Genomic DNA, 115,343 nt, shown 5'->3' on the forward strand with positions numbered 1-115,343 from the left:
GTAGCGAGTAGCGAGTAGCGAAATTATGTAGGGTTGGCGTTTAGCGTCAACCCTTTTTGTTTCTGTGTATCTAAGAAATGTTAAGCACTTAGCTCTTGGATTTGAGCAACAATCGCTTTTAATCCATTGCCGCGAGATGGGCTTAGATGGGTAATTAAACCGATTTGTTCAAAGTATCCATCGATATCGAACGCTTGAATCTGCTCTGATGTTTTTCCATCATACGCAGCCATCACTAATGCAATCAGACCGCGAACGATACGCGCATCAGAATCAGCACAAAAGCGCCAAACACCGTCGATATTTTGAGAAACCAACCACACTTGGCTTTCACAACCAGATACGACAACCTGTTCACTTTTCAGTTCATCAGGCATGCTAGGCAGTTTCTTACCCCACTGAATCACCTGGCGATAACGATCTTCCCAGCCGCTGAAAGTCTGCATTTTTGCGACAATATCATCACTGGTAATTTCTTTGCCGAATGGAAAGCTTGGGAATGTGGTCATTTTAATATCCAGTCGATTGTTAATTGAGAAGAAGACGTTACTTAGCGTGCTTTTGAACGATCTTTTCTACGATACGTGAAACCGCCACAAAACCAAAGGTAGCCGTGACAACCGTTGCTGCACCAAAACCCGTCGCACAATCCATGCGTTTTGGACCTTCTGCGGTTGCTTTCGCAGCACATACACTGCCGTCGGCTTGAGGGTATTTAAGTTGCTCAGTCGAGAACACACAATCGATACCAAACTTACGCGCTGGATTCTTAGGGAAATTATGATGACGACGCAATGTGTCTTTCAATTTCTTCGCTAACGGATCTTGAATCGTTTTAGTCAGATCAGCCACTTTGATTTGAGTCGGATCGATTTGTCCACCCGCGCCACCGGTGGTGATCACTTTAATTTTGTTGCTACGGCAATACGCCAACAGCGAAGCCTTAGCTTTCATGCTATCAATCGCATCGAGCACAAAGTCGAACTCTTTCGATAGGTATTCAGCCTGATTATCTGGCCCGATAAAGTCATCAATCAGGTTCACTTTACACTCAGGGTTAATCAGCTTAACGCGCTCTGCCATCACTTCGATTTTGCTCTTGCCAACCGTACCCGACATAGCGTGGATCTGACGGTTGATGTTCGTCACGCACACATCATCCATATCGATCAATGTCAGCTCACCTAAACCAGTACGAGCAAGCGCTTCAACCGCCCATGAACCGACACCGCCAATACCGATCACACACACGTGTGCTGCTCTAAGTATGTCGACTTCACTATTGCCATACAGGCGACGAGTGCCACCAAATCGTTGGTCATAGTTTTCTGAAGCTGGAGTGGTCAATTCACGCATTGTTGCCGCCAATTTATTTCTGAGAAAAAGAAAAGAGTGCGTTTTATACGCACTCTTGAATTAAAAGTCTAGGGGATTAGCGATTCGCTTTCAATGCCCCATTTTATTGTTGTTTACTCGACCTTTTCAGGAGGCAAAGCCCAAGGCGCTTCGGTTGCGCTGCCATCTAGACCCAGCTTCCACACCCGACCAAAATGCTTGTAATGACCCGCTTCAGTTCCTGCTCGTGGGCCCATACCATGGTAGAGGTCCAAATGGTTTTGCTTAACCGCACCACCGGTATCTAAAACCAATAGTAGTCTTAGTTGGTGCGCGCCGCTCCAAGTACCATCAGCATTCAGTAACGGAACCTCAGCCAGGATAGGTGTTCCCATTGGTAAGATAGAGCGATCGCCCGCTACCGCCGCCATCGGTAATAAAGGAATGCCAGCACTTCCCATTACGGATAGATCATCTCTCGCGCTAAAGAAGACGAAAGATGGGTTTTGCTCAAGCAGTTCTTTTACCACTTCAGGATCGTTTGCCAAGACCCACTCTTTGATAGCTTTCAATGACATTTTTTCGCGTGGCACTAAACCTCTTTCGATCAAAACACGGCCAATACTCACGTAAGCTTTATTGTTCTTACCCGCGTATGCAAAATACTGCAGCGTGTCATCATCTCCGAAATGCACAAAGCCGCTGCCCTGTACTTCCATCATAAATGGGTCGATACGGTTTGCTGAATAACCTAACTCAAGACCTTGGCCTTCTAATGCACCGTTGTAGATCTCTTCGCGTGTTGGACACTCTTTATCACACTCTGGAAGCCCATAAACAGGGAATCGGTATTCTTCGTTTGCTTCATGTCGCAGTTCCATTACAGGAGAAAAGTAACCCGTGAATAAAACATTACCTTGTTTATCACCACCACCTAATTGAGCAGTTTGAACACCAAAATTCGCTAGCTCGCTCGGCTCTCCACTCAGCACCGCCCATTCATTGAGTTGCTGATAAAGCGGCTCATAGATTTTAGCCATCGAAGGGGATTTAGAAACCACCATCTCAGCTTGCTCTGCAAATGCGGTGAAGTCTCTTGGTTTATTAGATTCAACCAAATCGACCTTATTTAAGGTTCGGGGAAATTCACCATCAAGGTGTTGTTGGGCAAGATCAGTGGGTTGAGCACAGCCAAATAAGAAAGAGGCAGCAACAAGGGGAAGCCATTTTTTAATCACAAGAGTCATCCTAAATATTCTATGCATCGAGGATGACAAAAACGATCAGATAACACAATCTTAGATTGTAAATGTTTACAGTAAGATAACCTATCGAACTGAGTTATCGATATAACCTTTGAGGCGAAAGACTGGATTATAGTGATTATCCGATACAAGCATCATTTCTGTTTTATCAGAATTCGTTAGGCGAAAGTGATACGTTTTATTACCTGCCTTATATTCGAAGTACTTGCCATCAAAATCAAAATGAGTCGACACAACAGAGCCTCGTACTGACACACCATTTTCACTCAGCACAAACTCGTCCGCAGCATAACGAGCGACAGCTTGCTCGACCCAAGTTCCATATATTTGACTATTAGGTGTTATCGCATCTTGCACTCTATAAAACACATCGGCGAACAAGGAAGCGACGGCAAACGAACCCACCAAAGCTAAAACCATTAAACTGCGTTCAATGAGCTTACGTCTCAATTTAGGTTTGTTGCGCTGCTCTGCTCCACTGTAGAGACCTTTTGCGAGCTCATCAATCTTACTCTTTCTTACTGGATTTTTTTGCATTCGTTTACGACTCATAAGGATGCTGTACGCATTGTACACTGAGACAGTTTATAAAACGAAGCCTAGATGAGAATAGTTTGCGCTTCATTCCAAAAAGTTGTTGTTCAGATTTGAATTTAAATGCTAAATTATCGAATAAATAAACAAGGAAGACTTATTCTGTGAAATTAAGAAGTACAGCGCTAGTCAAAGGCTTTAGGCAATCGACCCCTTATGTAAATGCTCACCGTGGTAAAACCATGGTGATTATGTTGGGAGGTGAAGCCGTTGCCGATAGAAACTTTGGCAATATTATTAGTGATATAGCCCTGCTTCATAGCCTTGGGGTTAAGATTGTTCTCGTTCATGGGGCAAGACCACAGATCAACCAACTGTTAGAGAAGCAAGACTGCCATACGCCTTACCATAAAAATATTAGAGTCACAGATGAATATTCTTTAGGTGTTGCAATGCAGGCGGCTGGACAACTGCAACTTGCGATCACCGCTCGCCTTTCAATGAGTTTGAACAACACTCCAATGGCGGGCACTCAACTGAACGTCATGAGCGGTAACTTTATTACCGCTCAACCCTTAGGCGTCGATGATGGCACAGATTACTGCCACAGCGGACGCATTCGTCGAATAGACATCGAAGGGATCAATCGCACCCTTGACCAAGGTTCCATCGTCCTTCTTGGGCCTATTGCCAGTTCAGTCACTGGCGAAAGCTTTAACCTGCTTTCGGAAGAGGTCGCGACACAAGTTGCTATCCGTTTGAAAGCCGACAAACTGATTGGCTTTTGTTCTGAGCAAGGGGTGACTGATCAAAACGGTAATGTACTCGCCGAACTCTTCCCTAAAGACGCCAAGCAAATTCTTGAACGCTTAACGGAATCCCAGAACCCCGCCGAAGACATGAGCACCGGAACACTGCGCTTCTTGAAAGGAGCGATCTCCGCTTGCCGAGCAGGCGTGCCTCGTTGTCACTTGATCAGCTACAAAGTCGATGGCGCATTGATCCAAGAGCTATTCTCTTTTGATGGTATTGGAACCCAAGTGGTCATGGCGAGTGCCGAACAAGTCAGACAAGCTCAGATTGATGACATCGGTGGTATCTTTGACCTCATTCGCCCTCTTGAAGAACAAGGCATTCTTGTTCGTCGCTCAAGAGAGCAGTTAGAACAAGAAGTCCATCGTTTTACTATCATCGAAAAAGACGGTCTGATCATTGGTTGCGCTGCGCTGTACGCTTATCCAGAAGATCACATGGCAGAGATGGCCTGCGTGGCAATTCACCCTGACTACCGAGATGGAAACCGTGGGCAGTTACTGCTTGATTACATGCGTCATCAGTCCAAATCTCGTGATATCGACCAAATCTTTGTTCTTACCACACACAGCCTTCATTGGTTCCGTGAACAGGGTTTTTATGAGATTACTGTTGATGAATTACCAATGGAAAAGCAAGGTCTGTACAACTATCAAAGGAATTCCAAGATCTTAGCGTTAAATGTGTAAATTAAATTTGGAGTAAAATCTCACTTTTATGAGGAATTCATTGCAAATGTAATCGTTTCTCATGTGATATTTATTAAATATGCACTTTCATTCACAGCTATAATTGTATAGAATTTGCACGCTTTATGAATATCGACAAGCGTTTTTATTGGAATGCCGCCGAATGTTTAACCTATGACATTTAGGTGGTCACTGCACGGATTGCTATACCCGTTAACGATCAGCATGCTAGTAGTCAGTCTGCTCGTTAATATAAACAGCAAAAGAGCAACATTGATATGAGAACCATTGTTTGTAACTCGCTGCAAAGTTTTTGGGATATGGCTGATAACCAATTCTTAGAAGGGTTAGACGTACACTGCGTGTTCCCTGTGAGCGAAAATCTAAAAGAGTTTATTTTGAATTGCCAACCAAAATACAAGATAAACCATATATCGTTTACTCGAGCGTTTTTGGGTACTGATTCCTGATAGCGTTCAGAGCAACCACGGATGGTTGCTTTGTGTATACGATTTACCCTGCTATTTCGTAGTTTTACTTCCAGCAACACCTCCACTAAAACCACTGACCGTCAGTTAGTTAATCGACTTCCTAAACCACTCACTCGCTCTGTTTTCACCTTAATCCCACGCTTCAACACATTTGTGTCGCTGAGCATCATCAGTCGTTTCTTAGCACGTGTAATACCGGTATAGATAAGCTCTCGCGTTAAAATAGGGCTGAAGTCTGGCGGTAAGATCATTAAGGTCAGATCAAACTCACTGCCTTGAGATTTGTGTATCGTCATCGCATAAGCGGTCTCATGATCGGGGACTCTGCTTGGAAGCACGGCTTTCACACTGCCATCGGGCAACTCAAAATACACCTTCAGTCTAGGTGTGGAATTCGCACTATTTGACTCTAAAGTCGTTGAATCGGCTTCGAGCATACAGATACCAATATCACCATTGTACAAACCTAAACCATGATCATTACGCGTCACCATGACTGGTCGCCCGTGATACCACAGTTCATCATTATGAGGGCTCACCAAACGTCTTGCGGCAAGCGCCCTTTCGATTCTGTGGTTGAGGCCTTTAACACCAAAATCCCCTTCACGAATAGAACACAGTAATCGACACTGGCTAAACAAATCGAGAACCGATTTCGCTCTCGCTTCTTGAGTTTCTAGCTCTTCCAATGGCACATTCATTCGGTTCAGATACGCACCATATTCATTGACTAAAGTACGTAGCATCAAATTATAGCTGTCACTCGACAGGGGATGATTTTCGATATCCTCAAACCCTTTGCCGAACACTTGATCTACTTGATTTGCAGAGCCGTTATTGATCGCCTTTGCCAACTGCCCGATACCTGAACGTGCATCAAAACGGTAACTCTTCTGCAGCATACACAAGCTATCTGCAATCGCAGGAGGGTTAATCGATCCTGTTTTGACTTGTCTTGGTTTAGCTATCGCATCAAAGCCTGTCATTTCAGCAATCAAGTTACCTTGCGCTGTGCTGTAGCCTGTAGAGTTAAACGAGCAGATATCACCCAACACAGCACCTGCCTCTACTGAAGCGAGCTGGTCTTTATCACCAAGCAGAATCAACCTTGCGTGTTCAGGGAGTGCATCCACCAGCTTATACATCATGGATAAGTCGACCATCGATGCTTCATCCACTACCAAGATATCAAGGTGAAGTGGATTACGTCGGTTATGTCTAAATTCCGCTCGATTAGGAATCGCGCCGAGTAACCTATGTAAAGTACTGGATTCAGTCGGTATGTTGGCCTTTACCTCAGGTGCTAATGGCAGCTGCTCAATCGCTTTACCAATCGACTCAGTTAAACGTGCTGCCGCTTTACCTGTCGGTGCCACTAGCTTGATCGTCGGTGTTTTACCTTGGCTTAGCGATTGCTCGACCATAGCCGAAAGTAACTTAGTTACCGTGGTCGTTTTACCGGTGCCCGGTCCGCCAGAAATAACAGCAAAACGTCGACTTAACGCCACCGCTGCCGCGACCTTTTGCCAATTCAAACAGACAGATAACGGCACGAGGCTATCCAGCGCATCTAAATCTGTCACTTGCTTGGCTTGAACAATCACTTGGTCTATCGCACCCCAATCCAAAACATGTTCGTCGACAATATCTAGATGGTCACACACCAGTTGTTGGCGTAATACCTGAGACGTTTGTTGGTTTGCTTCAGCCTTGGCTAAGGCATTAAACAGAAAATGGTAACTGCGTGCGAATAACTGATTCAACGTTTCGGTTAGCGCTTTTTTCTGCTCAGAGTTGAACTCTACTGGCTTACTTAAACGGTTTAAGGTCTCAGCCAACACAACTTCGTAGTTCCAATAACGCTGTAAGTAGACACGCTGTCCATCAAACATCAGCGGCTTAACACAATCATTGGTCGTACCCACTAAGTTAGATGATTGCAGAACAGTAGCCCAATCAATACCTAGCAATTTTTGGTTCAGTTGCAGTGCCGTCTCACCATACAAACCAAGTAACTGAGCAAGATCCGCCGTTTGCTCATGGCCTGCCGTATGCTGCTGTATAAGCTGAGTACAAATATGCCCCTTGCCCAACTCATGGCTCACCAACCCAGCGAGAAAACCGATCTCTTGAGAGTGACTCGTCGCTTGCTGCGCAATAAAACGGGCAAATTGATAATCCAACTGACGAATCGAGCCCTTATCCGCAAGGAACTTGAGTACATCCATGAGCTGCTCAGGGATAAGTGAAACTGGCTTTACAGAATTCGCTGTTTCTATGCTGGTATTAGTGGTCGTCGTTGTCATTATAGAAGCCCCATCTGTCCAGTTTCATCGTCATTCAATTGCGCTGAACGTCTGTCTATCACTTTACCGTCAATCAATTGATCCATTTCATCGAGCAAAGCCAATGTAGGTTTCGCCGAGAAAATACCTTGTTGAGATTGGCCGTCCATTCCTCTTAAAAACAAGTAATAAACGCCACCGAAATGTTGTTCATAACTGTAATCCGCAACACGGCTGCGTAAGAAGCGATGTAATGCCAACGCATAGATTTGATATTGCAGATCGTAGCGGTGGTCTGCCATCGCCGATTTTAATGCTTCTCCATGGTAGACGGCAACGTCATCACCTAAATGGTTCGATTTCCAGTCGAGCACATAGTATTTACCTTGGTGCTCGAACACCAAATCGATGAAGCCTTTCAACATGCCTTGCACGGTTTGGAAACCTAGGTCGCCCGCTTTAGCCGACAACGGGTCATGATATTGAATGGTTTGATTCAATTCCGATGCGGCAAGCACTTCGATCGGTAGTAAGAATTCCATCTCAACTAAGCGTTGCGTTGAGTCTTTCTCGCTTAGCTTTAAGTTCTTACCATCCAGCGCGGTGTTCAGCACCGTATCGACCAGTTGTTGAAGCACAGGTAACCACTCTAGTTCGTATTGCTCTGACTCTAATAGGTGAGTGATTACTTGCGTGTTATGTTCGCTGGTTGCTGGCTCGGTAAATTCAACATCCTCAAACAAGGTATGTAAGAAGGTACCTGGACGAGCGCCACGAGGGAAGGTGAATATAGAACGTTCAGGTTCAATCAATTCCGACTCGTCTTGTTCATCAGCCGAGTCAATATCGAAACCAGACACCTCAATAGTCGCGTCATGACTTGAGCCGTGACTGCCTTGTTTTACAAGCCCCGAGTAACTGGTGATTCGCCAAGCTCGGTCAATTGAAGCTTTAAGTTCACTTGCATGTAAGTCTTCACTCACTTGCTCTGTCTGTACAAAAACGTGCTCGTGAGCAGTCGGAGTTTCAGACAGTAATACGCTTGAATTCTTACCCTCAATCGCTGACAAAGCTTGATTCAACTCAGCAATACCTTGCTCTTGTCCGTTTTGAACCAAGTAGCCCATGGCACTCAAATGAACGCCGGTCGGCTCTTTGGTTGAACGCCCTTTACGTAGCGGTGCCATGCCAATGAAACATCCATAAACCGCACGAGTAAGCGCCACATAAATCAAACGTAAGTCTTCCGCCAATCGCTCTTTATCGGCTTGCGCTAAGGCACTATCACTGCCCGTAATATCAAGCACTGTAGTATCTGAGTCGTGATCGTAGAACTTACCTTCACTCGCTTCACGATAACTCGCCACGAACGGCAGGAATACTAGGTCATATTCCAAACCTTTCGATTTATGAATAGTGACGATTTGAACTAAGTTTCTCTCTGATTCAAGGCGTTGAATGTCATCTTCACTGCCACCTAAACCATTTTGCGCATCTGATATCGCTTCTGCTAGCCAACGTAACAAACCATAGTCGCTGTCGAGCTCCTGCCTAGCTTGTTGCAACAGTTCGCCAATGTGCATCAAATCAGTGAGTGAGCGCTCACCATTTTCTTCTTCCAGTAAGCGTTCCGCGAGATGTCGTTTACTGATCACGCTGCGAAGCATTGGTAATACGCCACGTTGCAGCCACAACTTACGATATTCTCTAAACTCGTTAACGACGTTTTCCCACACCACTTCATCGTTGTTGAGTTCATCCAATGATGCGGCATCCAGAGCAAACAATTCCGACGCTAAACTGGCACGTAATGCTCGGTCATTTTCAGGTGTCAGCACCGCCTGCAACAAACGTTGAATATCTTGTGCAACCAAGCTGGTGAACACGCTATCTCGGTTAGACAAATACACACTCGCAATGCCTTGTTCCGACAACGCGTTCTTAATCAGGCGACCTTCACTACCGGTTCGAACCAAGACAGCAATATCACCCGCATTCACGGCATGTTGTTTTTTGCCGTTATCAAAATAGGCTTGTTGGTTTTGAGAAGCGGTCAGAATGGTTTGAATTTGACTCGCTGTCGCCTCGGCCATGGCTTTGTGATATTCGCCTTTCGGTAAGGGCTTATCTTCCGCTTCTTGTAGCCAAAAGGTCAGTGCATGCTGGGTTTCTCCGTTCATCACCCATTGGCGTTTGTCAGCCGATGGACTGGCTGCGACGGGCAAAAATGGAATGTCTTGGTCGTAGATAAACGGGCTATCCGAATTCATAAACACTTGGTTTACCGCGCTGACCATATCAGCACTCGAACGCCAGTTAGTGCCTAACGTATAGTGAGCACTAACTTGGTTTCTCGCCTTGATATAGGTAAAGATATCTGCGCCACGGAAGCCATAAATAGCCTGCTTTGGGTCACCGATCATAAACAAGCCGCACTGCGGATTATCGAGATAGATTCGGCTAAAAATACTGTATTGCAGCGGATCGGTATCTTGGAATTCATCAATCATCGCCACTGGGTATAAGGTGCGGATTCTCTCCACCAGCAGTGATTGCTCATCCACATCAATCGACGCGGATAACTGGGTCAGCAAATCATCAAACGATAACCACTGCTTCTGCTGTTTAGCCTTAGCTAACATGGTTCGACAATGAGTAATCGCATGCGCCAGCAATGGAGCTTTTAGATTTGCAGGAGAGTTTAAGAAATTCTCAATAGCCTCAAACACAGCGTGCTGTGGAGCAGTGCCTTTCGGTGTTTTTTCAATCAGAGTAGCTTGAGAGAACTTCTCTAATTTATCTGGGAACTGGTAATCATGGGTGTCGCTCTGCGCCCATGCTGTTACCGCTTCTAACCAAGTCGGCAAAGACTTCTTGGTGTAGCTGCGCTTGTTCACATCTGAACCTGAAATCAAAGCCAAAAAGTCCGCTTCAGATTCACACCACAACGCCTTAAGTTGCTTCACTTTATCTAGGTTTTGATTGTGCAGAGTTTGCAAGTCACCCGACATTGCTTCCACAGTTAGCTTTAGTGGAGAACCCGTCAGGTAGCGATTTACGTCAGCCAATAACGAAGCGGGAGAGCCCCAAATATTTCGCACTTCACCCGCCAGTTGAATTGGCAGCGGGTAAAACTGCTTACGCCAATAGTCGGCGACCACTTGTGCTTTTAGGTGGCTTTCATCGGTCACAAATTCATTATCAAAACGGCTTCCTGACTCGAAGGCATTTTGAGTCAACATACGCTGACAGAAACCGTGAATGGTGTATACCGCCGCCTCATCCATTTGTCTTTCAGCGTTAAGCAAAGTTTTCGCAGCACCAGCATGATCATCAATGGCTTGTAACAAAGGAGCAATCACTGGATCGTCACTTTGCCCACGTGCAAACGCGATACGTGCATCATGGATTCGAGCACGGATACGATCTCGCAGCTCTGCCGTTGCCGCTTCAGTAAAGGTCACCACCAAGATTTGGTCTACGGTTAACGGCTCATGGTGTCGAGTGGCTTCAGTCAGGTCGCCTTGTGGAGCGGCCGTGCCGTGCCCGAGCAGTAGGCGCAAGTACAAGCCAGCGATGGTAAATGTTTTACCCGTACCCGCTGATGCTTCAATTAAACGCGCGCCATGAAGTGGAAACGTCATGGTATCGAGTGTCTGTGGAGTGATTACCTGAACACTGCTTGTGGTCGTCATGCCTTACTGCCTTTTGATAGATGAGTCTGTTAAAAATGTGACTATTGCTATAAATGTGACCTAGCGTGGAAAACGTCATTCAATTTACGTCCTACGCTGATTTGTTAATAGTTAGTGCGATCTCTCTCACGGATCAATTCAGATCGCCTCGCTACTATGCGCCCACGAGTTCAGGTGCGCGTACGAGTTTTATACTCATGCGTTACTTTGAACCACAGAATAATGGTCCCTCTGACCTGTGGCCGTACAGCGAACGCCCTACACTAATAATGATTTACTGGCGGCCACTTTATTTCCTGTACTTTGCTTCTCTTCACCTTGAAAGCAGGTATCCCAAATGCTGACCAGCGACTCTCTTTCGTTTTTCATTAATTCAGCGCACTCGCTATTGATCTTGTCGATCACAACCACTTACTCCTGATCTTCCAGATCGGCAGCAGCCAACCTTGCCGCCTGTAACACAAGCGTTGAATACATACGCGACTCAACAGCCAGCTCATCGTCCCACTTAGGCCAAATACGTGAGATGTAAGTATCTCTCCCCTCACCCGTAAAGGCGAAGCTGTCATTAAAGGTATCGGCCATTTTCTTGAGCGACTTTTCTTCGTCATCGACCCACTTACCACGGCTAAAGCCCGCTTCAACACCAGCCAATGCGGTTTTCGGGAAATAAGGCAATGGTGCAGTCATGCCTTGATAAAACAGTCGCACTAATTCAGCCAACAAGCTCTTCACCTGCTGCGCATCGCCGATAGGCTGTAGCGTCTGGTGAACAACGCCCTCTTTTCTGTCATAGCCAATAATATGGGTCGTTTTCCCGTGTCCCATCACTGCGCAACATAAATGATCGATCCATGCTGCTAAGTAATCTTGAGAGCGTATTTTGCCGCTACGGAAACGCACTAGACCTGATTGGTAGTTTTGAGTTAACCAACCCATCAAGCGAACAGGTTTGCCTTCGCCTAACACATCAAATTCGATATTCACTTCGAGATCTTGTTGCGGTGATCCGCTCACAAATCGAATCTCTTTAGCTAAGTCTTCCGCTTGAACACGGTTGGTTTCAAACTCGATATCACCAAAGGCGCCAACCGGTAATCGGCCCTGTGCTTTTTGCTCAGAGACAAACAGTCGCACTGCTTCGTCTGCGCCTTCAGGGTGGTCTAGCAGCACTTGCAGCAAAGCATCCTTAAGTTGGAAACTCTCTAAACCATTAAGTACAAATGGCTCATCGTCTTCCATCACAGGAAGTGGCGGCTCAAATACCACTTTTAGGCGGCGATTAAAGAAGTACTGCACTGGCAAACGCCAAAAACGCTGTAACTCAACCAAATCGAGTTCTAACGGGTACGTCGCACCCAACAAATAGTCATCCAATGCACGATTGAATTCACCACTGCGTTCACCGGTACGGTTAGCCGCTGGAAGCCACTCTTTGGCGTAACTCAGCACATGGCTCGCATCACCTTGAGTAAACGCAGCAGGGCTGAACGGTGTCATGGTGTGTTCAAAGCTGATCGCTTGAGTCAGCTTGATGCCTGAATCATCACTTGGTAAGGCTTGATCGTCACTCAAACAGTAGTTCTGTTGGCAGTATTCAATCAACTCTGAAACCAATACCGATGGCACTCGCTCAGTATTATCCTTAATCGAACGGCCGACATAGCTGATGTACAAACACTCTTGTGCTGACATCATCGCCTCTAAGAATAGATAGCGGTCATCATCACGGCGAGAACGATCCCCTGGTCGTGTGCGTCCGTTCATTAGATCAAAACCTTCTGGTGGCATTGAGCGAGGGTAAACACCATCGTTCATTCCCAATAGACAAACGGTTTTGAAAGGAATAGAACGCATCGGCATCAAGGTACAAAAGTTAACTTGGCCTGCTAAAAAACGCTGACTAATACGTGCACCCGATAACTTATTATTGAGGTACTGATAGATAATGCTTGGCGACAACTCTTGTTCATACAAGGCATCATCAAGCTGTTCATTCAGTTGCGAAAGCGCATCACGTATCGACTTAAGCACCACCTCGCCTTCCAGTTCAACCGCAAAGAAATCATCAATCATTTGCAGCAAGATTTCACGCCACATATCGATAGATTGAGTTTCAGTTAAGCGTTGACGGTAATGGGCAATACGATCGATAAAGTGAGCTAACTTACCTGCAAGTTCGGCGTTAATGCCTTGAACTTCGTTATAAGCGGCAATCGGAGAGTGTTCAGTTTCAAACAAACCTGCAGAGTCTGACATCGCATAACCCAATAGCATGCGCTGAATGCCGAATAGCCAAGTATTTTGCTCGGTCGCAGGTAAATCAAATTCTGTCGCCGTTGAAGCATCGACACCCCAACGGATACCCGCTTCTTCAACCCATTGCTTGGCTTGCTCGAATTGAAACTCGTCAATACCAAAGCGTGCCATCATCGCAGGAATTTCTAACAGCTCTAGCAACTCAGAAGCTAGACAGCGCGTGTTTGGTAGCGCGACTAACTGCATGAAGGCGGTCAGAATTGGGCTTTCTTGGTCTGCGGTTCTATCAGAGATCGAGTAAGGGATATAACGCTCACCCGGTGCATTACCAAATACCGCCTGAATCGCTGGGCTATAAGCATTAATGTCAGACACCATCACGATGATATCGCGTGGTTTCAGAGTCGGGTTGGTATCAAACATCGCCAACAACTGATCATGAAGGACTTCAACCTCACGCATTGGGCTATGACACGCATGTACGGTTAGAGAGCGATCGCCAAGTTCAACAACCTGTTTATGGTTACTGGAATCTAATATGTGGTCGTCTTGATGTTCTTCTAACTGGAGAATATCGGCTTGCAGTTGATGCAATAGGTTATCTCTCTCAACATCAATAAAGAACTCATGCTCTTCGCAGTCTGATTGAGATAGTAAAAACAGGTTATCTCTGCCCAGTTTCCCCATAGACGCAAGTAAACTATTACCCACGGCTTGGCTGGTATGCAGTTCGTCTTCAATATTAGCTTCAATGCCATCTTTCAATGGTGAAGTTTCACCCTCCAATTTAGGTAAACCATCAACCAACACAAACTGCTTACGACGCTGGGCTTCAACTCTTGCCAAATATTTACGGTCGCGAATATCGCCCCAGTAATGTTGGCAAGGGTTGGTAAACATCAAGTGCACATCAATCTGCTCACCGAGTGCTTTCAACGCATCCATGTAACGAGGAGGCAACGAAGAGATACCAAACACAAATAAGCGTTTAGGCAGATGTTGCAATTTACCTTGTTGATTAGCTAGCGCTTCAATGAAGTCGTGGTACAAGTTCCCACGGTGGTATTTTGATTGGCCTTGAGACAGGGTTTGCTCATAGAGTGCTTGCCACAAAATCGGTTGCCAAGGGTGAGCTTGCTGCCCTTCATCATCGACCAATTCAGCAACGGGCTCTCCCGCTTCCCACATCGCCATCCATTCAGGTCGATACACCAAGTAGCCATCGAAGATATCGGCAATTTTCTCTGCCAATTGGTACAGCTTCGAATCATCTTCGTCGTTTTCAAGGTAGCGTTGTAGAGGTAAAAAATCAGGGTGGTCAAGCTTAGCGGGTAGCAAACTCATCAGCTTCCATGTCATCGCTTCCTTGTTAAAAGCACTGCGTTTAGGTACATCAGGAAGCACTTGGGTAAACATATCCCAAATGAAGGTTGCTGGAAGTGGGAAATCGATATTTGCTGCTACGCCAAACTCTTTGGCGAGTTCCATCTTAAGCCATTGAGACATGCCTGGGCTCTGAACCAAGATCTGCTCTTTTTCGAAAGGATTGGCCAAAGGGTCACTTTTAATTAAGTGAACGAGAAGGATTTTTAAAGTATCGACTTTATTGGAATGGTAAACAGTAAACAAAGTGCACTCACGCTAATCTTGCCACAATATAAAGCCAGATTAGCATAAGTGCCGTGTTTGGATTAGGAATATAAGCTTATGAAATACTGAAAACTTAAGGTCCGTTTATCTTTTGAACTATTGCTTCTTACAATCTACTGCCTACCGCACTTAGAACACGGTGAGGTTTGTAATTCATGTAATAACGAACCGCCACATAACCCACTACAAACGTTGCCACAATCAATTCTAGATACGCTAGGTTGAAGACTTGATCCACATAGTGAGTTTCCACACCAACAGTTTGCATCCAAGCCGCCAATTTGAATAGCGCCGTTGCACCAATCACGATTGGGAATGTAAACGCCGCATAGCCAGGGCTGAATGGCAGACGAAGTAGTTTGAAAAACGCGATGTAGATAATAAACGTCATCAACACTGCAATGCCAAAGAGTAACCCAATGATCACTGGCGAAGGATTTGCCGTCACCGTTAGGTAGCCAGCTAAAGATAGACTTGCTGGTGCCGCCATAATCGCAATCGTTGGTTTTGCTGCGTCAGGCACTTCGTGAGAGAAGATCAAGCGGTAAACCATTATTGGTAGCATTACCGCATAAACCAATAAGCCAAAGACTAAAGTCGCGTGAGCAACGGGCTCTAAGATCGGGTTACCTGAAAAAGAAACGTCTGCCACGATAATACCGATTGGTGGCACAAACCAGCTTGGCACCATGTGGTGAATCTCAAAGTTTTTAGCTCTGTGGTATAAGAAGCTCACCAAGAACACGACATGTAACGCTACCGAAGCGAGCCACACAGCTTCTTGTAAGAATTGAGAGATTGGAGCCAACGAAGCAGACACCACCATACAACCCATTGCGAATGTGGGTACAACACTGCCGACAACAGGGTGAGCAAGATCTGCACGTAATAAGTGGCCGTGAATCAAAAATTTCACAGCTAAAACAAGAAGCAATACCGCCGCAATACCAGCACTGACCCACTGCACCAAACCCGGTGTGTGCAAAATACCTTGTGCGACTAAAACACCATCCCAACACCAGCCTAAACTTGCAATTGCGAGTGCTAACCCTGCCATGGGAGTTGGAGCTCCTGTTAATCTATATTTAATACGTTGAATCATGTCAGCCTCTCTTAAACTTAATTCACTAAACTTGTGAACTCATCAGCTTGTTGAAGCCATAATACGCTTGCGCTTCGTTAAACAATATCCAATTATATATAACAAATGTTCATTAATACTGAACGATACCTTTCCACCAGCAGCGTAAAACTAGGAACCTGATGGCTAATATTTCAATCAAACAACTCAAAGTGTTTGTCACTATTACCCAGCATTCGACATTGACCGCAGCCTCTGAGGCTCTGTTTCTGTCTAAGGCCGCTGTCAGCATGGCGCTAGGCGAAATGGAGAAACAACTCGGTCACTCTCTATTTGACCGGGTTAATAACCGATTAATTCTCAATCAAGAAGGACAAAAGCTTCTTCCTTTGGCGGATGAGATATTACATCGTGCTGCTGGTATTGATGTTTTGTTCCGTGACGACCAGCCTTTAAGTGGCAATCTAAAGGTCGGTGCGAGTGACACAATTGGTAATCAGGTCGCACCGTTTATTCTGTCTGGCTTTCGCGAGCTAACTCAGCATCAAGATCAGAGCTTATTCATTTCAAACAGTGCGCTGATCTGCCAAAAGTTGGTGGATTATGAACTGGATATCGCGTTAATTGAAGGAAAAACACTCCATCCGGAGTTGATCTCTAGCCAGTTCAGTAGCGATGAAATGTGTATTATTGTTAGTAATCAACACCCTCTCAATTCAAAAGAAAAAGTGATTTTAAGCGATTTAGAAGATAGTCATTGGATTTTACGTGAGTCTGGTTCAGGCACTCGCGAGTTTTTCCTTCGTGCCGTCGCACCGCGTATCGAACACTGGTATGAATCCTTTGAACTCAACACCACCGAGGCGATCATCAATTCAGTTTCTGCCAATCTTGGATTCGCGTGTTTATCACGACTGGCGGCGCAACGAGCAATTGACTCAGGCCGAGTGAAAGCACTCGATGTCCCACTCGACATGAAACGACGTTTCTGGATGCTGGTACACAAAGACAAATACCAGAGCCCGCTGCTGAAATCTTTCATGAGTTATTGTGAAGACTGGGCTACACATCAAGATTGAGGCCGCATTGTTAGGGCTCCAACTGGACTTTTAACATCAGAAACTGTATAAAAAGCCAGTAAAATTTTATCAAACTTAGAGGATTAACCATGGCTGTTATCGTCAAGTACGTGGTCGAACGCAACGGAGAAGAGAAAATGACTTTTACCTCTAAAGCCGAAGCTGACGCATACGACAAAATGCTGGATATGGCTGATGAGCTTTTTGAACTATTAAGCAAAAGCGATTTAGTTGAAGATGAAGGCAAGCAAGAAGAGCTTGCTATGTACCTAGCGAAGAACAAAGAAGAAGTTCTTTACGCATTAGGTGCTAAGCGTAAACCAGCTCCGAAAAAAGAAAAGAAGCTTGAAGCAGTTGAAGACGCAGAAGAAGATGCCGCTTAATTAGCTGAAGTTTTCTAAAAAACGTCAATAATGTCTCTAATCAGAGCTCGTTATTGGCGTTTTTTTATACTTATCGAAATATAATGAACTCTGTTTATAGTCGAAATCGCTCTAAACATTCGCTTGCACAAAAGTGTGATTAAGATCTAATCTATAGCCATCAGGTGATGGGGTTCCACCTAAGCTTTTGCTTCAACCGCCCGTTCTTTTGAACCGTGCTAATGACTCCTACAGAATCGAAAACAGGTAATACTGTTGGATGTATCGCTACTCCTCCATTTTGGAATGGACTTAGTCTATTAAGACCGAGCTTCATGACACCTTTGGATGATCGATACTCAAGATCTGTAGTGAATTAGCCACACCTCTTCCAACACGTCCTGTTTTCTCAACGCCCTAGGTCTTAAATGGCTCTATCAGTGAGAAAACATTATGCACTACTCTTCAGAAATTCAATCAATGTGCCCTATTCAAAGGGGTGATCTTCACACTTCAGCTCCAATTCCAGTTGAAGGCGCCATGGTTAGCCCAAAAGATGTCATCGCTATTTCTGGTTTAAGCCATGGCGTCGGCACTTGTGCACCACAACAAGGTGCAGCAAAACTAACGCTGAACGTAAAAAACGGCATCATCGAAGAAGCGCTAATCGAAACGATTGGTTGTTCAGGCATGACTCAATCAGCCGCGATGGCAGCCGAAATCCTCACAGGAAGAACCATTCTTGAAGCTCTGAATACTGACTTGGTGTGTGACGCTATTAACGTAGCCATGCGTGAAATCTTTCTGCAATTCGTTTACGGTCGAACTCAATCCGCATTCTCTGAAGGCGGCCTAGAAATTGGCGCAGCATTGGAAGACTTAGGTCAAACACAACGTAGCCAAGTAGGCACCAGCTATTCAACCTCAGCTAAAGGCGTTCGTTACCTAGAGCTTGCAGAAGGCTACGTGACCAAGCTTGCACTTGATGATCACAGCGAAGTGATTGGCTACGAATATCTCAACCTCGGCAAAATGATGAAGGCGATTAACCAAGGCATGCCAGCTAATGAAGCTGCTGACCTTGCGACGGGGACTTATGGTCGCTTCGATGAAGCCGTTACCACCATTAACCCACGCCAACACTAATTTTGCCAATTTAGAGGAAAGATATGATGAACACTCAATTTAATGAATCAGTAACTCGCGTATTGGCAGAAATGAACTTCGACTCTTTAGAGCAAGCGAACCAATACTGTCTATCACACAATGTCGCCCCAAAAGCGCTAGTGATGGATACCCAACCTATTGCTTTCGAAAGCGCTGCCGATGCCTATATCCTTGGCTCAGCACTGGCGCTATTTCGCAAAGCCACCAGCGCAGAACAAGCTGCGAATATCATTGGTGAAGGCCTTCAAGCATTCACCAAACCCGGCAGTGTTGCTGAGCAACGCCAGGTCGGTATTGGCCACGGTGCATTGGCTGCACGTCTTCTAAATGAAGAAAGTCACTGCTTTGCTTTCCTTGCGGGCCATGAATCTTTTGCTGCTGCAGAAGGTGCGATTAAAATCGCACTCAACGTCAACAAATCACGTCACAACCCATTGAAGGTAATACTCAATGGTCTAGGTAAAGATGCGGCTTACTTAATTTCTCGCATCAATGGTTTTACCTATGTTCGCACTCAATACGATTACCAAACAGGTGAGCTTGTTGAAACAGAACGCCGCCGCTTCTCACAAGGCCCTCGCGGAGAGATTTTGTGTTACGGCGCTGATGATGTACGTGAAGGCGTGGCAATCATGCACAGAGAAGAAGTGGATGTGAGTATTACGGGTAACTCAACTAACCCAACGCGCTTCCAACACCCTGTTGCAGGTATCTACAAAGCAGAACGTACTCGCCAAGGTTTACCTTACTTCTCAGTTGCTTCAGGCGGCGGTACAGGTAGAACATTGCACCCAGATAACGTGGCAGCAGGCCCTGCGTCTTACGGCATGACAGATACTATGGGTAGAATGCACGCTGATGCTCAGTTCGCAGGTAGCTCTTCTGTTCCGGCTCACGTGGCAATGATGGGCTTCATCGGTATGGGTAACAACCCAATGGTCGGCGCGACGGTTGCATTGGCTGTAGCAGTAAGCGAATCTCAAAACGCATAACGACAACGTTGAGCGCCACGATCTATCCATAGAATAGAGTCCGTTAACTGAGAAACAAGCAATAACAGACGACCAAAACTCTACACCTATCACTAAAACCAAACAGCCAGCCTTATGCTGGCTGTTTTTTATTCACACTTACTCTACTATCTATTTCTAATAATTATTTGTATTTAACTGCATCTTTTCAAAGGAATAATATGAAAGAGCTCATCATTCATACCATTACTGTGTTCATGGGCTTTTTTGCCATCATGAACCCAATCGCTAATACGCCAATTTTTCTTGGATTAACCGGTGACAATGACAGGGAAACCGTTAAATCTATCGCTTTCCGTTCAGTGTTTATCGCATTCATCATCGTCAGTACTTTTGCACTCTCTGGCAAACTGATCTTTGACCTATTTGGTATCACACTTTACGCACTTCGCATCACAGGCGGCATTTTGGTCTTTTTGATTGGCTTCCACATGCTGCAAGGCGATTCAACACACGCCAAAGCAAAAGAGAAAGTGAACTCAGACGCCCAGAAAGACGCAGCTCTAAGTATCGCCGTCTCACCACTTGCAATGCCAATTCTCGCTGGCCCCGGCACCATTGCCACTGCGATGAACTTTGCCAGTACCGAGGGGGTCTATGAAACCATCATAACCATCGTCGCTTTCGGCCTACTATGTACCCTAACCTATGTCTTATTTGTATTCGGCGAGCGATTTGTTAAAGCTGTCGGACCAAGTGCATTGAACGTGATAACCCGAATGATGGGTTTAATACTCGCCGTTATCGGTATGCAGATGTTGATTGAAGGGATTGAGCAGGCTTATAAAGCGCTATTTATCTAAAGAGTGTTGTTCATTTAAAGAACGTTGGTTATCTAACTTTGATATCAAATTTTGTTGAATTGCATCATTTTCTCATTGCAGAAAACTATCTCCAGAAAGACAAGCAATATCATTTTACAGACTTTATCCCGATGCGCCCTTTCATAACGAGGGCGCTCTCTTTATGATGAACGCAATTAAATTAACTTTGCTAACGGCAGCGCTTGTTATTCGAGCCGCTGTTATGAAATAGCAAAATCAAGACTCAACACATGGAGATTCAACATGGCTTACTTTTCACTAGCCTTCGGTACGGCAACCAAAAACCGCGACAATAAAATCATTGAAGCGTTCTTCCCTAACCCACTTCTAAACCCAAGCGACGCTCTTGTTGCGGCTGTTGGTGAAGTTGCAGGTTACACTGAAGGCAACCAAGCTATCGAAATCTCTGCAGCACAAAGCGCAGAACTCGCGAAAGCATTCGCAGCAAACGACGATGCAGCAAACGCATCTTTCGCAGAAAAAGCAGCAGCATCTGAGCAACCTCTTGTTCTTGTTGTTCTTGCGACTGACGAGAAGCCAGCATCAGTTGCTGAAGGCTTCCTTAAGCTGCAACTGATCTCTAACCGCCTAGTTCAACCACACGGTACGGTACTAGATGGTATCTTCGGTCTACTGCACAACATCGCATGGACTAACGAAGGCCCTATCGATCTTCCTGAGCTGGCTGAGCGTCAAATCGAAGCTCGCCTAGCGGGTCGTGCTCTGTCTGTAGATTGCGTAGACAAGTTCCCTAAAATGGTGGACTACGTAGTACCAACAGGCATTCGTATTGCTGACACTTCTCGTGTTCGTCTTGGCGCACACGTAGGCGAAGGCACAACAGTAATGCACGAAGGTTTCATCAACTTCAATGCTGGTACAACTGGCGTAAGCATGGTTGAAGGTCGTATCTCTGCAGGTGTGGTTGTAGGTAACGGTTCTGATATCGGCGGCGGCGCTTCTATCATGGGTACTCTGTCGGGTGGCGGTACTATGGTTATCTCTATCGGCGAAAACTGCCTACTAGGCGCAAATGCGGGTCTTGGTTTCCCAATGGGCGACCGTTGTACGGTTGAGTCAGGTCTTTACGTGACTGCGGGTACTAAGGTTCGCATGTTAGATAAAGAAGGCAACGAAGTAGAAATCATTAAAGCTCGTGACCTTGCTGGCGTTTCTGATCTTCTGTTCCGTCGTAACTCGATTACTGGCCAAATTGAATGTCTAGCGAACAAGTCAGCTGTTGAACTGAACAGCGAGCTACACAGCAACAACTAATCTACGCACTAGATGCTAAATTACTAGATACTAAAAAACACGAAGCCGCTGGAGGTAAATCCAGCGGCTTTTCTTTTATCTATATAAAACGGAAAGCGTTACACTTTCTCGGCAGCTAACTGCTCAAGCGCTTGAATAGAGGTTTCTGATACTAACGTACCATCCATGTAGTAACTGACCTTGTCGCCATCACGAACCCCCGTCAAAACGGCTTTCTGACCATCATTGTAGGTGATGTCCATACGAATCGTATTCTCATCGATTTGTTTCATCTCACCCCATTCGATCTGACGATTATTAAAGCCAAGTGGTGCATCTTTCAGTGAATCATCGAGGCTGTCGTTCACATCAATCATGGTATCGACTTTACTATCGAAGATATGAGGCGCGCCTGTGAGTGGGTTTTTCCCCGCCCAGAATTCGATCGAGTTAAACACGATGTAATCGGCTGCGAATGTTAAAGCGTAAACGGGAGCAAGCAAGAAGTTGACCCCAGCACGAGCGTAACGGTTATCTACAACCTCAACGTTGAACTTCATTAATTTCCCAGTAACGGCATTACTACCGACACACCCAGCTAACGACATGACAATCGCTGCCACTGCAACTGCTTTTGTGATTGTTGTTTTCATAGATCCCTCTTATGCCACGATGATTGATTCGGTTTTTGCATAGCCAAACAGCAGTCTTCCTGTTCACGTACAGAAATTCATGGCCTAACAAATTGATTCCATAACATTTAGCGTAGTGGAGTTTTTTAGAACAGCAAACTGCAAACGTTAATTGTTTCGCTCTGGTTCCTAAAGAGTTGCCAATAAAAAAGCGCAGACCTTTCAGTCTGCGCTTTTATTAGTTTTTAAAACTATTCGGTTTTGTGAACCAGATTAACCCACATTCTTACGTGCGTTTTGGAACATACGCATCCAAGCGCCATTCTCGCCCCAACCTTCTGGAGACCAAGAGTTAGCAACCGTACGGAATACACGCTCTGGGTGAGGCATCATGATAGTCACACGGCCATCCGTCGTTGTTAAACCAGTGATAGCATTTGGCGAACCGTTCGGGTTGTTCGGGTATTGCTGCGTTTGGTTACCGTTGTTGTCAACGTAACGTAGGGCAACTGTACCTGAGTTTTCAATCGCGTTTAGGTGGTCGTTGTCACGCACTTCTACGCGACCTTCACCGTGAGAAACAGCGATTGGCATACGAGAGCCTTCCATGCCATTGAAGAATACAGAATCAGACTTCTGAACTTCAACTAGGCTGAAACGTGCTTCAAAACGCTCAGATTCGTTGCGAACGAAACGTGGCCAGTACTCAGCACCAGGGATTAGCTCGCGCAGGTTAGACAGCATCTGACAACCGTTACACACACCTAGAGAGAAGGTATCTTCACGCTTGAAGAAGTTTTCAAACTGGTCACGCGTAGAGTCGTTAAACAGAACCGACTTAGCCCAACCTTCACCAGCGCCTAGTACGTCACCGTAAGAGAAACCACCACAAGCCACAAGGCCGTTGTACTCTTCCAGTACCGCTTGACCCGTTAGGATGTCGCTCATGTGAATATCAGTTGCTTCGAAGCCTGCACGGTCAAATGCGGCTGCCATTTCAACGTGAGAGTTAACACCCTGCTCACGTAGAATCGCCATTTTAGGCTTAGCGCCCGTGTTGATGTAAGGAGCAGCAATGTCTTCATTTACGTCAAAGCTTAGTTTCACGTTCAGACCTGGGTCTGAGTTGTCTTTCTTAGCTTCGTGCTCTTGGTCTGCACAGATTGGGTTATCACGTAGACCTTGCATCTTGTGCGTAGTTTCAGCCCAGATAGTACGTAGTTCAGTACGGTTACGTTGGATTACAACGTCTGCGCCCGACTTAATCACTACTTCGTCTGATGCTTCAACAGAACCAATTACGTGTGAACACGCTTCTAGGCCGTTTGCAGCAAGTGTAGAAAGTACTGCGTCTAGGTCATCGTTACGAACTTGGATTACCGCACCTAGCTCTTCGTTGAATAGTGCTGCTAGCGTATCTTCGCTGTTCTCTGATGCAGATAAAAGCGCTGCAATATCAGCGTTAACACCACAGTGACCTGCGAACGCCATTTCAGCTAGCGTTACGAATAGACCGCCATCGCCTTTATCGTGGTAAGCGACAACTTGGTCGTTCGCTACAAGTGCTTGAACGCCTTCGTAGAAACCTTTTAGTTGTGCTGCATTGTCTACGTCTGCTGGCTTGTCACCAAGCTGCTTGTAAACTTGCGCTAGTGCTGTAGCACCCATACGGTTTTTGCCGTTACCTAGGTCGATAAGAACTAGTGAAGTATCACCTTTGTCAGTGCGAAGCTGAGGCGTAATTGTCTTACGAACATCTTCAACACGTGCAAATGCAGTGATAACAAGAGATAGCGGAGACGTTACTTCTTTCTGCTCGCCGTTCTCTTCCCACTTAGTCTTCATCGACATTGAGTCTTTACCCACAGGGATAGTAAGACCCAGTGCCGGACATAGCTCTTCACCCACGGCTTTAACCGCTTCGTAAAGACCTGCATCTTCACCAGGGTGACCTGCTGGAGACATCCAGTTAGCTGACAATTTAATGTGTTTGATATCGCCGATGTTGGTCGCTGCGATGTTAGTGATTGCTTCACCAACCGCTAGACGAGCTGACGCGCCAAAGTCTAGAAGTGCTACTGGCGTACGCTCACCAAGAGACATCGCCTCACCGTGGTAAGAGTCGTAACTTGCTGCAGTTACTGCGCAGTTAGCAACTGGAACCTGCCATGGGCCAACCATTTGGTCACGAGCTACAAGGCCTGTTACCGAGCGGTCACCGATGGTGATAAGGAATGTTTTCTCTGCCACTGTTGGTAGGCGAAGAATACGGTCAACCGCTTCGTTTAGTTCGATACCAGAACGGTCAATCGCAGGATTGTTTGCTTTTAGCGTCTTCGCGTCACGGTGCATCTTAGGTGTTTTACCTAATAGGATGTCCATTGGCATGTCGATTGGCGTATTGTCGAAGTGTGAATCTTCTAGTTTCAGATCACGTTCTTCTGTTGCTTTACCAACCACTGCGTAAGGTGCGCGTTCACGTTTACAAATCGCGTCGAATGTTGCCATGTCTTTATCAGCAACCGCCATTACGTAACGCTCTTGAGATTCGTTACACCAGATCTCAAGTGGGCTCATGCCCGGCTCATCGTTTGGCACGTCACGTAGGTTAAAGATACCGCCACGCTCACCGTCGTCTACTAGCTCAGGAAGTGCATTAGAGATACCGCCCGCGCCTACATCGTGGATGAATGCGATCGGGTTCGCATCACCAAGCTGCCAACAACGGTCGATAACTTCCTGACAACGACGCTCCATCTCTGGGTTTTCACGTTGTACAGAAGCAAAATCTAAGTCTTCAGAAGAAGAACCAGAATCCATTGAAGATGCAGCACCGCCACCAAGGCCGATGTTCATCGCAGGACCACCAAGAACGATCAGGCTTGCACCTACTGGGATCTCTTTCTTCTGAACGTGATCATCACGAATGTTACCAAGACCACCAGCCAGCATGATTGGTTTGTGGTAACCACGTACTTCTTCACCTGCGTGAGAGTTTACTTTCTCTTCGTAAGTACGGAAGTAACCTAACAGGTTTGGACGACCAAATTCGTTGTTGAATGCTGCGCCACCAAGAGGACCTTCAAGCATGATATCCAGAGCAGTAACGATACGGCTTGGCTTACCAAAGTCAGTTTCCCAAGGTTGAACGAAGTTCGGGATCTTAAGGTTAGATACAGAGAAAGCAACCAGGCCCGCTTTTGGCTTACCGCCAATACCAGTTGCGCCTTCATCGCGGATTTCACCGCCTGAACCTGTTGATGCACCCGGCCATGGAGAGATTGCCGTTGGGTGGTTGTGCGTTTCAACTTTCATCAAGATATGTGTTTTTTCTTGGTGGTAGTTGTACTGGCGAGTTTCTGGATCTGGGAAGAAACGACCCACTTCAGAACCTGTCATTACCGCTGCGTTATCTTTATAAGCAGACAGAACGTGCTCTGGTGTCGTTTCAAAGGTGTTCTTAATCATCTTGAACAATGATTTTTCTTGCTTAACGCCATCGATAGTCCAGTCAGCGTTAAAGATCTTGTGACGACAGTGCTCTGAGTTCGCTTGTGCAAACATCATTAGTTCGATGTCAGTCGGGTTACGACCTAGCTTCTCGGTGAAGCTTTCAAGAAGGTAATCGATCTCATCTTCTGCAAGTGCAAGACCTAGGGTAACGTTTGCTTTTTCAAGCGCTTTACGTCCGCCAGTTAATAGGTCAACTTCCGCATAAGGAGCAGGCTCAGCCACGGTAAATAGTGCCGCCGCTGATTCGAAGTCAGTGAAAACCACTTCCATCATACGGTCGTGCAGGATTGCTTTCAGCTCAACAAGTTGAAGCTCAGAAAGTTCGGCAGAGGTTTCAATGTAGAAAGCAGTACCGCGCTCTAGACGTGACACTTTAGCCAGTCCACAGTTGTGTGCGATATCTGTTGATTTTGAAGACCAAGGCGAGATAGTGCCCGGGCGTGGCGTTGCAAGCAGCAGTAAACCTTCAGGTTCATGCTCTTCAATCGTTGGACCGTAAGTCAGTAGCTTTTCTAGCTTCTCAACTTCAGACTCATCTAGGTCTGCCGTTAGATCAGCAAAGTGGGCAAACTCAGCGTAAATACCTGTTACAGGTAAGCTTAATTCACGACAAAGCTCTAAAAGCTTGTTAACACGAAACTCAGATAGAGCTGGGGAGCCACGCAAAATTCTCATGTGCTTAGGTCTCTTATGCAGTTGATTAAGGTAGTATTGGAATAAATTCAGTGGGTTATAGGAACAACCTAACTGTTTTCTTCGAAGCTATTCCCGAAGGTTGCCAAACCTATGCCGATTCCACCTCTTCAATGCGAGCGCATTATAAAGCATTTCTTTTTGTGACGTAACACCAAAAGCAACCGTTTGCGTGATTTTTTTTATCTTTATGCGTAAATGGTACTTTTGCTGCATTTATCAGCACTTTTACAACTGTTTAAATAAACCTGCTTTGCCAGCCTTGCGGGGTTTGGTATAAAGGGGCTTCCACTTTTCGAGATTTCATTTTGATGCCTAAATTTACGCTCATCTTTTCGTCTAAGTTCCTTCTGCTTGCCATTGCCCTAGTTGGGTTGGCTGGATGCCAGATTGAGTCAGAACCTAAAAGTGTCCTTGAGCAGATACGAGAGCGAGGCGTTCTTCGCGTCGGCACCCTGAATAACCAACTCTCTTATTACATTGGTCCCGATGGCCCTGCTGGTTTGGATTACGAGTTAGCTCGTGAATTTGCGCAGGAGCTTGGTGTACAGCTTGAGATTAAACCCGCTTACCGTTTATCCGGCCTCTTTCCAGCCTTAAAGAAAGGCGAGATCGATCTTATCGCGACAGGGTTAACGCAAAACAATAACCTGACACGCGCTTATCGCGCTGCGCCCGCCTATTACTATGTAAGCCAACAAGTGGTGTATAAAAAAGGACAGTGGCGCCCAAGAAACCTTCAACAACTGATCAAGTTCGAGAATAAGCGTCAAGCTGATTTCGTAAAAGCACAAACTGAATCAGAAGAAACGGCATCTACCGAAACATTGACGCCATCTTTGGTGGTAGTGAAGGACTCACATTTTGAGCCAACGCTAAAACAGATCCAGAACAAGCACGATGACTTTATCTACGATGCAATAGGTAATGCTGACATCAATGACCTGCTAAAAGAAGTGTCGACTGGTGAACGCTTGTTTACTGTTGCGGACTCGATTGAGCTGTCACTCTCACAACGTTTATACCCAGACGTAGCCTTAGCTTTTGAACTGACAGAAGATCAACCTATCTCTTGGTATTTACAGAAGTCTGAAGATGAAAGCCTTTATGCATTACTGATTGAGTTCTTTGGTAATCTAAAACAGTCTGGTGAACTGGCTTCACTGGAAGAAAAATACATCGGCCATATCGGCACTTTTGATTACGTTGATACTCGTGCATTTATCCGTGCATTGGATAGCAAGCTGCCAAAATGGTCGCCACTATTTCAGAAATATTCTCAAGAATTTGACTGGCGCTTGATTGCCGCTTTAGCATACCAAGAGTCACACTGGAATCCTGTCGCACGCTCTCCAACAGGTGTTCGAGGCATGATGATGCTGACACTGCCTACTGCGAAGAGCGTTGGTGTAACCAATCGTCTCGATCCGAAACAGTCGGTACAAGGCGGTGTTGAATACCTGCGTCGTATCGTGAATCGAGTACCAGATTCAATCACCCAACACGAGAAGATCTGGTTTGCGCTTGCCTCATATAACGTAGGTTACGGGCACATGATGGATGCTCGTCGCTTAACCAAAGCACAAGGCGGTGATCCTGATGCTTGGGGTGATGTGAAAGACAGGCTTCCTCTGCTAAGACAGAAGAAGTACTACAGCAAAACTCGTTACGGGTATGCGCGTGGTGATGAAGCAAGGAATTACGTTGAGAACATTCGCCGTTATTATCAGAGCATTATTGGCCATGTAAATAAGCGTAATAAAGAGGAAGAAGCGAGCCTTGAAGGTTTGGTAGTTATCCCACCTCTAGAGGTATCAGATGCTGAATCAACAATCAGTGAAACTGAATCCGCAGTGAACGACGCTGAGTCTTCCAAATAAAAGAAAAAGAGCAATGCCATTTAGCATTGCTCTTTTTTATTGCATCACGATAAATGACCAAAACAAACAAAACGCCTGCGATATCCAGAGTGTCATATTGCAGTAACAATCGAACTTTATAACGTCACACCATAAGCGACATAATGCTCTGTTGCATTCAGCTCTTAGCCATCACGATAGTGGTTCAGAAAGCCAACGCTAAGTTCGTGGCAAAGCTTATAAGCAAATAACCACTATAATTAAAACTGAAGTCATACTTACAAAGCCAGACGACAAATAGGAAATCGTTGAAATGATGAAGAACAAACTGAAATCGAAACGCCTTGATAAGACCGTTGCTGCCAACCGTCGTAAGCGTATGCTTTCAAATAATAAGAAGAAGATCATTTGGCGCAACCGTGCTTTCATGCAGATGATTGCTGAGTAAAAGTAATGACCAACTAAGTTTGCTTGGCACTCTTATGATTGAGAGTGCCGAAAGATCGCTGCTATTTTTTGTTACAGACCTTGTTCTTGTTACTGACCTTATTCTTATTACTTGCCTTGTCAGATTCTAAACGCTGCTCTTCCTGCAAACGCTCAAGCTTTCGCTTCTCTTTGATCTCTTTTCTACGGCGCTTAAAAAACGCCTGTAATTGTTCACGACACTCTTCCTCTAACAAACCATGCTCAACATCGGCATAGTGGTATGAGGCTTGGCTTTCAAAGAGATTCAATACCGTACCCGCCGCACCCGCTTTTAAGTCTGGAGCACCAAACACAATGCGCTTTACTCGGCTGTGTAATAAGGCACCCGCGCACATTGGGCAAGGTTCTAAGGTGACATACAAGGTGGTATCAAGTAAGCGATAGTTTTCCAAGGCTTGACCTGCTTTACGCAAGGTTTCGATTTCTGCATGTGCGGTTGCATCGTGGCAGCCAATCGAGCGGTTCCATCCTTCAGAGATAACCTCCCCATCTTTCACTAGAACAGCACCAACGGGAACCTCTCCCTCTTTTTCTGCTTGCTTAGCGACCTCGATGGCGCGTCGCATGAAGATTTCATCTTGAGGGCTGAATTGATGGTCTAACAAAGGGAGCTCCAGAAAACAAAGGATAAAAACGAAAATAGGTATGCGGTGAAGCATACCTAATCTTCGTGATAATGAACAATAAAGAGATAAGAGGCAATGAACAATCGCCGCTTACTGATTAGGCGGATCGCTAGCTATTGGCGCCTTCTATGTCATCGGCTATTTGCGTCGCTTTGATACTCACAATTCGATTGTTCTCAACAGAGATAACTTCAAACTGCCACTGCTGGTATTGAACAACTTCACCGGCATCAGGTAAGCGCCCTATTAACCAAGTCACTAGGCCATTCAACGTTTGGAAGCTCTCGCTTTCACCCTCAAAATCCGACAGCTCTAAGCGGTTTTTCAGTTCACTGATAGGAATCAATCCATCCACCAGCAATCCATCTTCCACTTGCTCTGTCCATAGGTCATTGGGGTTATTGGATAGCTCACCGGCAATCGCTTCAAGAATATCGTAATGAGTCACAAGGCCTTGAACATCGCCATATTCATCAACAATGAATGCCATCTCTGTACCCGACTCTTTAAAATAGCCAAGTAGACGTAAAGCCTTCATCGATTCAGGAACATAGATCGGAGAGCGAGATAGCCCCATGATCACTTGAATGTTTAAATTGCCCGCCTGATTCAATAAGGCTTTGGCTGACACCGTACCGACCACTTTATTGAGGTGGTCTTGGCACAATGGAAACACACTATGCTTTGAACTGCGCAGCTTTTTAAATATCTGCTCAACCGGTTGGCTAATATCCAGAAAGTCGACGTCTCGACGTGGCGTCATCAACGAGCTCACCAAACGGTCATCAAGCTGTAAGATATTGCGAATCATCTCTTGCTCGCCACGTTCAATCACACCAGATTCCGAGCCTTCTTTCACGAGTGCATGAATATCATCTTCCGTCACACTGTCTTCTTCGCCACCACGTCCCATTAACTTGAGAATACCTTCCGTAGAAGCAGACAACGCAAACACAAACGGCGTCGCAATTTTAGATAACCAGAAGATAGGCAGCGCGACTAGCACAGCAATGTTTTCAGCTTGAGATTGAGCAAAACGTTTTGGCACTAGCTCACCTACAACAATCGCGAAGTAAGTAATACCCACAACGACTACCGTGGTAGACAGGATATTCGCTTGTGTTGGATCGAGTCCCCACAGTTCAAGTTGAACGGCCAGTGGAGCAGAAAGCGTCGCCTCACCCACAATACCGCTGAGTAGGCCGATTACCGTAATACCGATTTGAATGGTTGAAAGGAAGCGGGTTGGATTTTCTTTGAGCTCAAGAGCAACCTGAGCGGAGCGATGTTTTTCGGCTAAGCGTTTCAGCCGACTATTCTTTGCTGCTACCAGTGCAATCTCTGACATGGCAAACAGACCATTTAAAACAATTAACCCTACTAAAAGCAGAATCTTCATGTGGCTTGGATTTCCTAAATTTACCGGCCAACAATTAGCCGTAATCCGGAGTATAAGCTGAGTGCCTTTATTTTGAATATAAAAAGTTTTGGATATAGAAAGTTTGGGATATAAAAAGTCTTGGCTATAAAAATCTTGGATAAAAAAACAGAAAAAAATAGCAAAAAAAAGCCCGCACATTTCGGTGCGGGCTTAGCAATAAATAAAGCTTAATTTTGCTTAGTTCAATCTTACATTGTGTAAGTGTAAGGAGCTTGGATACCTAGCGGGATACCAAGAGCCCAGTAACCTAGCAAGAAGATAGACCAACCGATTAGCATAGCAATCGAGAATGGCATCATTAGAGAAGCTAGAGTACCGATACCTGTCGACTTAACGTAACGTTGACAGTAAACAACAACCAGTGGGAAGAACACCATCAGTGGAGAGATGATGTTAGACACTGAATCGCCTACACGGTAAGCCGCTTGAGATAGCTCAGGAGAGATACCCACAACCATTAACATAGGAACTAAGATAGGACCAATAAGAGCCCACTTAGCTGAAGCTGAACCTACAAGAAGGTTAACTGAAGCCGTTAGTAGAATCATACCAACAACCGTTGCTTCACCAGGAAGATCCATTGCTTTCAAGCCTTCAGCACCGTAAAGCGCCAGCATAGTACCGATGTTTGATTGAGCAAATGCTGATAGGAACTGAGCACAGAAGAACGACATTACAATGTATGCGCCCATCGTTGCCATCGTCTCAGACATTGCTTTGATAACATCATTACTATTCTTGAAGGTACCCGCTACACGGCCGTAGACGATACCCGGAATAATAAACAGGATGAAGATCAGAGGAACGATAGACTTCATTACTGGTGCTGAGAACGCCGTTAGTTCGCCTTCTGGTGAACGAAGTGCTGAGTTTTCAGGCATTAGAGCCGCGATAAGCAGACCAATACCGGCAACCATTGCCCAACCAGCGAATTTGAATGCTTTAGATTCAATGGCTGTAAACGTACCTAGATCAGGTGCTTGTTCTGCATCTTCATCGACAGGCGTATTGGCAAGACGAGGCTCGATGATTTTCTCTGTAACGTACCAACCAATTGCCACAATTAGAATTGAAGACAAACCAGTAAAGAAGATGTTCGCTAGAGGGTTGATCACGTATGCAGGGTCAAGAACGTTTGCCGCTGTTTGAGTGAAACCTGCTAGTAGCGGATCAATACCTGAAGGAATGAAGTTCGCTGAGAAACCACCTGATACACCAGCAAACGCTGCTGCAATACCCGCTAGAGGGTGACGACCCGCTGCGTGGAAGATGATACCGCCAAGAGGGATTACTAGAACGTAACCTGCATCTGCTGCTGTGTGAGACACGATAGCAACAAGAATTAGCATTGGCGTTAGCAACTTAGCTGGCGTGAAGTTAAGCATCTTCTTAAGGCCAGTCGTAATGAAGCCTGAAGAGTCAGCAACGCCAACACCTAGCATAGCAACAAGTACGATGCCTAGCGGTGCGAAGCCTGTGAACGTGGTAACCATATTCGCTAGGAAGCTAGCAAGCGCTTCACCAGTAAGTAGGTTGTTTACTTCAAGAGCAGCACCCGTTTGAGGGTTGATTAAGTCGAATGAAAGATTCGATAAAAGTGCAGATGCTACCCATACAATAACTAGAGCCCAGAAGAACAGAATTGCTGGATCTGGAATTTTGTTGCCGGCGCGTTCAATGAAGTTTAGAAAGCGGTCCATACCACTGATCTTCTCAGTCGATGGTGCTTTTTTTACGGCTTGGTTACTCATTGTAACTCCATATGTGATGTTGTTTGTTTAGGCCTAATATAAGTTTTGACCATGGCCTATTGGTACAGCACATATTCTATTAAAGTCGCTGTTAAAAAGCACAAGGTTCCACATCATTTTCCATAAATGGAGACATATTTTGCAAAAATACTGTACAACAGCAACAATATAAAAACACAAAAAACACCATTCCATATACAGAGTTTTAACTGGCACGTAAACAATGTCCGAGGAGTGAAAACTATCAGTAAAGGAGAAGCGTAGGGCTTGGCATGCAGTAAACGTTTGCTTAATAGATCAATCAAACTCACTGTATTTGGAGAGCATAGTTTCGAGGTGAATGCTTTGCGCACGGTTCATGCGATCTCGCCATGCAACAGTCACCGTAATGTTTTTCAAAGCGTGAGACAAGGCACCACTGGCATTTGTCACCTCACAGCTCATCGTATACCCAGAGCCCGACAAACCAGATAAAGGATCCGAACTTGTCGCATTGCGACAGTAGTCCGCTTGATTGAGATCCGTAAAAAGGATTAACCCTACAGCTCCCCCCACATCCGATACACGAGTTCGATAATACTCCATCTGCCTTTCAGCAAAATGAAGCGCTTCTACACTGTGCAACGCGTAATCCGATTTTTGTTCTGCATAGACCTGTAGCTTAACCAACCCTAGCGAAGCGATACCGATCAATAGAAAAGAGATCAGGACCTCTATCAAGCTAAAACCGGAATGTTTATAAGTCATTCCATGATCCCTTTTTCCATTTGGCTTTCAAAGGAACACTATGGGGGTTGTATTCACCTGTGTAATCTAAGTTAATCGAACCTTGAATTGTCGATAACCCGCCAACTGAATCAAAGAACATCCCTCCCTTGGGAAAAAAAGAAGCAAATCCAATATAAACCGAATTGTTCTGCACTAAGCCGGCGATAGGTATCGTATTTGGAACTTTGGCCCATAAGCCGCTCAATAGGTCCGTATCAACATCAGGGGAGGCTGGTTCGTCGTATATGCTCATATCATTTAGGTGATAAAAGGAACCATCAAACACACTTGCATTACCGTTCGCAACGATGCCATCTTGAATCACTAATGAACGTGGAGTAATAACACCGGGGATAGGTTCTACCACATTAATTGGTGGGTGATAGACCACGCAATCACCGATCACCCACACCTTATCTTTGCCACTAGTAAAGGCGTTATTAATCGCTTGGCTACACTTATTACCTTGATACTTCCCGTTGAATAAATCAATGTGCTTGGGGGGAGATACAGTCCTGTCAATGAGGTCAATCACATGATAATCACGCTTAATCTGGTCAATATTTTCTGGCGTTTTAGATACCCCAAAGTAATTAGAGAAAGTATCGATGGCTGGGTCAAATTTGAAATCTGATTGAAAAGCATTTGAAGGCAATGACCCAACTGAATCAATGGTTGCATTGCGGTTAATATCGGTTGTCGGTTGGCAAGACTCAAAGGTAGGAAAAGGAGGGAGACCGCCCGTAGGTGTGATTGTCTTCAGACGCCCGCCGCCTTGGTTTTTATAGATCACACTATCTAAGAACCGAACAGACACACATTCGTTAATACCACCGACCGCAGTAAGACTAATATCTGGGGTAATATCGATATTGTGATCAGAAATAAACTCCAAACTCGAATTGGTTTGCATCGCCCCTAGCCCCGACGAATTGTTAAAACTTATCTCTTTGTTCAGAGATAAATAGTGAGCACTCGACACCAATATATTCGGTGTTAGGTTATCTGATTTCAACGTAAGGACTTTCGACTGCTGACAGTGATTCATTAAATCATTGGGAATTGCCGTGAGATCATTTTCAGCTATATAGGTAAAACCACACTCCAACCCAGCCTCGGCGTTCCAATGAGCTTTGCGGACTTGAACTTCATTCTGCGCGACCTTAATTTGATGAAAAACGCTGCGATAGGTGCCCAAAGTAACAATTAAAGCACTCAACACTAAAACAGATGTGATTAACAACGTAGCCACTCCAGCTTGCTGCTTTACCGAGGTCATTGCCAATTCCTTTGCTTAACGGTTATAGCGACGCCTTTAGAGATCCCAGCACTCGGAATTGACGCAACAATATTCAAATCAGTGAGCGTAGTGCTCACCCCATTTTTGCTCAACACTTGTGAGGATATTGATAAATCGTCGACGGAAATAATGCTATCGTCGAAAAGTGAGTAGCATGAGGTAACTTGATCATGGGCTAAAATGTTCCCTGGAGTAAGAACGCCCTTTTCACAAACTTTCAATCGAGTCCCCTCCTTTTTATACACGATATTCCTGTAATTTTTTCCGTCAGTTGATCCCTCTTTCAAATAGACGAACCCCACCTCAACACCACCGCTAACATGAATCGTATTAACGGCATTTAATAGCTTCAGGGACTCTCCATTTGAACCATCGTAGCCTGCTCGTTGAATATCTTCTTTCATTACCTGCATCGTGCTCGTAAGGTTTTGCAGCAGCAATAGCTCAATGCCTTTGTCTTTGGCTATTCTGTGCCCCGTCATAAATACGCTGCCGATAATAGCAATCGCGAATACACCAATAACGGAGGTGACCATCAGTTCAATGAGAGATGCGCCCTTTTGCTTTCGCAAGCTTCTGCTGCGGGCCTTAGCAAGCATAGTAACCATACTGAGCGCCTGATTCGCCGCACACTTTAATTCGCCCCGGAGGGCTAGATAGTTTAATCAAAAGCCGGTCGGTTGAAGCTCTTTTAGGAGCCAAGTAAATCGTACCTCTGGCAGGCCTTCCTCTTACACTTTCAAAGCTGATTTTTGAGCCTGTATAGTTATGAGAAAACGATAAATCTCGAAACGGTTCTCCCGACAACATCAGCAATGTATCACCAGACAGATCTTCCGTAGGCTTCAACCATACTGTCCACTCCCCCGTAGATTGCTCTTCATTTTTAGCCGTCGAGAAATGTACCCAGAGTTTTTGATTTCTTTTCACAGACTCAGACTTTGCCTGTACTAAGAAACCATTCAACTCCCCAGCAAGGCGCTGTATCTTGACTGTTTGGGTGACTGAACTAAAACTCGGAGCAGCCGTCGCTACCAATATCGACAGTATCGACACCGTTATTAACAGCTCTAATAAAGTAAACCCGCGAGTCATTTCCCAAATTCCTATGTAATCAGGTGCGTAAGCATATTTAATCTTGCACCGATGCTACCACCCGAGAAAAATGGACAGGGTTATGAAAGGAAACTACTCGTGAAGATTCGAATAAAAAGATGTAACAACAACAATTTAAGTATGAAAGGAATGACACTGATCGAATTATTGATCGCTGTTGCCATTGTAGGAGTACTCAGTGCAATAGCTTATCCAAGCTACACAAGCCATGTTTTAAAATCGCATCGGATGACAGCGATAGGAGATATGGCAAAAATTCAACTTGAACTTGAGAGTGCTTACGCCGGAAATTATGCCACGGCTGCTGGAAACATAGTTTCTGGAGGGACGTGCTCGTTTTGCGATACCGATACAAGCAGGTATACACTAACAATTTCGGCTAGCAGTACCTCATACTCCATTCAAGCTGAACCACACGCACCACAGACAAATGATGACTGCTTAGACTCACCGACTGATATTCTGGAGTTACATCACTCAGGTGTTTCAGAGCCTCAAGCGTGTTGGAAGTAACAAGAGGAGACACTAAAGCCTCTAGGGGGTGATCTGAAAAATTTCGATTATTTTTGCTATGAGCTTCTTTTATACCAATCAAAAAACACAAATCTATAGACACAAAAAAACCTGCTACATGAGCAGGCTTTTCTACTTTTATCATTAAATTGAAGTATCAATAATTTAAAGATCAACAACTTAACGTGTCAATAACCTATTTATCTAATCAGTTGATTACTTAGTTAGGTCATCAAAGAAGTTTTTCACGCCGCTGAAGAAACCTTCAGATTTTGGCTTGTGCTTGCTTGCAGCTTCACCACAACATGTTTCTTCAAATTCACGCAGTAGTTCTTTTTGACGAGAGCTTAGCTTAACCGGTGTTTCAACCACTAGCTTAACGATTAGGTCACCCACACCGCCGCCACGAACGCCTTTCACACCTTTGCCACGCATACGGAACATACGGCCCGTTTGTGTCTCTTCAGGTACTTTAAGGTTTACACGGCCATCTAATGTAGGAACTTCAACTTCACCGCCTAGCGCTGCCATTGTGAAGCTAACTGGCACTTCACAGTAAAGGTTGTTGCCGTCACGCTCAAAGATGTTGTGCTCTTTTACGTGTACTTGTACGTACAAGTCGCCAGCTGGAGCGCCGTGCTCTCCTGCTTCGCCTTCGCCAGATAGACGAATGCGATCACCAGTATCAACACCTGCTGGGATCTTAACGTTAAGCGTTTTCGTCTTCTGTTTGCGACCTTGACCATGACATGAGTTACATGGGTCTTTGATGATCTTGCCTTTACCGTTACAAGTAGGACAAGTCTGTTGAACCGCAAAGAAACCTTGGCGCATTTGTACCTGGCCGTGGCCATGACAAGTACCACACGTTTGTGCAGAAGAACCCGCTTTCGCGCCGCTACCATCACAAATGTCACATTCAACAAGTGTTGGTACTTCAATCTCTTTAGATACACCACGAACGGCTTCTTCTAGAGAAAGCTCCATGTTGTAACGCAAATCAGAACCACGTTGAGCACGCGCTTGACCGCCGCCACGACGACCGCCGCCGAAGATATCGCCAAATACGTCACCGAAGATATCGCCGAAGTCACCTTGGCCACCGCCGCCGTAACCGCCGCCGTAACCGCCGCCACCCATGCCACCTTGTTCAAAAGCTGCGTGGCCGTATTGGTCGTAAGCTGCTTTCTTTTGAGCATCGGTTAGGATCTCGTACGCTACTTTTACTTCTTTAAATTTGTCTGCTGCGCTGTCATCACCCTGGTTACGGTCTGGGTGGAATTTCATCGCTAAGCGTTTGTACGCTTTTTTAATATCGCGCTCTGATGCATCGCGGCTTACGCCTAATACTTCGTAAAAATCACGTTTTGACATGTTCTAGGTCACCAAAATAATTGCTACTGCCGAATGTTCACTTCAGCAGTCTGTGTATCAATCTAGATAAAAGTTCTGCCGGCTGAAACGCCGAATAAAGCTATTATCTAGATCGACAAGTCTAAATACAAATTTACGGGCGTGAGAGTTACCTCTGACGCCCGCAATAATAAGTCTTTGAGACAATGAATTTCTAAGCAAGTAGCTTGAGTTCTAGGAGGAAGCGCGGAGCCTACGCTAGTAGGTGAGCACTTCCGACAACGAAATCAGGCTACTCTGCGACGAAATTATTTTTTGTCTTCTTTTACTTCTTCGAACTCAGCGTCTACCACATCGTCGTCTTGCTTAGGTTGTTCACCAGCGTCAGCACCAGCTTGTTCAGCTTGAGCTTTCTGTTGAGCAATTTCCATTAGCTTTTGAGCTGCTTGCATAAGTTCTTGAACTTTAGCGTCGATAGCTTCTTTGTCGTCACCAGACTTAACTGATTCTAGAGCTTCGATAGCTGCTTCGATTTTAGCTTTCTCGTCTGCAGGTAGAGCTTCACCAGCTTCTTCTACTTGCTTCTTAGTGCCGTGAATCATTTGGTCAGCTTGGTTACGTGCAGTTACTAGCTCTTCGAACTTCTTGTCAGCTTCTTTGTTAGCTTCTGCTTCTTGAACCATTGCTTCGATCTCTTCCTCAGACAAACCGCCTGATGCTTGGATAGTGATCTTCTGCTCTTTACCTGTCGCTTTATCTTTAGCAGATACGTTCAGGATACCATCAGCATCTAGGTCGAATGTTACTTCAACTTGTGGCATGCCACGTGGTGCTGGTTGGATACCTTCTAGGTTGAACTGACCAAGAGACTTGTTGTAAGTAGCTTGCTTACGCTCACCTTGAAGAACGTGGATAGTTACTGCGCTTTGGTTGTCTTCAGCTGTAGAGAACACTTGATCCGCTTTAGTAGGGATAGTTGTGTTTTTCTCGATAAGCTTAGTCATTACGCCGCCCATCGTTTCGATACCGAAAGATAGAGGAGTAACGTCTAGAAGAAGAACGTCTTTAACTTCACCAGCTAGTACACCACCTTGAACAGCAGCACCCATTGCAACAGCTTCGTCAGGGTTCACGTCTTTACGTGGCTCTTTACCGAAGAATTCAGTTACTTTAGCTTGAACCATAGGCATACGAGTCTGACCACCTACTAGGATAACGTCAGTGATTTCGCCTACAGATAGGTCAGCATCTGCTAGAGCAACTTTTAGTGGCTCAAGAGAACGTTGAACTAGGTCTTCAACTAGAGACTCAAGCTTCGCGCGAGTCACTTTGATGTTCATGTGCTTAGGACCAGTCGCATCTGCAGTAACGTAAGGTAGGTTTACGTCAGTTTGAGTAGTAGAAGAAAGCTCGATTTTCGCTTTTTCTGCTGCTTCTTTAACACGCTGCATTGCTAGTGGATCAGCTTTAAGGTCGATACCTTGCTCTTTCTTGAACTCATCTACTAGGTAGTTGATCATGCGGTTATCGAAATCTTCACCACCAAGGTGAGTATCACCGTTAGTTGAAAGAACTTCGAAAGTCTTCTCGCCTTCTACTTCATCGATTTCGATGATAGAGATATCGAATGTACCACCACCAAGGTCGTATACAGCGATAGTGCGATCACCACCTTGCTTGTCTAGACCGTAAGCCAGAGCAGCAGCAGTAGGTTCGTTGATGATACGTTTAACATCTAGACCAGCGATACGGCCAGCATCTTTCGTTGCTTGACGTTGAGCATCGTTGAAGTAAGCAGGAACAGTTACTACTGCGCCAGTTACTTCTTCGCCTAGGAAGTCTTCAGCTGTTTTCTTCATTTTCTTAAGAACTTCAGCAGATACTTGAGGAGCAGCCATTTTTTGGCCTTGCGCTTCAACCCATGCATCACCGTTATCAGCTTTAACAATGTTAAAAGGCATGATTTCGATATCGCGTTGAACTTCTTCATCTTCAAAACGACGACCGATTAGACGCTTAATCGCGTATAGCGTGTTTTGAGGGTTAGTAACAGCTTGACGTTTCGCAGGTTGACCAACTAGCGTCTCGCCTTCAGTGTATGCGATTACCGATGCTGTTGTGCGTTCGCCTTCAGCATTTTCTAATACGCGTGGTTTGTCACCGTCAAGAACAGCAACACAAGAGTTAGTAGTACCTAAATCAATACCAATGATTCGACCCATCAGGCTTTCTCCGAATAAATTCTATTTAGTTTTTTGCTATACCCACTATGTGGGGGGTAGTAATCAGGGATTCAACCCTAATACACAAATTTAAGTGCAAATGTAATTTGCTTTCGTATGCACCATAGATAAGGGCTCACGAATCCTTTTCAAGGGGGATACTGGATTTTTTCACATTTATTTTGATAAAAGGAATGGTTAGACACGAATACATATCATTACCTTCACATAAGCCCAGTAACTGGGGTTATCACCCAATAAAAAACGGAGCCACTTAGGCTCCGTTTGTCTATTCAGGCTTTCCACTTAGATTTCATCTATAGAGGAAAATCTCTGATTACGCTTCTGCTTTCTTTAGCTCAGCTTCTTCGTTTGTTTCAACGCCGATTTCGCCTTCAGACTTAGCAACGATAGTGTTAACCGCTGTATCACCTACTACGTTAGAAGAAGTACAGAACATATCGTTGATACGGTCTACCGCAGCAATGATAGCTAGACCTTCTGGTGGTAAACCTAGTTGGTGCAATAGAACACCTACCATTACAACACCACCACCTGGAACACCACCCGCACCGATAGACAGTAGCAAGATAGTTAGACCCAGAGTAAAGATGTCAGCCGTGTTGATTGGTTGACCGAATGCGTTTGCTACGAACATTGTCGCTAGTGCTATGTAGATAGAGACACCAGACATGTTCATTGTCGCACCCAGTGGTACACCGAAGCCTGCCACAGATCTTGATACACCAAGCTTTTCAGTTAGAGTGCGCATTGTTACTGGGATAGTCGCGTTCGAACTTGCCGTCGATAGTGAGAAAAGGATTTGCTCACGAGTTGCACGTAGGAATTGCTTAGGCGTAATACCTGTCGCGATACCAACCATCATTGGGTAGAAGAAGAAAATCCAGAACACTAGCATCGCAACAACAAGCGCTACATAGCCCGCTACAGACATAAGTGTCTCAGCGTTCAGTGTCGCACCTAGTTGAATCATCAGAGCGAATACACCAAATGGCGCCAAGCTCATTACTAGGCCGATAAGCTTCATCATGATTTCGTTAGCCATCTTGAACGTTTTGATCGCTGGACCGCCACGTGAATCAAGAGCCTGAATAGCAAGACCAGTCAAAATTGCCATGAAGATGATCTGTAGCATGTCGCCGCTTGCAAACGCCTGAACTGGGTTGCTAGGAACGATGTTCACAACAAGAGAGAAGATATCTGGAGTTTCAGTTGTTGTTAGTTGAACTGTCTCAGAGATCGTTCCGGCTAAATCTGCACCAGCACCCGGCTGGAAAATAAGGCCAACAGTTAGGGCTGCAGAAATCGCGATGATGGTGTTGATAATGTAAAGAGCAAAAGTTTTACCACCTAGGCGACCGAAAGAACGGATGTCTTTCAATTCAACAATTCCGCAAACGATAGATACGTATACCAGTGGAACAACCAATAGTTTGATCAAAGAGACAAACATACCACCGACACCTTCTGCTAGACCTAGCAGGTAAGTATCAAATACTGCAATACCGTTGAATAGGTACTGAATAGCAGTACCAATAAGTAGGCCGGCAAACAAGCCTACAAAAATCTTACTTGAGAGCGATTTATCCATCGTTCTTCTCCAGTTTGTTGTGTTTGAAATTTGTACTTTTATAGTTATATATGCGAGTTAAATCGCTATATCGCAGTGGATTTTACATACAAAGATAACAATTAAAAGTATTTATTTACAAAAACATTACAAGTGTGACATCAAAACATTTCTTCATTAACAACCAGTTTCATAATATAAAACTCTAAATCATTGTTCTGGGTAATATAAAAGGAACAACATTCTTAATGCGGTTTTGGTGACTATTTACGTGGGGTCTCAAGTTATAGGCACAAAAAAAGAGAGGCATATGCCTCTCTTTCCATTTTACGTAAACCAGTGATTTATTTTGTCGCCGCGACTACTCAGTCAATGCGCGACTCAATCACTTGGCAGCGTAACACGTCATTACTTAGCAACCATAACCATCGCAGGGCGAACCACACGACCGTTTAACTCGTAACCTTTTTGCATTACGAACATAACCGTGTTTGATTCGTGATCTGGACTTTCTTGGATAGACATCGCTTGGTGGAATTCAGGGTTGAACACTTCACCTTCAGGGTTGATCTCTTTAAGACCAAACTTAGCAACTGTGTCTACGAACGTTTTGTGCGTTAGCTCAACACCTTCAAACAGTGGCTTAACCACTTCGTTTTCAGCATCTGCCGCTTGCATTGCACGCTCTAGGTTGTCGATGACAGGAAGTAGACCTTCAGCAAACTTGTTCAAAGCGAATTTACGCGCCTTATCAATTTCTTGCTCGCTACGGCGACGCATGTTTTCAACTTCAGCTTTTGCGCGAAGAACAGAATCTTGCTGCTCTTTCATTTTAGATTCGCTAGAAAGTAGTGCAGCTTCTAGTTGAGCGATTTTTGCTTCTTGCTCATCAACAGACTCTTCATTTAGCTCAGCTTCTTCAACTTTCTCAGCTTCAGCAATGATTTGATCTAGCTCTTCTTCCGTTACTTTGTTTTCTTCGTTGCTCATGATCTCTCCAGAATTCGTTTTCAATGCAAGTGACAGGTGTGTTTGCACCCCAAATTGATATAAAACACTCGCATAGACGTTCAACTTGCCTTTATTATGGGGATGAAGAATTTTGATTCAAGCCTAATTCGTTTGGAAACGTTATGAAAAAGCCATTTGAAGTCATCGCCATTATTGGTAAACCTCGAGATCAGCAAGCAATTCAGACTCATAGAGAGCTCTATCAGTGGTTAAGTACTGAGGGTTATCAAGTGTTTGTGGATGACAGACTCGCTACAATTTTAGACGATATCCCACAAGAACATTTTTCTAGCCTAATTGAATTAGGTAAACGCGCCGATCTCGCCATTGTGGTGGGTGGTGACGGAAATATGCTCGGTGCCGCTAGAATCTTGTCACGTTTCGATATTTCAGTGATTGGCGTAAACCGAGGTAACCTAGGTTTCCTTACCGATCTTAATCCTGAAAACTTCCAGAGTGCGCTTACTGATGTACTCAAGGGTGAATTCATGGAAGAAGAGCGCTTCTTACTTGAAACTGAAATTCATCGTCATGGCCAAATAAAAAGCCACAACGCCGCACTCAACGAAGCAGTACTTCACCCCGGTCAAGTCGCACATATGATCGAGTTCGAAGTGTATATCGATGACAGCTTCGCCTTCTCACAGCGTTCTGATGGCTTGATCGTCTCAACACCGACAGGTTCAACCGCCTATTCGCTTTCTGGTGGTGGTCCTATCCTGTCATCAAGCTTAAATGCAATTTCATTAGTACCAATGTTCCCGCACACCCTTTCAAGCCGCCCACTGGTAGTGGATGGAAAGCGTCGTATCAAGCTGATCGTATCGCCTGATAACCGCGGCACTCAAGAAGTCAGTTGCGATGGCCAAATCTCGCTACCGGTTTCCCCTGGCGATGAGATCCACATTTACCAAAGCCCGAATGTACTCAAGCTGATCCACCCTAAAGACTACAACTACTACCATGTTCTACGTAACAAACTAGGCTGGTCGAGTAAGTTGTTCTAAAAGAATAAAAGCTCCAGAAGTAACCGAATTATGAAAGGCTGACGACGTTCGTCAGCCTTTTTTATTGCCCATAGAAAGCCCGTAGGCTCTCGCTTCTCTGCAATTCCTTATACCTCCACTCCCGACAGGGAGGAACAACTGAGTTGGGAATCTACTGCGGTTTCAGTGATCTACAGACAACCTCAATTCTGAGATCTGTCGCAAAAAAATTTCACCCACCGACTTTACTGTATAAAGAAACAGTATATACTGGGATTATATACAGTATTGTTCAGTTATACAGGTAAATAAAAATGCTGGCTCATCTAAGTGTTAATAATTTCGCTATTGTTAAGTCTTTACAGCTAGAACTCTCTAAAGGCATGACAACAATCACCGGAGAAACTGGTGCGGGTAAATCTATCGCTATCGACGCTTTAGGCTTGTGTCTTGGAGGAAGATCTGATGCAGGAATGGTTCGACAAGGTGAAGAAAAAACCGAAGTCAGTGCCGCTTTTTTACTTGAGAACAATCTGCATGCTACCCGCTGGTTAGAAGACAATGAACTGCTTGATGGCGGTGAATGCATCCTACGCAGAACCATCTCTAAAGAAGGTCGCTCTCGCGCATTCATCAACGGCAGTCCCGTGCCTCTTTCACAATTAAAATCGCTTGGACAGCTGTTGATCAACATTCATGGTCAGCACGCGCACCATCAGTTGATGAAAAGCGATTACCAAATGGCCATGCTTGATCAATACGCAGGTCACTTGAACCTATTGAAATCGACACGTAATGCTTACCAAGCCTGGCGACAAGCCGATAACCACTTAAAAGAGTTACGTGAAAATAGCCAGCAAAACCAAGCTCAAAAACAACTTCTTGAATACCAAATCAAAGAGTTAAATGAGCTGTCTATTGGGGAGGAAGAATATGAAGACCTCGAACAAGAGCATAAGCGCCTCTCCAATAGCGGAGAACTGGCCACAACCTGCCAACAAGCTATCGAGCTTATTTATGAAGGCGAAGAAGTTAATGCGCTTGGTATTCTGCAATCGGCCAATAACTCCCTGATTCAGTTAGCGGAGCTAGATGAAAGATTGGCTGAGTTACCAAACTTATTGTCTGAAGCCATTATTCAGATAGAAGAAACCAATAACGAGTTAAGAACATACCTAGATGGCATTGATGTCGATCCAGGTCGTATGGCTTACGTTGAAGAGCGCTTCTCAAAAGTGATGTCGATGTCTCGTAAACATCACGTGTTGCCAGAAGAGCTTTATAAGCACCATCAAGACTTATTACAACAAGTTGAAGCGCTTGATTGCTCTGATGAAAAATTGGAAGAATTGGCAAACGAGGTAGAAAACCAATACCAGTCGTTCGTGGCTAAATCAGAGAAGCTTCATAAATCTCGAACTCGTTACGCAAAAGAACTCAACAAGCTGATCACGCAAAGCATGCATGAACTGAGCATGGAAAAAGCGCAGTTTGCCATTGAAGTAAACAACACCAACACACACCCTTCTCCATTAGGTATGGATAACGTGACCTTCATTGTTTCGACCAACCCAGGTCAACCAATGCAGCCCATTGCTAAAGTGGCTTCTGGGGGCGAGTTATCACGAATCTCACTAGCGATTCAGGTGATCACAGCGCAAAAAGTGGATACACCAAGCCTGATTTTCGATGAAGTCGATGTGGGTATCAGTGGACCAACCGCTGCGGTTGTCGGAAAAATGCTACGTAAGCTGGGCGAATCTACGCAAGTTATGTGTGTAACGCACTTACCTCAAGTGGCAGGTTGTGGACATCAACAACTGTTCGTTGCAAAGAACACGAAATCAGGTAAAACCGAGACTCAAATGCACACGCTTGATGAACAACAACGCGTTTCAGAGCTTGCTCGACTGCTTGGTGGCAGCCAAATTACCGAATCGACGCTTGCCAATGCAAAAGAGTTATTAATCGCAGCATAGGTTACATATTCAGCAACTTTCTGATAATTTACCGAAAATTCTTGGCAATTTTGCAACTTAATTCAAAATTGCCAGTCATAACAAGCTCAAAGCGCAAGGAGCTTTTTACTTCTTGCTGGAGCTTGTTTATTATCAGGCAGTATTTTAGCGAAGAAAGATCTCAAACTATGCGAATTAAAAAGTGGTTAGTTGCAGTTCCACTTGCACTAACAATGTTGACCGGTTGCTCTCTACTAGAGAAGTTGGTTTATCGAATTGACATCAATCAGGGTAACTATGTTGAACAAGAAGCTGTCGATCAGCTCAAGTTTGGCATGACAAAAACACAAGTTCGTTACGTTATGGGCTCACCTATGCTTATCGAAAATGGCTACCCAGATACGTGGTACTACATTTACCACCACCAAAAAGGCCATAACGACCCTATCCAGAAAAACCTTGTCGTGAACTTTGATGCCACTGGCACTCTAGTAACGATCAATGGTGATTTTGAAGCCAGTGATGAGTTCTTCGAAAGCCTTCGCTAGCTTTCAGTCAACAAAGCTCTCAGCTGATAAAGCTTTCCAGTCGACAAGGTATGAATCGCAAAAGCCTGCTCACATGAGCAGGCTTTTTAATATCTGCTAACAAATTAGCTGCGTGTCTAACCAACAGGCACAAAAAAGCTCGCCAACATTGCGAGCTCTCTTCTTAGTCGAATTTTTTTAGCACTACGATTTAGCTGCGGCTGCTTTCGCTTGCTCAGCACGCTTACGGCGGATCTCTTTTGGATCGGCTAACAGTGCTCGGTAGATTTCGATACGATCTTTATCGCGAACCGTCGCATCTAGCTTAACGTTGCGGCTGAACACACCAACCTTGTTTTTTGCTAAGTCGATCTCTGGGTATAATTCCAAAACGCCAGACTGCGCAATGATCTCTTCAACGGTCGCGTGCTTGTTTACTACTAAAGTAAACACACGCTGTTCATGCGGAAGTGCAAACACAACCTCTACGTGGATCATATCCGATTCAATAGTCATGGCTTAGTAGACCTGTTTCGCGCGTTGAGTAAAAGCACTGACCATATTACTCGTCAGCTCATTGAAAACCTTACCAAATGCCATTTCAATCATTCGGCTAGAGAATTCAAACTCTAACTTAAGCTCAACCTTACACGCTTGCTCATCGAGCGGAGTAAAATACCAACCACCCTGCAGCTTTTTGAACGGGCCGTCCACCAGCTCCATCAAGATCTCAGCGCCATCCGCTAAGCGGTTAGATGTGGTAAATGTTTTACTGATACCCGCTTTAGAGACATCAACCGAAGCCACCATAGTTGAATCTGAAGATTCGATCACACGTGAACCAGAACACCCTGGCAAAAACTCGTGATAACGAGCAACATCATTGACCAAGCTGAACATCTGGTCGGCACTAAACGACACTAATGCTGAACGAGTAACCTTTGGCATATAGACTCCTGTTAAAGACAGCGTTACATTAACACAAACTGCAATTTTAATTGTATTGGGCCAGAGCGCAAATAAAAAGGATTCCCCAACTAGGGTGCAATCCGTATAATGAGGCCATTATGGCAAAGAATAAATCAAAATCAAAAGCCGGTAGTAATACCATTGCGCTTAATAAGAAAGCTCGCCACGAATATTTCATCGATGATGAGATAGAAGCGGGGCTTGAGCTACAAGGCTGGGAAGTAAAATCCCTACGTGAAGGCAAAACCAATATCGCAGAAAGCTACGTCTACATCCGAGACGGCGAAGCATTCATCAGTGGTATGACGATCACTCCGCTAACTCAAGCGAGTACTCATATCGTGGCGAACCCAACACGCATCCGTAAACTACTAATGTCGAGAAAAGAACTCGACAACCTTATCGGTCGTATTAACCGTGAAGGCATGACGCTTGTCGCAACCGCACTTTATTGGTCTCGCTCTTGGGCGAAGATTAAAGTTGGCGTAGCGAAAGGTAAAAAGCTGCACGATAAACGTACTGATATGAAAGAAAAAGATTGGGCGAGAGATAAAGCACGAATTATGAAGAGTAATTTGCGTTAATTTTAAGCACTTAAACGCACAGTGCTAGACAGGCAAAGCTTTTCTGGTACTATGCAAATAACACTTGGGGCTGATTTAGGATTCGACAGGAATTTTGAAGTCTGAGGTGCATGCCGTGGGGCGGTTGGCCACGTTAAAAGCCGCAAAAAAATAGTCGCAAACGACGAAAACTACGCACTAGCAGCTTAATAACCTGCTCAGAGCTCTCTTACCCTAGCTTCCGCTCGTAAGACGGGGACCAATAAGAGATCAAACCCAAACTAGCTAGCGCGGATTCTCCCACCTGAGAGGAAAAGCGCGAATAACAATTCAGGTTAGCCTTTAACTAGCGTGTCGGTTCGCAGGTTGCTGGTGAAATTAAAGATCGACTAAGCATGTAGTACCAATGATGAATGATTTTTGGACGCGGGTTCAACTCCCGCCAGCTCCACCAAACGTTTGGAAAGGGCCAACTCGAAAGAGTTGGCCTTTTTTTTATTTTATAGTCATCAATTATGCTATCGGTACTAAACGCGCTACCTTTCACTCACAGGGTGACGCACGGTGTAAAGTGCTTTTGATTCCCATGACTTTAGTTTCGAACCATCTCATACGTTTCAAAGTCAGTATTTCCAATTAACTTTTGTGTGGCATATTTGATCTACTTACGTACAGCCATCACCTTACCCGCACAGATAATCACTAATCGCAGAAGAACTTAGCCACAGAACGAATAAAGGCTGGTATCCACCTTCTTGCAATGCCTCTTTAAAGCCAAAGGCTTTGATTATCCCCTGCAAGGTATAAAGTTATATATATCCCTTTGTTGGGATAGCACGGCCAATATCCTCTATGGGGATCAAACCTCATAATATGAAATGACAACTTGTGATTTATAGCCCACAACAATTAGCCAGTACTTCATTGCTAATACGCAAAAAATAAATGGACTCAGTTCGAAGTGGCAAAGAGAGTCGCATAAAGCAAGCTACCATTTCTAACTTTGAAACTAGACCAGATAAAGCCACGCTCTCTACCATGTTTAAAATCATTCAAGCCTTAGATCTGACAGTAAAGGTTGAAACAAGAAGTGAGAGCAAGACAATGTTGTAATGCCTTTGTATTACACACAATACTTGAACGACCACCTTAAGGTTCCGATAGAGAGTTAGCCATACTTTAGGTATCTCAAAGCCCCATGGCTTTGAGTTTTCTATTGTTCTTTCATTACATAAAGTAAATCACATTAGACTTTTAATAAGATCGCCAAGTTTGTAAGCATAAAAGCTCACTACTGTAGACTTTTATGTGATAACTCAATGTATTCACCATAAAAGTGAACTTTAATAGACTTTTATTTAAAATCTACGTATAAATAATTTAAAAGTCTACTAAGACATACTTTATTGCATCATGCTATATGGAGGTTCTATGGTTAAGAAAGTAAAAGCAACTGAGTCACCAGATCTAAGCCAGGTGTTCACACCATCACTACTTGGTGAGGCGATCAAAGCAAAAAGAACTCAAAGTAAAATCACCCAGCAAGATGCAGCATTGCTTTCTGGTGTTTCAAAACAAACCTACATAAAAATTGAACAAGGCAGCTCCGATATTAAACTAACCTCTTTAATGAAAGTTGTGTCTGCTCTAGGAATAAAGATATCGATACAACCATGGCAAGACTTAGATGCTTCAGTCTCATCACAGGAGAAAGGTAATGACGTCTGGGTCTAATCAATACATCCTCGATATAGTCTATAGCCAGCAAGTCATAGGCAAACTATCACTGAGTAAAGAAAGTGATGCTCTATCTGTAATCTACAAGCAAGATTGGATTGATAATGGGTTTCCCATATCGCCACACCTTCCATTTAACTCTGATATACCATCAGTCAATATCAGGAGGTTCTTACAGAATTTGCTCCCTGAAAATAAAGGGTTAGATTATTTGATCGACTTTCTTGGCGTATCACGTTCAAACGTATTTGCACAAGTTGGTGGTATTGGAACAGATACATCAGGTGCAATGATGTTCTTATCTGAAGGTGTTTCTCCAGTTCAAACTGAAACCTCTTTCAACCCAATCAACGATAGTGAATTAATTAAGAAACTATCTGACCCTGAGCTTTGGTATTTAGAAATATGGGAAGGAAAACCAAGACTATCAGTAGCGGGGGTTCAATCTAAGCTCAACGTTTTATCTATCGATGGAAACTTAGGGTTTGGAGAGGGTGAACTATGCTCAACTCATATTGTGAAGTTCGAAAAAAATGACCAACAACACCTTGTCATAAATGAATTTGTGACGATGAAGTTAGCGAAGCTAGTTGAACTAGATGTTGCTGATGTTGAGTTGCGGTATTTTGACCAATTTCCAGCCTTAATTGTAGAGAGATTTGATCGAAAGCTATTTAGCTCAACAAGTGTGAAACGAAGGCATATGATCGATGCCTGTCAAGCTTGTAACCTAGGTGTCGATAGAAAGTATGAACGAAACTTAGGTAAACAAAGAGATGTCAGTCATATTCGTGATGGTGTCAGCTTCACCCGACTTTTTTCGGTAACAGAGCAATGTGAAAACCCATTAGCGGCAAAACTAGCGATCCTAAAGTGGGCAATGTTCAATCTCTGCATTTATAACGCAGATGCACATGGCAAAAACTTCAGTTTCTTTGTCCAAAAATCGGGCTTAACACCAACGCCACTTTACGATCTAGTCAATGTAAGGATGTACCCTGAATTTGAGCAGGATCTTGCGATGGCAATTGGGGATGAATTTGACTCAGATTCTATTAATGCCTACCAACTTGTAGAGTTTGCTGACGATTGTGGTATTTCACCAAAATTGCTTCAACAGAGCCTAGTAAAGATCGCAAATGACATTATAAACAACATTGATGATGCTATATCTCTCGTCACTCCTACTTCTGATTCACAATTACCTTATTTAAACCGATACCGTGAAATCGTTGTGGTTAGATGTAAGCACTTCCTTAAACAATCACCACTCATCACTGAAATTGAGCTTTAACTTATAGATAAGCTATCTAATCAGAATATAGAAAGCACAAAGAGCAAAAGCTCTTTGTGCTTTCTACTTGATAATTAACGCAGCCAGTTCAGTTACTGATGAGGAAGTTGAACCGATAGAAATTAGATAAATTTAGGTGTTACTCCATATCGCCCAGTAAGTAATCTTCATCGCTACTCACTACTGCGCCGTGCTTTAAGAAGTTCTTACCTAGGATCATGCTGTATTCAAAGCGAGAGCGATCTTGAAGGTTTACCCTCACCTCTTTCTCTAGGTCACCCAACTTCACCTTCATTTCTACCACTGGGCGAATGTTCACCTTCTCGCCTTTCTTAGCTTTAATGCGCATTACATCAATCACAGGCTTAGTGAAGTCTTGCTTATCGCCTTGGTTGTTTTGATAGGTAAAGCTCACCATGTCTTGGCCGTCTTTCTTAAATCGTTTGATGTTGACTGCGTTCATTGAGCTTACATCTGCGCCTGTATCCAACTTGGCAGGGAATGTCATGCCGTTGACTTCAACAACCTCGATGTGCCCGACTTTAAACAAAGGCTCCGATTTCAAAAGATAATCAGATCGAGTATTCACATATACCCCATCTTTCGCCATCTTCTTACCTAAAACAAAGTAGGCCTCTTTCTCATTACTGTTAAGTACATCGATAGCAAACTCTTGTTGGCGAACTTTACCAGCGCCCAAAAACTCACCACTTACAACCGGACGAGTATCATCACCGACCTTAAGCTTCTTAATAATTGACTTTGTTATCTTCTGCTTCTCACCATTTACATCTGTAAGATAAAATTCAACAGAAGCCTCTTTGCCTTTACCTGTCATTTCAAAACTGTCGACCTTCAGCAAAGGCGTGTTGACAGTAAATGAAGCAACAGCCTTCATAGGAAAACCATCTAATGTGATATCTTCTTCCGGTGAGATAATCAGTGGCTCAGTCTTTTTCGCGACCTCGCTGAAATTCTCAGATCCTTCAGAAAGAATATTTTCAGCGTTGGTATCAATCATGAAAAGTTCGCTTGCGGTGCTTGTACCAAATCTCAACTGTGACACGCTACTCGAGCGGTCACGTAGGTACACCAGAACGTCTTTGGTTGTGTTTTCATCGAGTTGGACTGGTACATATACCAGAGGTCTCTTTTTACCACTCACGCTTAACATACGAACTAATGGCAGTGTCATCTCTTTCTGTTTGCCATCGTTGTCGAACATATCAAACGTCACTTCACTGTTCTTCTTATCTACGTCGATGTCTTTTGCATGAAGAATACTGTAGCGATTCTTTAAGGAGAAGGTCGCGTTCATCGCCATTCCGGAGATAGACACCACCTCTTTACGGCCAACAACCGTCGCGTTTTCCTGCTCTTGCAAATAGTCGTAACCAGCAAACACTAAGGCGTTGTCAGCAAGAAAGGTTTTGCCGATCAGCACTGGCGCAGAGAAGTGACTTCTGTCCGTCAGGTTAACGTCTGTTTTTAATTCATGGTCCGCAATAGTCAGCGACATCTTAACCGTAGGGCGAAGCAAAGGCGTGCTGCTGGTGCGGCTGCGTATTATGCTGACACGCTCTAAAGGTGCTTCGATTAATACCATGTCACCCGTACGTGGGTTTTGAACCTTGAAAGAGACCACAGCTTCATATTTCGCAAAGGTGCTGCCATCCCAATCATCGTAATCAACATCAGAATTGTTCAACAGGTCTTCGGTTAACGCCGCCATCAACTCTTTGTCTTTGAGATTTTGGTAATCGGGATTAGAGCTCTTCACATGAATGTCTTCCGCATGCATAGAAGTGGTTTCCGCACCGGTATCAATTTTACCAATGAAAGGAACGTCTTTTAGCCCTTGAACGCTAGATAGGTACACGTTCTCAGTACGACCTAATACCGACTTACCATCGAGTTCGTAAGTCGGGTTTTGAGTGGTGTGTGAAGTGTCTGTAGCCAAAGAATATTGTGTAAAAAGTAGAGTGCTTAAAAGAGTTAGAGCCAAAGGTATCTTTTTCATTAGTTGGTCCGTTGTGATCAGTTCACTAATAATACTGGCGATTCGGCAAATAGTTCCCCCACCAGCAATGGTTCTCACATAACGTTAACGCTATGAGTTTTTCGATGACAAACCGATGACTTTGCGCTGCATTCGCTTATCGATTATTGACTAATGGATACCCAACAACCTGTTCAATACTCAGTGTTACATTGGAGAAATGAATACAAAAAAGGCCAACGACAAGCGCTGACCTTAGCTATTCAAAACACACCTGAAGCGAGTTTAACTTGCTAAAACACAAACGGTTCTAGATAAACATAGCACTAAAAAGTCCCGACTGTTTTCTTTGCACAGATAGCTCGAGCTTTTTCTGCGTTCTCACCTTTATTTTTGAGATAGCACTGTCGATAAGATTCGACGTAGCGCTCAAATAACACTTTGGCTTCAGGTTTGGGTTTAGAGAGCAGTTGATTGACGAACTTTCTTGAGCCGACCTCAAAATGCTGAGTATCGATTGGGCTATTCCAATCCCCTCCCCAGATAATAAAGCCATGATGAGCAAACAGCTCCACCACATCTTCTGCCATGCCTCGGCGTTCAATTTCATCACGCGCGCGAAAGCGAGTACGGTTCACATAGCGGGTTGCCGATTGTGATGGCTTGACCGTGATGGTTCCGTTTTTATCGAACTCTAAGAAAGGATTTTGAACTGGGTTGATGTCGATTGCCACACCATAGGCATGTTTCGACCAACCTCCTCCGCCGGTAATAGGACGAGCGTTAAACCCGCTACTGTTGTTCGCGTCCATTGAGGCGCTATCGTCACCTTTAAACTCACGCATTAGGCGAGCGGAATGAAGAGGAAAATTGCGCTGTTTAAGCTCTGAAAAGATTTGTTCAAGAGCTGGCGCAATAACATCAAGCACGATCATATTGCCCTGTTGCGTCTCCCCTTTGAAATTAATGAAATCGAAATCCACCTTAGATAGTCGCTCACAACCAACAGGCGCACCACTACTCAAGACATTGTTCTTTTTCATCATGTCGCATTGCCATTGAGATATAGGGGCAACTTGGGCATAACTCGCAACACTGAGCACAGTGGCCAGCCAGCCGACAATAAAACGTTTCATATCAAAGACTCAAAAATATTAAGAGTGAAAAGTAGCAGAGTTGGAAAATAGCAGAAGTTGGAAAATAGCATATTAAGCCAAGTTGAGCGCACGATTTGTTAGCGCGCTTTATTCCAATAGACAATCTCTCTAACTCGTCCGTTCTGATCCTTGTCAGCTTCTCCACCAACATCAGAAAGTTCAGGTAAGGTCGATAATTGCGGAGCGTAATAGGCAACCAACATAAGTACAAAAGCATCGTAAATATCATCTATCGCGACGTCTTTACGCTTGGTGGTTGAAATGGCCAACGACAAGCCGTCACACCATTGAGGGGCAAGTTGCTGAATAATAGAAAGCCGTTCCTCTTTGCCTTCTTGTGTTCGTTTGGAAAACATCAGCGGTTCGCCTTTCAAAGCTGCAAACACCACCTCAGGGTGTGATTCCCTGATAGAAAGATTGGGATGAGTTTCAATGAGCTCATCAAGCTCGCGGATCTTGGGCACAATTCCCCAAGTCTGTTTAGAAAATTTCTTATCAAGCTGCTCCACATTGGCACTGCACGCCGCAATGTAATCAGTTTGATAAACCGCCTCTCGGCACGGAACAGGAAACACGGAAGAACCACGCTTGCTGGTGAGAAAACGTCTTGCTGCTTTATCGCATAATCTATCTGGAGTAAGCGAATCGCTAAAGCCAATAGGCATATCGATTAATGTTGTTGATTCCGTAAGATCACCAACCAACTCATCGAGCGTATTTTCCACCTTAAACGCAGGTATCTCACTGTCAGAGATAATCCAAGCGATCCAACCGGCCTTGCAGCCATCAATTCCGATGTATTTCATTGTGCTCTCGATGATTAGTTTGTTGAGGGCTATTTGGGATAACTAGCCACTTAATGATCAGTGCCACTCATTAATTAACAGTCTGCTTTTCACGCCACGTACCTGTAAACCCATTGCATCGAACACCTCTTCGAAGTCTCGACACTGTGGTGGAATATTGGGTAAAGAAAGTGCTGCTTCAGAAAAGAATTGTTGTTCAAAATGAGCCGAATCGCTCCACGCCAATTGCCACCATTCGAGAATACGAAATTTAGACGCTCGAAGTTTTTCAGCCGTAGGAACTTTGTCACTTTTGCTTAGGTTCTCTTTGCTTGTGGTCGGAAAGAGGTTCCACTTGTCGTTATTCGGCCAATAAGCAAAAGGCAAGCAGTGATCAACGTGATACTCATTTTTTAATGATTTTCCACTCCAGACACTGACAATATCGGCACGTTCAGATCTAAGTTGTTCGACACGTTTACGCACATCGCGAGTATCGTGGTTTTGATCGATCCATACCAAGCAGTCGTGATACGTCTGTAGTGAGATACTTCGCTGTCGGTTCAACTCGAAACGCTGCATCTCCATGACCCATTGATTCACCACCAGCGGTTCAATCCAAGAGTGGTAGATTCTAAAGCACTCCCACAGGCTTTCATCGAGAGTGAAATAGCCAAAGCTTTCTAAGAACTCACTATCAATGACCAGTGATTCTCGGCTCTTCCGTCGTTTCTGAGGTGGGTATATATCGAATAGTCGGTTGTCTTTCGAGCCTTGATAAATAAAAGTCACAGGCCCTGATTTAATGGTGCTGATCGTTTGTGAAAACAGCTTCTGTAGTGCCTTGGCTTCATCGCCGAGAAACATAGTGCCTATCGCTAGATCATCAGCACTGAGGTGTTTGAGTTTATTCCAACCATCCTCTTTTACAAATCCGAGGCCTTTACTCGTGTTGCTATTTTGCTGAATCCCAGCGCCTTCTATATCGATATCAATCAAACGCTTAAACTGCCTTACCCAATACAGAGCAACTAAGCCCACTGGTAGAGAAATTTTCCCATCCGTTCGATCAATCACAGCGCCTGAATGAGCATCCGCAATTCTCAGTAAAGTTCTTAATAAGGCCAGCTTGTATGTGGCCGACTTGTTGTCATTCACAATAATGTGGCGCACCTTGTTCAAGTCGCCGGAGCCATCATCTGGTAATGTCATCACCACGGTTTGCCACCACACTTCACTGCGGTTCAATGTATCTTGGCTATCATCAACATGACGAACCAACAAGGCGCTGTTTTTTGATAAACGCTCGAGCTCTTCAACTGAGACTTCATAGCCTTGTCGACTGTCTTTAAACTCCCCATGACGCAAAGTAATCACCAACTTGCCATTTGGAGCCAGCAAGTTAGACAACTTTCTAAATGCACGCTCTCGATGAGACGAGGCTAAGTGCATCCATACTGCGCTCACCAATATCAAGTCAAAACGCATTCCGAGGTTTTCAGTGCGGCCAAGCGAGGGAAGTGAATCATCAATCCAGGTAACACTTGGGCTTGTATATTTGGAGCCTTGTTCGCGTAATAAAGCACTTGGTTCTATCGCAATAACATCAGCTCCGGCTTTGTGCATCCATAGCGCATCACGACCACTTCCTGCACCAACATCTAGTACTTTATCGCCCTCTAAAGGCCAATAAGCTTGCCAGCTTTTATGCACCGTCTCGAACGTCACTGAGTTGTACTGTTCACAAAGTGTGTGAGCATTTTTATCGTAAAAAGGAATCGATGAGGACATATGCGCTATTGGGGTAAGGAGTCTATCTCAATAGTAATGGGGAGCTAAGGCGATTGCTAGCAGCTCATGTAAGTTCAGCCACACCAATCAATATTTATCGTTAGTGACTGTTTTATATCAATATCCACCTAATGAGCTCATCAGGCGAGTCACATCACGAATCAGTTTCGTCAGCAAAACAAAAACAAACAAGGTGCAAGCTGACGCGCGAACAGGGATAATTGTTTTGATAATTAAACCAACCTCAAACCCCCAGCCGATAAAGACTAATGACCACATACTCGTACATAGACATCCCATTCAACCTGCGCCACACCTGTTGGTTTTGTGGTGAACCTTCCAATGATGTTGTTGAATTCCCTAAGACTGCACAAGCTATTGCCAAGATAGACTATTCACCGATAGCACTGCCGGCTTGTAATGAGTGTGCGAGAATTAACTATTCAAAGAATCTGACCTCAATTTGGTCTGTGCGCGATCAGATAAAACACACTCTGATAGACAAGTACGCTAAGCACCTTGGCATCGGTGAGAACTGGACGGAGCAAGAGCTTATTGATTCTGATTTCTCGGGTTCGACGCTTGGTGGGTTTGGGCGCAGTGCTTGGAAGATGTATCAAATCGCCAAACAACGCGTCGATTATAAAGGCTGGCCTTTGTCGGTTGATGACATCCCACTTGAGGTATACGACGAAACCAATGGCTTTGAGTTTGACGGTACTCGTTATGCCTCAATCAATTCGTGTATCGATTATTTCACCAAGGCTTCGAGCGTAGACAAAGAGTTGCTATCGCAACTTGTCGACATCGTTTCAACAGACCGTTTTAGCTACGCGCTTCGAATCGCCAAGCTGAACAAGAATGTCTCTAATACCAAACGCTCAGAGATCATCGAAGAAATTTTGCAGCAAGAATCTGAACAAGAAGAGATACTGCTTGAACAAGCTAATTCACTGTTCAACCCAAATGTCGAAGAGGTCAGCATTTCAGGTTCGACGGCTCCAGTGTTCGCTATTCAATGGGCAATGATGAATAACGTTAAAGACTTAGCTCACCTTTGCGCGCTCGAGGATGATTATTTTGACTATTTCGAGCACCTCGGGGGCCCTGCTGCTTTCATGTCTTATAACGGCCTACAGCTCTATTTAGAATCACGTCAAGATCCGGAATGGGTAGAAAAGTCGGATCCAAATAAACAGTATTGGTGAACATGCCTACCTACTGGTGAACACGTGTAAGCTCGATAACTGCGTCAAACACCCATTGTTAGTCCTTGTTTTATATAAAGATCTAAAAACAGTCCCCTAAAACAGTTAATTGTTGCAATTCGGTTAAATAGAGTGAAAACTTCAAGCATCTAAAACTATTTAATCACTGCAATCTTGTCGTGAGTAAGGAGTGAATTGTGCTTGCTGTTCTTCGTATTATTTTGGCGACGGTGTTTATTATTTTCACCACTCTATGTGCTTTTGGTTACTGCTTGTTTAGCCCAAAAAACCCAAAGCATGTGTACGTTTTTTGCCGTTGGTTCAACCAATTACAAAAACTCGTTGGGGTAAAGATCCTACAGAGAGGCCTAGATAATGCACCGACACCAGAAAAGAGCGTCTACATATCTAACCACCAAAGCGTGTTGGACTTTGTGACCGCCCCAGGGATGTTAAGGCCTCGCACGGTTTCTTTAGGCAAACGCGATTTGTTGTACGTGCCCTTCTTTGGCCTGCTGTATTGGATCACCGGTAATATTTTAATTAACCGCGAAGACAAGTCCAAAGCACGCGATACCATCAAGCAAGTGGCGGAAGCGATTCACCAGCGAGATCTGTCGGTTTGGGTTTACCCTGAAGGAACGCGCAGTAAAGGGCGTGGACTACTGCCATTCAAGACGGGCGCTTTCCGAATGGCGATTGAAGCCGGTGTGCCTATCACCCCGATGTGTACCAGTACCACGCACAATAAAATTAACCTCAACCGAGTTAATAATGGCATTGTGATCACCGAGATGCTGGAGCCTATAGATGTCTCTGGATACAAGCTCAGCGACGCAAGAGAGTTAGCGAATCGCTGCCATGCCTTGATGGCTGAAAAAATCGCACAATTAGATGCCGAAGTGGCTCGTTTAGAAGCACAGAAAAACCCAGAGCTGGATTCAGACCGTTCTTCTACGAGCTAACTCGCAACGAACCCACTGAGTCATCGCTCAGTTACTTAAAAAGACACTCAACGATCGCAACTCTCATTGTTCTTGTTTTACTTGCTGGCGCTTATCCGCAAAATAAAAACAGGCGTTAATGGCTTTAAAGAGCAATGGGAGTAAACGATGGAAGTGATTCACCATGGCGGAAAACATACTGTCACAGGATCTTGTCACGAACTAAGAGATTCAGGCCAAGCGGTGCTCATCGACTGTGGCCTTTTTCAAGGTTCGGATGCACGTTCTCTTGATATTGAATTTGAAACTTCCCACCTCAACGCTCTGCTGCTGACCCATACCCACATTGATCATATTGGTCGATTACCTTGGTTACTCGCCAGTGGCTTTAACCAACCGATTTATTGCACTCAGGCGACGGCTGAACTCGCTCCTTTAATGATTGAAGACGGCCTAAAACTGCAAGGGCTCAGTCATAAACAATCTAAACTCATCCTTAAAAAAATTCATTCGTTGATTGCTCCCAAGCCTTACGGAGATTGCTTTCCCATCACGTCCACACAACAAAACAACGGAAAGGATCATCATAGGCCAAATACTCTGTATGCTCGTTTTCAACCTGCAGGGCATATCTTAGGTTCGGCCTATATAGAGATTAAGTTACCCAACCAAGAAGTAGTGGTCTTTTCAGGCGACTTGGGCCCTAGTAACACGCCACTGCTGCCGGATCCTAAACCACCACAACAAGCCGACTATCTGTTTATTGAGTCGACTTACGGCACTAGCACGCACGACGATATTGCTTCACGCTCTGAACGCCTCAAATCAATCATTGATCGTTCGTTACTCGATGGCGGCGTTATTCTAATTCCGGCTTTTAGCATCGGTCGAACACAGGAACTACTATTTGATATCGAACACCTAATTTTTGAGCATCAACTCAGCAGCGATATTCCTATCATCCTCGATTCGCCTATGGCAGAAAAGGTGACGCGATCCTACCGACGCTTTAAAGAGTTATGGGGGCAAGAAGCAAAGCAGCGTCTTGAACTGAAACGTCACCCACTCGCTTTTGAGCAGTGCATTACGGTTGATGGACATAGAATGCACAAGAAAATCGTGAATCGCCTCAAGTCGACAGGTGAACCCGCGATTGTGGTCGCAGCTTCTGGAATGTGTCAGGGCGGCAGGATAATGAACTACTTATCCGCTTTGCTTCCCGATAAACGGACGGATGTGATTTTAGCGGGCTATCAAGCACACGGAACGCTCGGACGAGAGCTGCAACAAGGCGAAATGCAAGTTTCTATTGATAACAAAGACGTTGAGGTTAATGCTCAAATTCATGGCATGTCTGGCTATTCTGCTCATGCCGATAAAGAGGATCTCAATCGATTTATAGAGGGCATCGCGACTCCACCGAAAGAGGTGCATTTGATTCACGGTGAGCCAAATACTCAGTCTGAATTCGCTCAAGAACTAAAGGCGCGAGGGTTTGTGGTTGTTTGAAACACGCATCAAACTAGCCACTTTCCCTCAGTAAACATGAAGTCCTCAACTATCGAACCTTCAAAAAACACAGTCTCTTAGACCTGCGAGATCACTCGATGCAGGTGATATATTCCAATCAAATCCATCTCACCACTCATATATCAGCCGTTCATGCTAAGTGGCTTTAACCGCTGTTTTACGCAATTTCGTCTATTGTGCACACCTACCCTTCTTCTGCGCACCTCCCCACCCTTTTGTATTAATCACTATTTATTCACTTTGCAAAACACCAGCCGCAACAATCTGTTGCATAACAAGTTAAATGGAACGATTATCGAATTAGCACTAAGCATTAACAAACACCCTCTATAACTTGCTTTATGTCACAGTAATCCCAATGCGCAGTTAAATAATTTAACACTCGGGTTACAAGTGAAGTATTGTGTTGTTCGAAAAACAATCATAAGCAAAACTAACAGGGAAAATACTCATGCAGTCGTTCGTTGATTTTTTGAATGGAATAATCTGGAGCCCAGTACTTATCTACCTATGTTTAGGTGCAGGTTTGTTCTACTCCATCATGACTCGATTTGTTCAAATCCGTCACTTCTTTGAAATGTGGCGCTTGCTACTTTCGGGTAAAAGCTCATCAAAAGGCATCTCGTCTTTCCAAGCTCTTGCCGTTTCGCTGTCTGGCCGTGTAGGTACAGGTAACATTGCAGGTGTTGCTGCCGCTATCGGTTTCGGTGGCCCAGGTGCAGTATTCTGGATGTGGGTGGTAGCTTTCTTTGGCGCGGCGACTGCTTACGCAGAATCTACGCTGGCGCAAATCTATAAAGAAGAAGATGAAGGCCAGTTCCGTGGTGGTCCGGCTTACTACATTGAAAAAGCAATGGGTCAGAAGTGGTACGCATGGATCTTCGCTATCGCGACTATTTTTGCATGTGGCATTTTGCTTCCAGGTGTTCAGTCAAACAGTATAGGTAATGCTGTAGAAGCTGCATTTGGCTCAGGTGATATGATTGAAACAGCTATCGGTACATTCAGTTTCGCTAAAATTTTCACTGGTACTGTTGTTGCTATCATCCTTGCTTTCATCATCTTTGGTGGTGTTAAACGTATCGCGAACTTCACACAAATTGTCGTTCCATTCATGGCGTTGGCTTACATCATCATCGCATTCGTTATCATCCTACTAAACATCAGCCAAGTTCCTGTTGTTTTCGGAATGATTCTGGGTGATGCATTCACTCCTATGGCAGGCTTTGGTGCTGCAATCGGTTGGGGTGTTAAACGTGGTGTTTACTCAAACGAAGCGGGTCAAGGTACTGGTCCTCACGCGGCAGCTGCGGCAAGTGTTGATCACCCAGCTCAGCAAGGTTTGGTTCAAGCGTTCTCTATCTACATTGATACTCTTCTAGTATGTTCTGCTACAGCGTTCATGATCATCATCACTGGTGCTTACAACGTTCACGGCGGCGCTGAAGGTGTCTTCCTTGTTCAGAACCTAGCAGCAAACATCGGTGCGAATGGTCCCGTATTTACACAGCTTGCTATTGAAAGTGCACTGCCAGGCATTGGTAAGCCGTTCATCGCATTTGCTCTGTTCTTCTTCGCATTTACAACGATTCTTGCTTACTACTACATCGCAGAAACGAATATTGCTTACCTACGTCGTACCATCAAGATCCCTGGCATGATGTTCGTACTTAAGCTTGTTCTTATTAGTGCCGTTTTCTATGGCACCGTTAAAACAGCAAACCTTGCATGGGCAATGGGTGATGTGGGTGTTGGCTTGATGGCATGGTTAAACATCGTTGGTATTCTGATCATATTCTTCATGTCTAAGCCTGCGCTTAAGGCTTTAGCAGACTACGAAGAACAGCAGAAACAAGGTGTGACTGAGTACACATTCAACCCTGTAAAACTAGGCATTAAAGGTGCTACTTACTGGGAAGAGAAATACAAGCGTAAAACTGGCAAGTCTCCTGAATCTGAAGTTGCAGACAGTAAACCTGTAGAGCAACCTTCAGCTTAAGCTTGACTTAGCAAATAGATCGCTTTAACTCGCGCTATTAATAACGCATAAAAAAGGGGTTAGCCATTTCGGCTAACCCCTTTTGTTTTGTTCATAAAAATCGTAGTTTATAACGAGCTCATTACTTATAACGAACTGACTGCTTATAACAAACTAACTGTTCCCAAGCTAGAGCGTTAAGCAACGATCTCTTGAGCCGTCATTTGAGGCGCTTTTTTCTCACCGATTGGCAGTACTGTGCGGCCATATTCGTTGTTGATTACTTGTGCCATCGCAAAGTAGATAGCTGACGCACCACAGAAGATACCTTCAAAACCAGCGATAGTACCGATCAGTTCGCTGCCAGTGAAATCACGAGCGGCAAGTAGGAAGAACAAAATAGTAAGTGAACCGAATACTACTTGTTTCGCTACTGGGTAGCATAGAGAACCAATGAACATGAAGCCAGTGAAGATGCCCCATAGTAGTAGGTACCAACCCATAAACGCTGCTGGACTTGCTGGTAGGCCCATGTATGGCATTACGATTAAACCAACCAAAGATAACCAGAATAGACCGTAAGAAGTAAACGCAGTTGTACCGAACGTGTCACCACGTTTGAAACACATTGTGCCCACGATAACTTGGCTTAGACCACCGTAAAAAATACCCATAGCAAGAATCATTGAATCGATTGGAAAGAAACCTGCGTTATGGATATTAAGAAGTATAGTAGTCATACCGAAACCCATTAGGCCAAGTGGTGCCGGGTTCGCCAGTTTTGTTGACATTTTGCGCGCCTTTAAAAAAAGTTAATAAAATTTGTACGTAAATTTTAATCCGAACGGCATAAAAAGATAGATCGCTAAATCGCAATCTTAGATTGCATCGTTCGCCAGTTCGGCTTTCGTGATGATTTCAAGTATCTCGCCAACTCGTTTAGGGCTTTGTTCCATCAAGACCGCTTGAACCTCGGGCTTTACACACGCTAACCACTCTCCCGAAGGTTCTTGGTTAAACTTATCCATCGGGCCCATACTTTGGCTCCATGCACCACGGATATCAACCGTATCTTTGTGGCCATCGTTAGTCGTAAAATATGAAAATTCAAAGGTTGTCGCATCTACAGATGTGATTTGGCCAGATGCCCCCCACGGCGCAGAAAGTTCGATCATAGGACCGATAGGATAGCTTTCACCTTCAATTTCTACAGAAGTTGCTTCACCAATGTAAATTTGAGCGTTATTGGCTGACTCTGAGACAGTGAAAGGTAATGATGTTGATACAGAATTAGGACCTTGAGGCGCAGCTTGCTTTAATAAGAATTGAACGATTGACGGGTATGCATTAACAGCAGCATCAACTTCCCCAACAGACTCCATACAGCCTTCGTAATTCATAATGCCTGTACTATCGACACCTTTAATTAAAGCGCCTTCAAGTGTTTGAATAACATGAATTTGGTTACCTTGTTCCTCTATAGACGTGATTTGGCCTACAGGACTTTTTAATACTTGATAACGCTGAGCAACAATACCTTCAGAGCTCGTTTCAAAACTCAAACTGCCATAATTACCCCAGCCCAAACTTTGCTCGAGACCTGACTGCGGCGTACTGTTACACCCAGTAACTCCAGTTACCAATAACGCAAGAATAGATAGCTTTAACTTCATTTTAATTGCCCTGTAATCGAATTATTCACGAACACAGTTTATCGATAAATGGAAAGCACTACTGTAATAGAAAGCAAGGGAAGTGTCGTATAACTGTCACTGAACAAGCAAGCCTCTAGGAGGCTTGCTTAAGTCAATTATTTACAACTAATTTCATCCCAAAACCAGTTCGATTGAACAGGGCTTTCCCAGACACCCGGACCGTTTTTAGCCACGAAACACTTGCCGTTATGCGTCACCTTGTCGCCATTGCTCACTTGGCTAACACCCGCTTGCCATGTGATAAACACCGATGGATCAACAACGACAGGCGGCTCAGTCACAGGTGGTTCAACCGGTGTTGGGTCTACCGGAGCAGGATCGACAGGTGTAGGGTCAACTGGCGATGGATCTGTCACTACGGGTGGTGTTGGTTCACCCGCTACAAATTTCCAAGGGCCGCCATTGGCAGGATCATCCCCTTGAGTCCACCATTTAGCTTGGTAAGTCGCACCGTTGTGAGTGACTTGGTCGCCAGCATTGTAAACTTTACTCGCACTCCAACCGTTACCTCCGGGGTTAGTACCAGGGTCAACCGGATCAAGCTTATCGACCACTTTCACTTCAGGCCAACTCGCATGTGATCCATAAAAATTGGTCACACACTTCTCATAATCTCCGGCCACCAAGGCTGAATAAGCGGTTTGGAAACCAACAAGCTCACACTCAAATGAATAGCCTTCTGGGCGGTCTGCGTAGTATTTCCAGTTACCGTCCCAGTTGGTGTACAACACATCAGTCGCACCATTCAAGTTCAAGCTTCCGTAAGGCGTTTGCTGCCAGCATGTATTGGCTTCATCCGCTTCTACAGGGATCAGATAATGCGCAGCTAACCCTTCCCAATAACGAATTCGGTTAACTGGTTGGCCTTTGTCTTTGTTCTGCTCACCACACTCGATACCACCATTAATTACGTTGATTGTGGTACCAAACCCATAGCCAATTCCCGCATCCAACTCACGCTGAGAGGGTGTCCAAGTGCGGTCAATAACGTGCAGCATTGCTGGTTTAGGAGCTTGAGGTGTAAGGAAGAACCAGATAGCAGAAGCCAAGTTCAACCATGAATCAGCAACCAAACCTGGGTTATTCAATAGAACCGTCGCATCACCATCGAACATCACTTCCGAGAACGCACCGTAGTTAAAATGGTAAGAAAGCTGTTTAGCACCACGTCCAAAATAACCCTGACCTGCCGCACATGGCCATCGTGCATTCTGCCAATCGTTCTGGCCACAACCGGTGGTGTAACCCTCTTGGCCTTCAGACCAACCCATTTCACGAACATGCACCAGCGCTTGCTGCCACTCTTCTAGAGCTAATGGGTTATCAGAGGTGTTATCTATTGCGATGTGCCCACCTGTTTCTTGAGCGAAATGAGCAAAGGCCGTGATGATGGATTTTTTACAGATGGCGTCTGAATCTCGACCATCAGTGTACTCTCCACAGAAGGCAGGGAATTTACCAATCGCCCGTAAGAAGCGAGTGTACGTGTATTCTGGCGCAGCCATCTGAGTGAGGAAGTCCCATTCAGATTGAGGGAATACACGCTCGACTCGTTTCACGTTTTCAGGATTCGAGGCTAAACCCGGCTCAATCGCTTCAACGATACTATTGGGACGAGTTTGTAATGCTTGTGACCAGATCGCATACATAGGATCGGATGTTTTCGCTTGTTCAGCCGCTTGCAGTGCAGACTTTTCAACAAGGTAGCCATTCGGGTTTTGCGGATCAGGTTGAATGTTCAAAGACGCGTAACTGTGTGCAGCTAAAGTACAGCCAACTACTGTCGCCAAATATTTGATTTTTAACATGATGGATTCTCTTATCTGTCCTTAATAAGTCCATCAAAGAGTATGCGGCGCATGGGAAATGAGCTAGTCGTTACCATGTAAATTTATAAAAAGTGCGAGTGACACTTTTATGTACCCTTCAACACAACAAAACGTCTCATTGTTTCTTGAGGTGATATCTAACTTCCAACGGATTTTGTTGCTCGTTGTAGATGTAAATCCTTAATCTCCTAAATAAAAAGAAAAAAGCCCCGAACTGAGTTCGAGGCTTAAGATTTTAATCAAAACTGGTTAAATCTCTAAGAGGTTATTCCCACTCGATAGTTGCTGGTGGCTTACCAGAAATATCGTAAACAACACGTGAAATGCCGTTAACTTCGTTGATAATACGGTTAGATACCTTACCTAGGAAGTCATATGGTAGGTGTGCCCAGTGAGCAGTCATGAAGTCGATAGTTTCTACGGCACGTAGAGATACAACCCAATCGTACTTACGGCCATCGCCCATTACGCCAACTGAACGCACTGGTAGGAATACCGTGAATGCTTGAGATACTTTGTGGTAAAGGTCAGCAGCGTGAAGCTCTTCAATGAAGATAGCATCAGCACGACGCAGTAAATCACAGTACTCTTTCTTCACTTCGCCAAGTACACGAACACCTAGACCAGGACCTGGGAATGGGTGGCGATAAAGCATGTTGTATGGAAGACCAAGCTCTAGACCGATCTTACGTACTTCATCTTTAAACAGCTCACGTAGAGGCTCAACAAGGCCCATTTCCATATCATCAGGAAGACCACCAACGTTGTGGTGAGATTTGATTACGTGTGCTTTACCTGTCTTAGATGCTGCAGACTCGATTACGTCTGGGTAGATAGTACCCTGAGCAAGCCATTTAGCATTCTTCAGTTTCTTAGACTCTTCGTCGAAGATATCTACGAATACGTGACCGATGATCTTACGCTTCGCTTCTGGCTCAGCTTCGCCTTCCAGAGCGTCAAGGAAACGATCTTCCGCATCAACTTTAATGATGTTTAGGCCGAATTGGTCACCAAACATCTCCATAACCTGCTCACCTTCGTTTAAACGAAGAAGGCCGTTATCAACAAATACACATGTTAGTTTGTCGCCGATAGCGCGGTGAGCAAGCATCGCTACTACTGATGAATCAACACCACCAGAAAGACCAAGGATAACTTCATCGTCACCTACTTGCTCTTTAATACGTGCAACTGCATCTTCAATGATAGACGCTGAAGTCCACAGACCTTCACAACCACACGCGTTAAGAACGAAGTTCTCAAGCATTTTTAAGCCGTTTTTAGTGTGCGTTACTTCTGGGTGGAATTGAACACCGTAGTATTTCTTCTCTTCGTTTGCCATTGCAGCGTATGGGCAAGTGTCTGTCTCTGCGATTTTTGTGAAATCAGCAGGGATTTCAACCACTTTGTCACCGTGGCTCATCCAAACGTCTTGAGTTGTCTCAAGGTCAGTGAAAAGTGCAGATTCACCCGTCACTTGTACAGCAGCGTAGCCGAACTCGCGCTCAGTAGACGTTGCTACTTTACCGCCAAGTTGCTCAGCCATCGTTTGCATGCCGTAGCAGATACCGAAGACAGGAACACCTGAATCAAATACGTACTGAGGTGCACGTGGAGAATTCTCTTCCGTTACACTTTCAGGGCCACCAGATAGGATGATACCGTCTGGATTGAATTCACGAATATCCGCTTCTTCTACGTCCCAGCTCCAAAGTTCACAGTAAACACCGATCTCACGAATACGACGAGCTACTAGCTGTGTGTATTGAGAACCGAAGTCCAGAATTAGAATACGTTGGTCATGAATATTTTTAGTCATTGTAAGCAGTCTTATTGGCTATGTGATAAAACGGAGGCGAGTTTACTCACCTCTGATTAACTCTTCAAGAAATAAAGCAAACGTTTTCGTTGGTTATCTGTAACCTCGTGTTTTGAGAAAATCAGACTTTCTGCAAAACAGGCGGTAGATAAAATAATGTGCCGACTAAATCAGCACATTATTCAAACGTTTGGACGTATTATTAACCTAAACGGTAGTTAGGTGCTTCTTTCGTGATTTGAACATCGTGTACGTGAGATTCTTTCATGCCCGCACCAGAGATACGAACAAACTCAGCTTTAGTACGCATATCTTCAACAGTTGCAGAACCCGTTAGGCCCATGCTTGAGCGTAAACCGCCCATCTGTTGGTGAACGATCTCTTTTAGACGACCTTTGTATGCGATACGACCTTCAATACCTTCTGGAACAAGCTTGTCTGCAGCGTTATCAGATTGGAAGTAACGGTCAGAAGAACCTTGAGACATAGCGCCAAGAGAACCCATACCACGGTAAGACTTGTAAGAACGACCGTTGTAAAGGATAACTTCACCCGGTGCTTCTTCAGTACCCGCGAACATTGAACCAACCATCACACAAGATGCGCCAGCAACGATAGCTTTACAGATATCGCCAGAGAAGCGGATGCCGCCATCTGCGATTACTGGAATACCGTATTCGTTTGCTACTTCAGCTGCGTCTGCAATTGCTGTTACTTGAGGAACACCAACACCAGTAACGATGCGAGTCGTACAGATTGAACCCGGGCCGATACCTACTTTAACCGCACTAACACCCGCTTCGATAAGAGCACGAGCGCCAGCGCCAGTTGCTACGTTACCACCGATAATTTGTAGGTCAGGGTATGCAGCACGCGTATCGCGGATACGGTTAAGTACGCCTTCAGAGTGACCGTGTGAAGAGTCGATAAGTAGAACGTCTACGCCAGCTTCAACTAGAGCAGCAACGCGCTCTTCGTTACCAGCACCAGCACCAACAGCTGCACCTACACGTAGGCTGCCGCGCTCATCTTTACAAGCGTTTGGTTTACGTTCTGCTTTGTGGAAATCTTTTGCAGTGATCATTCCCGTAAGTTGGAAGTCATCATTTACAACAAGAACTTTTTCAACACGCGCTTCGTGCATTTTCTCTTGAACTTCTTCACGAGTTGCACCTTCTTTAACAGAAGCAAGGCGAGCTTTAGGCGTCATTACTACGTCAACTTTCTTAGAAAGGTCAGTCACAAAGCGAACGTCACGGCCAGTAATAATACCAACAAGTTCGTTTGTTTCAGTAACAACAGGGAAACCGGCGAAGCCGTGTTTTTGAGTAAGAGCTACAACATCAGCGATTGTCGCGTCAGGGTTTACAGTAACAGGGTGAGAAACCACACCTGCTTCGTAAATTTTAACCTGGCGAACCATTTCAGCTTGCTGTTCAATAGACATGTTCTTATGAATGAAGCCTATTCCGCCTTCTTGCGCCAGTGCAATCGCTAGGCGAGCTTCTGTCACAGTATCCATCGATGCAGAGATCATTGGGATGTTTAGGGAAATATTCTTCGTCAACTGAGTGCGAAGATCAGCTGTATTAGGGAGAACGGTGGAGTGTGCTGGCACTAGCAGTACGTCGTCGAATGTCAGCGCTTCTTTGGCAATTCTTAGCATTTGCAATATCTCACAATAATAGGAGTAAAAAGAAACAATCCAATCTCATCGTTTCGCCTAATGAGGGCAGCCAATTAAGGAAAATCAAACTGCATTTGGATTAGATATTGCGGACGGATTATACGGCCAACGAAATCGCTTGGCTACACATTTTTATACTTTTAATTTGCATTTACCCCCTTGCTATGTATTATATTGCCGCTATCTTCCATACTCACGCCCAGTGAGATTCCAAGAGAAAGACCTTCCTTCAAGGATAGATAGCGCTTCTATGACCAATCCAAACATCTTTACTGTTTCTCGCCTCAATTCAGAGGTTCGTCTCCTATTAGAAAACGAAATGGGAATAGTCTGGCTCGTTGGTGAAATCTCAAATTTCTCTGCACCTGTCTCTGGTCACTGGTACCTCACGCTTAAAGACTCTCGCGCTCAAGTTAAGTGCGCTATGTTTCGTGGCAATAACCGTCGTGTGACTTTTAAGCCTCAGAACGGTAATCAAGTGCTAGTTAAAGCGCGCCTATCTCTTTATGAGCCACGCGGTGATTATCAACTGATCATCGAAAGCATGCAGCCAGAAGGTGACGGCAAGCTTCAGCAAGAGTTTGAAAAACTTAAGATGAACTTGGCGGCGGAAGGTTTATTTGCTCAGTCCAGTAAACAAATTCTTCCAGAACATCCTAAATGTGTTGGTGTTATCACCTCTAAAACAGGCGCTGCCCTCTTCGATATTCTCGATGTACTGAAAAGGCGCGACCCGTCATTGCCAGTCATCGTATATCCGACTATGGTACAAGGTGAAGGAGCTTCGATTCAGATCGCTCAAGCGATTGGGCGTGCCAATGAACGCAATGAGTGTGATGTATTGATCGTTGGCCGAGGCGGCGGCTCATTAGAGGACTTATGGTGTTTCAATAACGAGATCGTTGCTCGCACCATTGCAGCAAGTCAGATCCCGATTATCAGCGCCGTTGGACACGAAGTTGATGTCACTATCGCCGATTTCGTCGCAGATATGCGAGCTCCAACGCCATCAGCAGCCGCTGAATTGGTTAGCCGTGACAACAGTCATAAAGAGCAAGCTTATGCGTCTAAACGTGCTCGTTTAGTGAGTGCGATTCGTCATGTACTAATAAAACAAGCGCAATCAACTCAAACGTTGAAATACCGCTTAGAGAAACAACACCCGAGCTACCAACTGCAAAAGCAGAGTCAGCAGCTTGATGACTTAGACATGCGTTTGCGTCGTGGTATGACTCAATACCTAAAGCAACATGCTCAGCGTGTTGAACGTAAGCAGCACCAACTTCAGCTGAACTCGCCAGTGAAACGCCTTGGTGAACAGAAACTGCATCTACAACGTTCAGAGCAAAAGCTATTGGATGCAATGGACAAGACATTACTGACTACTCGCCACCAACTAGCCATGGCTGCCGAGAAGTTAGAAACAGTAAGTCCATTAGCAACCCTAAAACGTGGCTACAGCATCACCCATTCAGCATCGAGTAAAACTGTGTCATCGATTAACGATGTCGAAATCGGTGAAGTGATCACCACCCAAGTTGAAGACGGTGTGATTGAATCGCAAGTGACAACAAGAGTCGCTAAGAGCGAGCTCTAGGTTCATTAGATACAAAAAAGACCAACTCTTCGGTATTGAGTCTCTGATATAACATTACAGATAGTCGTTTAAGCGATTCGGCTTAAGTCTATTCCGCAGGTTGAAATACAAACTTTACTCTCGATTTAGATTTAAGCTCATTACACTCACCATTACAAAAATAGCTCGCTGCACCACAGGCTTGAAGCTTCTCAAGTTGGCTGCTGCACTCAGGGCAAAACCCAACCTTAGTAAAGTGTGCCTGACAACTTTCACAGTGATACTTTCCATCCCAACCTAGCTCTGATTGGCACTTAGGGCAGATATTTTCACTCATTAGCATTTCCTAACTCACTACTTTTTTACAATCTACCACTGCTAAGACTTAGCTTGCTTGATTTGGTACATGTTCTTATCAGCTTGTGCGATCAAGCCTTCCAATGACTCAGGATCTTTCTCATAAGAAAGTCCAACGCTGACAGAAAACTGAGTGCCATCGATATAGAGAGCTTGTTCCAAGGTTCTTTCTAAGCTTCGATAAAAGTTCAGCACACTTTCTTGATCATCAAAGCAAGAGAACACGACAAACTCATCGCCCCCATAGCGCCCTATCTTGGCACAGGCAGTAGTTGCCTCATCAAGCACTTTTGCAACGGCTAACAACACATCATCACCAAAGCTGTGGCCAAACGTATCGTTTATTGACTTAAATTTATCGACATCAACAAACAGGCATGCCATCACTTTTTCAGTAAAACAGCGGTTAGTTAACACCTGCTCGGCTTCTATCAGCAATGCTCGGCGATTCAAACTGTGTGTTAGAGAGTCTCGATTGGCAAAAAAGTTGAGTTGATTCTCTAACTCATACTTCTCAAGCGCGACTGAATACAGAGAAGCCAATAACTCTAAGATCTCAAGTTCAAACTCATGAGGTTCAGAGATGTACTGACTGTAAATTGCGAAGGTACCCAATACGTGACCATGTGAAGAGATGATTGGCACTGACCAACATGCATGAAGGTTAGCCTGGTTGGTTAAGGCTAAGAAAGGAGTCCAATTCGGGTGTGCATTAATATTGGAGACCATGACAGCTTTCTTAAGTGCCGCCGCTTCGCCACAGGAACCAATTCCGGCACCAACCCCCACCCCTTCTATCTGCTGGTTATAAAAATCAGGCAAGTTTGGAGCATATTCTAAATGTAATGTATTCGATTCGGGGTTTAGCAATAGGATAGAGGCCATCCTTTGACCAAAAATCTGCTCGGTGAGTTGAATGATCTTACGATTTAATTCTTTGCGATCCAACCCAAGGGCAAGCTTTCGAAGCAAACTGTTTACTGCTCGGTGACCTTCTAATAAAAATTGTTGTTTCATTCACTAAAGCTTTCAATTATATGGTGGGAACAGCTTGTTCTTATGCAAGCCTATATACTGGTCAATATTAACACACTAAATTACCACAACACACCACCGAAGATCATAGGTTGATCTTTTGCTTTATCTACTTTGATCAGCGATCTACCCCAAAAAGAATATTTATATCACCACACACCGAAAGCATAAGTTACATATACTGCATTTCAATTTACAATGGAATATATGACTATAAACAAACCAATAAAACCAAAAATGCAGAACAATCTATTTTCGATCTTTAATTGAGATCATCGAGAGACACACGTCTGCATTTCGATATGTTGGTCATCTAATTGGGTTAACTTAACCGACAATGCCTTAAGTTCTGAAGTATTGTCGATGTGAGTACCACCACACGGAATAGACACTAAAGTCTCGTCATCTAGCTGCCATTCCCAGTAGCGAGAGTCTGTTAACGCCTCACCTTCTAGTCTCATCGTTACAAGAGTCGATTCAACAAGCCAGCCTGCAATCATCTGGTTGATGTCGGCCTCAATGCCATCAAGGTTAGTTAGCATGTCAGCAACGTTCAGACCGCGTTTCTTCAAGGTTTTACCTAAACGATACTTATCGGTACACAACTCTGGAGTAACAAAGCTAGTCACCTGTGCGTAGCTATTGAAGTCATAGCTGCCGAATGGATCTTTTCTGTCTGCATCTTTACGCCAGTAACTCTCAGCCAATACTTTATTCAACGCTAAGAAAGCAATATGTCCGGCACTATGACCGCGGCTCAAACTGGCTTGGTGCTCTTTATCAACCGACAACTCAATTTCATCGCCAATGTTAATCATAGAAGCTGATACAGGTAGTTGGTGGACAACCACAAACGCCCACCCTTCCGTATCACGCTTAACAGGGATATCTGCTGCAATATAAAGATTTCCAGTAGATTGCTCTATTGCACCAACAAGGCAATCTTCAACAATATACTGTTCACCACCTACGCTGACAAAACCTCGGTCTGCTGGGTGATCGGGCCAAATATGACTCACAGGGTGGAAAGGTGTCACGTCAGTGATCAAGTGAGTTTTGCTGTCGTCACTTTCAACGTACACCGCTTTTGCATTGAGCAGCCAAGTTTGATGACAAAATTGAGTGATGGTTGGTGTGATAACTATTATTGGTTTCATGGATGTCGCTGGTGTCATTGAATCGCTAGTGGTCATATCGTTCTTCTTTTGAAATTGAGTCTAATTCGTTAACCCATCACGATATGGAGATATGAGGTTATGGCTTAACGTGAATTTTGCTTAAAAAAATACCCGAGACAGGCTCGGGTATCAAATCTATTGGAAAGGTTTACTTACGACCTTTAACCATGCTCATCATACGCTTACGTTTACGTTCTTGAGAAATTGTCAGCTTGGTTGTCTTAGCTTCAAATGGGTTCTCGCTGTTCTGGAATTGAATGCGAATAGGTGTACCCATAATCTCTAGTGAACGACGGTAGTAGTTCATCAAGAATCGTTTGTATGAATCTGGCAAGTTACGTACTTGGTTACCGTGGATAACGATAATCGGTGGGTTGTAGCCACCAGCGTGCGCGTATTTCAATTTAACACGACGGCCACGAACCATAGGTGGTTGGTGATCATCAGTCGCCATCTTCATGATACGAGTAAGTACAGAAGTACCAACACGAGTCGTTGCTGACTTATAAGCTTCTTGAACAGACTCAAACAAGTGACCAACACCAGTACCGTGAAGTGCAGAGATAAAGTGAATACGTGCGAAATCAACGAAACCTAAACGACGGTCTAGTTCTTTCTTAACACGATCTTTAACGTCGTTATCTAGGCCATCCCACTTGTTTACGGCAATAACAATTGAACGACCAGCATTCAACGCAAAGCCTAACAAGCTTAGATCTTGATCTGAGATGTTCTCGCGAGCATCGATAAGCAGTAATACAACGTTAGCATCTTCAATCGCTTTCAGTGTTTTAACCACTGAGAACTTCTCAACTGTTTCGTTGATATTTTTACGGCGACGAACACCCGCAGTATCAATCAGAACGTATTCACGCTCATCACGCTGCATCGGAATGTAAATAGAGTCACGAGTTGTACCTGGCATATCGTAAACAACAACACGTTCTTCACCAAGAATACGGTTAGTTAGCGTTGATTTACCTACGTTAGGACGACCAATGATCGCTAGCTTAATCGGTTGATCTTGAAGGCGCTTGAATTCTTCTTCCGCTTCTTCTTCAGTGAAATCAACTTGCTCTTCTTCTTCGTCTTCAAATTCAGTTAAATCGCTTACTTCGCCATTCTCAGCTTTTAACGCTTCAGCGAATGGGTTTAGAGCAAGATCAATCAACGCTGTTACACCACGACCGTGCGCTGCAGCGATTTGGTACATGTCTTCTACGCCTAGTTGCCAGAAATCAGCACTTGCAGCATCAGGGTCGATACCATCAACCTTGTTTACTACTAGCATTGAAGGCTTTTCTAGTTGACGAAGGTGCTTAGCAATAGCTACGTCTGAAGGTGTTAGACCCGCACGACCATCTACCATAAATAGAACGACATCAGCTTCATCAATCGCCGCGAGCGACTGTTCAGCCATTTTAGTTTCAACACCTTCTTCGGTACCGTCGATACCACCAGTGTCGATAACAATAAAGTCATGCTCGCTAAAATGAGCATGACCGTATTTACGGTCACGCGTTAAGCCAGGAAAATCCGCAACCAATGCATCACGAGTTCGAGTCAATCGGTTAAATAACGTAGATTTACCTACGTTCGGACGCCCTACTAGAGCAACAACAGGTACCATAACAACCTCTACAATTTCTTCTCTAAATGTAGTTATAGGTAAGCACTTGATCGCAAGTTTAAACTCTTACCTATAACCACACGGTTTATTAATTTATAACAACAAAACGGCTCCTAGCTGTTACCAACCAGGAGCCGACTGTGAATTATATCACGCTTTTATTGGCTAATCGTTAGTTTCTTTACATCGCCATTGCGAGTCGTCACTAAGTAGCCTTCAGGCATTTCAATTGGCGCAACCGCAAAGCCGCTATCATCGACCAACTGTTGAGCAACAAACTCACCCGATGAACGATCTAACCAGTGCAGATAACCTTCAGTATCACCAACAACCACATAACCATTAATAATAGCAGGTGCTGTCAGTAAGCGGTTTTCTAACAATGGAGTGCTCCACAGTTCAGTACCACTACGCGCATCAACCGCAACCACATGGTCTTTGTCAGTCACAACGAACAAACGGCTGCCATCACTTGCTAAATCAATCGCTGACGAGTAGTTACGTTTCCAAACTGGCTTACCAGAACGAAGATCGATAGCAATCAGTTGACCATTGATACCTACGGTATATAGGGTGCCGCCAAGAACAACCGGTGATGCATCAACATCAACCAAACGATCAATTTCCGTTGCGCCTTTTGGTGTACCTACTGGCTGTTGCCAAATAAGCTGACCACGATCAACGATAGCTGCGGCTAAACGACCATTTGCCGTACCCCAGAATACACCACCTGAAACCGTAACAGGTGAGCTATCGCCACGAAGTGTTAGGCTTGGTACTTCTGTACTGATGGTCCATTTTTGCTCACCGCTTTCTTGATCTAACGCGGTCAACATGCCACGACTGGTATGAACAATAACCATGTTGCTTTCAGTTGCTGGGGATGCAAGCACCTCACCATTCACTGATACACGCCACAGCTCTTCACCGGTTGATTCATCCAGCGCGATCACTTCGCCATTTTCAGAACCAACAAATACCTTGCCGTAAGCTGCCGTTAAGCCACCCGATAAACGAGCCAGTACTTCTTTCTCAAGATCGACTTTCCAAAGCTCTTTACCTGTTTCAGGGTCAAGCGCTTTAACCATACCTTCACGGCTTGCAACAAATACTTTGTCGTAAGCCAATTCTGGCGTTAGTTTTGAAAAGTAGTGACCAACACCATCACCAACCGACGTAGACCATTCCTGGCTAGGAGTAAACTCGCTGTTTACCGTTGGTACTGGTGCCATGATTACGGTGTCTTCTTCACTTGCACAGCCCGCTAGCAGGCCAAGAGCAATCGCACACAACGCCGCTTTTGGAAACATCTTCTTCATTCAAAGCGCCTTATTTAGCTAGGTCGTCAAGTTTGATTTGAAGCGTTTGGCTCGCATCAGCAGCTTGTTGAGCTTCAGAGTATGCACTGTAAGCTGCATCTGTGTCGCCTTTACGAAGTGAGATATCACCACGCAGTTCAGCAACACGGCCTTTCCAAGATTCGTCAGTCATCGCTTCAAGATCAGTCAATGCTGCGTCAAATTCACCTTGCTCAGCTTTGATACGAGCAACACGGTAAGTCAGTAGTGGCGCTAATGCCGCGTCCTTAGTTGCCGATTTTGCCCACTCAAGTTGTTCTAGTGCAGCTGTAAGGTCACCCGCTTGAACTTGCGCTTTTGCTAATTGCATAGCAGCAAGTACTGAATATTCAGCGTCTTTGTTTGCGTCGATGAAAGCTTGAATATCAGATTGAGCATCAACGCCTTTAGCATCTAGAGCTGAGATTGCAGAGGTGTAGCTTTCTGAAGCGGCTTCACGCGCTTCAACGACTGAATCTTGGTAATAGCGCCAACCAAATAGGCCACCTAAACCAATAACCGCACCAAAGATTACGGCTTTGCCATTCTCTTTCCACCAATCTTTAATGGCTTCAACTTGTTGCTCTTCGCTATCGTAAAGTTCCACTTCCTGTCCTCTTTAATTCTTTAAACGCCAGCATAGTGCTGACGTTGATATTCATGATGAGCGTTTGCTCAATGGCTTAGATTAACGCAGCAACTTTTTCTGCAACTTCCGTTTGAGACACGGTTTGTTGCTCGCCGCCAACCAAATCTTTTAGCACAACTGTATTGTCAGCAACTTCGTTCTCACCAAGTACCAACGCCACAACAGCACCTACTTTGTCAGCACGTTTGAATTGCTTCTTGAAGTTACCACCACCGAAGTGGTTCATCACACGTACGCCTTCAACGTTATCGCGTAATTGATTCGCTAACTGCATGCCCGCGATCATTGTACCTTCGCCAGCAGCAACCATGTATACGTCAACACTACGACGAACTTCTGTAAGTTCTAGCGTTTCCATCATAAGGACTAGACGCTCTAGACCCATAGCGAAGCCAACAGCATTGGTTGCTTTGCCGCCGAGTTGTTCAACAAGACCATCGTAACGGCCACCACCACATACTGTACCTTGGGCACCAAGGCTGTCTGTGATCCACTCAAATACGGTGCGGTTGTAGTAATCTAGGCCGCGTACTAGACGCTCGTTAACTTGGTATTCGATACCAACAGCGTCAAGAAGTTCACACAAACCAGCAAAATGTTGCTTCGATTCTTCACCTAGATATTCAGATAGTCGAGGTGCGTCACCTAAGATAGCTTGAACATCCGGGTTCTTAGTATCCAGAACACGTAGAGGGTTAGTGTGCATGCGACGTTTGCAGTCTTCATCTAGCACATCAATGTGTTGCTCAAGGAAAGCCACTAACGCAGTACGGTAGCTTACGCGATCTTCTTGAGAACCGATTGAGTTCAATTCAAGACGAACGTGCTTATCGATACCTAGTTCACGCCATAGACGTGCTGTCATCATAATAAGTTCAGCGTCAACATCTGGGCCGTCTAGGCCAAACACTTCAACACCACATTGGTGGAATTGACGGTAACGACCTTTTTGAGGACGCTCGTGACGGAACATTGGGCCCATGTACCATAGGCGCTGTTCATCACGGTTAATAAGGCTGTTTTGAATACATGAACGTACACAACCTGCTGTTCCTTCTGGACGCAGCGTTAGACTGTCACCATTGCGGTCATCAAAGGTGTACATCTCTTTAGAAACAACGTCTGTCTCTTCACCAACCGCACGGCTAAATAGGTTTGTTTCTTCAACGATAGGCATACGTACTTCGTTGTAACCGTATGCGCTCACCACACTTTTAACTGCGCTTTCTACTTTCTGCCACAGTGGTGATTGAGTTGGAAGGCAGTCGTTCATGCCTCGAATTGCTTGGATATTTTTAGCCACAGTATTTATTCCGTAATTTCTCACGACCAGGTATCAGTGCGAATAGACAATCACACCCCATCGCGTTGTATTAATCTTCTAAGTTTTCTACATCAATGCGATTTGCTTTATCAAGCACTGATGCTTTTGCACGAATCTTAGCTTCAAGTTTGTCGACAAGGTCATCGTTATCGAAGCGCTCTTTCTGACGCTTACCGTCTTCGTAAAAAGCACTCTTACGTGCACTACCAGCTAGACCTAAGTGAGACACTTCAGCTTCACCAGGGCCGTTAACCACACAACCGATGATAGATACATCCATTGGAGTAATCACGTCTTCTAGGCGCTCTTCAAGGGCATTAACGGTGTTAATAACATCGAACTCTTGACGAGAACAGCTCGGGCACGCAATGAAGTTGATGCCACGCGAGCGAATGCGCAAAGATTTAAGAATATCAAAGCCAACTTTGATCTCTTCAACAGGATCAGCCGCTAACGAGATACGCAGCGTATCGCCGATACCTTCAGAGAGAAGCATGCCTAAACCTACCGCTGACTTCACAGAACCTGCACGCGCACCACCCGCTTCGGTAATGCCAAGGTGAAGAGGTTGATCAATCTGCTTAGCAAGCAAACGGTAAGAACCGACGGCTAGGAATACATCAGACGCCTTAACGCTGACTTTAAATTGATCAAAGTTCAAACGGTCTAGGATGTCGACGTGACGCATTGCAGATTCAACAAGCGCTTCTGCTGTAGGCTCTGTGTATTTCTCTTGGATCTCTTTTTCAAGAGAACCGCCGTTAACACCAATACGAATCGGGATATTCATATCACGAGCACAATCCACAACAGAGCGAATGCGGCTTTCGTTACCGATGTTACCTGGGTTGATACGCAGACAGTCAACACCGTATTCAGCCACTTTAAGTGCGATACGGTAGTCGAAGTGAATATCAGCAACCAAAGGAACAGAGACCTGCTGCTTGATTAGCTTAAAGGCTTCAGCTGCATCCATAGTCGGTACAGATACGCGAACGATATCAGCGCCAACTTTTTCCAGAGCTCTAATTTGAGCAACGGTCGCGGCTACATCTGTTGTTCTTGTGTTGGTCATGGATTGCACAGCAATTGGTGCACCATCACCGATCGGCACATCACCCACATAAATACGGGTTGATTTGCGACGAATAATAGGAGATTCGTGTTGCATATTAACTCTAAGGTAAGGTTATTCTAGCTACTTTGCCTGAAGTATACCCAGAAAGGTCGACAGGTTCACTTGCAAATGTCATCGATACGCCCTCTGGCGCACCTAGAATCACTTTATATGGCGCAGTTCCTGATAGATTTAACGACTGACCTGCTTTTTTGATGCCAGTCGACAAGGTTTTGCCCGAAGCATCTTTCACTTGGATCCAGCAATCAGCAGAGAACTGCATCACTAACTCGTTAATCACAGCTTCAGGCGCAGTGCTTGCTTCAACAGCTTCTGCATTAGCAGCAATTTCAGCATTAACAGCAACTTCAGCAGTTTGTTCTGTCTCTGTTGCTTGCTGTGCAGTAGTTTCGTCAGTTGAAGTAACAGAATCTTCCGCATCGCTTATCGCAGCAAGGTCATCAGTACTTTCAACAACAGAAGAACCCTCTTCATTTTGTTCAGCTTCAATCACTTCTAAAGAGGTGAATTCAGGGGCAAGTGATTCTTCTACAGCTAGCTCTTCTGAGCTTTCAGTATTAGCTAAAGATTGAGATAGGGTGTCTTGTTGTTGGTTCTGCCACCACCACAGTGAGGAGATACCCGCAATTACCGCAAAAATGCTCCAAGTAAGGATCATAATACGGCTGTTGTGCTTCTCGGTTTTGGTCTTACGAGAAAAGCTCAACATTTCTTGTTCTTGATGTTGAGCGTCACCAGCATGATGGAGTGCGCTCAATACGACCTTTTCGTCAAGATTGACGTATTTCGCGTATGAACGAATGTAGCCACGCATAAAGGTGGCAACTTGATCTGACTCGAATTGGTTTTCTTCAATTTGTTGGATCAGCGTAACGCGCAGCTTTAAACGATCAGAAATCTGCTTTTGTGTTAAACCAAGAGATTCTCGTTTATTTTTAAGCAGCGTTCCCGCTTCGATTTCTGGAGCGACAGTTTCTTTTGTTTGTGTTTCGTGTTCTGTGTTCATAGAGAGTGAACTTCTAAAGTATTATCGCAGGTTGATGAGAGCATTTTTATTGTCGTTTAAGCTCAATCTAACAACCCACTTTGTGTGGAATTTTTCCTGTTATCTAAATCATCAACCCTTAAAGACGAACATCACCCATTGACTATGGATGACCTTCTCAGGAAGCTAGTTTATCAAGTAGCCAACCTAAATAGACACATTGATGATTATCGGGTAACAAGCGAGCACTTAAATTAATTTAAGATGAGTTAATCATAAGCTAATGCCATTGCAAGGCAAAAACACTTTAAACAAAATTTACCGTCAGCTCATGGTTTTGTCCAAAATTTGACGAAAAATGTAAGAAAGCGTGGGGAAAAAATCCAATTATTGGAAATTCACCTTCCAGAAAAGCAACAAGCCAGAAGGAATCCTTCTGGCTTGTTTAGATCTAAATGGTATTTAAACCGCTTTTACTTGAATCACATCACCTGCGATCAAGTTAGCTTCAGAGGCGGCTTTCAGCATTTTAGTACGCTTGGTTCTATCAATAACATCACCAACCAGCTGACCACATGCGGCATCAATATCATCACCACGAGTTTTACGAACCGTAACTGTGTAGTTGTATTCCATCAGCGTTTTTTGGAAGCGATCAATACGAGAGTTGCTTGGCTTCTTATAAGGCGAACCCGGATAAGGGTTAAATGGAATCAAGTTGATCTTACAAGGCGTATCTTTCATTAGCTCAGCAAGTTCACGAGCGTGGTCCATATCATCATTCACATGATCCAACAGAACGTACTCAACCGTTACTTTGCCGCGGTTAGCATTTGAAGAAGCAATGTAGCGACGAACCGATGCTAGGAAGTCTTGGATATCCCAACGATCGTTGATTGGCATGATTTGGCTACGTAGTGCATCGTTTGGTGCGTGTAGAGAAATAGCCAGAGCTACATCGATGTTGTCTGTCATCTGATCAAGACCAGAAACAACACCAGATGTTGATACTGTTACACGACGCTTAGACAGTGAGAAACCTAGATCATCAAGCATCAGCTCCAATGATGGAATTAGGTTCTTCATGTTCAATAGAGGTTCACCCATACCCATCATTACGACGTTAGTAATTGGACGACGACCCGTTTCTTTCTCTAAACCGATTTCACGTGCAGCACGCCAGATTTGACCAACGATCTCTGAAACTTTCAGGTTACGGTTGAAGCCTTGTTGAGCCGTAGAGCAGAATTTACATTCAAGCGCGCAGCCTACTTGCGAAGAAACACATAGCGTCGCACGATCACCATCTGGGATGTATACAGTCTCAACGTCTTGGTCACCAACGCTCATCGCCCATTTAATGGTGCCATCCGCAGAGTGCTGAGCTTCAGAAACGATAGGTGCAACAATCTCACAGCGATGCAGCAGTTTCTCACGTAACTTTTTGTTGATGTTGTTCATTTGTTCGAAGTCATCGACACCGAAGTGATAAATCCACTTCATCACTTGCTCTGCTCGAAACGCTTTCTCATTCAGTTCTTCTGTGAAAAATTTACGAAGACCTTTACGATCAAAATCGAGTAGATTGACTTTAGCTGTGGTCATGATGCCTCTCAATGACGGAACAATAATTAAGGGCGCGAATTGTACAGCCTTTACGCGACTTCAACAAGCACTGTAAAACCTTGTGTTTACTAAGACATTCAAACTTAAGTGATTAAAATTCACACAGTCAAATTTACCTGCTTAAGTTCGGCCAATTCAAAGAGAGATTCCCGATTACGCTCCTCCGTCGCTTTCGGGAATGACGGGCTTTAACCACCTAATACTCGCACCCTCTCCGACCTCCTACTAACGCGACTTGTTCGTCATTCCAGAACCGAGGAACGAGGTATCTGGAATCTCCAATAGTAAACTCAGACTCCTGATATGCTCCTTCTTCACTCTCAGGAATAACACGAGAACTCACCAGAAATGAAAAAGGCTTCACCGAAGTGAAGCCTTTATTGAGACTTGCTGTTGTCTGCTTATTCAGCTGGACGCGGGCAAATTTCAGATTCTGGGAAGAAGAATTCGATTTCGCGAGCCGCAGATTCAGGGCTATCACTGCCGTGTACTGAGTTGTAACGCATGCTGATTGCGTAGTCAGCACGGATAGTGCCGCATGCAGCTTCTTCTGGGTTAGTTTTACCCATTAGTTCACGGTAACGAGCGATCGCATTTTCGCCTTCAAGTACTTGAACCATGATAGGACCAGAAGTCATGAACTCTTTTAGTGGTCCAAAGAAATCTTTACCTTCATGTTCTGCATAGAAGCCACTTGCTTGCGCTTCTGTAAGAGAAACCATTTTAGCGGCAATAATCTGTAGGCCAGCTTTTTCAATGCGGTGGTAGATTTCACCGACAAGGTTACGCTTAACTGCATCCGGCTTAACAATTGAGAACGTTCTTTCTAGAGCCATAGGGATTCCTTCACTTCATTTTTTTGTTATTAAATACTGAAATTACTAAGATCATTCGATCTGAGTTTATGAATAAGCGGTATCGAAATACCGCTCACTCTTATTATTATTTTGCTTGGTCGATAAGAAGACGAGCCAGTGTACGAACACCCATACCAGTCGCGCCTGCAGCCCACTTATCACTTGATGACTTGCGGTAAGTACCCGCGCAATCCATGTGAATCCAACCTTTTTTGTAGTCATCTACAAAGTAAGAAAGGAACGCGGCAGCTGTACTTGCACCCGGAGTGTAATCACCAGAGCTGATGTTTGAAAGATCAGCAAAGTTTGAAGGCAACATACCACGGTGGAAATCAGCAAGCGGCAATGGCCATAGACCTTCTTTCTCTTGGTTCGCAGCCGTTAGTGCTTGATGAGACAACTCATCATCAAAGCTCAATAATGCGTGGTAGTCGTTACCTAATGCATTTTTAGCCGCGCCAGTTAGCGTTGCACAGTCGATGATCAACTCAGGATTCTGAGCGCTTGCGAACATCAGGCCATCAGCCAAAACTAAACGACCTTCCGCATCGGTATTCATGATCTCGACAGTCTTACCATTTTTGTAAGTAATGATGTCGCCAAGCTTCAATGCACGACCAGAGATCATATTCTCTGCACAACATAAGATAAGCTTGATGCGCTTGTTCAGGCCACGTTCAATCGCAAGACCTAAACCACCGGTAATAGTCGCGGCGCCACCCATGTCAGCCTTCATTGCTGTCATGAATTGACCTGGCTTAATGCTGTAACCGCCTGAGTCGAAAGTGATACCTTTACCCACAAGACAAGCAAACACGGGTGCGTTTTCATCGCCGGTTGGGTTGAAGTCCAGTTGAAGCATTGCAGAAGTACGCTCAGAGCCGCGGCCTACCGCATAGATGCCTTCCCAACCTTCAGTTAGGAGATCTTTGTCTTTAACGATTTTCGCTTTAACAGTGCCTGCTGGTGCCACTGACTTGATGTATTCAGCTGCCATTGTAGCTAATTGACGAGGGGCAACTTCTTCAGCCGTTTTGTTGATGATGTCACGAGTCCAATCTGTCGCGCGGATACGTGCTTCTAATTCAACTTGATCAGCTTCAGCTAGAGCATCCCACTCCAATGCATTCTTTTTCTTTGGTCCACGGTAGCCTTGGTAAAAAGCCCAAACACTTTCTAGATCCCAGCCTTTACCGCTAAGTGCAACCAATGCGATACCTTGTCCGTCAAGCGTACGACCTGCACGTTGAACTGCGCCTAGATCGTGGCCTTCACCAATGTGAATTGTCGCTCCCGCTTCTGAAAACGATAAAATAGCTCTTGCTCCCCACTGAGGCTGGGCAGCTTCTTGACTTAAAAATACTGACATCTGTGTAGACATGATTTCTCCTTGTCATGAACCACTTTGAGTATGTGATTCTGATTGTTTTTTATTAGCGCACTGATGTTAGCATTATGTAGGAGGAAAATGTCATTTTGATAAAAAAACGGACCATAAGGTCCGCTTTTTTTAGTAAGAATTGTTAACTTGGCTGCGTTTTACATTGGACTGATACCAACCCGCGACCAAGTGATTAGACAAGAGGATTAATCCATCTCATCCATCCAGCACAATATAATGGCCTCTAGAATTTTCTCATTCGAGTGATTCGGCTCATCATCAAAATCTTCAAGATCTAGCACCCATTGATGCAAGTCCGTGAAGCGTACTGTTTTAGGATCGGTATCTGGGTATAAATCACATAGTTCAATCGCAATATCTCGCGAATCAATCCATTTCAAACTCATAACATTTCCTTATCTTTATCAGCGACGATTTGTCATCTTAGTGACTTATATTCTATGCCAGCTTTACTAACAGTTTTGGTCGAGCTTATTTCTTAGTGCTCTTCAGAAGCTAAGTTCAGTGTGTACTTTGGAATTTCAACTACAAGGTCAGTATCAGCCACTTTAGCTTGGCAACCAAGGCGAGATTCCATCTCTAAACCCCATGCTTTATCTAGCATGTCGTCTTCTAGGTCATCACTCTCTTCTAAAGAGTCGAAACCTTCACGAATCACGACGTGACATGTAGTACATGCACACGACTTCTCACATGCGTGTTCAATACCAATACCGGCCTTCAATGCAACATCAAGAACCGTCTCACCAGTTTTTGCTTCTAAAACAGCGCCTTCTGGACATAGATCTTCGTGAGGTAAAACAATAATCTTTGGCATGTTTATCTATTCTCTAACTATTAAATATTATCGACTGACTGACCTGACAGTGCAGCTCGAATTGATTTATCCATACGACGAGAAGCAAAGTCTTGGCTCGCTTTGTCGGTATTCTTAATTTCTAGTTCGATGGCATCAGCGCTTTCGCCATTACGCACTTCAATCAGTGCTTCAATAGCTTGCAGAAGGAGCTGTTTTTCTTGCTCATCAAGCAGCTCATCGCCATCAGCTTGCATTGCTGCAATAAGACCTTCGATAACACGATCTGCTTCTACACGTTGTTCAGCGAGAGCACGCGCTTGCATGTCTTCCTTAGCAAACGTCATCGAATCTTTCAGCATATTCGCCACTTCATTATCGCTTAAGCCGTAAGACGGTTTAACCTGAATTTCAGCTTGAACACCTGTGCTCTTCTCCATAGCAGTCACCGATAGCAGGCCATCAGCATCTACTTGGTAAGTCACACGAATATGCGCCGCACCAGCAGCCATTGGTGGAATGCCTTTTAGAGCAAAACGAGCCAATGAACGACAGTCATCAACCATCTCACGTTCACCTTGCACGGTGTGTACTGTCATTGCAGTTTGACCGTCTTTGAACGTGGTAAATTCTTGTGCGCGAGCAACAGGGATCGTGGTATTGCGTGGGATGATCTTTTCGACCAAGCCACCCATCGTTTCGATACCTAGGGAAAGAGGAATAACATCAAGCAGCAGCATTTCAGAGTCAGGCTTGTTGCCGACTAAGATATCCGCTTGGATAGAAGCGCCAATCGCAACCACTTCATCTGGGTTAATGCTGGTTAATGGCGTACGACCAAAAAAGTCACCGACCATTTCACGTACAAGTAACGTACGAGTTGAACCGCCGACCATCACGACTTCTAGAACATCATCCGCGTCAACTTCAGCATCTTTCAATGCACGACGACATGAAAGCAGTGTTTTCTTAACAAGCGGCTTAATGATGTCTTCAAACTCTTCACGAGTTAATGAACCAGCCCAACCCAACACTTCAACATTAACGCTTTCAGCTTCAGATAAGCCAATCTTCGCTTCTGTTGCTGCATCTAGAAGAATACGATTCTGTTCTGCGGTTAGCTCTGATAAGCCCATTTGCTCTTGGAAGTGCTCTGCGATCAAGTGGTCAAAGTCGTCTCCGCCTAATGCAGAGTCGCCACCCGTTGCTAATACTTCAAAAACACCTTTAGACAGGCGTAAGATAGAGATATCAAACGTGCCACCGCCAAGGTCATAAACCGCAATCACCCCTTCTTTACCTGAATCCAGACCGTAAGCAATCGCTGCCGCAGTAGGTTCATTAAGAAGACGTAACACGTGAAGACCAGCAAGTTGAGCCGCGTCTTTCGTACCAGCACGCTGTGCATCATCAAAATACGCAGGAACCGTAATTACGGCGCCAGATAACTCACCGCCTAACGTAGACTCAGCACGTTGGCCAAGCGCTCGTAGAATATCCGCAGAAACCTGGATTGGGTTCTTGTTGCCTTGTTCTGTGCGGATCACAGGTAAACCATTATCACTTTCTTCAAACTGATATGGCAGAGACGGGTATCGCTGTTGAATATCTGACAGTGAACGACCGATTAATCGCTTAACTGAGATAATGGTATTTTTAGGGTCAGTCTGCGCGTTAGCACGAGCTTCATCGCCAGTGGTGTACGACTCTGACGTATAGTGAACAACTGAAGGTAAAATGCTTCGACCTTGTTGATCAACGAGTGTACTTGCCTCGCCACTGCGTACTGCAGCAACCAACGAGTTTGTTGTACCTAAATCAATACCCACAGCAAGCTTGTGCTGGTGAGGAGCGGCGCTTTGCCCTGGTTCTGCAATCTGAAGTAGTGCCATGGATGTGTCCTTGTTATACAAACTAGCCGATCAAACGATCTTCAACTAATTCGATTTCATTCTTTAATTTTGCAATAAACTTAAGCTTTCTTACTCGGTCTGCAGCTTCTAGCCAAGCTTCGCTTTCGAGTTCTTGTTGGATAGCGCTTAATTGTTGTTTATACATTTTGCTAACCTTGCCTTCAAATGCAAATAGCGCATCTTCAGGATCAGAACTGTCTGCGATATCTTCCAGCTCTTCACGCAGTTCCATTTGCTCCATCAGGAACATCGGATCTTGCATGGTTTGTTGTTCGCCACGAATGTCTTCACCGTGTTGAACTAGCAGGTATTCTGCTCGGCTGATTGGATTCTTCAATACCTGATACGCATCGTTGATTTGTGCCGCTTTTTGCACGGCTAATAAGCGGTCACGCTCAGAAGCTATCGCAAATTTATCAGGATGGAATTGGCGTTGCAGATCTCTAAACTGAGAAGAAAGAAGGCTACCATCCAGTTGAAACTGAAGTGGTAGCCCAAATAATTCGAAATGATTCATGTAAAGGTGGTCCTAAGTTTAGGCTCTTTGTTCAGAGCCTAATTTTATTCTTCGCTTACAACGCTTAACGATTCAAGCGTTTAAACATTGAAGCTCTCACCACAACCACATTCGCCTTTCGCGTTCGGGTTGTTGAATTCAAAACCTTCGTTTAGGCCTTCTTTTACATAATCAAGCTCAGTACCGTCTAGGTATACTAGGCTCTTTGGATCAATGATGACCTTAACACCTGAGTGCTCAAACACTTCGTCTTCTTCGTTAAGCTCGTCAACGAATTCCAGTACATACGCCATACCCGAACAGCCAGTAGTTTTTACTGCTAAGCGTAACCCGAGACCTTTACCACGGTTATCTAGGAAAGCTTGAACTCGGCTTGCTGCCGTATCTGTCATGGTGATGGCCATACTACAACCTTGTGTTTTATATAAATTGAGAACTCAGGTGGGAGCACAAAGGGTGCTCCAAAATATTACTTATTTTGTCGACGTAATTACGGTATTGAAGCGATTAGTGCTTCTTTTTGTAATCCGCAACAGCTGCTTTGATTGCATCTTCAGCAAGAATTGAACAGTGAACTTTCACTGGTGGCAACTCAAGCTCTTCTGCGATTTCAGAGTTTTTAATAGCAGCAGCTTCATCAATACTTTTACCTTTAACCCACTCTGTAACCAGTGAGCTAGAAGCGATTGCGCTACCGCAACCGTAAGTCTTGAATTTTGCGTCTTCAATAATACCTTCTGCAGATACTTTGATTTGCAGTTTCATTACGTCACCACAAGCCGGTGCGCCAACCATGCCGCTACCTACACTTGGGTCTTCTTTATCAAACGAACCTACGTTACGTGGGTTTTCGTAGTGATCAATTACTTTTTCGCTATATGCCATGATAGTTACCTCGAATCCTCTATTTCCGTGAGATTAGTGATGAGCCCACTCAACAGTGTTCAAATCAATCCCTTCTTTATACATATCCCATAGAGGAGACATGTCGCGTAATTTGTTTACCGCTACACGGATTTGTGCAATCGCGTAGTCGATTTCTTCTTCCGTTGTGAAACGGCCGAATGAGAAACGTACTGAGCTGTGTGCCAGTTCATCGTTCAGACCAAGAGCACGTAGAACGTATGAAGGCTCTAGGCTTGCTGATGTACATGCAGAACCTGATGATACCGCTAGGTCTTTTAGAGACATAAGCAGAGACTCACCTTCAACGAAAGCGAAGCTCACGTTTAGGTTGTGTGGTACACGTTGGTCTAAGTCGCCGTTTACGGTTACTGCTTCTAGATCTTGAACACCTTTCAATAGGCGCTCACGAAGTGCTAGTGCGTGGTCGTAATCTTTCTGCATGTCTTGCTTAGCGATAGCAAACGCTTCGCCCATACCCACGATTTGGTGAGTAGCAAGCGTACCAGAACGGAAACCACGTTCATGACCGCCACCGTGCATTTGCGCTTCAAGGCGAATACGTGGCTTACGACGAACGTACAAAGCACCGATGCCTTTAGGGCCGTATGCTTTGTGTGCAGACATAGAGATAAGATCAACTTTCATCTCTTTTACGTCTAGTGGGATTTTACCCGCAGACTGCGCCGCATCAACGTGGAAGATAATCTTGCGTGCACGACATAATTCGCCGATTGCACCGATATCTTGGATTACACCAATCTCGTTGTTTACGTGCATGATAGAAACTAGAACAGTATCTTCACGCATTGCAGCTTGTAGCTTGTCTAGATCGATGATGCCGTTAGCTTCTGGCTCAAGGTATGTAACCTCAAAACCTTCACGCTCTAGTTGGCGACATGGATCAAGAACCGCTTTGTGTTCTGTTTTGCACGTGATTACGTGCTTACCTTTCTTCTCGTAAAAGTGCGCTGCACCTTTGATAGCAAGGTTATCTGACTCTGTAGCACCTGACGTAAAAACAATCTCACGTGGGTCTGCATTTAGTAGATCGGCAATTTGCTCACGAGCATTATCTACTGATTCTTCTGCCTGCCAGCCGTAACGGTGTGAACGAGATGCAGGGTTACCGAAGTTACCGTCCATCGTCATGCACTGAACCATTTTTTCAGCAACACGTGGATCGACTGGGCATGTAGCTGAATAGTCAAAGTAAATAGGCAGTTTCATTTTCTACTCCAATGTAAAAACTGACCGCTAAGAGCGGGCATTAACACCGTGAGGTGCTGCACTAATCGTTGTAGTGCTCGTATTTTTATGTGCAAAACCATTATTAACCGCAAGATCGATATCTTGACGATCAGAAATCTCTAAAACTTCGTTATCTTTCATTAGCTCACCGAGCGTAATGTCGTTTAAGAAGCTGCTGATTCGGGAGCTTAAATCACGCCATAAAGTGTGAGTTAAACAACGACTGCCACCTTGGCAATCTGCTCGACCGTGACACTTAGTTGCATCAACTGATTCGTCTACTGCAGCAATTACAGTTCCGACAGCGATGTCGCTCGCTTCAGCACCTAAACGGTAACCACCGCCAGGACCACGAACACTAGCAACTAAGCCAGCTTTACGTAACTTAGAAAATAGCTGTTCTAAGTAAGATAACGAGATGCCTTGTCGCTCTGAAATATCAGCCAGAGGAACTGGGCTTTTTTGCGAATGCAGTGCTACATCTAGCATAGCTGTTACCGCATATCTTCCTTTAGATGTAAGTTTCATATCACACCGTATCCACATTGTTTATGTGGTTGGAATCTTCCCATACCCGACTAAATTGGTCAAGTATTTAGTTGACTATTTTAGTCAGGTATTCACCCTTATTGTTTGTGCGGGCTTTATTTGTCGCTTTTGCTCTTCTCAATTGAAGTCAAAATGCCGCGTAGAGTGTTGATCTCTTGCAACTCTGGACGAGCTCGACTGAACAGACGACGTAGTTTATTCATCACCTGACCCGGCTTATCCTTAGAGATAAATTGGGTATCAATGATCACTTTTTCAAGGTGCTCATAGAACATTTCTAGTTCTTCGTGACGAGGGTACTCATCTTGTTGCTGTGGCTGATATTGGCTAGCGACCATATCAAGGTGAGCTACACGCACTTCGTAGCTCAGAGTCTGCACTGCCATTGCTAGGTTTAGTGAGCTGTATTCTGGGTTTGCAGGAATACATACATGGAAATGACACTTCTGAAGCTCATCATTGGTTAAGCCAGTGCGCTCACGGCCAAACACTAACGCTACAGGGTGCTTTTGACCTTCAACTGCAAATTTTTGTCCACATTCACGCGGCTCAAGCATTGGCCATTCAAGCGTACGAGAGCGTGCACTCGAACCAACCACCAAACCACAGTCTTTTACTGCTTCATCCAGTGTAGAAACGATGGTCGCGTTTTCCGCGATGTCACCTGCACCCGCAGCCAGTGCTAAGGTCTGCTCGTCAACTTCACATTGAGGGTCTACAAGAACTAACTGACTCAAACCCATCACTTTCATTGCGCGAGCTGCTGATCCGATATTTCCCGAATGAGACGTACCAACCAGAACGACTTTTACATTGTCTAACATGCTATATGACACCACTTTAAAAATAATCGCGAGATATTAACACATAGCTAAGTAAAATGGTCAGACCCTTCTCGGAATGTGAAATCAAGAGTTCAAAAAATAACCACTTCCCTTTTGGGGAAACTTTGGTATACTCGCCGCCGCTTTAAACTGTTCTTTAACATCTTGTGGGAAAAACCATATGCATCCAATGCTAAACATTGCGATACGCGCTGCGCGTAAAGCTGGCAACCATATTGCTAAATCTCTAGAAACAACTGATAAGATCGAATCGTCTCTAAAAGGTAACAACGATTACGTTACTAACATTGCTCAAGAAGCTGAGTACATGATCATTGAGACAATCAAATCATCTTACCCAGAGCACAGCATTATTTCTGAAGAGTCAGGCCTAACTGAAGGTAAAGATTCTGACGTACAATGGATCGTTGACCCACTAGATGGCACCAACAACTTTGTAAAAGGTTTCCCTCACTTCTCTGTATCTATCGCTGTTCGCATGAACGGTCGTACAGAAGTTGCTTGTGTTTATGACCCAATGCTAAACGAGCTATTCACAGCTCAACGTGGCGCTGGCGCTCAACTTAACAACGCTCGTATGCGTGTTACTCAACTAAAAGACCTTCAAGGTACTGTTCTAGCGACTGGTTTCCCATTCAAGCAAAAACAACACTCTGAATCTTTCATGAAGATCATCTCTGGTCTATTCGTTGATTGTGCTGATTTCCGTCGTACTGGTTCTCCAGCTCTTGACCTATGTTACCTAGCAGCTGGCCGTGTTGACGGTTACTTAGAACTAGGCCTTAAGCCATGGGATCTAGCAGCTGGCGATCTAATCGCTCGTGAAGCGGGTGCTATCATGACTGACTTTGCAGGCGGCACTGATTACATGACCTCTGGTAATGTTGTTGCTTCAAGCGCACGTGGTGTTAAGTCTATTCTTAAGCACGTTCGTGAGAACTCTAACGAAGGTATGCTGAAGTAATTCAGACCTTGCGTTAATGCTCTTTAGTTAAGAGCAGAAGATTTTCAAAGCCTCGCTATTGCGAGGCTTTTTTGTATCCGAGATACGAGATACGAGATACGAGATACGACCAAAATGTCGGTTAGTTGCAGTGAGCACAAATCACTGCTCTGTAAGCTGTATTTAGATCGCCACTAGATAGTGACTTAGCTACTTTGGCACTTGGTATTGGTATTGGTATTGGTATTGGTAAATACGACAATGTTCAGTCGGTTCCAAAAGCTAACCCACAATATACAGACATAAAAAAACCGCTAGTTGCCCAGCGGTTTTTTTGGTTTAGCGAAAGTTGTTAAGCCGTGGCCTAAGGCATTTCGTCAAACTCTTCACCTTCTTTGTCCACTTGTGGTGGCATTAGGTGTTCACGCGTAATACCCAACTTCATAGCTAGTGCAGATGCAACGTAGATAGAAGAGTAAGTACCAACGGTAATACCCAGTAGAAGTGCAGTCGCAAAGCCGTGAATCATAGCGCCGCCCTGAACGAACAGTGCGATAACTACGAATAACGTTGTACCAGAAGTGATCAATGTACGGCTCAATGTTTGTGTGATTGAGCTGTTCAGCACTTCAGGTGCCTCGCCTTTACGCATCTTACGGAAGTTCTCACGAATACGGTCAAATACCACTATGGTATCGTTGAGGGAGTAACCGACTACCGTTAGCAAGGCTGCTACGATGGTAAGGTCGACCTCAATTTGCATTAGAGAGAACACACCTAGTGTGATGATAACGTCGTGCGCTAGGGCTAATACAGCACCTGCAGCTAATCGCCATTCAAATCGCACTGATACGTAGATCAAGATACAGATCAGAGAAACAAGGATAGCAAGGCCACCAGCTTCTGTTAATTCGTCACCTACGTTAGGACCAACGAACTCGATACGACGCATCTCAACTTGCTCACCAGTACCATCTTTAATTGCAGACAGGATTTGGTTACCAAGCGTTTCGCCCGCAACACCATCACGTGGACGTAGACGAACCATTACCTCACGCGCAGAACCAAAGTTCTGAACCGTAGCATCACCAAAGCCTTCAGCTTCTAGTGCGCTTCGAATGTCAGGTAGGTTTGCTGGCTCCTCAAAACCCACTTCAATCAGGGTACCACCAGTAAAATCTAGACCCCAGTTCAACGATTTCGTTGTTAGAGTATAGATGGCAGTACCAATCATCAAGATTGAGAATAAAAAGGCAACCTTTGACCAACGCATGAAGTCGATCATTTTGTCTGCTTTTAGAATCTGAAACATATTAATTCCTAGCCTTAGATCGACAGTTTCTTAACGCGTTTGCCGCCATACATCAGGTTCACGATACAACGTGTTCCGATAATAGCTGTAAACATTGAAGTCAAGATACCGATTGATAACGTTACCGCGAAGCCTTTAATCGCACCTGTACCGACAGCAAATAGAATGATTGCTGTTAGTAGTGTGGTGATGTTGGCATCGGCGATTGTACTAAATGCGTTTGCATAACCTTGGTGAATCGCTTGTTGTGGACTACGTCCATCTCGAAGTTCTTCACGTATACGCTCAAAGATAAGAACGTTGGCATCGACTGCCATACCGACCGTCAATACGATACCGGCAATGCCTGGTAGCGTCATTGTCGCGCCAGGAATCATCGACATCACACCAATAATCAACACTAAGTTAGCCATCAGAGCGACGTTCGCAATCAAACCGAAAGTACGGTAGTAAAGCAGTGTAAACAGCATTACTGCAGCCATACCCCAAACCATCGCCATGATACCCATATCGATGTTTTGTTGACCCATAGATGGACCAATCGTACGCTCTTCTACAATCGAGATAGGCGCAATCAATGCACCTGCACGTAGTAGAAGTGCCAAGTTATGAGCTTCAGCCGTTGAGTCGATACCTGTAATACGGAAGTTACGGCCAAGCGCAGATTGAATCGTCGCTTGGTTAATCACTTCTTCGTGCTTACTTAGGATCACTCGGCCTTCAGGTGTTTTACGACCGCTGTCTTTATACTCTGCAAATACGGTTGCCATTAGCTTACCGATATTTTGACGAGAGAATGTAGACATCTTGCTACCACCTTCGCTGTCTAGCGAGATGTTAACTTGTGGGCGACCATATTCATCAACACTTGAGCTTGCATCTGTAATGCTAGAACCGCCTAAGATAACGCGTTTCTTAAGTACTACAGGACGACCATCGCGGTCTTGCTTAATTTCACTACCAGCAGGAGCACGGCCAGAAGCTGCAGCGGCCAAATCGGCACTGCTGTCCACTTCACGGAATTCAAGAGTCGCGGTTGCGCCTAAAATTTCTTTAGCACGAGCCGTGTCTTGAACACCTGGCAATTCCACTACGATACGGCTAGCACCTTGACGTTGAACCAAAGGCTCAGCAACACCGAGTTCGTTAACACGGTTACGTAGAATAGTAATGTTTTGCTCTACCGCATAATTGCGGATTTCTTGAAGACGAGTTTCAGTGAAGTTAGCAATCAAAGAGAAACGACCGTTAGATTCTGAATCTACGAACGTCATATCTTGGTGCTTAGATTGCAGTAGCGATTTCGCTTCAGCAAGCTGCTCTTCGTTACGCAGAATCACTTCAACCGCATCTTTACCCGATGGGCGAATAGCACGGTAGCGGATTTTCTCTTCACGAAGTTCACTGCGGAACGCTTCTTCTTGTTGGCCAACCAGTTTTTGCATCGCAGCGTCCATATCCACTTCCATTAAGAAGTGAACACCACCACGTAGATCAAGACCCAGTTTCATTGGTGCAGCACCAATAGATTCAAGCCAATCAGGAGTTGAAGCCGCTAGGTTTAAAGCTACGATAACGTCATCACCTAGTGCTTCTGTGATGATATCACGGGCACTGATTTGCGTATCTGTATCGTTAAATCGAACAAGAATGGAACCGTTTTCGAGAGCAACGGATTTAGTAGAAAGGTTTTCTGCTTCAAGAGCATTGGTGACAGCATCCAGCGTAGACAGATCTACAGAGGCGCCACGCGCCCCTGTAACTTGAACTGCCGGATCTTCACCGTATATATTTGGAAGTGCGTACAACGCAGCGATAGCGATGGCAAACATCACCATCAAATACTTCCATAACGGATAACGGTTTAGCACAGCGAGGATCCTCTAGCTGTTTATAGTGATTTCAGAGTACCTTTTGGTAGCACTGCTGTAACGAAGTCTTTCTTGATAACGACTTCGTTGTTTGCGTTCAGTTCGATAGCAACGTAGTCGCTGTCTTCAGCAATCTTAGTGATCTTGCCGATTAGGCCGCCGCTTGTAAGAACTTCATCGCCTTTGCCCATAGAAGACATAAGGCTCTTGTGCTCTTTAACACGCTTAGCTTGTGGACGGTAGATCATGAAGTAGAAGATCACAGCGAACATACCTAGCATGATAAGCATTTCGAAACCGCCGCCTGCTGGTGCACCTTCTGCTGCTGCGTGAGCTTGAGAAATAAACATTTAAAACATCCTCTATTATATTTTCGTAATTGTTTGTCTAATTGGGTCGTATCCCTTTATTTTCAAGCCCCATCACTCGGAAGAGAGATAGGGCTCGCAAAAAAGAAATACTAAGATTCTTTACCTAGTGGTGGCACTTCACGCCCCATTCTTGCGTAGAACTCTGCAACGAACTCTTCAAAGCGATCTTCATCGATAGACTGACGAATGTCTGACATTACTCGTTGGTAGAAACGCAGGTTGTGAATCGTGTTCAGTCGAGCACCTAGGATTTCGTTACAACGATCCAAATGGTGTAAGTACGACTTGCTGTAGTTCTTACAAGTGTAACAGTCACAATCTGAATCTAGTGGTGTTGTATCGGTTTTATGCTTCGCATTACGGATCTTGATCACACCTTCCGTTACAAACAGGTGGCCATTACGTGCATTTCGCGTTGGCATAACACAGTCAAACATATCAATACCGCGACGAACACCTTCAACCAAGTCTTCAGGTTTGCCTACACCCATTAGGTAACGAGGCTTATCTTCAGGCAGTTGAGGACATGTGTGCTCAAGAATGCGGTGCATATCTTCTTTTGGTTCACCTACTGCTAGACCACCTACTGCATAACCGTCAAAGCCAATTTCTGTTAGGCCTTTAACGGATACATCACGAAGGTCTTCGTATACGCCACCTTGTACAATACCGAACAATGAGTTCGGGTTTTCTTGCTTATCAAAGTGATCGCGAGAACGCTGAGCCCAACGAAGAGACATCTCCATCGAGTCTTTAGCTTCTTTATGCGTCGCAGGGTAAGGCGTACATTCGTCAAAGATCATTACGATGTCTGAGCCTAGATCCTTTTGGATTTCCATCGACTTCTCAGCGTCCATGAAGATCTTGTCACCGTTTACAGGGTTACGGAAATGAACACCTTCTTCAGTGATTTTACGCGTTGCGCCTAGGCTGAATACTTGGAAGCCACCTGAATCAGTCAAGATAGGACCTTTCCAGTTCATGAAATCGTGCAAATCACCGTGCAGTTTCATGATTTCTTGACCAGGACGTAGCCATAGGTGGAATGTATTACCTAATAGGATTTCAGCACCTGTGTCTTTTACTTCTTCAGGTGTCATGCCCTTAACCGTACCGTAAGTACCTACAGGCATGAATGCTGGGGTTTCAACGGTACCGCGTTCAAACTGAAGTTGACCACGACGTGCGCCGCTATTAGTTTTTTTAAGTTCGTATTTTAATTTCACGAAGCCTCCAATATGCCAGAGAAACAATCTGACTGTTAATTCAGAACCTTAGGCCGAACAAAAGTTCAGTCTAGTGGGTTCTATGAGGAGCGGTCGCGTATTCCTTGCGAGAGATTAGACAGACACCCTGCCCGACTCCTAGCCTACTGCTAGCACCCGTAAATTCTGCTTATATCGTTTATAACCAGCTAAAATTAGCTCGTTTTCTTATTGATGAACATCGCATCACCGTAGCTGAAGAAACGGTATTCGCTCTTCACTGCGTGATCGTATGCACCCATCACATTGTCGTAGCCAGCAAATGCACTCACCAACATAATCAGCGTTGATTCTGGTAAGTGGAAGTTGGTAATTAAGCAATCCACCAGCTGATATTCATAACCTGGGAAGATGAAGATTTCTGTGTCACCAAAGAAAGGAACTAACTCAGTGCCATTTTTCACTGCATCTTGAGCCGCACTTTCTAGTGAACGCACAGAGGTTGTACCAACGGCAATGATGCGTCCGCCGCGAGCTTTTGCAGCTGCAACGGCATCTACCACTTCTTGCGGTACTTCAACGTACTCAGCATGCATGTGGTGGTCATTGATATTATCGACTTTTACTGGCTGGAACGTACCAGCACCAACGTGAAGCGTCACGTAAGCAAACTCAACACCTTTTTCTTTCATGTCAGCCATTAGCTTGTCATCAAAGTGAAGGCCTGCTGTTGGCGCAGCAACTGCACCCGGCTTTTCATTATAGACAGTTTGGTAGCGCTCTTTATCGGCGTCTTCATCTGGACGATCGATGTAAGGAGGCAGTGGCATGTGACCAACACTGTTAAGAATCTCTAAAACGCTTTGATCGGATGTGAAATGGATTTCAAATAACGCATCATGACGTGCCACCATTTCAGCTTCATACTCATCGTTCTCACCAAGGAACAATTTGGTACCCGGTTTCGGTGATTTAGAACAACGAACATGCGCAAGAATGCTTTTCTCATCCAGCATACGTTCAACCAACACTTCAAGCTTACCGCCTGATGCCTTGCGACCGAATACACGAGCAGGAATCACGCGAGTGTTATTAAAAATAACAAGATCACCTGGCTCAACCAAGTCTAAAACGTCTTTAAACGAACCATCAGCTAGGTTGCCATTATTGCCATCTAATTTAAGTAGGCGGCTTGCTGTGCGCTCCTCTTGAGGGTAGCGAGCAATGAGTTCATCTGGTAGGTCAAAGTGAAAATCTGAAACTTGCATGTGTCGAGTCTTGTCTTAGTTGATGATATTTATGCCGTTGACGAATAATAAGTCGAAGTTGCCGAACAATCGTTTCGGTAAGTAAATCGTTACCAGAAACACATCGTAAACATGACTAAAAATTTCGCAGTGGGCTAGTATAGGCACACGAGCCGCAATAGCAAGGTTTACAGCATTGGATTATTGTAAAGAGTCGTAAAATAATACGACCATTCCCCCTCATAAAAAAAACAAAATTAGTTGCATGAAACTCACCCAAAAATGCGTTAGATCTCAGTTATTTTTTGGATAAAAAACTATAGTAATAGCAACAAATAAAAAAGAAGGAGGTCCGTATGATCAAGGTTGAAGATATGATGACTCGCAACCCTCATACCCTATTGCGCTCACACTCACTGGCCGATGCAAAGCACATGATGGAAGCGCTTGATATCCGCCATATTCCGGTTGTTGATGCCGACAGACAACTACTTGGCGTCGTCACACAGCGAGACGTTCTTGCCGCTCAAGAATCTAGCCTACAAAACATCCCACAAGCTCAATCCTATACTCTTGCAACACCACTCAATGACATCATGCACAAGAGTGTTATGTCTGTAGAGCCGCGCGCAGGACTAAAAGAGTCTGCTGTTTATATGCAGAAACACAAAGTGGGCTGTTTACCTGTCGTAGAGAACCACGAACTCGTGGGCATCATTACAGACAGCGATTTCGTTACGATAGCCATTAACCTGCTAGAGCTACAAGAAGAAGCGGAACCGGAAGAGGTCGAAAGTTAGTCCGTTTGTATTACTCACGATAATCCTTAGAGCCTTTGAACCTGAGGCTCTTAACATATCTAAATTCTGACACGTCTAAAATCTCATCTATTTTTATGAAAAGCCGAGAGAAAAGTTACAAAAAACAACAATATCAACAACCTACTTTACCCATCATTCTTAGGCATCAAAATATAGTGGATACATACTATTTATTGATATATTTATCGTTAGAATCATGTAAGAATTTGTTAAGAATAAAAACAAGCTGCCTTACTAGGAATGATATTTATGAGTTTAAAGAAATTGCTGTCCTTAGGTTTTGGCGTGATTCTCGCGCTAATTTTGGTTATTTCAGTCGTTGCTTCATTACGCTTTTATCAATCGAGTGATGGGTTTAACACCTACCGCTCTCTTGCAATAACAAGTGTCTCAACAGGTCGAATCCAAGCCAATATACTGGAAGCTCGTTTATCTGCACTTAAATATATTAAAAACCCTATTCCGTCACATGCTTCTGAACTGAATAGACGTATCACCGCATCAAATCAATTGATAGATGAAATATTAGACTCTCATCTTGACGATCTACACAAAAATGAATTCCTAACGATAAAGAAGCAGCTTGATCAATATAGCCAAGGCTTTAACAAGGTTGTTCAACTTGTTAATACTCGAAACAACCTAGTTCAAGAGGCCTTAGACCCATCAGGAGTCAATATGCGTGAGGCAGTGACTAACCTAATGACCCAGGCTTCAGCTGAAGAAGATTTAGAAGTTGCTGTCAGTTCAGGACAGCTTCAGCAGCATGTATTGCTATCAAGATTGTACGCTTCTAAATTTCTGACGAGCAATAAAACAGAAGATGCTCAGCGTGCTGAAAAAGAGTTTGCCTCTGCCGCACTACTTGCAGAAACAATCGAATCTCAACTCATGTCGATGGAACAAATCAACTACTTAAACGATTTCACTAGTGCCTTCAAAATTTACCGCAACACATTTTCAAAGATCGTTGACACTATAAACACGCGAAATGGCATCATTTCAGGGACTCTTGATCTTGCTGGTGTTAATGCAGCAAAAACAATTGAAGAGATAAAGCTATCAACAAAGTCAGAGCAAGACTCTGTCGGGCCTAATATGGTCGAGCGATTCTCTAACGCGCAATTTGTGCTTGGCGTTCTTTCAATTCTCGTTGTCGCCGCTTCTCTTAGCATTGCCGTTTCGATTTACCGCAGTGTATGGAAAGTCGTTGGAGGAGAGCCAAGTGACATCCAAGCAATTGTTGCCGAAGTCGCCGCTGGTGATCTTTCAAAGCAGATTCCAATTACGGGTAAAGAGACCGGTATATACGCAAACATTTTAGAAATGCGCCAAGAACTACGTCGAATAATCGATGGTTTCCACCAGATTTCAGACAATGTTTCAGCAGCCTCCGTTGAGCTAACCGCGGTAATGAGCCAAACAGAAGGAAATGCTCAACAAGAACTGAGTCAAATGGAACAAATCGCGACAGCCATCAATGAACTTTCTAGTACTGCGAGTGAGGTTAGCCAGAATGCAGCTAGCGCAGAGAGCGCTGCAACTGGGGCAACGACAAATGTCAAAGATGGCAGTGTTTCCCTCGATGCATCAGATGATATATCTCGAAAAGTTGAAGACTCGATCGAAGAAACATCAAACATCGTTAATCAATTGCAAGAGTACTCGGTAGAGATCGGTAGTGTTATTGAAGTGATCAATTCAATTTCTGAGCAAACTAACTTACTTGCGTTAAATGCAGCCATTGAAGCCGCTCGAGCGGGAGAGCAAGGCCGAGGCTTTGCGGTGGTAGCAGATGAAGTTCGTTCTCTTGCCGCTAAAACACAACAATCAACGGTCGATATTCAAGAAATAATATCTCGCCTTCAGGCTCAAGCGAAAGATGCGAACCAATTTATGCAATCCAATCTTTCGTTAGCAGAAGAATCTAGACAGTATAGCGAACAGCTTCGTGCTGCATTCGCTTCTATCACTGACTCAGTACAACTAATATCTGATATGAACACACAAGTAGCCACAGCGTCTGAAGAACAATCTGGCGTAACACAAGATATTTCACAAAATGTTTCTCTGACCTTTGATATTGTTCATCAAAATGTTTCAGGAATTGAGCAGAGCAAACAGGCAAGTGAAGAACTCTCTTCATTAGCTGTTAAGCAAAAAGACTTGCTGAGTTTTTTCAAAATCTAACGTTATAGTAAAATAGATAAATAAGCTTCTAACGCCACTATTTGTTTGTTTTTCTTCTCAAATAAACAAACAAAAAGAGCAGCCAAATAGCTGCTCTTTTTCTTTTGAATTTTACTTTCTAGTTTTTTAAAGCAATTCTGAGACTACATCAGCTAACTGATGAAAGGTTTCAAGACGTGACGAGCTTGGTCGCCATACAAGGCCTATATCGCGATAAGCTTGTTGACCGGGAGGGTCAATCACCACTAAATTCTGATTTTGCAACAAACCATGATCGATCGCCATTTGTGGAATAAAGGTGGTTCCTAAACCATTTGCCACCATTTGTACCAACGTATGTAGGCTTGTGGCGGTGAACGGGTTTATCTTCTCTTTGTCGGTTAGCTTACAAGCTGATACCGCGTGCTCGGTTAAGCAGTGCTCGTTCTCCAACAAGAATACAGATTCGTCTGGCAGGTCATCATATTTAATCGGAACACGAATACCATCGGCTTGATTGCGGCTGATTACCATTCTGAAAGGGTCTTGCCCAACAACTTTGCTCTCCATGTTGTCGATATCGACAGGCAAAGCCAGAATCAGTACATCCAACTCACCATGACGCAACGCAGCCAATAGGTTAGTTGTCGTGTCTTCCCGTAACAACAAGTTCAACTGTGGAAAACGTTGGTTCGCTTCTTGTACCAAATCGCACAATAGGAATGGAGCAATAGTAGGAATACACCCTACTCGCAACTGCCCTTGCATCGCGTCTCCATTACATAGATTTCCGAGCTCAACCAAGTCTTGCCCTTTCGCCAGTAACTCTCGACCATGCTTAACCACCAGCTCACCCGCTTGAGTGAAAACCAATGGGCTCTTTTTATCTTTCTTCTCATAGAGAGGACAACCAATGAGTTCTTCCAGGTTTTGAATGCCTTTACTTAGTGTCGATTGACTCACGAAGCAGCGATCCGCAGCGTCGCTAAAGTGGCGAGTTTCGTGAAGAGTAACAAGATAGTGAAGTTGCTTAAGACTTGGCCATTTATTCATGAAATTACTTTGAAATATGAGTAGGATAACTTAAGTGAAGGTCATTTGACCTAAGGAACGGACAAAGAATAAGCTTATCGCTTTTTTCGATTAACTTAATCTATTTAATTCGCTTTTTTCTATAGTACCGATTGTACTATAGTTTGTCCCGTAGAAACGGAGCCCAAACAAAGATGTGTTGGGCCAACTAATTTTTTAGGAGATTCCAAATGGTACTAGTAGGTCGTCAAGCCCCTGACTTTACTGCAGCAGCTGTTCTAGGTAACGGTGAGATCGTTGATAACTTCAACTTCGCAGAATTCACTAAAGGTAAGAAAGCGGTAGTTTTCTTCTACCCACTAGACTTCACTTTCGTTTGTCCTTCAGAGCTAATCGCTTTCGACAACCGTCTAGAAGATTTCCAAGCTAAAGGCGTTGAAGTAATCGGTGTTTCTATCGATTCTCAATTCTCTCACAACGCATGGCGTAACACTGCTATCGCTGACGGCGGTATCGGTCAAGTTAAATACCCTCTAATTGCTGACGTTAAGCACGAAATCTGCAAAGCATACGATGTTGAGCACCCAGAAGCAGGCGTTGCTTTCCGTGGTTCTTTCCTAATCGACGCAGACGGCCTTGTACGTCACCAAGTAGTTAACGATCTTCCACTAGGTCGTAACATCGACGAAATGCTACGCATGGTAGACGCACTAAACTTCCACGAGAAGAACGGTGAAGTATGTCCTGCACAATGGGAAGAAGGTAAATCAGGTATGGACGCATCTCCACAAGGTGTTGCTGCATTCCTATCTGAGCACGCTGACGACCTAAGCAAGTAATTACCTCTTAAGCCCGAACTCAACGCGGGTTAATGGTTGGAAGACTCTCTATAAAGAGAAATAAAGCATAAGCTAATAGCGCAAAGCGCACCGCCAATCAGTTAAGAAGTAAAGTCCTATTAAAAGCCCGAAGTTAACGCTTCGGGCTTTTTTCATCTCTCTCCGACGACAATTATCTACCCAAACCGCCTCTGCAACATTTAATAGAGGCAGTTACAAGAACAAACTTTACCCCTATTTTCCTCTGCTACCACCTATTCATATCCGTATCTAGGTTGTTATGATTTCGTCCGTATCTTTTTGAACGGATAAATACGATGAACACCGAAATTGAAGTCTGTATCGATAACTTAGAATCTCTATATAACGCACTATCTGGTGGCGCGAATCGAATTGAGCTTTGCTCTTCATTAGCACTTGGCGGGTTAACTCCAAGCTTCGGAATGATGAAGCAAGCGGCAAAAATTTCGTCCGTACCAGTTTATGCCATGATACGACCGAGACAAGGTGACTTCATATTCGATTATGACGATATACTCTGTATGCTGGAAGATATTGAAGCTTGTGCGAGAGCAGGGTTGAATGGCGTCGTTCTGGGTGTACTAACACCTGATGGTGAGATTGATATGTCTGCAATGCAAATTCTCTCAAGCAAGGCTCACCAACTCAAACTAGCAATCACCTTCCACCGTGCAATCGACCAGCTTCAGGATTATAAAGTAGCGTTAGAGCAGATTATTGAGCTTGGATGTGAAAGAATCCTGACGTCAGGGCTTGCTATTAATGCAGAGCAAGGCATCAATGTGCTCGCAGATATGGTCAAACAAGCCGATGGCAGAATCGATATAATGGCTGGTGCAGGCGTCAACGCAACGAATGCCAAAATGATTCAAAGCTCCACCCAAGTACCTGCACTTCACCTTTCAGGTAAATCGACAAGACCCAGCCTAATGGAAAGCAATTCAAGCGCTCAAATGGGCAGTAATGATGTTGATGATTATCAGATACCAGTAACTAATGCGAATAAGATATCCAATGTGAGAGCTGCCCTCACCGCTTAGGGTAATCGTCACTAACACAAATCCAGAGAACCACGCTGACGAATCTAGCGGACTGGCGTATATTAGAGTTAATAGCACAGAAAATTTTCATGGACAGATATGGCTAAAGACTTATTCAGCTCTCTTGATTTAAACCTGTTACGAACATTTCTTATTGTTTATCAAGAAAAAAACACCAGAAAGGCTGCGGAACGTTTATTCGTTTCTCAGCCAGCGGTTAGCCAAGCCCTACAAAAGCTAAGACACCACTTCAACGATGACCTTTTCGTAAAGGTTCATGGAGGCTTACAACCTACGGCATTTTCAGAGCAGCTCACCAATCAAATAAAACCGTTCATGGACGGTCTATCTATCGCGGTTAATACATCAAACACTTTTGATCCGAAAGAGATCGATTACACGTTGAAAATAGCCCTATCTCCAGTGGTGCTTTCTTGTCTGTCTGGCTCACTTTTTAAAGATATAAAAGCGCAAGCACCAAACGCTAAACTAAAGCTTGTTCCATGGTCAAACTCGTCTGTCTCAGATATACAAAAAGATGAGGTTTTGATGGGAGTAAGCTACTTAGGGGAAAAGACAAGTAAAGAAGTCTATACAAGGCAGCTCATTGAATTAACAGGACGTATATTTGTTAGGAAAGATCACCCTTTAAAGCAAAACACCGTGACTCCATATGACATGGCAGGGTACGAAATCGCATCTTTAGTAACGCCAGGTTGGAATGACAATTTTAGCTTAGCGTCTCAGATTCTAACCGACCTTTCCATCGAGCATCGTATCGGTTTTCGCAGCGAATTGGTCATGGCTCTAATCGATGTCATTCAACATACTGATATGTACATGCCCCATTCCAACCTTTTCCCAGTAGAAAACTATCCGACATTACGCGGGATAGATGTCTCAGTCGACGGAAAAACGCTGAAAACTCCGGTCTATAGTTATATACACATTAAAAATCGAAACTCACCTTTAACAAACTGGCTTTCAAAACTCATAGAGCAAGTTTTATCAGAACAAGTACAAAAGTAAGTTCGATTAAAAGTTATATATTGTATTTTACTCTTCCGGACGCCAGCTCAGTGCGCTAGCGATGGTACCGATAACTAATGTGTCTTTTTCCGCTTCATTAAGTTCAGGTAACATCTGTAGCGTTATCATTCCATTTGTCTGTGCAGCCGCTATTTCTTTAGAAGCTTTTTTAAAGCTATACCCTAGTGGTTTTTCTACCGACATTAAAAGGTCTTTACTTGAATGGACAGTTTCTACGTCATATTTATTCGCCCCAACTCGGATATAGCCAGCTTCTTTCTTTTCTAAGCTAACACTGATCATCCCAGATTGAGGCTCTAAAACGAACTCTCCTATATTCTCATTGCTTTGAGATACAGAACAGCGGTAAGGTTTATTGCCACCAAAATCAACACCCATGTAGTTAACTGAAGTGCCACCGCCAGAACAGACTAAGTTCCACACTTGGCCATTATCGACTCTAGTGATTTCAGCAGCCAGCTCACCCTCTTTGAATGAAACAGTCTCAAACCATGTTGAACCTGATGAATCTCGGCTATATTTACCTTGGTACATACCTGCAATATCAAACGTCCCTTCTTGTCCTAACCCCCAAAAATCACCATCAGTTTTAACCATGAGTTCTGGCTGCTGATTAACCGCATCTGATTTGTCCATGATGGCAACGCTGCCGCACGCAGTTAACGCGAAAAGAGGAGTCACAACGAAAAGAAACTTCTTCATACTGATATCTACCTAAAAATAAATGTAAGGGAAAAATTCAGTAGAAGAATAAATTAAAGATAAGTAAGAATATAGCGAGCATCAATGAGCTATATCGATACTATCGTTATTTTTCTCATGTGCCTTAAACAAATACATTAGAGAACATCAGCTTATGTTTAGACACTTCTATCACGCTCGTTTTGTAAGGCTACGTAAGACCCAAAGATCACGTGTAATGATTACTCCTGCTGATAAGCAAGCATTATCACAGAGATAATCAATGCGAATTAGCCTGCTCTTTCAAAGCCCATATAATGATCACCGTTAGCCAGTGATTTCACTGGATTCACGCATGGATCGACCTAATGCTAAGGAGAGCGCAAAATTACTTCGGTGGTACCATGAAATTTAAAACACTTCTTTTAGCTTCAGCTTTATTCTCAACCTCTGCACTTTCAAATGGTCTTCACTTATCTCCTGAACTAAAGATTGGTTCTTATCATGGTTTTGGAATACAAGCAGGTATTACTGATGTGGCAAATCTAGGTGTGGTTTATCTGAGCTATTCTCAGCTTTGGTATGACAGCGACCGATACGATGAAACTGTCGATGCGTACCGCATTGGTATTCAAAATATGTTTGGAAGCAACCAGAATCACGGCTTTCAGGCGGAGATTGGTGTAGCGAGTTATGACGGAACAAAAACGCGTAACGGCGAAATTGAAGAGAAGACAGCACATGGATTAAGTCTTGGTGGAGCCTACGTTTACCAAGCAACACCAATACTTGGGCTACGTGCTGGTGTTGATATGAATATTTTTGATCACAATAAGACCTTTGTGCCTTACGACACAACAATCAACCTTAACCTTGGTGCAATTATTCGGTTCTAAAGTTAATACCTACTTCAGTGCGTCATCTAGGCTTTGATCACCAAGGTGGCGTACATCTTTACCTTTCACAAAGTAGATAATGTATTCACAGATATTTTGGCAACGATCTCCCACTCGCTCAATCGCACGAGCTGACCACATCACTTGCAGGATATTGGGGATGTTCTTAGGATCCTCCATCATGTACGTCATCAACTGACGAATCACAGCTTCATATTCCGCATCCAGCTTATCGTCAAGTTTATGTACTTCTGCTGCCGCATCTACATCCATACGAGCAAAAGCATCTAATACTTGATGCAGCATAGTGATAGCCTGACGACACAATGGTTCTAACGAGACGTGAAATTTTTGTTCTTTGGTCGAAGGGATCTCAATCGCACCCTGTGCGATTTTAGAGGCCACATCGCCAATACGTTCTAGATCAGTAATGGTTTTGATGATCGCCATAATCAAACGCAGATCTTTGGCAGTCGGCTGACGTTTCGCGATAATACGAGTACATGCTTCATCGATTGAAACTTCCATCGCATTCACTTTATGGTCGTCACGAATTACTTTTTTGGCCAATTCAACATCGTCTTTATGGAGCGCCTGCATTGCAAACGAGAGTTGCTGCTCCACTAACCCGCCCATGGTCAATACATGAGTACGGATCGATTCTAACTCGACATTGAATTGCCCTGAAATGTGGCGACCGAAATGCATACTTGCTCCTTGAAAGAAATGAAGAAAGCCATTTTTGTAGAGTGACTTAGCTCTAGATGACACCTTTGTAGAGGTTAGCCATATCTACCAGTAATGTAGTCTTCCGTCTGGTTTTTCAATGGAGACGTAAAAATTGAGTCAGTATCTGAGTACTCGATCAATTTTCCCATATGAATAAAGGCAGTATGGTCACTTACACGCGCGGCTTGTTGCATGTTGTGGGTAACAATCACCACTGTGTATTGTGTTTTTAGATCGTTGATCAGCTCTTCAATCGTCAGAGTAGAAATCGGATCGAGTGCCGATGTTGGCTCATCCAATAACAGCACTTCAGGTTCGATGGCAACCGCACGAGCGATGACTAAACGCTGCTGTTGACCACCCGATAACCCAAAGGCGTTCTCATGCAAACGATCTTTGACTTCATCCCACAACGCCGCGGCGCGCAGAGAGCGCTCAACTGCATCATCAAGATCTCGGCTGTTGCTCACGCCTTGCAGCCTCAATCCATAAACCACATTCTCATAGATAGATTTAGGAAAAGGGTTCGGACGTTGAAACACCATGCCGACTCGGCGTCGTAAGGTCGCGACATCCACCTTAGGGTGATAGACGTTCTTGCCATGAAGCTTCACTTTTCCGGAAACCTTACAACCTTCAACAAGATCGTTCATGCGATTAATGCAGCGCAGTAGAGTCGACTTACCACACCCTGATGGGCCAATAAACGCGGTCACCTGTCCCTTTGGGATTTGCATTGAAATATCATCAAGTGCTTGGCTCTCTTTATAATAAAGATTCAGCCCTTCAATCGAGATAGCAATTTGCTCATCCTTCAAATTGTGAACATCAAGTGGTGCTTGGTAACCCAAGGTTTCATTAATCGAGAACATCTAATCTTGTCCTAAGGTTCGGTATTTTTCACGCAAGTTATTACGGATATTGATGGCCGTTAAATTCAATCCAACAATCACAGTAACCAGTAAAAATGAAGTCGCATACACTAAAGGGCGCGCCGCTTCGATATTAGATGTTTGAAAACCAACATCGTAGATATGGAAGCCTAAGTGCATGAACTTTCTCTCTAAGTGTAGATATGGGAACTGACCATCTACAGGTAAGCTTGATGCTAGCTTCACAACACCCACCAGCATTAATGGAGCCACCTCCCCCGCAGCTCTCGCGATTGCCAATATCAACCCCGTGATAATCGCAGGGCTTGCCATTGGTAAAACAATGCGCCAAAGCGTCTCAAATTGAGTAGCGCCAAGCGCCAATGAACCGTGCCTCACGGAGCTAGGGATACGCGTTAAGCCCTCTTCCGTTGTTACAATAACAACGGGTAATGTTAATACCGCCAAGGTCAATGCGGACCATAATAGACCCGGCGTACCAAATGTCGGAGCGGGTAACCGTTCTGCGTAAAACAAAGAATCGATTGAACCACCGATGGTATACACAAAGAATCCTAAGCCGAAGACACCATACACAATCGACGGTACACCCGCTAAGTTAATTACGGCGATACGAATTAAACGTGTTAGTGCGTTGTTTTTTGCGTATTCATGAAGATATATCGCAGCAACCACACCAAGAGGCATTACTACAATCGACATAAGAATAACCAACAGTACCGTGCCAAAAATCGCAGGAAACACACCGCCTTCAGAGTTTGAGTCTCGTGGGTTCTCCGACAAGAACTTCCAAACTTGTTTGCCCCAATGCCCAACCTTTTCAAGATAAGACATATTATTCGGGTACCAATAATCCAAAATATGACTGAGCGAAATTTCAACCTGCTCTCCTGTCATATCTTCTACCAACAAGCTTTCGACATTGAGCTGTGTTCTAAGATGCTCAAGCTTTACTTCGGCTTCAGCCAACTGGCGATTTAATTCCAATTTAGTTTGAGTATAGGTTTTAAGGTATTCATCGCTCACTGACTCATTGAGTTCAAGCTTACGTTTTTCTAAACGCAAGTTTTCCAATTGCCAGCTGATATTGCGGATTTCTTGGTTCACAACACGCGACGTCTCTTTGCGTAACGTATCAGCGAACGCCAAGCCTTGCTCGAGCTTTTGGTCTATGTTCGAATCAAATGTGCCAGAAGTGGTTTTAAAACCCACTGGTTTACCAAAGAAATAACCACCTCGACTTCGCTCAATCACAGCCCAGTCAGGTGGGGTGGTTGGTTCACGTAAGTTAACATCCAAAATGGAAACAAAGTCCGCTGGATAAATCTCCCTGTTGGCAACTTTGATACTTAAGCGCTGAATTAGCCCAGTCGACAGGTTTTGAGTCGACAATAGGTCTTGTACTTGTGGGACTTGCTCTATCGGGATGTATTTTCGTTCATATAACTGGCCAATCAATACATCTTGCTTTACTACCGTTTCGTCGAGGCCGACAACTAACGATGCATCTTTGGAATCCACTTGCCATTGGTACAAAGGAGCAGGCCAAAAATAGGTTAAGCCCTTCCAGCCGATCAGCAGCATTAGGCCAAGAACCGAAAGCATACTGATGCTCACCGCCCCACCCGTTAGCCATATCCACGGAGAGCCTGATTTAATCCAAGACAATAATGACTTCAGTTTATTCATTATGAACGACCTTGCTCTGACGTGCTGAACCCAAGGAAGAGCCAAGTTCGTGAGATACGCTAATCAAACAGCGAACAGCCATTGATAGAGATTGAGGTAGAGTTTTAAAACTACAGCGCACGATATTTATCTCTCAGTCTTTGTCTAACCCACTCTGCGACAGAGTTCACCGCGAACGTAAAAATAAACAGTAAGAGTGCTGCTAAGAACAACAATCGGAAGTGAGAACCACCCACCTCGGACTCTGGTAACTCGACAGCAATTGTTGCCGATAATGTCCTCATCCCTTCCAAAATATTCCAGTCAAGAATAGGGGTGTTACCTGTCGCCATCAAGACAATCATAGTCTCGCCAACCGCTCGTCCTAGCCCCATCATGATTGCAGAAAAGATACCTGGGCTAGCCGTCAATAACACCACATAAATAAGGGTCTGCCACGCTGTTGCGCCCAGCGCCAGTGAGCCATCGGATAAATGTTTTGGCACAGAGAAAATAGCGTCTTCTGCAATCGTGAAAATTGTCGGGATGACAGCAAAGCCCATAGCGAAGCCAACCACCAGCGCATTCCGTTGGTCAAAGTCGATGCCATAGTTAGCCAAGAAGGTACGAATATCACCACCAAACAACAAGGCTTCCATACCATTTTCACCAGCAAAGACTGCCATCACAGTAATCACCAATACCGGGATCAATATCAGAGCATGCCAACCATTAGTAAAACGGCTCGTCACCATTTTTGGCAAACAGAACCAAACAAGCCCAGTCAGTAGCGTGCTCAGTGGTAATAGCACCATTAACGAGAAGACGGCCGTTAAATGCGTTTCAACAATGGGAGCAAACCAAAGCCCAGCCAAGAATCCGATGATAACGGTCGGAAGAGCTTCCATCAGTTCTATCGACGGCTTCACGACTCTTCGCATTCGTGGAGACATGAAGTATGCGGTGTAAATGGCTCCGAGCACAGCAACCGGCACGGCAAACATCATCGCAAACAAAGCGGCTTTGATAGTACCGAATGTGATAGGGACTAAACTGAATTTTTCTTCAAAGTCATCGTTCGCCGACGTTGATTGCCAAACGTATTGTGGCTCAGGATAGCTTTCGTACCAGACTTTTTGCCAAAGCGATGAGAATGATATTTGCGGATATTCGTTATCAACTTTAGCCACGCTGATGGTGCCATCAATCAGCGTCGCCAAATGCAGTTCGTTAGCAGACATAGCCGCTAATTGTGGTGACTTATCAAATGCGCGCTCAAACAGCGACAGCTTTTCACTGGTCGTATAGTGGCTTTGTAATGTGCCATTCTGATAGAAACTATAAAAACCCTTTCTATAAGTATCTGGCAGAATAAACTGAACCTCTTCGGCGAGTTGGAAGTCGCGAATATGGGTCAGGCTACGCTTTTCATCTTTGAGTACATCGAACCACTGAGAAACCTGTCCGTCCTCATGCGTAACCAACAGTGAATAAGCTCCAGACAGTAAATCGATACTTTTCACCGAGTGCTTCGCATCATTTAAGCTAAGATCAATCACTTCACGAACATTGAAGCCGCTATCGGATAACTTCAATACAACTAAATCCGATTGTGCTCGAAGATATAAAGTTTGGCCATCAGGCGTGACTAACAACTGTTGCTGTAAACCCAACTTATCCGACAGCCATTGACTCTTCTGAAAAACATACTGACCAGTAAGATCACTCTGGTACCACTTAACCAAAACTCGTTGATCGCTTAGCTGAGCGGCAACCGTGATACCACGTCCATTCTTAGAGAACGCAAATTTTTCGATTGTTGTTCCGTTTGATGATTCATCATTTAAAAACGGTTCCGGGAGATCGATTTGCTCAATTTTAGGTTCGGCTTCACTGCCCTTTTGCAGCACAGGCGCACTATACTCAGGGTAGAAAAAAGTAAGGTTGCTTGCGCTATCAGCAAAGGCAAACCAGTTTTCAGATGGGGTATTTCGAGAAAAAGCGATGGGGTTAGCTAAAACATTACGCTCAAAGTAAGAATGTGTATTTTGAGACTCTAAATCCCAAAACTGCACCAAGCCGGATTTTTCGATAGTAAACGCATGCTGACCGTATTCATCCACGGATAAGGCGATAGGCTTTTCTATGGCTACGGTCTTCACGGCTTGGTCAGTATCTAAACCAGTATCAGAAAATACCGGTAAAATGACCATCGCCAAGTAAACAAAGATCAGCACCAGAGCAGCTAGAACACTGACCGCGCCACATGTCACCGAAAAACGGACGAGACGATCTTTCAACCATCTTTTTTTGTCGCGCTCTTTCAATGAAAATTGGGCTGAAGCCATCTGTTTATCTACCTTTTTTTAGCTACTGACATAATATGTACGTTAGATGACAATTATATTACAAGTTACGTTAAACAACTGAAACTAATAACAAGTTTGTTGACCATATTTCTTAAAGTAAGATCATAGATTTTGTGAATCTTGTCATTCTAAATTAAAGTAACCAGCTCTATAGCCAGCACTCAAGGATTATCATCTCGATGGAAAAAGACTATGTCACAAAAGAACTTAGCTGGTTATCCTTCAACGAAAGAGTGCTCCAAGAAGCAGCCGACAAATCAGTCCCCTTAATCGAAAGAGTTCGTTTTTTAGGTATTTACTCGAAAAACCTCGATGAGTTTTACAAAGTCCGATTTGCTGATGTGAAACGAAAGATCTTACTTCAAGATCCTCAATTACCTGCCAACTCGCAGAAAACCCTGCTAACTCAAATGCAGAGCCAAGCAAGTAAGCTCGACGCTCAATTCTATGAGCTGTATAGCGACTTACTATTGGAACTGGCACGCAATCGTATTTTTCTGGTCAACGAACAACAAATCAGCGAAGAACAGAGTGAGTGGATCAAAAAGTACTTTAAGAAAAAAGTGCTGCCACATTTAACTCCGTTTCTCTTGAACGAAGATAGCCAGTTGCTCAATATTATCAAAGACGAGCAAAGTTACTTAGCCATCGACATTGAGCGAGAGACATCTTCTCAATATGTCTTACTCGAAATCCCATCAGAAGCCCTCCCTCGGTTTGTTAAGTTACCAGACACTTCTGGTTCACAGCGTACAACTTTGATCTTGTTAGATAATATAGTTCGATTTTGTTTAGATGACTTGCTTAAAGGATTCTTTGAGTATGACTCATTACGTTGTTTTGCGATAAAAATGACGCGTGATGCCGATTATGATCTTCAAGAGAACAATGAAAGTAACCTATTAGAATCGATGTCTTTAGGTTTAGAACAGCGCTTAACGGCACTACCGATACGCCTTATCTATGAGTCAGAAATGCCAGCTGAAATGCTCAATTTCTTGCAAGTCAGACTTAAGCTGTCTGACTATGACAGTGTCATTGCGGGTGGTCGCTATCATAACTTCAAGCATTTCTGCGAATTTCCAAGCCTTAATAGGCGTGATTTAGTTAATCGCCCACTTCCCGCGATTAAGTGTGCGCATTTCAGCCACTACCCAAACTATTTCGAAGCGATCAAAGCTCGTGACATCTTGTTGCATTACCCTTATCACACCTTTAATCACATCACTGAACTCGTGAGGCAAGCCTCCTTTGACCCGAAGGTAACCTCCATAAAAATAAACGTTTACCGTGTTGCAGAAGGCTCAAAGCTCCTTAGCTCGATCATCGATGCTGCACACAATGGTAAGAAAGTAACTGTCGTCGTTGAGCTACAAGCCCGCTTTGATGAACAAGCCAATATTCAGTGGACCAAGAAACTTCAAGAAGCCGGTATAAAAGTCATCCATGGCATCCCAAGTTTGAAAATTCACTCTAAGCTTCTGCTCATTAAACGGAAAGAAGGCAAGCATACGGCGCATTACGCTCATATTGGCACCGGTAACTTTCATGAAGTAACAGCGCGCGTGTATACCGATTTTTCTCTGCTCACTGCGAATGAAGATTTGACCCAAGAGGTGAGACAAGTCTTTAAGTATATTGAAAACCCTTATCAAAAATCACAGTTCAAACAACTGATTGTGTCACCAAAGAATACAAGAAAACGCCTGTATCAGTTGATAGATAATGAAATACAAAACGCGATAGAGAGCAAGCCTGCAAGCATCACTCTAAAACTCAACAATTTGGTCGACCGAGAGATCATTGAGAAGCTCTATCAGGCCAGCCAAGCCAATGTAAAAGTGAGAATGGTCATTCGTGGTATGTGCTCTCTCGTACCGGGAGTCTCCAACATCAGTGAGCAGATTGAGATTGTTAGTGTGGTCGATCGTTTTCTCGAACACCCAAGAGTGATGATCTTTGGTAACGCTGGTAATCCAAAAGTCTATATCTCCTCTGCCGACTGGATGACACGAAACTTCGATCACCGCATCGAAGTCGCCACTCCAATTTTAGATCCAAAGATCAAGCAAACCATTATCGATATCACCGAGTTTCATTTCGATGACAGCAACAAAGCTCGAGTGCTAGACCAATCGATGAGCAATCCTTACATACAAGCTCCAACAAACCCACTCGATTACCCGACGTCACAACTCTCCACTTACCACTATATTAAACGTATGGAGAAACTTGCTCGCAAGAAGTACAAACAAGAGAAGAAATCATGCCGCTAATTGATAACAAACATTCTCGATGTATTGCCGCTATCGACTTGGGTTCGAACAGTTTTCATATGGTGGTTGCCCGAGTATTCGAACAACACCTGCAATTAGTCAGCAGACACAAACAGAAAGTGAGATTAGGTGATGGGTTGGATGAGTTTAACTTCTTATCCGAAAGTGCTATCGAGCGAGGCTTGGAGTGCCTCAAAGTGTTCGCAGAACGACTAGCGGATTTTGAACTTGATGATGTAAGAGTTGTTGCGACTCATACCCTAAGAAAAGCCAAAAACGCTCAAGACTTCTTAGAGCAAGCCAAACCACTGTTTCCTTTTCCAATAGAGATCATTTCAGGTCAAGAAGAAGCTCGAATAATCTATAACGGTGTAGAACACACTCAAACCGCTTCTGAATCTAAATTGGTTATTGATATCGGTGGAGGGAGTACGGAACTCGTCGCAGGGCAAGGCTTTACGCCCCTAATTATGCGCAGTTTACCTATGGGATGCGTCAGCTTCACTCAACACTTCTTTGCTGACGGAGAGCTAACCTCACAACACTTCTCAGATGCTTATACCGCGGCTACTCGTCTATTGATGCCATTGATTGAAGAATATACAAAGGCGCCTTGGGAAATCGCCTTTGGCTCATCAGGGACGACTAAGTCAATAAAAGAGGTACTCATTGGTTTAGGCTTTACCGATGGTCTCATTACGCCGCAACGTCTGTCCTATTTGAAAAATCACTTATGTGAGTTTTCATCATCCAAAACCTTAGACCTTTCAGGTTTAAGTGATGAGAGAAAGCCGGTGTTTGCTGCTGGCGTCATCATTCTTTCAGCAGCCATGGATACGCTAGACATAAAGGAGTTACATTTTTCTGATGGCGC

At 44.4% G+C, this 115,343-nt stretch carries 96 protein-coding genes, 1 other RNA gene and 1 riboswitch (1 of these 98 cut by a window edge); of the genes, 32 read left to right on the forward strand and 65 right to left on the reverse strand.

Annotated elements, in window-relative coordinates; translation table 11 throughout:
- Positions 1-80: 80 nt before the first annotated feature.
- The 4 genes from csdE to AB4513_RS12920 all read right to left on the reverse strand — a co-directional run bounded on the left by csdE (position 81) and on the right by AB4513_RS12920 (position 3,152).
- A complete protein-coding gene (csdE, locus tag AB4513_RS12905) occupies positions 81-509 on the reverse strand; it encodes a cysteine desulfurase sulfur acceptor subunit CsdE (RefSeq protein WP_009848361.1) in 429 nt (142 codons plus the stop codon).
- A 37-nt stretch (positions 510-546) separates the two neighbouring features.
- Positions 547-1,356: a tRNA cyclic N6-threonylcarbamoyladenosine(37) synthase TcdA gene (gene tcdA, locus AB4513_RS12910; RefSeq protein ID WP_009848360.1), complete on the reverse strand. Its 810-nt coding sequence runs from the start codon at positions 1,354-1,356 to the stop codon at positions 547-549.
- A 113-nt stretch (positions 1,357-1,469) separates the two neighbouring features.
- Positions 1,470-2,582: a murein transglycosylase A gene (gene mltA / locus AB4513_RS12915; protein WP_009848359.1), complete on the reverse strand. Its 1,113-nt coding sequence runs from the start codon at positions 2,580-2,582 to the stop codon at positions 1,470-1,472.
- Between the two features lie 81 nt (positions 2,583-2,663).
- Positions 2,664-3,152 (reverse strand): DUF2850 domain-containing protein, encoded by a 489-nt coding sequence (locus AB4513_RS12920; RefSeq protein ID WP_102258207.1) that lies wholly within the window; start codon positions 3,150-3,152, stop codon positions 2,664-2,666.
- Between the two features lie 146 nt (positions 3,153-3,298).
- On the opposite strand from AB4513_RS12920, the gene argA reads away from it, so the two are divergent.
- Together argA and AB4513_RS12930 are read left to right on the forward strand one after the other, a co-directional pair.
- Positions 3,299-4,636, forward strand: coding sequence for an amino-acid N-acetyltransferase (argA, locus tag AB4513_RS12925; RefSeq protein ID WP_102258208.1), 1,338 nt, complete (start codon positions 3,299-3,301; stop codon positions 4,634-4,636).
- A gap of 278 nt (positions 4,637-4,914) precedes the next feature.
- Positions 4,915-5,106, forward strand: a complete 192-nt coding sequence (locus AB4513_RS12930; RefSeq protein WP_009848356.1) for a hypothetical protein — start codon at positions 4,915-4,917, stop codon at positions 5,104-5,106.
- 101 nt (positions 5,107-5,207) lie between these two features.
- On the opposite strand, the gene recD is transcribed toward AB4513_RS12930, so the two are convergent.
- The 5 genes from recD to AB4513_RS12955 form a co-directional block, all read right to left on the reverse strand.
- Positions 5,208-7,433, reverse strand: coding sequence for an exodeoxyribonuclease V subunit alpha (gene recD, locus AB4513_RS12935; RefSeq protein ID WP_009848355.1), 2,226 nt, complete (start codon positions 7,431-7,433; stop codon positions 5,208-5,210).
- Entirely contained in the window at positions 7,433-11,107 is a 3,675-nt protein-coding gene (gene recB, locus AB4513_RS12940; RefSeq protein WP_102258209.1) for an exodeoxyribonuclease V subunit beta, read from the reverse strand. The genes recD and recB overlap by 1 nt, the downstream gene beginning before the upstream one ends.
- Positions 11,108-11,365: 258 nt before the next feature.
- Complete coding sequence (locus tag AB4513_RS12945) at positions 11,366-11,512, reverse strand: hypothetical protein (protein ID WP_170962724.1); 147 nt, start codon at positions 11,510-11,512, stop codon at positions 11,366-11,368.
- A gap of 6 nt (positions 11,513-11,518) precedes the next feature.
- A complete protein-coding gene (recC, locus tag AB4513_RS12950; protein WP_009848352.1) occupies positions 11,519-14,995 on the reverse strand; it encodes an exodeoxyribonuclease V subunit gamma in 3,477 nt (1,158 codons plus the stop codon).
- 127 nt (positions 14,996-15,122) lie between these two features.
- Positions 15,123-16,118, reverse strand: coding sequence for a TDT family transporter (locus tag AB4513_RS12955; protein ID WP_032555327.1), 996 nt, complete (start codon positions 16,116-16,118; stop codon positions 15,123-15,125).
- Positions 16,119-16,279: 161 nt separating this feature from the next.
- On the opposite strand from AB4513_RS12955, the gene AB4513_RS12960 reads away from it, so the two are divergent.
- From AB4513_RS12960 to dapD, 6 genes are all read left to right on the forward strand, one after another.
- Complete coding sequence (locus AB4513_RS12960) at positions 16,280-17,176, forward strand: LysR family transcriptional regulator (protein ID WP_009848350.1); 897 nt, start codon at positions 16,280-16,282, stop codon at positions 17,174-17,176.
- A gap of 89 nt (positions 17,177-17,265) precedes the next feature.
- Positions 17,266-17,559 (forward strand): YebG family protein, encoded by a 294-nt coding sequence (locus tag AB4513_RS12965; protein ID WP_004735185.1) that lies wholly within the window; start codon positions 17,266-17,268, stop codon positions 17,557-17,559.
- A gap of 154 nt (positions 17,560-17,713) precedes the next feature.
- A riboswitch (Fluoride riboswitch) is annotated at positions 17,714-17,797 on the forward strand.
- 194 nt (positions 17,798-17,991) lie between these two features.
- Positions 17,992-18,684 carry an iron-sulfur cluster assembly scaffold protein gene (locus AB4513_RS12970; RefSeq protein ID WP_009848349.1) on the forward strand — a complete coding sequence of 231 codons (693 nt, stop codon included), beginning with the start codon at positions 17,992-17,994 and terminating at the stop codon, positions 18,682-18,684.
- Between the two features lie 23 nt (positions 18,685-18,707).
- A complete protein-coding gene (locus AB4513_RS12975; RefSeq protein WP_032555326.1) occupies positions 18,708-19,697 on the forward strand; it encodes a GGGtGRT protein in 990 nt (329 codons plus the stop codon).
- 200 nt (positions 19,698-19,897) lie between these two features.
- Positions 19,898-20,539 (forward strand): MarC family protein, encoded by a 642-nt coding sequence (locus tag AB4513_RS12980; RefSeq protein WP_009848347.1) that lies wholly within the window; start codon positions 19,898-19,900, stop codon positions 20,537-20,539.
- A 264-nt stretch (positions 20,540-20,803) separates the two neighbouring features.
- On the forward strand, positions 20,804-21,835 hold the full coding sequence (gene dapD, locus AB4513_RS12985; protein ID WP_009848346.1) for a 2,3,4,5-tetrahydropyridine-2,6-dicarboxylate N-succinyltransferase: 1,032 nt from the start codon (positions 20,804-20,806) through the stop codon (positions 21,833-21,835).
- Between the two features lie 98 nt (positions 21,836-21,933).
- Here dapD and AB4513_RS12990 read toward each other — a convergent pair whose 3' ends face one another.
- The gene (locus AB4513_RS12990; protein WP_009848345.1) at positions 21,934-22,467 is read right to left on the reverse strand and encodes a DUF3332 domain-containing protein; all 534 of its coding nucleotides are present in this window, start codon (positions 22,465-22,467) and stop codon (positions 21,934-21,936) included.
- 252 nt (positions 22,468-22,719) lie between these two features.
- Entirely contained in the window at positions 22,720-26,634 is a 3,915-nt protein-coding gene (gene purL, locus AB4513_RS12995) for a phosphoribosylformylglycinamidine synthase (RefSeq protein WP_009848344.1), read from the reverse strand.
- A 329-nt stretch (positions 26,635-26,963) separates the two neighbouring features.
- On the opposite strand from purL, the gene mltF reads away from it, so the two are divergent.
- Both mltF and AB4513_RS13005 read left to right on the forward strand, forming a co-directional pair.
- A complete protein-coding gene (mltF, locus tag AB4513_RS13000; protein ID WP_102258210.1) occupies positions 26,964-28,532 on the forward strand; it encodes a membrane-bound lytic murein transglycosylase MltF in 1,569 nt (522 codons plus the stop codon).
- Positions 28,533-28,824: 292 nt separating this feature from the next.
- Positions 28,825-28,959, forward strand: coding sequence for a hypothetical protein (locus AB4513_RS13005; RefSeq protein ID WP_010438952.1), 135 nt, complete (start codon positions 28,825-28,827; stop codon positions 28,957-28,959).
- A 61-nt stretch (positions 28,960-29,020) separates the two neighbouring features.
- Here the strand turns inward: AB4513_RS13005 and tadA are convergent, their stop codons facing one another.
- The 7 genes from tadA to AB4513_RS13040 all read right to left on the reverse strand — a co-directional run bounded on the left by tadA (position 29,021) and on the right by AB4513_RS13040 (position 35,981).
- Positions 29,021-29,659 (reverse strand): tRNA adenosine(34) deaminase TadA, encoded by a 639-nt coding sequence (gene tadA, locus AB4513_RS13010; protein ID WP_009848340.1) that lies wholly within the window; start codon positions 29,657-29,659, stop codon positions 29,021-29,023.
- Positions 29,660-29,735: 76 nt separating this feature from the next.
- Positions 29,736-31,025 carry a hemolysin family protein gene (locus AB4513_RS13015; protein ID WP_009848339.1) on the reverse strand — a complete coding sequence of 430 codons (1,290 nt, stop codon included), beginning with the start codon at positions 31,023-31,025 and terminating at the stop codon, positions 29,736-29,738.
- A 230-nt stretch (positions 31,026-31,255) separates the two neighbouring features.
- Positions 31,256-32,818 carry an AbgT family transporter gene (locus AB4513_RS13020; protein WP_012603342.1) on the reverse strand — a complete coding sequence of 521 codons (1,563 nt, stop codon included), beginning with the start codon at positions 32,816-32,818 and terminating at the stop codon, positions 31,256-31,258.
- A gap of 297 nt (positions 32,819-33,115) precedes the next feature.
- Complete coding sequence (locus AB4513_RS13025; protein ID WP_102250031.1) at positions 33,116-33,565, reverse strand: prepilin-type N-terminal cleavage/methylation domain-containing protein; 450 nt, start codon at positions 33,563-33,565, stop codon at positions 33,116-33,118.
- On the reverse strand, positions 33,555-34,865 hold the full coding sequence (locus AB4513_RS13030; protein ID WP_102250030.1) for a hypothetical protein: 1,311 nt from the start codon (positions 34,863-34,865) through the stop codon (positions 33,555-33,557). Before AB4513_RS13030 ends, AB4513_RS13025 begins: the two co-directional genes overlap by 11 nt.
- On the reverse strand, positions 34,862-35,494 hold the full coding sequence (locus AB4513_RS13035) for a PilW family protein (RefSeq protein WP_012603338.1): 633 nt from the start codon (positions 35,492-35,494) through the stop codon (positions 34,862-34,864). Before AB4513_RS13035 ends, AB4513_RS13030 begins: the two co-directional genes overlap by 4 nt.
- On the reverse strand, positions 35,475-35,981 hold the full coding sequence (locus AB4513_RS13040) for a GspH/FimT family pseudopilin (RefSeq protein ID WP_017098042.1): 507 nt from the start codon (positions 35,979-35,981) through the stop codon (positions 35,475-35,477). The genes AB4513_RS13035 and AB4513_RS13040 overlap by 20 nt, the downstream gene beginning before the upstream one ends.
- Positions 35,982-36,032: 51 nt before the next feature.
- On the opposite strand from AB4513_RS13040, the gene AB4513_RS13045 reads away from it, so the two are divergent.
- Positions 36,033-36,515: a type IV pilin protein gene (locus AB4513_RS13045; RefSeq protein ID WP_009848333.1), complete on the forward strand. Its 483-nt coding sequence runs from the start codon at positions 36,033-36,035 to the stop codon at positions 36,513-36,515.
- Between the two features lie 216 nt (positions 36,516-36,731).
- Here the strand turns inward: AB4513_RS13045 and dnaJ are convergent, their stop codons facing one another.
- From dnaJ to grpE, 4 genes are all read right to left on the reverse strand, one after another.
- Positions 36,732-37,889 carry a molecular chaperone DnaJ gene (dnaJ, locus tag AB4513_RS13050; protein ID WP_102258211.1) on the reverse strand — a complete coding sequence of 386 codons (1,158 nt, stop codon included), beginning with the start codon at positions 37,887-37,889 and terminating at the stop codon, positions 36,732-36,734.
- A gap of 287 nt (positions 37,890-38,176) precedes the next feature.
- Positions 38,177-40,090 carry a molecular chaperone DnaK gene (gene dnaK / locus AB4513_RS13055; RefSeq protein WP_009848331.1) on the reverse strand — a complete coding sequence of 638 codons (1,914 nt, stop codon included), beginning with the start codon at positions 40,088-40,090 and terminating at the stop codon, positions 38,177-38,179.
- Positions 40,091-40,427: 337 nt separating this feature from the next.
- Positions 40,428-41,702: a dicarboxylate/amino acid:cation symporter gene (locus AB4513_RS13060; RefSeq protein ID WP_009848330.1), complete on the reverse strand. Its 1,275-nt coding sequence runs from the start codon at positions 41,700-41,702 to the stop codon at positions 40,428-40,430.
- Between the two features lie 387 nt (positions 41,703-42,089).
- Positions 42,090-42,671 (reverse strand): nucleotide exchange factor GrpE, encoded by a 582-nt coding sequence (gene grpE / locus AB4513_RS13065; RefSeq protein ID WP_102258212.1) that lies wholly within the window; start codon positions 42,669-42,671, stop codon positions 42,090-42,092.
- Between the two features lie 143 nt (positions 42,672-42,814).
- Here grpE and nadK point away from each other — a divergent pair, with 143 nt between their 5' ends.
- From nadK to bamE, 3 genes are all read left to right on the forward strand, one after another.
- Positions 42,815-43,699 (forward strand): NAD(+) kinase, encoded by an 885-nt coding sequence (nadK, locus tag AB4513_RS13070; RefSeq protein WP_009848328.1) that lies wholly within the window; start codon positions 42,815-42,817, stop codon positions 43,697-43,699.
- A 293-nt stretch (positions 43,700-43,992) separates the two neighbouring features.
- The gene (gene recN, locus AB4513_RS13075) at positions 43,993-45,657 is read left to right on the forward strand and encodes a DNA repair protein RecN (protein ID WP_102258213.1); all 1,665 of its coding nucleotides are present in this window, start codon (positions 43,993-43,995) and stop codon (positions 45,655-45,657) included.
- Positions 45,658-45,824: 167 nt separating this feature from the next.
- A complete protein-coding gene (bamE, locus tag AB4513_RS13080) occupies positions 45,825-46,184 on the forward strand; it encodes an outer membrane protein assembly factor BamE (RefSeq protein ID WP_009848326.1) in 360 nt (119 codons plus the stop codon).
- Between the two features lie 183 nt (positions 46,185-46,367).
- Here bamE and AB4513_RS13085 read toward each other — a convergent pair whose 3' ends face one another.
- Positions 46,368-46,679, reverse strand: a complete 312-nt coding sequence (locus AB4513_RS13085; RefSeq protein ID WP_009848325.1) for an RnfH family protein — start codon at positions 46,677-46,679, stop codon at positions 46,368-46,370.
- A 3-nt stretch (positions 46,680-46,682) separates the two neighbouring features.
- Entirely contained in the window at positions 46,683-47,111 is a 429-nt protein-coding gene (locus AB4513_RS13090) for an SRPBCC family protein (protein WP_004735157.1), read from the reverse strand.
- Between the two features lie 119 nt (positions 47,112-47,230).
- Between AB4513_RS13090 and smpB the strand changes: the two genes are divergently transcribed.
- The 4 genes from smpB (at position 47,231) to AB4513_RS13110 (ending at position 50,726) form a co-directional block, all read left to right on the forward strand.
- Positions 47,231-47,716: an SsrA-binding protein SmpB gene (gene smpB / locus AB4513_RS13095; RefSeq protein WP_004735156.1), complete on the forward strand. Its 486-nt coding sequence runs from the start codon at positions 47,231-47,233 to the stop codon at positions 47,714-47,716.
- A 66-nt stretch (positions 47,717-47,782) separates the two neighbouring features.
- Positions 47,783-48,149, forward strand: a transfer-messenger RNA (tmRNA) gene (gene ssrA / locus AB4513_RS13100).
- 977 nt (positions 48,150-49,126) lie between these two features.
- Positions 49,127-49,429, forward strand: coding sequence for a helix-turn-helix transcriptional regulator (locus AB4513_RS13105; RefSeq protein WP_009848316.1), 303 nt, complete (start codon positions 49,127-49,129; stop codon positions 49,427-49,429).
- Positions 49,413-50,726 (forward strand): HipA domain-containing protein, encoded by a 1,314-nt coding sequence (locus AB4513_RS13110; protein ID WP_102258214.1) that lies wholly within the window; start codon positions 49,413-49,415, stop codon positions 50,724-50,726. Before AB4513_RS13105 ends, AB4513_RS13110 begins: the two co-directional genes overlap by 17 nt.
- A gap of 139 nt (positions 50,727-50,865) precedes the next feature.
- Here AB4513_RS13110 and AB4513_RS13115 read toward each other — a convergent pair whose 3' ends face one another.
- The 4 genes from AB4513_RS13115 to AB4513_RS13130 all read right to left on the reverse strand — a co-directional run bounded on the left by AB4513_RS13115 (position 50,866) and on the right by AB4513_RS13130 (position 56,458).
- Positions 50,866-52,746 carry a RimK/LysX family protein gene (locus tag AB4513_RS13115; RefSeq protein WP_102249573.1) on the reverse strand — a complete coding sequence of 627 codons (1,881 nt, stop codon included), beginning with the start codon at positions 52,744-52,746 and terminating at the stop codon, positions 50,866-50,868.
- Between the two features lie 305 nt (positions 52,747-53,051).
- Positions 53,052-53,861 (reverse strand): M15 family metallopeptidase, encoded by an 810-nt coding sequence (locus AB4513_RS13120; protein WP_102258215.1) that lies wholly within the window; start codon positions 53,859-53,861, stop codon positions 53,052-53,054.
- A 98-nt stretch (positions 53,862-53,959) separates the two neighbouring features.
- The gene (locus tag AB4513_RS13125) at positions 53,960-54,688 is read right to left on the reverse strand and encodes a DUF429 domain-containing protein (protein WP_102258216.1); all 729 of its coding nucleotides are present in this window, start codon (positions 54,686-54,688) and stop codon (positions 53,960-53,962) included.
- A 57-nt stretch (positions 54,689-54,745) separates the two neighbouring features.
- Positions 54,746-56,458, reverse strand: coding sequence for a bifunctional 2-polyprenyl-6-hydroxyphenol methylase/3-demethylubiquinol 3-O-methyltransferase UbiG (locus AB4513_RS13130; protein ID WP_102258217.1), 1,713 nt, complete (start codon positions 56,456-56,458; stop codon positions 54,746-54,748).
- A 269-nt stretch (positions 56,459-56,727) separates the two neighbouring features.
- On the opposite strand from AB4513_RS13130, the gene AB4513_RS13135 reads away from it, so the two are divergent.
- The 4 genes from AB4513_RS13135 (at position 56,728) to AB4513_RS13150 (ending at position 62,139) form a co-directional block, all read left to right on the forward strand.
- Positions 56,728-57,666 (forward strand): hypothetical protein, encoded by a 939-nt coding sequence (locus AB4513_RS13135; RefSeq protein WP_102258218.1) that lies wholly within the window; start codon positions 56,728-56,730, stop codon positions 57,664-57,666.
- A 197-nt stretch (positions 57,667-57,863) separates the two neighbouring features.
- Positions 57,864-58,631, forward strand: a complete 768-nt coding sequence (locus AB4513_RS13140) for a 1-acylglycerol-3-phosphate O-acyltransferase (RefSeq protein ID WP_102258219.1) — start codon at positions 57,864-57,866, stop codon at positions 58,629-58,631.
- A 147-nt stretch (positions 58,632-58,778) separates the two neighbouring features.
- Complete coding sequence (locus tag AB4513_RS13145) at positions 58,779-60,119, forward strand: MBL fold metallo-hydrolase (RefSeq protein WP_102258220.1); 1,341 nt, start codon at positions 58,779-58,781, stop codon at positions 60,117-60,119.
- A gap of 472 nt (positions 60,120-60,591) precedes the next feature.
- Positions 60,592-62,139 carry a sodium:alanine symporter family protein gene (locus AB4513_RS13150; protein ID WP_009848307.1) on the forward strand — a complete coding sequence of 516 codons (1,548 nt, stop codon included), beginning with the start codon at positions 60,592-60,594 and terminating at the stop codon, positions 62,137-62,139.
- A gap of 176 nt (positions 62,140-62,315) precedes the next feature.
- On the opposite strand, the gene AB4513_RS13155 is transcribed toward AB4513_RS13150, so the two are convergent.
- The 5 genes from AB4513_RS13155 to guaB all read right to left on the reverse strand — a co-directional run bounded on the left by AB4513_RS13155 (position 62,316) and on the right by guaB (position 69,147).
- Entirely contained in the window at positions 62,316-62,909 is a 594-nt protein-coding gene (locus tag AB4513_RS13155; RefSeq protein WP_017099596.1) for an acetate uptake transporter, read from the reverse strand.
- An 87-nt stretch (positions 62,910-62,996) separates the two neighbouring features.
- Complete coding sequence (locus AB4513_RS13160) at positions 62,997-63,791, reverse strand: hypothetical protein (protein WP_017098063.1); 795 nt, start codon at positions 63,789-63,791, stop codon at positions 62,997-62,999.
- Positions 63,792-63,928: 137 nt separating this feature from the next.
- On the reverse strand, positions 63,929-65,641 hold the full coding sequence (locus AB4513_RS13165; protein WP_012603321.1) for a chitinase: 1,713 nt from the start codon (positions 65,639-65,641) through the stop codon (positions 63,929-63,931).
- 286 nt (positions 65,642-65,927) lie between these two features.
- The gene (gene guaA, locus AB4513_RS13170; RefSeq protein WP_009848303.1) at positions 65,928-67,481 is read right to left on the reverse strand and encodes a glutamine-hydrolyzing GMP synthase; all 1,554 of its coding nucleotides are present in this window, start codon (positions 67,479-67,481) and stop codon (positions 65,928-65,930) included.
- 202 nt (positions 67,482-67,683) lie between these two features.
- Positions 67,684-69,147 carry an IMP dehydrogenase gene (gene guaB, locus AB4513_RS13175; protein ID WP_004735127.1) on the reverse strand — a complete coding sequence of 488 codons (1,464 nt, stop codon included), beginning with the start codon at positions 69,145-69,147 and terminating at the stop codon, positions 67,684-67,686.
- Positions 69,148-69,418: 271 nt separating this feature from the next.
- Between guaB and xseA the strand changes: the two genes are divergently transcribed.
- Entirely contained in the window at positions 69,419-70,765 is a 1,347-nt protein-coding gene (gene xseA / locus AB4513_RS13180) for an exodeoxyribonuclease VII large subunit (protein WP_009848302.1), read from the forward strand.
- 88 nt (positions 70,766-70,853) lie between these two features.
- Here the strand turns inward: xseA and AB4513_RS13185 are convergent, their stop codons facing one another.
- The 21 genes from AB4513_RS13185 to trmJ form a co-directional block, all read right to left on the reverse strand.
- Complete coding sequence (locus AB4513_RS13185; RefSeq protein ID WP_009848301.1) at positions 70,854-71,081, reverse strand: zinc ribbon domain-containing protein; 228 nt, start codon at positions 71,079-71,081, stop codon at positions 70,854-70,856.
- 41 nt (positions 71,082-71,122) lie between these two features.
- Complete coding sequence (locus AB4513_RS13190) at positions 71,123-72,118, reverse strand: sensor domain-containing diguanylate cyclase (protein WP_102258221.1); 996 nt, start codon at positions 72,116-72,118, stop codon at positions 71,123-71,125.
- Between the two features lie 290 nt (positions 72,119-72,408).
- The gene (locus AB4513_RS13195) at positions 72,409-73,329 is read right to left on the reverse strand and encodes a metal-dependent hydrolase (RefSeq protein ID WP_009848299.1); all 921 of its coding nucleotides are present in this window, start codon (positions 73,327-73,329) and stop codon (positions 72,409-72,411) included.
- A gap of 133 nt (positions 73,330-73,462) precedes the next feature.
- The gene (gene der / locus AB4513_RS13200) at positions 73,463-74,944 is read right to left on the reverse strand and encodes a ribosome biogenesis GTPase Der (RefSeq protein WP_009848298.1); all 1,482 of its coding nucleotides are present in this window, start codon (positions 74,942-74,944) and stop codon (positions 73,463-73,465) included.
- Positions 74,945-75,102: 158 nt separating this feature from the next.
- Entirely contained in the window at positions 75,103-76,263 is a 1,161-nt protein-coding gene (gene bamB, locus AB4513_RS13205) for an outer membrane protein assembly factor BamB (RefSeq protein WP_009848297.1), read from the reverse strand.
- Positions 76,264-76,273: 10 nt separating this feature from the next.
- Positions 76,274-76,888, reverse strand: coding sequence for a YfgM family protein (locus tag AB4513_RS13210; RefSeq protein WP_065678454.1), 615 nt, complete (start codon positions 76,886-76,888; stop codon positions 76,274-76,276).
- Positions 76,889-76,964: 76 nt separating this feature from the next.
- Positions 76,965-78,233 carry a histidine--tRNA ligase gene (gene hisS / locus AB4513_RS13215; RefSeq protein ID WP_009848295.1) on the reverse strand — a complete coding sequence of 423 codons (1,269 nt, stop codon included), beginning with the start codon at positions 78,231-78,233 and terminating at the stop codon, positions 76,965-76,967.
- 70 nt (positions 78,234-78,303) lie between these two features.
- Positions 78,304-79,425 carry a flavodoxin-dependent (E)-4-hydroxy-3-methylbut-2-enyl-diphosphate synthase gene (gene ispG / locus AB4513_RS13220; protein WP_009848294.1) on the reverse strand — a complete coding sequence of 374 codons (1,122 nt, stop codon included), beginning with the start codon at positions 79,423-79,425 and terminating at the stop codon, positions 78,304-78,306.
- Positions 79,426-79,432: 7 nt separating this feature from the next.
- Positions 79,433-80,398 (reverse strand): cytoskeleton protein RodZ, encoded by a 966-nt coding sequence (gene rodZ, locus AB4513_RS13225; protein ID WP_009848293.1) that lies wholly within the window; start codon positions 80,396-80,398, stop codon positions 79,433-79,435.
- Between the two features lie 441 nt (positions 80,399-80,839).
- The gene (locus AB4513_RS13230) at positions 80,840-81,982 is read right to left on the reverse strand and encodes a bifunctional tRNA (adenosine(37)-C2)-methyltransferase TrmG/ribosomal RNA large subunit methyltransferase RlmN (protein ID WP_009848292.1); all 1,143 of its coding nucleotides are present in this window, start codon (positions 81,980-81,982) and stop codon (positions 80,840-80,842) included.
- Between the two features lie 422 nt (positions 81,983-82,404).
- Complete coding sequence (ndk, locus tag AB4513_RS13235) at positions 82,405-82,839, reverse strand: nucleoside-diphosphate kinase (protein WP_009848291.1); 435 nt, start codon at positions 82,837-82,839, stop codon at positions 82,405-82,407.
- Between the two features lie 106 nt (positions 82,840-82,945).
- The gene (pepB, locus tag AB4513_RS13240) at positions 82,946-84,241 is read right to left on the reverse strand and encodes an aminopeptidase PepB (RefSeq protein WP_009848290.1); all 1,296 of its coding nucleotides are present in this window, start codon (positions 84,239-84,241) and stop codon (positions 82,946-82,948) included.
- Positions 84,242-84,447: 206 nt separating this feature from the next.
- On the reverse strand, positions 84,448-84,648 hold the full coding sequence (gene iscX, locus AB4513_RS13245; RefSeq protein ID WP_004735099.1) for a Fe-S cluster assembly protein IscX: 201 nt from the start codon (positions 84,646-84,648) through the stop codon (positions 84,448-84,450).
- A 92-nt stretch (positions 84,649-84,740) separates the two neighbouring features.
- Positions 84,741-85,079, reverse strand: a complete 339-nt coding sequence (gene fdx, locus AB4513_RS13250; RefSeq protein ID WP_004735098.1) for an ISC system 2Fe-2S type ferredoxin — start codon at positions 85,077-85,079, stop codon at positions 84,741-84,743.
- Between the two features lie 20 nt (positions 85,080-85,099).
- Positions 85,100-86,950 (reverse strand): Fe-S protein assembly chaperone HscA, encoded by a 1,851-nt coding sequence (hscA, locus tag AB4513_RS13255; RefSeq protein ID WP_102258222.1) that lies wholly within the window; start codon positions 86,948-86,950, stop codon positions 85,100-85,102.
- 22 nt (positions 86,951-86,972) lie between these two features.
- On the reverse strand, positions 86,973-87,488 hold the full coding sequence (hscB, locus tag AB4513_RS13260; protein ID WP_009848288.1) for a co-chaperone HscB: 516 nt from the start codon (positions 87,486-87,488) through the stop codon (positions 86,973-86,975).
- 80 nt (positions 87,489-87,568) lie between these two features.
- Complete coding sequence (gene iscA, locus AB4513_RS13265; protein WP_004735095.1) at positions 87,569-87,892, reverse strand: iron-sulfur cluster assembly protein IscA; 324 nt, start codon at positions 87,890-87,892, stop codon at positions 87,569-87,571.
- Between the two features lie 103 nt (positions 87,893-87,995).
- The gene (iscU, locus tag AB4513_RS13270; protein WP_004735094.1) at positions 87,996-88,373 is read right to left on the reverse strand and encodes a Fe-S cluster assembly scaffold IscU; all 378 of its coding nucleotides are present in this window, start codon (positions 88,371-88,373) and stop codon (positions 87,996-87,998) included.
- A gap of 33 nt (positions 88,374-88,406) precedes the next feature.
- Positions 88,407-89,621 carry an IscS subfamily cysteine desulfurase gene (locus tag AB4513_RS13275; RefSeq protein ID WP_009848287.1) on the reverse strand — a complete coding sequence of 405 codons (1,215 nt, stop codon included), beginning with the start codon at positions 89,619-89,621 and terminating at the stop codon, positions 88,407-88,409.
- A gap of 27 nt (positions 89,622-89,648) precedes the next feature.
- Positions 89,649-90,170, reverse strand: coding sequence for a Fe-S cluster assembly transcriptional regulator IscR (iscR, locus tag AB4513_RS13280; RefSeq protein ID WP_010440512.1), 522 nt, complete (start codon positions 90,168-90,170; stop codon positions 89,649-89,651).
- A 116-nt stretch (positions 90,171-90,286) separates the two neighbouring features.
- Positions 90,287-91,015: a tRNA (cytosine(32)/uridine(32)-2'-O)-methyltransferase TrmJ gene (trmJ, locus tag AB4513_RS13285; RefSeq protein ID WP_009848285.1), complete on the reverse strand. Its 729-nt coding sequence runs from the start codon at positions 91,013-91,015 to the stop codon at positions 90,287-90,289.
- 181 nt (positions 91,016-91,196) lie between these two features.
- Here trmJ and suhB point away from each other — a divergent pair, with 181 nt between their 5' ends.
- Positions 91,197-92,000 carry an inositol-1-monophosphatase gene (gene suhB / locus AB4513_RS13290; RefSeq protein ID WP_009848284.1) on the forward strand — a complete coding sequence of 268 codons (804 nt, stop codon included), beginning with the start codon at positions 91,197-91,199 and terminating at the stop codon, positions 91,998-92,000.
- A gap of 343 nt (positions 92,001-92,343) precedes the next feature.
- Here the strand turns inward: suhB and secF are convergent, their stop codons facing one another.
- The 5 genes from secF to queA all read right to left on the reverse strand — a co-directional run bounded on the left by secF (position 92,344) and on the right by queA (position 98,006).
- The gene (secF, locus tag AB4513_RS13295) at positions 92,344-93,291 is read right to left on the reverse strand and encodes a protein translocase subunit SecF (protein WP_009848283.1); all 948 of its coding nucleotides are present in this window, start codon (positions 93,289-93,291) and stop codon (positions 92,344-92,346) included.
- Positions 93,292-93,305: 14 nt separating this feature from the next.
- Positions 93,306-95,162, reverse strand: coding sequence for a protein translocase subunit SecD (secD, locus tag AB4513_RS13300; protein WP_009848282.1), 1,857 nt, complete (start codon positions 95,160-95,162; stop codon positions 93,306-93,308).
- A 20-nt stretch (positions 95,163-95,182) separates the two neighbouring features.
- Positions 95,183-95,512, reverse strand: coding sequence for a preprotein translocase subunit YajC (gene yajC / locus AB4513_RS13305; RefSeq protein WP_009848281.1), 330 nt, complete (start codon positions 95,510-95,512; stop codon positions 95,183-95,185).
- 110 nt (positions 95,513-95,622) lie between these two features.
- Positions 95,623-96,759: a tRNA guanosine(34) transglycosylase Tgt gene (gene tgt, locus AB4513_RS13310; RefSeq protein WP_009848280.1), complete on the reverse strand. Its 1,137-nt coding sequence runs from the start codon at positions 96,757-96,759 to the stop codon at positions 95,623-95,625.
- Between the two features lie 194 nt (positions 96,760-96,953).
- Positions 96,954-98,006: a tRNA preQ1(34) S-adenosylmethionine ribosyltransferase-isomerase QueA gene (gene queA / locus AB4513_RS13315; protein WP_009848279.1), complete on the reverse strand. Its 1,053-nt coding sequence runs from the start codon at positions 98,004-98,006 to the stop codon at positions 96,954-96,956.
- Positions 98,007-98,341: 335 nt separating this feature from the next.
- Here queA and AB4513_RS13320 point away from each other — a divergent pair, with 335 nt between their 5' ends.
- Entirely contained in the window at positions 98,342-98,785 is a 444-nt protein-coding gene (locus AB4513_RS13320; protein WP_009848278.1) for a CBS domain-containing protein, read from the forward strand.
- Between the two features lie 270 nt (positions 98,786-99,055).
- Entirely contained in the window at positions 99,056-100,996 is a 1,941-nt protein-coding gene (locus AB4513_RS13325) for a methyl-accepting chemotaxis protein (RefSeq protein ID WP_009848277.1), read from the forward strand.
- A 126-nt stretch (positions 100,997-101,122) separates the two neighbouring features.
- Here the strand turns inward: AB4513_RS13325 and AB4513_RS13330 are convergent, their stop codons facing one another.
- A complete protein-coding gene (locus AB4513_RS13330) occupies positions 101,123-102,028 on the reverse strand; it encodes a hydrogen peroxide-inducible genes activator (protein ID WP_009848276.1) in 906 nt (301 codons plus the stop codon).
- Positions 102,029-102,237: 209 nt separating this feature from the next.
- Here AB4513_RS13330 and AB4513_RS13335 point away from each other — a divergent pair, with 209 nt between their 5' ends.
- The 3 genes from AB4513_RS13335 to AB4513_RS13345 all read left to right on the forward strand — a co-directional run bounded on the left by AB4513_RS13335 (position 102,238) and on the right by AB4513_RS13345 (position 104,936).
- Positions 102,238-102,846 carry a peroxiredoxin C gene (locus tag AB4513_RS13335; protein ID WP_009848275.1) on the forward strand — a complete coding sequence of 203 codons (609 nt, stop codon included), beginning with the start codon at positions 102,238-102,240 and terminating at the stop codon, positions 102,844-102,846.
- A 317-nt stretch (positions 102,847-103,163) separates the two neighbouring features.
- On the forward strand, positions 103,164-103,907 hold the full coding sequence (locus tag AB4513_RS13340; protein ID WP_009848274.1) for a copper homeostasis protein CutC: 744 nt from the start codon (positions 103,164-103,166) through the stop codon (positions 103,905-103,907).
- A gap of 99 nt (positions 103,908-104,006) precedes the next feature.
- Positions 104,007-104,936, forward strand: a complete 930-nt coding sequence (locus AB4513_RS13345; protein WP_009848273.1) for a LysR family transcriptional regulator — start codon at positions 104,007-104,009, stop codon at positions 104,934-104,936.
- Positions 104,937-104,963: 27 nt separating this feature from the next.
- On the opposite strand, the gene AB4513_RS13350 is transcribed toward AB4513_RS13345, so the two are convergent.
- Positions 104,964-105,659: a hypothetical protein gene (locus AB4513_RS13350; RefSeq protein ID WP_009848272.1), complete on the reverse strand. Its 696-nt coding sequence runs from the start codon at positions 105,657-105,659 to the stop codon at positions 104,964-104,966.
- A 383-nt stretch (positions 105,660-106,042) separates the two neighbouring features.
- On the opposite strand from AB4513_RS13350, the gene AB4513_RS13355 reads away from it, so the two are divergent.
- On the forward strand, positions 106,043-106,534 hold the full coding sequence (locus AB4513_RS13355; protein WP_032555329.1) for a hypothetical protein: 492 nt from the start codon (positions 106,043-106,045) through the stop codon (positions 106,532-106,534).
- Between the two features lie 9 nt (positions 106,535-106,543).
- Here the strand turns inward: AB4513_RS13355 and phoU are convergent, their stop codons facing one another.
- From phoU to AB4513_RS13375, 4 genes are all read right to left on the reverse strand, one after another.
- Positions 106,544-107,242 carry a phosphate signaling complex protein PhoU gene (phoU, locus tag AB4513_RS13360; RefSeq protein WP_009848270.1) on the reverse strand — a complete coding sequence of 233 codons (699 nt, stop codon included), beginning with the start codon at positions 107,240-107,242 and terminating at the stop codon, positions 106,544-106,546.
- 74 nt (positions 107,243-107,316) lie between these two features.
- A complete protein-coding gene (gene pstB, locus AB4513_RS13365; RefSeq protein WP_009848269.1) occupies positions 107,317-108,135 on the reverse strand; it encodes a phosphate ABC transporter ATP-binding protein PstB in 819 nt (272 codons plus the stop codon).
- Positions 108,136-109,845: a phosphate ABC transporter permease PstA gene (gene pstA / locus AB4513_RS13370; RefSeq protein ID WP_009848268.1), complete on the reverse strand. Its 1,710-nt coding sequence runs from the start codon at positions 109,843-109,845 to the stop codon at positions 108,136-108,138. It lies immediately after the preceding gene.
- 110 nt (positions 109,846-109,955) lie between these two features.
- Positions 109,956-112,172 (reverse strand): ABC transporter permease subunit, encoded by a 2,217-nt coding sequence (locus AB4513_RS13375; RefSeq protein ID WP_009848267.1) that lies wholly within the window; start codon positions 112,170-112,172, stop codon positions 109,956-109,958.
- A 200-nt stretch (positions 112,173-112,372) separates the two neighbouring features.
- Here AB4513_RS13375 and ppk1 point away from each other — a divergent pair, with 200 nt between their 5' ends.
- On the forward strand, positions 112,373-114,469 hold the full coding sequence (gene ppk1 / locus AB4513_RS13380) for a polyphosphate kinase 1 (RefSeq protein WP_102258223.1): 2,097 nt from the start codon (positions 112,373-112,375) through the stop codon (positions 114,467-114,469).
- Positions 114,460-115,343 carry the 5' portion of an exopolyphosphatase gene (ppx, locus tag AB4513_RS13385; RefSeq protein ID WP_009848265.1) on the forward strand. 628 nt of this gene lie beyond the right edge of the window, so only the first 884 of its 1,512 coding nucleotides appear in the window; it begins with the start codon at positions 114,460-114,462; its stop codon lies beyond the right edge, outside the window. Before ppk1 ends, ppx begins: the two co-directional genes overlap by 10 nt.

Source organism: Vibrio sp. 10N.222.54.E6 (assembly GCF_041473955.1).
GTDB classification, from domain to species: domain Bacteria; phylum Pseudomonadota; class Gammaproteobacteria; order Enterobacterales; family Vibrionaceae; genus Vibrio; species Vibrio tasmaniensis_A.

What these genes read in the sequence shown, in the direction of transcription:
- csdE (WP_009848361.1), bottom strand. Translation starts at nt 509, where the DNA reads ATGACCACATTCCCAAGCTTTCCATTCGGCAAAGAAATTACCAGTGAT.
- tcdA (WP_009848360.1), bottom strand. Translation starts at nt 1,356, where the DNA reads ATGCGTGAATTGACCACTCCAGCTTCAGAAAACTATGACCAACGATTT.
- mltA (WP_009848359.1), bottom strand. Translation starts at nt 2,582, where the DNA reads ATGACTCTTGTGATTAAAAAATGGCTTCCCCTTGTTGCTGCCTCTTTC.
- AB4513_RS12920 (WP_102258207.1), bottom strand. Translation starts at nt 3,152, where the DNA reads ATGAGTCGTAAACGAATGCAAAAAAATCCAGTAAGAAAGAGTAAGATT.
- AB4513_RS12930 (WP_009848356.1), top strand. Translation starts at nt 4,915, where the DNA reads ATGAGAACCATTGTTTGTAACTCGCTGCAAAGTTTTTGGGATATGGCT.
- recD (WP_009848355.1), bottom strand. Translation starts at nt 7,433, where the DNA reads ATGACAACGACGACCACTAATACCAGCATAGAAACAGCGAATTCTGTA.
- recB (WP_102258209.1), bottom strand. Translation starts at nt 11,107, where the DNA reads ATGACGACCACAAGCAGTGTTCAGGTAATCACTCCACAGACACTCGAT.
- AB4513_RS12955 (WP_032555327.1), bottom strand. Translation starts at nt 16,118, where the DNA reads ATGATTCAACGTATTAAATATAGATTAACAGGAGCTCCAACTCCCATG.
- AB4513_RS12960 (WP_009848350.1), top strand. Translation starts at nt 16,280, where the DNA reads ATGGCTAATATTTCAATCAAACAACTCAAAGTGTTTGTCACTATTACC.
- AB4513_RS12965 (WP_004735185.1), top strand. Translation starts at nt 17,266, where the DNA reads ATGGCTGTTATCGTCAAGTACGTGGTCGAACGCAACGGAGAAGAGAAA.
- AB4513_RS12970 (WP_009848349.1), top strand. Translation starts at nt 17,992, where the DNA reads ATGCACTACTCTTCAGAAATTCAATCAATGTGCCCTATTCAAAGGGGT.
- AB4513_RS12975 (WP_032555326.1), top strand. Translation starts at nt 18,708, where the DNA reads ATGATGAACACTCAATTTAATGAATCAGTAACTCGCGTATTGGCAGAA.
- AB4513_RS12980 (WP_009848347.1), top strand. Translation starts at nt 19,898, where the DNA reads ATGAAAGAGCTCATCATTCATACCATTACTGTGTTCATGGGCTTTTTT.
- dapD (WP_009848346.1), top strand. Translation starts at nt 20,804, where the DNA reads ATGGCTTACTTTTCACTAGCCTTCGGTACGGCAACCAAAAACCGCGAC.
- AB4513_RS12990 (WP_009848345.1), bottom strand. Translation starts at nt 22,467, where the DNA reads ATGAAAACAACAATCACAAAAGCAGTTGCAGTGGCAGCGATTGTCATG.
- purL (WP_009848344.1), bottom strand. Translation starts at nt 26,634, where the DNA reads ATGAGAATTTTGCGTGGCTCCCCAGCTCTATCTGAGTTTCGTGTTAAC.
- mltF (WP_102258210.1), top strand. Translation starts at nt 26,964, where the DNA reads ATGCCTAAATTTACGCTCATCTTTTCGTCTAAGTTCCTTCTGCTTGCC.
- AB4513_RS13005 (WP_010438952.1), top strand. Translation starts at nt 28,825, where the DNA reads ATGATGAAGAACAAACTGAAATCGAAACGCCTTGATAAGACCGTTGCT.
- tadA (WP_009848340.1), bottom strand. Translation starts at nt 29,659, where the DNA reads ATGCTTCACCGCATACCTATTTTCGTTTTTATCCTTTGTTTTCTGGAG.
- AB4513_RS13015 (WP_009848339.1), bottom strand. Translation starts at nt 31,025, where the DNA reads ATGAAGATTCTGCTTTTAGTAGGGTTAATTGTTTTAAATGGTCTGTTT.
- AB4513_RS13020 (WP_012603342.1), bottom strand. Translation starts at nt 32,818, where the DNA reads ATGAGTAACCAAGCCGTAAAAAAAGCACCATCGACTGAGAAGATCAGT.
- AB4513_RS13025 (WP_102250031.1), bottom strand. Translation starts at nt 33,565, where the DNA reads ATGACTTATAAACATTCCGGTTTTAGCTTGATAGAGGTCCTGATCTCT.
- AB4513_RS13030 (WP_102250030.1), bottom strand. Translation starts at nt 34,865, where the DNA reads ATGACCTCGGTAAAGCAGCAAGCTGGAGTGGCTACGTTGTTAATCACA.
- AB4513_RS13035 (WP_012603338.1), bottom strand. Translation starts at nt 35,494, where the DNA reads ATGGTTACTATGCTTGCTAAGGCCCGCAGCAGAAGCTTGCGAAAGCAA.
- AB4513_RS13040 (WP_017098042.1), bottom strand. Translation starts at nt 35,981, where the DNA reads ATGACTCGCGGGTTTACTTTATTAGAGCTGTTAATAACGGTGTCGATA.
- AB4513_RS13045 (WP_009848333.1), top strand. Translation starts at nt 36,033, where the DNA reads ATGCTACCACCCGAGAAAAATGGACAGGGTTATGAAAGGAAACTACTC.
- dnaJ (WP_102258211.1), bottom strand. Translation starts at nt 37,889, where the DNA reads ATGTCAAAACGTGATTTTTACGAAGTATTAGGCGTAAGCCGCGATGCA.
- dnaK (WP_009848331.1), bottom strand. Translation starts at nt 40,090, where the DNA reads ATGGGTCGAATCATTGGTATTGATTTAGGTACTACTAACTCTTGTGTT.
- AB4513_RS13060 (WP_009848330.1), bottom strand. Translation starts at nt 41,702, where the DNA reads ATGGATAAATCGCTCTCAAGTAAGATTTTTGTAGGCTTGTTTGCCGGC.
- grpE (WP_102258212.1), bottom strand. Translation starts at nt 42,671, where the DNA reads ATGAGCAACGAAGAAAACAAAGTAACGGAAGAAGAGCTAGATCAAATC.
- nadK (WP_009848328.1), top strand. Translation starts at nt 42,815, where the DNA reads ATGAAAAAGCCATTTGAAGTCATCGCCATTATTGGTAAACCTCGAGAT.
- recN (WP_102258213.1), top strand. Translation starts at nt 43,993, where the DNA reads ATGCTGGCTCATCTAAGTGTTAATAATTTCGCTATTGTTAAGTCTTTA.
- bamE (WP_009848326.1), top strand. Translation starts at nt 45,825, where the DNA reads ATGCGAATTAAAAAGTGGTTAGTTGCAGTTCCACTTGCACTAACAATG.
- AB4513_RS13085 (WP_009848325.1), bottom strand. Translation starts at nt 46,679, where the DNA reads ATGACTATTGAATCGGATATGATCCACGTAGAGGTTGTGTTTGCACTT.
- AB4513_RS13090 (WP_004735157.1), bottom strand. Translation starts at nt 47,111, where the DNA reads ATGCCAAAGGTTACTCGTTCAGCATTAGTGTCGTTTAGTGCCGACCAG.
- smpB (WP_004735156.1), top strand. Translation starts at nt 47,231, where the DNA reads ATGGCAAAGAATAAATCAAAATCAAAAGCCGGTAGTAATACCATTGCG.
- AB4513_RS13105 (WP_009848316.1), top strand. Translation starts at nt 49,127, where the DNA reads ATGGTTAAGAAAGTAAAAGCAACTGAGTCACCAGATCTAAGCCAGGTG.
- AB4513_RS13110 (WP_102258214.1), top strand. Translation starts at nt 49,413, where the DNA reads ATGACGTCTGGGTCTAATCAATACATCCTCGATATAGTCTATAGCCAG.
- AB4513_RS13115 (WP_102249573.1), bottom strand. Translation starts at nt 52,746, where the DNA reads ATGAAAAAGATACCTTTGGCTCTAACTCTTTTAAGCACTCTACTTTTT.
- AB4513_RS13120 (WP_102258215.1), bottom strand. Translation starts at nt 53,861, where the DNA reads ATGAAACGTTTTATTGTCGGCTGGCTGGCCACTGTGCTCAGTGTTGCG.
- AB4513_RS13125 (WP_102258216.1), bottom strand. Translation starts at nt 54,688, where the DNA reads ATGAAATACATCGGAATTGATGGCTGCAAGGCCGGTTGGATCGCTTGG.
- AB4513_RS13130 (WP_102258217.1), bottom strand. Translation starts at nt 56,458, where the DNA reads ATGTCCTCATCGATTCCTTTTTACGATAAAAATGCTCACACACTTTGT.
- AB4513_RS13135 (WP_102258218.1), top strand. Translation starts at nt 56,728, where the DNA reads ATGACCACATACTCGTACATAGACATCCCATTCAACCTGCGCCACACC.
- AB4513_RS13145 (WP_102258220.1), top strand. Translation starts at nt 58,779, where the DNA reads ATGGAAGTGATTCACCATGGCGGAAAACATACTGTCACAGGATCTTGT.
- AB4513_RS13150 (WP_009848307.1), top strand. Translation starts at nt 60,592, where the DNA reads ATGCAGTCGTTCGTTGATTTTTTGAATGGAATAATCTGGAGCCCAGTA.
- AB4513_RS13155 (WP_017099596.1), bottom strand. Translation starts at nt 62,909, where the DNA reads ATGTCAACAAAACTGGCGAACCCGGCACCACTTGGCCTAATGGGTTTC.
- AB4513_RS13160 (WP_017098063.1), bottom strand. Translation starts at nt 63,791, where the DNA reads ATGAAGTTAAAGCTATCTATTCTTGCGTTATTGGTAACTGGAGTTACT.
- AB4513_RS13165 (WP_012603321.1), bottom strand. Translation starts at nt 65,641, where the DNA reads ATGTTAAAAATCAAATATTTGGCGACAGTAGTTGGCTGTACTTTAGCT.
- guaA (WP_009848303.1), bottom strand. Translation starts at nt 67,481, where the DNA reads ATGACTAAAAATATTCATGACCAACGTATTCTAATTCTGGACTTCGGT.
- guaB (WP_004735127.1), bottom strand. Translation starts at nt 69,147, where the DNA reads ATGCTAAGAATTGCCAAAGAAGCGCTGACATTCGACGACGTACTGCTA.
- xseA (WP_009848302.1), top strand. Translation starts at nt 69,419, where the DNA reads ATGACCAATCCAAACATCTTTACTGTTTCTCGCCTCAATTCAGAGGTT.
- AB4513_RS13185 (WP_009848301.1), bottom strand. Translation starts at nt 71,081, where the DNA reads ATGAGTGAAAATATCTGCCCTAAGTGCCAATCAGAGCTAGGTTGGGAT.
- AB4513_RS13190 (WP_102258221.1), bottom strand. Translation starts at nt 72,118, where the DNA reads ATGAAACAACAATTTTTATTAGAAGGTCACCGAGCAGTAAACAGTTTG.
- AB4513_RS13195 (WP_009848299.1), bottom strand. Translation starts at nt 73,329, where the DNA reads ATGACCACTAGCGATTCAATGACACCAGCGACATCCATGAAACCAATA.
- der (WP_009848298.1), bottom strand. Translation starts at nt 74,944, where the DNA reads ATGGTACCTGTTGTTGCTCTAGTAGGGCGTCCGAACGTAGGTAAATCT.
- bamB (WP_009848297.1), bottom strand. Translation starts at nt 76,263, where the DNA reads ATGAAGAAGATGTTTCCAAAAGCGGCGTTGTGTGCGATTGCTCTTGGC.
- ispG (WP_009848294.1), bottom strand. Translation starts at nt 79,425, where the DNA reads ATGCAACACGAATCTCCTATTATTCGTCGCAAATCAACCCGTATTTAT.
- rodZ (WP_009848293.1), bottom strand. Translation starts at nt 80,398, where the DNA reads ATGAACACAGAACACGAAACACAAACAAAAGAAACTGTCGCTCCAGAA.
- AB4513_RS13230 (WP_009848292.1), bottom strand. Translation starts at nt 81,982, where the DNA reads ATGACCACAGCTAAAGTCAATCTACTCGATTTTGATCGTAAAGGTCTT.
- ndk (WP_009848291.1), bottom strand. Translation starts at nt 82,839, where the DNA reads ATGGCTCTAGAAAGAACGTTCTCAATTGTTAAGCCGGATGCAGTTAAG.
- pepB (WP_009848290.1), bottom strand. Translation starts at nt 84,241, where the DNA reads ATGTCTACACAGATGTCAGTATTTTTAAGTCAAGAAGCTGCCCAGCCT.
- iscX (WP_004735099.1), bottom strand. Translation starts at nt 84,648, where the DNA reads ATGAGTTTGAAATGGATTGATTCGCGAGATATTGCGATTGAACTATGT.
- fdx (WP_004735098.1), bottom strand. Translation starts at nt 85,079, where the DNA reads ATGCCAAAGATTATTGTTTTACCTCACGAAGATCTATGTCCAGAAGGC.
- hscA (WP_102258222.1), bottom strand. Translation starts at nt 86,950, where the DNA reads ATGGCACTACTTCAGATTGCAGAACCAGGGCAAAGCGCCGCTCCTCAC.
- hscB (WP_009848288.1), bottom strand. Translation starts at nt 87,488, where the DNA reads ATGAATCATTTCGAATTATTTGGGCTACCACTTCAGTTTCAACTGGAT.
- iscA (WP_004735095.1), bottom strand. Translation starts at nt 87,892, where the DNA reads ATGGCCATCACCATGACAGATACGGCAGCAAGCCGAGTTCAAGCTTTC.
- iscU (WP_004735094.1), bottom strand. Translation starts at nt 88,373, where the DNA reads ATGGCATATAGCGAAAAAGTAATTGATCACTACGAAAACCCACGTAAC.
- AB4513_RS13275 (WP_009848287.1), bottom strand. Translation starts at nt 89,621, where the DNA reads ATGAAACTGCCTATTTACTTTGACTATTCAGCTACATGCCCAGTCGAT.
- iscR (WP_010440512.1), bottom strand. Translation starts at nt 90,170, where the DNA reads ATGAAACTTACATCTAAAGGAAGATATGCGGTAACAGCTATGCTAGAT.
- trmJ (WP_009848285.1), bottom strand. Translation starts at nt 91,015, where the DNA reads ATGTTAGACAATGTAAAAGTCGTTCTGGTTGGTACGTCTCATTCGGGA.
- suhB (WP_009848284.1), top strand. Translation starts at nt 91,197, where the DNA reads ATGCATCCAATGCTAAACATTGCGATACGCGCTGCGCGTAAAGCTGGC.
- secF (WP_009848283.1), bottom strand. Translation starts at nt 93,291, where the DNA reads ATGTTTCAGATTCTAAAAGCAGACAAAATGATCGACTTCATGCGTTGG.
- yajC (WP_009848281.1), bottom strand. Translation starts at nt 95,512, where the DNA reads ATGTTTATTTCTCAAGCTCACGCAGCAGCAGAAGGTGCACCAGCAGGC.
- queA (WP_009848279.1), bottom strand. Translation starts at nt 98,006, where the DNA reads ATGCAAGTTTCAGATTTTCACTTTGACCTACCAGATGAACTCATTGCT.
- AB4513_RS13320 (WP_009848278.1), top strand. Translation starts at nt 98,342, where the DNA reads ATGATCAAGGTTGAAGATATGATGACTCGCAACCCTCATACCCTATTG.
- AB4513_RS13325 (WP_009848277.1), top strand. Translation starts at nt 99,056, where the DNA reads ATGAGTTTAAAGAAATTGCTGTCCTTAGGTTTTGGCGTGATTCTCGCG.
- AB4513_RS13330 (WP_009848276.1), bottom strand. Translation starts at nt 102,028, where the DNA reads ATGAATAAATGGCCAAGTCTTAAGCAACTTCACTATCTTGTTACTCTT.
- AB4513_RS13335 (WP_009848275.1), top strand. Translation starts at nt 102,238, where the DNA reads ATGGTACTAGTAGGTCGTCAAGCCCCTGACTTTACTGCAGCAGCTGTT.
- AB4513_RS13340 (WP_009848274.1), top strand. Translation starts at nt 103,164, where the DNA reads ATGAACACCGAAATTGAAGTCTGTATCGATAACTTAGAATCTCTATAT.
- AB4513_RS13345 (WP_009848273.1), top strand. Translation starts at nt 104,007, where the DNA reads ATGGCTAAAGACTTATTCAGCTCTCTTGATTTAAACCTGTTACGAACA.
- AB4513_RS13350 (WP_009848272.1), bottom strand. Translation starts at nt 105,659, where the DNA reads ATGAAGAAGTTTCTTTTCGTTGTGACTCCTCTTTTCGCGTTAACTGCG.
- AB4513_RS13355 (WP_032555329.1), top strand. Translation starts at nt 106,043, where the DNA reads ATGAAATTTAAAACACTTCTTTTAGCTTCAGCTTTATTCTCAACCTCT.
- phoU (WP_009848270.1), bottom strand. Translation starts at nt 107,242, where the DNA reads ATGCATTTCGGTCGCCACATTTCAGGGCAATTCAATGTCGAGTTAGAA.
- pstB (WP_009848269.1), bottom strand. Translation starts at nt 108,135, where the DNA reads ATGTTCTCGATTAATGAAACCTTGGGTTACCAAGCACCACTTGATGTT.
- pstA (WP_009848268.1), bottom strand. Translation starts at nt 109,845, where the DNA reads ATGAATAAACTGAAGTCATTATTGTCTTGGATTAAATCAGGCTCTCCG.
- AB4513_RS13375 (WP_009848267.1), bottom strand. Translation starts at nt 112,172, where the DNA reads ATGGCTTCAGCCCAATTTTCATTGAAAGAGCGCGACAAAAAAAGATGG.
- ppk1 (WP_102258223.1), top strand. Translation starts at nt 112,373, where the DNA reads ATGGAAAAAGACTATGTCACAAAAGAACTTAGCTGGTTATCCTTCAAC.